At 68.5% G+C, this 111,470-nt stretch carries 112 protein-coding genes and 3 tRNA genes (1 of these 115 cut by a window edge); 69 read left to right on the plus strand and 46 right to left on the minus strand.

The window, feature by feature from the left end; genetic code table 11:
• Positions 1 to 50: 50 nt before the first annotated feature.
• A complete protein-coding gene (locus tag AVR91_RS23035; RefSeq protein ID WP_063277321.1) occupies positions 51 to 2,060 on the minus strand; it encodes a DUF6541 family protein in 2,010 nt (669 codons plus the stop codon).
• An 81-nt stretch (positions 2,061 to 2,141) separates the two neighbouring features.
• On the opposite strand from AVR91_RS23035, the gene glf reads away from it, so the two are divergent.
• The 5 genes from glf to AVR91_RS23060 all read left to right on the plus strand — a co-directional run bounded on the left by glf (position 2,142) and on the right by AVR91_RS23060 (position 6,825).
• Positions 2,142 to 3,368 (plus strand): UDP-galactopyranose mutase, encoded by a 1,227-nt coding sequence (gene glf / locus AVR91_RS23040; protein WP_007030611.1) that lies wholly within the window; start codon positions 2,142 to 2,144, stop codon positions 3,366 to 3,368.
• A complete protein-coding gene (locus AVR91_RS23045; RefSeq protein WP_063277320.1) occupies positions 3,361 to 3,876 on the plus strand; it encodes a phosphatase PAP2 family protein in 516 nt (171 codons plus the stop codon). Before glf ends, AVR91_RS23045 begins: the two co-directional genes overlap by 8 nt.
• Positions 3,873 to 4,832, plus strand: coding sequence for a decaprenyl-phosphate phosphoribosyltransferase (locus AVR91_RS23050; RefSeq protein ID WP_063277319.1), 960 nt, complete (start codon positions 3,873 to 3,875; stop codon positions 4,830 to 4,832). Before AVR91_RS23045 ends, AVR91_RS23050 begins: the two co-directional genes overlap by 4 nt.
• 98 nt (positions 4,833 to 4,930) lie before the next feature.
• Positions 4,931 to 5,281 (plus strand): hypothetical protein, encoded by a 351-nt coding sequence (locus tag AVR91_RS23055; protein WP_063277318.1) that lies wholly within the window; start codon positions 4,931 to 4,933, stop codon positions 5,279 to 5,281.
• Positions 5,282 to 5,319: 38 nt separating this feature from the next.
• Positions 5,320 to 6,825, plus strand: a complete 1,506-nt coding sequence (locus AVR91_RS23060) for a hypothetical protein (RefSeq protein WP_063277347.1) — start codon at positions 5,320 to 5,322, stop codon at positions 6,823 to 6,825.
• A gap of 4 nt (positions 6,826 to 6,829) precedes the next feature.
• On the opposite strand, the gene AVR91_RS23065 is transcribed toward AVR91_RS23060, so the two are convergent.
• From AVR91_RS23065 to AVR91_RS23080, 4 genes are read right to left on the minus strand one after another with little or no spacing between them, the layout of a single operon-like run.
• Positions 6,830 to 7,423: a hypothetical protein gene (locus AVR91_RS23065; RefSeq protein WP_063277317.1), complete on the minus strand. Its 594-nt coding sequence runs from the start codon at positions 7,421 to 7,423 to the stop codon at positions 6,830 to 6,832.
• A complete protein-coding gene (locus AVR91_RS23070; protein ID WP_063277316.1) occupies positions 7,423 to 8,109 on the minus strand; it encodes a hypothetical protein in 687 nt (228 codons plus the stop codon). The genes AVR91_RS23065 and AVR91_RS23070 overlap by 1 nt, the downstream gene beginning before the upstream one ends.
• Positions 8,110 to 8,112: 3 nt before the next feature.
• Complete coding sequence (locus tag AVR91_RS23075) at positions 8,113 to 8,868, minus strand: decaprenylphospho-beta-D-erythro-pentofuranosid-2-ulose 2-reductase (protein ID WP_063277315.1); 756 nt, start codon at positions 8,866 to 8,868, stop codon at positions 8,113 to 8,115.
• Entirely contained in the window at positions 8,865 to 10,235 is a 1,371-nt protein-coding gene (locus tag AVR91_RS23080) for an FAD-binding oxidoreductase (protein WP_063277346.1), read from the minus strand. Before AVR91_RS23080 ends, AVR91_RS23075 begins: the two co-directional genes overlap by 4 nt.
• 101 nt (positions 10,236 to 10,336) lie before the next feature.
• On the opposite strand from AVR91_RS23080, the gene AVR91_RS23085 reads away from it, so the two are divergent.
• From AVR91_RS23085 to AVR91_RS23095, 3 genes are all read left to right on the plus strand, one after another.
• Positions 10,337 to 10,819, plus strand: coding sequence for a GtrA family protein (locus AVR91_RS23085; RefSeq protein WP_016330686.1), 483 nt, complete (start codon positions 10,337 to 10,339; stop codon positions 10,817 to 10,819).
• Between the two features lie 6 nt (positions 10,820 to 10,825).
• Positions 10,826 to 12,751: a glycosyltransferase gene (locus tag AVR91_RS23090; RefSeq protein ID WP_063277314.1), complete on the plus strand. Its 1,926-nt coding sequence runs from the start codon at positions 10,826 to 10,828 to the stop codon at positions 12,749 to 12,751.
• Between the two features lie 132 nt (positions 12,752 to 12,883).
• The gene (locus AVR91_RS23095) at positions 12,884 to 13,897 is read left to right on the plus strand and encodes an acyl-CoA dehydrogenase family protein (protein ID WP_063277313.1); all 1,014 of its coding nucleotides are present in this window, start codon (positions 12,884 to 12,886) and stop codon (positions 13,895 to 13,897) included.
• Here AVR91_RS23095 and AVR91_RS23100 read toward each other — a convergent pair.
• On the minus strand, positions 13,894 to 14,136 hold the full coding sequence (locus AVR91_RS23100) for a hypothetical protein (RefSeq protein WP_016330689.1): 243 nt from the start codon (positions 14,134 to 14,136) through the stop codon (positions 13,894 to 13,896). The genes AVR91_RS23095 and AVR91_RS23100 overlap by 4 nt on opposite strands.
• Positions 14,137 to 14,250: 114 nt before the next feature.
• Between AVR91_RS23100 and AVR91_RS23105 the strand changes: the two genes are divergently transcribed.
• From AVR91_RS23105 to AVR91_RS23120, 4 genes are all read left to right on the plus strand, one after another.
• A complete protein-coding gene (locus AVR91_RS23105; RefSeq protein ID WP_063277345.1) occupies positions 14,251 to 15,015 on the plus strand; it encodes an ESX secretion-associated protein EspG in 765 nt (254 codons plus the stop codon).
• 143 nt (positions 15,016 to 15,158) lie between these two features.
• On the plus strand, positions 15,159 to 15,635 hold the full coding sequence (locus AVR91_RS23110) for a hypothetical protein (RefSeq protein ID WP_228709301.1): 477 nt from the start codon (positions 15,159 to 15,161) through the stop codon (positions 15,633 to 15,635).
• A 6-nt stretch (positions 15,636 to 15,641) separates the two neighbouring features.
• Entirely contained in the window at positions 15,642 to 16,193 is a 552-nt protein-coding gene (locus AVR91_RS23115) for a DUF3558 family protein (protein WP_063277311.1), read from the plus strand.
• A gap of 12 nt (positions 16,194 to 16,205) precedes the next feature.
• Positions 16,206 to 17,663: a hypothetical protein gene (locus tag AVR91_RS23120; RefSeq protein WP_063277310.1), complete on the plus strand. Its 1,458-nt coding sequence runs from the start codon at positions 16,206 to 16,208 to the stop codon at positions 17,661 to 17,663.
• A gap of 55 nt (positions 17,664 to 17,718) precedes the next feature.
• On the opposite strand, the gene glfT1 is transcribed toward AVR91_RS23120, so the two are convergent.
• From glfT1 to wzm, 3 genes are read right to left on the minus strand one after another with little or no spacing between them, the layout of a single operon-like run.
• A complete protein-coding gene (gene glfT1, locus AVR91_RS23125) occupies positions 17,719 to 18,627 on the minus strand; it encodes a galactofuranosyltransferase GlfT1 (protein WP_063277309.1) in 909 nt (302 codons plus the stop codon).
• Entirely contained in the window at positions 18,624 to 19,448 is an 825-nt protein-coding gene (gene wzt, locus AVR91_RS23130) for a galactan export ABC transporter ATP-binding subunit Wzt/RfbE (RefSeq protein ID WP_063277308.1), read from the minus strand. The genes glfT1 and wzt overlap by 4 nt, the downstream gene beginning before the upstream one ends.
• A gap of 3 nt (positions 19,449 to 19,451) precedes the next feature.
• Positions 19,452 to 20,396 carry a galactan export ABC transporter permease subunit Wzm/RfbD gene (wzm, locus tag AVR91_RS23135; protein ID WP_063277344.1) on the minus strand — a complete coding sequence of 315 codons (945 nt, stop codon included), beginning with the start codon at positions 20,394 to 20,396 and terminating at the stop codon, positions 19,452 to 19,454.
• A 145-nt stretch (positions 20,397 to 20,541) separates the two neighbouring features.
• Between wzm and AVR91_RS23140 the strand changes: the two genes are divergently transcribed.
• From AVR91_RS23140 to pseI, 4 genes are read left to right on the plus strand one after another with little or no spacing between them, the layout of a single operon-like run.
• Complete coding sequence (locus AVR91_RS23140) at positions 20,542 to 21,171, plus strand: hypothetical protein (RefSeq protein ID WP_038507558.1); 630 nt, start codon at positions 20,542 to 20,544, stop codon at positions 21,169 to 21,171.
• 35 nt (positions 21,172 to 21,206) lie between these two features.
• Complete coding sequence (locus AVR91_RS23145; protein ID WP_038507561.1) at positions 21,207 to 21,647, plus strand: hypothetical protein; 441 nt, start codon at positions 21,207 to 21,209, stop codon at positions 21,645 to 21,647.
• 3 nt (positions 21,648 to 21,650) lie between these two features.
• On the plus strand, positions 21,651 to 22,103 hold the full coding sequence (locus tag AVR91_RS23150; protein WP_063277307.1) for a GNAT family N-acetyltransferase: 453 nt from the start codon (positions 21,651 to 21,653) through the stop codon (positions 22,101 to 22,103).
• Between the two features lie 30 nt (positions 22,104 to 22,133).
• Positions 22,134 to 23,189 (plus strand): pseudaminic acid synthase, encoded by a 1,056-nt coding sequence (gene pseI, locus AVR91_RS23155; RefSeq protein ID WP_063277306.1) that lies wholly within the window; start codon positions 22,134 to 22,136, stop codon positions 23,187 to 23,189.
• Here pseI and AVR91_RS23160 read toward each other — a convergent pair.
• Both AVR91_RS23160 and pseB read right to left on the minus strand, forming a co-directional pair.
• Positions 23,186 to 24,319 carry a DegT/DnrJ/EryC1/StrS family aminotransferase gene (locus AVR91_RS23160; RefSeq protein ID WP_063277305.1) on the minus strand — a complete coding sequence of 378 codons (1,134 nt, stop codon included), beginning with the start codon at positions 24,317 to 24,319 and terminating at the stop codon, positions 23,186 to 23,188. The genes pseI and AVR91_RS23160 overlap by 4 nt on opposite strands.
• Positions 24,312 to 25,295, minus strand: coding sequence for a UDP-N-acetylglucosamine 4,6-dehydratase (inverting) (gene pseB / locus AVR91_RS23165; RefSeq protein WP_038507572.1), 984 nt, complete (start codon positions 25,293 to 25,295; stop codon positions 24,312 to 24,314). Before pseB ends, AVR91_RS23160 begins: the two co-directional genes overlap by 8 nt.
• Before the next feature lie 49 nt (positions 25,296 to 25,344).
• Here pseB and AVR91_RS23170 point away from each other — a divergent pair, with 49 nt between their 5' ends.
• Genes AVR91_RS23170 through AVR91_RS23185 form a run of 4 tightly spaced genes read left to right on the plus strand, consistent with a single transcriptional unit; the run spans position 25,345 to position 29,824 of the window.
• Positions 25,345 to 26,091 (plus strand): cytidylyltransferase domain-containing protein, encoded by a 747-nt coding sequence (locus AVR91_RS23170; RefSeq protein WP_063277343.1) that lies wholly within the window; start codon positions 25,345 to 25,347, stop codon positions 26,089 to 26,091.
• A complete protein-coding gene (locus AVR91_RS23175; protein ID WP_063277304.1) occupies positions 26,088 to 27,056 on the plus strand; it encodes a hypothetical protein in 969 nt (322 codons plus the stop codon). The genes AVR91_RS23170 and AVR91_RS23175 overlap by 4 nt, the downstream gene beginning before the upstream one ends.
• Entirely contained in the window at positions 27,053 to 28,630 is a 1,578-nt protein-coding gene (locus AVR91_RS23180; protein ID WP_063277303.1) for a hypothetical protein, read from the plus strand. Before AVR91_RS23175 ends, AVR91_RS23180 begins: the two co-directional genes overlap by 4 nt.
• Before the next feature lie 39 nt (positions 28,631 to 28,669).
• Positions 28,670 to 29,824 (plus strand): epoxide hydrolase family protein, encoded by a 1,155-nt coding sequence (locus AVR91_RS23185; RefSeq protein WP_063277302.1) that lies wholly within the window; start codon positions 28,670 to 28,672, stop codon positions 29,822 to 29,824.
• 81 nt (positions 29,825 to 29,905) lie between these two features.
• On the opposite strand, the gene AVR91_RS23190 is transcribed toward AVR91_RS23185, so the two are convergent.
• A complete protein-coding gene (locus AVR91_RS23190) occupies positions 29,906 to 30,520 on the minus strand; it encodes a bacterial proteasome activator family protein (RefSeq protein WP_063277301.1) in 615 nt (204 codons plus the stop codon).
• 134 nt (positions 30,521 to 30,654) lie between these two features.
• Here AVR91_RS23190 and AVR91_RS23195 point away from each other — a divergent pair, with 134 nt between their 5' ends.
• Positions 30,655 to 31,854 carry a cysteine desulfurase-like protein gene (locus AVR91_RS23195; protein ID WP_016330709.1) on the plus strand — a complete coding sequence of 400 codons (1,200 nt, stop codon included), beginning with the start codon at positions 30,655 to 30,657 and terminating at the stop codon, positions 31,852 to 31,854.
• Here AVR91_RS23195 and AVR91_RS23200 read toward each other — a convergent pair.
• Positions 31,851 to 32,828: an NAD(P)H-quinone oxidoreductase gene (locus AVR91_RS23200; RefSeq protein ID WP_063277300.1), complete on the minus strand. Its 978-nt coding sequence runs from the start codon at positions 32,826 to 32,828 to the stop codon at positions 31,851 to 31,853. The genes AVR91_RS23195 and AVR91_RS23200 overlap by 4 nt on opposite strands.
• An 80-nt stretch (positions 32,829 to 32,908) precedes the next feature.
• Here AVR91_RS23200 and AVR91_RS23205 point away from each other — a divergent pair, with 80 nt between their 5' ends.
• A complete protein-coding gene (locus AVR91_RS23205) occupies positions 32,909 to 34,450 on the plus strand; it encodes a M28 family metallopeptidase (protein WP_228708065.1) in 1,542 nt (513 codons plus the stop codon).
• Between the two features lie 81 nt (positions 34,451 to 34,531).
• Here the strand turns inward: AVR91_RS23205 and ypfJ are convergent, their stop codons facing one another.
• A complete protein-coding gene (ypfJ, locus tag AVR91_RS23210; protein WP_063277298.1) occupies positions 34,532 to 35,443 on the minus strand; it encodes a KPN_02809 family neutral zinc metallopeptidase in 912 nt (303 codons plus the stop codon).
• Between the two features lie 539 nt (positions 35,444 to 35,982).
• Between ypfJ and AVR91_RS23215 the strand changes: the two genes are divergently transcribed.
• Positions 35,983 to 36,486, plus strand: a complete 504-nt coding sequence (locus tag AVR91_RS23215) for a MarR family winged helix-turn-helix transcriptional regulator (RefSeq protein WP_063277297.1) — start codon at positions 35,983 to 35,985, stop codon at positions 36,484 to 36,486.
• On the opposite strand, the gene AVR91_RS23220 is transcribed toward AVR91_RS23215, so the two are convergent.
• Positions 36,476 to 37,609: an RNA polymerase sigma factor gene (locus AVR91_RS23220; RefSeq protein ID WP_063277342.1), complete on the minus strand. Its 1,134-nt coding sequence runs from the start codon at positions 37,607 to 37,609 to the stop codon at positions 36,476 to 36,478. The two genes, AVR91_RS23215 and AVR91_RS23220, sit on opposite strands and share 11 nt — an antisense overlap.
• Before the next feature lie 8 nt (positions 37,610 to 37,617).
• The gene (locus AVR91_RS23225; RefSeq protein WP_063277296.1) at positions 37,618 to 38,025 is read right to left on the minus strand and encodes a YciI family protein; all 408 of its coding nucleotides are present in this window, start codon (positions 38,023 to 38,025) and stop codon (positions 37,618 to 37,620) included.
• 103 nt (positions 38,026 to 38,128) lie between these two features.
• On the opposite strand from AVR91_RS23225, the gene AVR91_RS23230 reads away from it, so the two are divergent.
• Entirely contained in the window at positions 38,129 to 39,853 is a 1,725-nt protein-coding gene (locus tag AVR91_RS23230; RefSeq protein WP_063277295.1) for an RICIN domain-containing protein, read from the plus strand.
• 49 nt (positions 39,854 to 39,902) lie between these two features.
• Here AVR91_RS23230 and AVR91_RS23235 read toward each other — a convergent pair.
• The 3 genes from AVR91_RS23235 to AVR91_RS23245 all read right to left on the minus strand — a co-directional run bounded on the left by AVR91_RS23235 (position 39,903) and on the right by AVR91_RS23245 (position 40,709).
• A tRNA-Ser gene (locus tag AVR91_RS23235) sits at positions 39,903 to 39,991 on the minus strand.
• Positions 39,992 to 40,035: 44 nt separating this feature from the next.
• Entirely contained in the window at positions 40,036 to 40,398 is a 363-nt protein-coding gene (locus AVR91_RS23240; RefSeq protein WP_043847845.1) for a DUF4190 domain-containing protein, read from the minus strand.
• Positions 40,399 to 40,421: 23 nt separating this feature from the next.
• Entirely contained in the window at positions 40,422 to 40,709 is a 288-nt protein-coding gene (locus tag AVR91_RS23245; protein ID WP_016330718.1) for a DUF2277 domain-containing protein, read from the minus strand.
• A gap of 113 nt (positions 40,710 to 40,822) precedes the next feature.
• Between AVR91_RS23245 and AVR91_RS23250 the strand changes: the two genes are divergently transcribed.
• Entirely contained in the window at positions 40,823 to 41,767 is a 945-nt protein-coding gene (locus AVR91_RS23250) for an Ldh family oxidoreductase (protein WP_123798234.1), read from the plus strand.
• 156 nt (positions 41,768 to 41,923) lie between these two features.
• Here the strand turns inward: AVR91_RS23250 and AVR91_RS23255 are convergent, their stop codons facing one another.
• Together AVR91_RS23255 and AVR91_RS23260 are read right to left on the minus strand one after the other, a co-directional pair.
• The gene (locus AVR91_RS23255; protein WP_016330720.1) at positions 41,924 to 42,142 is read right to left on the minus strand and encodes an RNA-binding S4 domain-containing protein; all 219 of its coding nucleotides are present in this window, start codon (positions 42,140 to 42,142) and stop codon (positions 41,924 to 41,926) included.
• A gap of 7 nt (positions 42,143 to 42,149) precedes the next feature.
• Positions 42,150 to 42,911: a trypsin-like serine peptidase gene (locus AVR91_RS23260; RefSeq protein ID WP_063277294.1), complete on the minus strand. Its 762-nt coding sequence runs from the start codon at positions 42,909 to 42,911 to the stop codon at positions 42,150 to 42,152.
• Positions 42,912 to 43,057: 146 nt separating this feature from the next.
• On the opposite strand from AVR91_RS23260, the gene AVR91_RS23265 reads away from it, so the two are divergent.
• Positions 43,058 to 43,882: an SDR family NAD(P)-dependent oxidoreductase gene (locus AVR91_RS23265; RefSeq protein ID WP_037333367.1), complete on the plus strand. Its 825-nt coding sequence runs from the start codon at positions 43,058 to 43,060 to the stop codon at positions 43,880 to 43,882.
• A 102-nt stretch (positions 43,883 to 43,984) separates the two neighbouring features.
• A complete protein-coding gene (locus AVR91_RS23270) occupies positions 43,985 to 44,665 on the plus strand; it encodes a hypothetical protein (protein WP_063277293.1) in 681 nt (226 codons plus the stop codon).
• Here AVR91_RS23270 and AVR91_RS23275 read toward each other — a convergent pair.
• Positions 44,653 to 45,501: a LysR family transcriptional regulator gene (locus AVR91_RS23275; RefSeq protein ID WP_228709304.1), complete on the minus strand. Its 849-nt coding sequence runs from the start codon at positions 45,499 to 45,501 to the stop codon at positions 44,653 to 44,655. The genes AVR91_RS23270 and AVR91_RS23275 overlap by 13 nt on opposite strands.
• A 76-nt stretch (positions 45,502 to 45,577) precedes the next feature.
• Here AVR91_RS23275 and AVR91_RS23280 point away from each other — a divergent pair, with 76 nt between their 5' ends.
• The 3 genes from AVR91_RS23280 to AVR91_RS23290 all read left to right on the plus strand — a co-directional run bounded on the left by AVR91_RS23280 (position 45,578) and on the right by AVR91_RS23290 (position 49,059).
• The gene (locus AVR91_RS23280) at positions 45,578 to 46,294 is read left to right on the plus strand and encodes a CTP synthase C-terminal region-related (seleno)protein (RefSeq protein ID WP_063277291.1); all 717 of its coding nucleotides are present in this window, start codon (positions 45,578 to 45,580) and stop codon (positions 46,292 to 46,294) included.
• Between the two features lie 72 nt (positions 46,295 to 46,366).
• Positions 46,367 to 47,629: an MFS transporter gene (locus AVR91_RS23285; protein WP_063277290.1), complete on the plus strand. Its 1,263-nt coding sequence runs from the start codon at positions 46,367 to 46,369 to the stop codon at positions 47,627 to 47,629.
• Between the two features lie 356 nt (positions 47,630 to 47,985).
• Positions 47,986 to 49,059 carry a GGDEF domain-containing protein gene (locus AVR91_RS23290; RefSeq protein ID WP_394329965.1) on the plus strand — a complete coding sequence of 358 codons (1,074 nt, stop codon included), beginning with the start codon at positions 47,986 to 47,988 and terminating at the stop codon, positions 49,057 to 49,059.
• A 14-nt stretch (positions 49,060 to 49,073) separates the two neighbouring features.
• On the opposite strand, the gene AVR91_RS23295 is transcribed toward AVR91_RS23290, so the two are convergent.
• From AVR91_RS23295 to AVR91_RS23325, 7 genes are all read right to left on the minus strand, one after another.
• On the minus strand, positions 49,074 to 54,029 hold the full coding sequence (locus AVR91_RS23295) for an RHS repeat-associated core domain-containing protein (RefSeq protein ID WP_063277288.1): 4,956 nt from the start codon (positions 54,027 to 54,029) through the stop codon (positions 49,074 to 49,076).
• Between the two features lie 34 nt (positions 54,030 to 54,063).
• The gene (locus tag AVR91_RS23300; RefSeq protein WP_063277287.1) at positions 54,064 to 54,579 is read right to left on the minus strand and encodes a YbaB/EbfC family nucleoid-associated protein; all 516 of its coding nucleotides are present in this window, start codon (positions 54,577 to 54,579) and stop codon (positions 54,064 to 54,066) included.
• Positions 54,576 to 54,905, minus strand: coding sequence for a type VII secretion target (locus tag AVR91_RS23305; protein ID WP_063277286.1), 330 nt, complete (start codon positions 54,903 to 54,905; stop codon positions 54,576 to 54,578). The genes AVR91_RS23300 and AVR91_RS23305 overlap by 4 nt, the downstream gene beginning before the upstream one ends.
• Entirely contained in the window at positions 54,902 to 56,881 is a 1,980-nt protein-coding gene (locus AVR91_RS23310) for a WXG100 family type VII secretion target (RefSeq protein WP_063277285.1), read from the minus strand. The genes AVR91_RS23305 and AVR91_RS23310 overlap by 4 nt, the downstream gene beginning before the upstream one ends.
• 11 nt (positions 56,882 to 56,892) lie before the next feature.
• Positions 56,893 to 57,303, minus strand: coding sequence for a hypothetical protein (locus tag AVR91_RS23315; RefSeq protein ID WP_063277284.1), 411 nt, complete (start codon positions 57,301 to 57,303; stop codon positions 56,893 to 56,895).
• 31 nt (positions 57,304 to 57,334) lie between these two features.
• Positions 57,335 to 58,186, minus strand: a complete 852-nt coding sequence (locus tag AVR91_RS23320; protein ID WP_063277283.1) for an ESX secretion-associated protein EspG — start codon at positions 58,184 to 58,186, stop codon at positions 57,335 to 57,337.
• Between the two features lie 475 nt (positions 58,187 to 58,661).
• A complete protein-coding gene (locus tag AVR91_RS23325; protein ID WP_063277341.1) occupies positions 58,662 to 61,601 on the minus strand; it encodes an ATP-binding protein in 2,940 nt (979 codons plus the stop codon).
• A 472-nt stretch (positions 61,602 to 62,073) separates the two neighbouring features.
• On the opposite strand from AVR91_RS23325, the gene AVR91_RS23330 reads away from it, so the two are divergent.
• A complete protein-coding gene (locus tag AVR91_RS23330) occupies positions 62,074 to 63,168 on the plus strand; it encodes a S1 family peptidase (RefSeq protein WP_063277282.1) in 1,095 nt (364 codons plus the stop codon).
• Positions 63,169 to 63,243: 75 nt separating this feature from the next.
• On the opposite strand, the gene AVR91_RS23335 is transcribed toward AVR91_RS23330, so the two are convergent.
• On the minus strand, positions 63,244 to 63,648 hold the full coding sequence (locus AVR91_RS23335; protein WP_016330736.1) for an SsgA family sporulation/cell division regulator: 405 nt from the start codon (positions 63,646 to 63,648) through the stop codon (positions 63,244 to 63,246).
• Positions 63,649 to 63,854: 206 nt separating this feature from the next.
• The gene (locus AVR91_RS23340; RefSeq protein WP_016330737.1) at positions 63,855 to 64,328 is read right to left on the minus strand and encodes an Lrp/AsnC family transcriptional regulator; all 474 of its coding nucleotides are present in this window, start codon (positions 64,326 to 64,328) and stop codon (positions 63,855 to 63,857) included.
• 155 nt (positions 64,329 to 64,483) lie between these two features.
• On the opposite strand from AVR91_RS23340, the gene AVR91_RS23345 reads away from it, so the two are divergent.
• A complete protein-coding gene (locus tag AVR91_RS23345; protein WP_076153327.1) occupies positions 64,484 to 65,521 on the plus strand; it encodes a beta-ketoacyl-ACP synthase III in 1,038 nt (345 codons plus the stop codon).
• Here AVR91_RS23345 and AVR91_RS23350 read toward each other — a convergent pair.
• Positions 65,508 to 66,986 carry an adenylate/guanylate cyclase domain-containing protein gene (locus tag AVR91_RS23350; RefSeq protein ID WP_063277340.1) on the minus strand — a complete coding sequence of 493 codons (1,479 nt, stop codon included), beginning with the start codon at positions 66,984 to 66,986 and terminating at the stop codon, positions 65,508 to 65,510. The genes AVR91_RS23345 and AVR91_RS23350 overlap by 14 nt on opposite strands.
• An 84-nt stretch (positions 66,987 to 67,070) precedes the next feature.
• Between AVR91_RS23350 and AVR91_RS23355 the strand changes: the two genes are divergently transcribed.
• A complete protein-coding gene (locus tag AVR91_RS23355) occupies positions 67,071 to 67,571 on the plus strand; it encodes an FBP domain-containing protein (protein ID WP_016330740.1) in 501 nt (166 codons plus the stop codon).
• Between the two features lie 112 nt (positions 67,572 to 67,683).
• On the opposite strand, the gene AVR91_RS23360 is transcribed toward AVR91_RS23355, so the two are convergent.
• Together AVR91_RS23360 and AVR91_RS23365 are read right to left on the minus strand one after the other, a co-directional pair.
• On the minus strand, positions 67,684 to 68,499 hold the full coding sequence (locus AVR91_RS23360; protein WP_063277280.1) for a class I SAM-dependent methyltransferase: 816 nt from the start codon (positions 68,497 to 68,499) through the stop codon (positions 67,684 to 67,686).
• 77 nt (positions 68,500 to 68,576) lie between these two features.
• Positions 68,577 to 69,269 carry a FadR/GntR family transcriptional regulator gene (locus AVR91_RS23365; RefSeq protein ID WP_016330742.1) on the minus strand — a complete coding sequence of 231 codons (693 nt, stop codon included), beginning with the start codon at positions 69,267 to 69,269 and terminating at the stop codon, positions 68,577 to 68,579.
• A 74-nt stretch (positions 69,270 to 69,343) separates the two neighbouring features.
• Between AVR91_RS23365 and AVR91_RS23370 the strand changes: the two genes are divergently transcribed.
• The 3 genes from AVR91_RS23370 to AVR91_RS23380 all read left to right on the plus strand — a co-directional run bounded on the left by AVR91_RS23370 (position 69,344) and on the right by AVR91_RS23380 (position 71,164).
• The gene (locus AVR91_RS23370) at positions 69,344 to 69,970 is read left to right on the plus strand and encodes a GNAT family N-acetyltransferase (RefSeq protein ID WP_063277279.1); all 627 of its coding nucleotides are present in this window, start codon (positions 69,344 to 69,346) and stop codon (positions 69,968 to 69,970) included.
• Positions 69,971 to 70,321, plus strand: a complete 351-nt coding sequence (locus AVR91_RS23375; RefSeq protein ID WP_063277278.1) for a VOC family protein — start codon at positions 69,971 to 69,973, stop codon at positions 70,319 to 70,321.
• 81 nt (positions 70,322 to 70,402) lie between these two features.
• Positions 70,403 to 71,164 carry a sulfite exporter TauE/SafE family protein gene (locus tag AVR91_RS23380; protein ID WP_016330744.1) on the plus strand — a complete coding sequence of 254 codons (762 nt, stop codon included), beginning with the start codon at positions 70,403 to 70,405 and terminating at the stop codon, positions 71,162 to 71,164.
• Positions 71,165 to 71,213: 49 nt separating this feature from the next.
• Here the strand turns inward: AVR91_RS23380 and hisC are convergent, their stop codons facing one another.
• Positions 71,214 to 72,269 (minus strand): histidinol-phosphate transaminase, encoded by a 1,056-nt coding sequence (gene hisC / locus AVR91_RS23385; RefSeq protein ID WP_063277277.1) that lies wholly within the window; start codon positions 72,267 to 72,269, stop codon positions 71,214 to 71,216.
• A 97-nt stretch (positions 72,270 to 72,366) separates the two neighbouring features.
• Between hisC and AVR91_RS23390 the strand changes: the two genes are divergently transcribed.
• The 9 genes from AVR91_RS23390 (at position 72,367) to AVR91_RS23430 (ending at position 80,516) form a co-directional block, all read left to right on the plus strand.
• Positions 72,367 to 72,999, plus strand: coding sequence for a dienelactone hydrolase family protein (locus AVR91_RS23390; RefSeq protein WP_016330746.1), 633 nt, complete (start codon positions 72,367 to 72,369; stop codon positions 72,997 to 72,999).
• A 47-nt stretch (positions 73,000 to 73,046) separates the two neighbouring features.
• Positions 73,047 to 73,526, plus strand: coding sequence for a hypothetical protein (locus tag AVR91_RS23395; protein WP_228708062.1), 480 nt, complete (start codon positions 73,047 to 73,049; stop codon positions 73,524 to 73,526).
• A gap of 113 nt (positions 73,527 to 73,639) precedes the next feature.
• Positions 73,640 to 74,662, plus strand: a complete 1,023-nt coding sequence (locus tag AVR91_RS23400; protein ID WP_394329662.1) for a PPE domain-containing protein — start codon at positions 73,640 to 73,642, stop codon at positions 74,660 to 74,662.
• Positions 74,662 to 75,423 (plus strand): ESX secretion-associated protein EspG, encoded by a 762-nt coding sequence (locus AVR91_RS23405; RefSeq protein ID WP_063277275.1) that lies wholly within the window; start codon positions 74,662 to 74,664, stop codon positions 75,421 to 75,423. Before AVR91_RS23400 ends, AVR91_RS23405 begins: the two co-directional genes overlap by 1 nt.
• A 19-nt stretch (positions 75,424 to 75,442) precedes the next feature.
• Positions 75,443 to 77,419, plus strand: a complete 1,977-nt coding sequence (locus tag AVR91_RS23410; protein ID WP_063277274.1) for an acetoacetate--CoA ligase — start codon at positions 75,443 to 75,445, stop codon at positions 77,417 to 77,419.
• 30 nt (positions 77,420 to 77,449) lie between these two features.
• Positions 77,450 to 79,099 carry a phosphatidylglycerol lysyltransferase domain-containing protein gene (locus AVR91_RS23415; RefSeq protein ID WP_063277273.1) on the plus strand — a complete coding sequence of 550 codons (1,650 nt, stop codon included), beginning with the start codon at positions 77,450 to 77,452 and terminating at the stop codon, positions 79,097 to 79,099.
• A gap of 65 nt (positions 79,100 to 79,164) precedes the next feature.
• Positions 79,165 to 79,254, plus strand: a tRNA-Ser gene (locus tag AVR91_RS23420).
• A gap of 42 nt (positions 79,255 to 79,296) precedes the next feature.
• Positions 79,297 to 79,370: transfer RNA gene (locus AVR91_RS23425), tRNA-Arg, on the plus strand.
• 195 nt (positions 79,371 to 79,565) lie between these two features.
• Complete coding sequence (locus AVR91_RS23430) at positions 79,566 to 80,516, plus strand: NaeI family type II restriction endonuclease (RefSeq protein ID WP_076857415.1); 951 nt, start codon at positions 79,566 to 79,568, stop codon at positions 80,514 to 80,516.
• A gap of 615 nt (positions 80,517 to 81,131) precedes the next feature.
• Here AVR91_RS23430 and AVR91_RS23435 read toward each other — a convergent pair.
• On the minus strand, positions 81,132 to 81,818 hold the full coding sequence (locus tag AVR91_RS23435) for a helix-turn-helix domain-containing protein (protein ID WP_063277270.1): 687 nt from the start codon (positions 81,816 to 81,818) through the stop codon (positions 81,132 to 81,134).
• A gap of 407 nt (positions 81,819 to 82,225) precedes the next feature.
• Here AVR91_RS23435 and AVR91_RS23440 point away from each other — a divergent pair, with 407 nt between their 5' ends.
• The 3 genes from AVR91_RS23440 (at position 82,226) to AVR91_RS23450 (ending at position 86,178) form a co-directional block, all read left to right on the plus strand.
• Positions 82,226 to 82,867, plus strand: coding sequence for a hypothetical protein (locus tag AVR91_RS23440; protein ID WP_076857417.1), 642 nt, complete (start codon positions 82,226 to 82,228; stop codon positions 82,865 to 82,867).
• A gap of 69 nt (positions 82,868 to 82,936) precedes the next feature.
• The gene (locus tag AVR91_RS23445) at positions 82,937 to 84,355 is read left to right on the plus strand and encodes a transcriptional regulator (RefSeq protein ID WP_076857405.1); all 1,419 of its coding nucleotides are present in this window, start codon (positions 82,937 to 82,939) and stop codon (positions 84,353 to 84,355) included.
• Positions 84,355 to 86,178, plus strand: a complete 1,824-nt coding sequence (locus AVR91_RS23450) for a DEAD/DEAH box helicase (protein ID WP_143254072.1) — start codon at positions 84,355 to 84,357, stop codon at positions 86,176 to 86,178. The genes AVR91_RS23445 and AVR91_RS23450 overlap by 1 nt, the downstream gene beginning before the upstream one ends.
• A 16-nt stretch (positions 86,179 to 86,194) precedes the next feature.
• Here AVR91_RS23450 and AVR91_RS23455 read toward each other — a convergent pair whose 3' ends face one another.
• Positions 86,195 to 87,463: a DNA cytosine methyltransferase gene (locus tag AVR91_RS23455; protein ID WP_063277269.1), complete on the minus strand. Its 1,269-nt coding sequence runs from the start codon at positions 87,461 to 87,463 to the stop codon at positions 86,195 to 86,197.
• Positions 87,464 to 87,557: 94 nt separating this feature from the next.
• Here AVR91_RS23455 and AVR91_RS23460 point away from each other — a divergent pair, with 94 nt between their 5' ends.
• From AVR91_RS23460 to AVR91_RS23475, 3 genes are all read left to right on the plus strand, one after another.
• Positions 87,558 to 88,061: a very short patch repair endonuclease gene (locus tag AVR91_RS23460; RefSeq protein WP_076857407.1), complete on the plus strand. Its 504-nt coding sequence runs from the start codon at positions 87,558 to 87,560 to the stop codon at positions 88,059 to 88,061.
• A 521-nt stretch (positions 88,062 to 88,582) separates the two neighbouring features.
• Positions 88,583 to 88,915 carry an SDR family oxidoreductase gene (locus AVR91_RS23470; protein WP_228709306.1) on the plus strand — a complete coding sequence of 111 codons (333 nt, stop codon included), beginning with the start codon at positions 88,583 to 88,585 and terminating at the stop codon, positions 88,913 to 88,915.
• 4 nt (positions 88,916 to 88,919) lie between these two features.
• Positions 88,920 to 89,813 (plus strand): SWIM zinc finger family protein, encoded by an 894-nt coding sequence (locus tag AVR91_RS23475; protein WP_063277268.1) that lies wholly within the window; start codon positions 88,920 to 88,922, stop codon positions 89,811 to 89,813.
• On the opposite strand, the gene AVR91_RS23480 is transcribed toward AVR91_RS23475, so the two are convergent.
• A complete protein-coding gene (locus tag AVR91_RS23480) occupies positions 89,810 to 90,802 on the minus strand; it encodes an SEL1-like repeat protein (protein ID WP_063277267.1) in 993 nt (330 codons plus the stop codon). The genes AVR91_RS23475 and AVR91_RS23480 overlap by 4 nt on opposite strands.
• Before the next feature lie 178 nt (positions 90,803 to 90,980).
• On the opposite strand from AVR91_RS23480, the gene AVR91_RS23485 reads away from it, so the two are divergent.
• Both AVR91_RS23485 and AVR91_RS23490 read left to right on the plus strand, forming a co-directional pair.
• Positions 90,981 to 91,628 (plus strand): HNH endonuclease family protein, encoded by a 648-nt coding sequence (locus AVR91_RS23485; RefSeq protein ID WP_394329966.1) that lies wholly within the window; start codon positions 90,981 to 90,983, stop codon positions 91,626 to 91,628.
• Between the two features lie 28 nt (positions 91,629 to 91,656).
• Positions 91,657 to 92,313, plus strand: coding sequence for an alpha/beta hydrolase (locus AVR91_RS23490; protein ID WP_063277266.1), 657 nt, complete (start codon positions 91,657 to 91,659; stop codon positions 92,311 to 92,313).
• On the opposite strand, the gene AVR91_RS23495 is transcribed toward AVR91_RS23490, so the two are convergent.
• A complete protein-coding gene (locus AVR91_RS23495; protein ID WP_063277265.1) occupies positions 92,291 to 92,926 on the minus strand; it encodes a nitroreductase family protein in 636 nt (211 codons plus the stop codon). The genes AVR91_RS23490 and AVR91_RS23495 overlap by 23 nt on opposite strands.
• 231 nt (positions 92,927 to 93,157) lie before the next feature.
• On the opposite strand from AVR91_RS23495, the gene AVR91_RS23500 reads away from it, so the two are divergent.
• On the plus strand, positions 93,158 to 93,634 hold the full coding sequence (locus AVR91_RS23500) for a MarR family transcriptional regulator (RefSeq protein WP_063277264.1): 477 nt from the start codon (positions 93,158 to 93,160) through the stop codon (positions 93,632 to 93,634).
• Here AVR91_RS23500 and AVR91_RS23505 read toward each other — a convergent pair.
• From AVR91_RS23505 to AVR91_RS23515, 3 genes are all read right to left on the minus strand, one after another.
• On the minus strand, positions 93,603 to 94,028 hold the full coding sequence (locus AVR91_RS23505; protein ID WP_063277263.1) for an ATP-binding protein: 426 nt from the start codon (positions 94,026 to 94,028) through the stop codon (positions 93,603 to 93,605). The two genes, AVR91_RS23500 and AVR91_RS23505, sit on opposite strands and share 32 nt — an antisense overlap.
• A gap of 77 nt (positions 94,029 to 94,105) precedes the next feature.
• Complete coding sequence (locus AVR91_RS23510; protein ID WP_063277262.1) at positions 94,106 to 94,879, minus strand: SigB/SigF/SigG family RNA polymerase sigma factor; 774 nt, start codon at positions 94,877 to 94,879, stop codon at positions 94,106 to 94,108.
• Positions 94,876 to 95,292, minus strand: a complete 417-nt coding sequence (locus tag AVR91_RS23515) for an ATP-binding protein (RefSeq protein ID WP_016330768.1) — start codon at positions 95,290 to 95,292, stop codon at positions 94,876 to 94,878. The genes AVR91_RS23510 and AVR91_RS23515 overlap by 4 nt, the downstream gene beginning before the upstream one ends.
• 136 nt (positions 95,293 to 95,428) lie before the next feature.
• Here AVR91_RS23515 and AVR91_RS23520 point away from each other — a divergent pair, with 136 nt between their 5' ends.
• The 6 genes from AVR91_RS23520 (at position 95,429) to AVR91_RS23545 (ending at position 98,550) form a co-directional block, all read left to right on the plus strand.
• The gene (locus AVR91_RS23520) at positions 95,429 to 95,737 is read left to right on the plus strand and encodes a WhiB family transcriptional regulator (RefSeq protein ID WP_016330769.1); all 309 of its coding nucleotides are present in this window, start codon (positions 95,429 to 95,431) and stop codon (positions 95,735 to 95,737) included.
• A 214-nt stretch (positions 95,738 to 95,951) separates the two neighbouring features.
• The gene (locus tag AVR91_RS23525) at positions 95,952 to 96,305 is read left to right on the plus strand and encodes an STAS domain-containing protein (protein WP_016330770.1); all 354 of its coding nucleotides are present in this window, start codon (positions 95,952 to 95,954) and stop codon (positions 96,303 to 96,305) included.
• A 54-nt stretch (positions 96,306 to 96,359) separates the two neighbouring features.
• A complete protein-coding gene (locus AVR91_RS23530) occupies positions 96,360 to 97,145 on the plus strand; it encodes a metal-dependent hydrolase (protein ID WP_063277261.1) in 786 nt (261 codons plus the stop codon).
• Positions 97,146 to 97,208: 63 nt separating this feature from the next.
• Entirely contained in the window at positions 97,209 to 97,766 is a 558-nt protein-coding gene (locus tag AVR91_RS23535) for a TetR/AcrR family transcriptional regulator (RefSeq protein ID WP_063277260.1), read from the plus strand.
• Positions 97,767 to 97,819: 53 nt separating this feature from the next.
• Entirely contained in the window at positions 97,820 to 98,131 is a 312-nt protein-coding gene (locus AVR91_RS23540; protein WP_076153324.1) for a hypothetical protein, read from the plus strand.
• A 35-nt stretch (positions 98,132 to 98,166) separates the two neighbouring features.
• Positions 98,167 to 98,550: a hypothetical protein gene (locus tag AVR91_RS23545; RefSeq protein ID WP_063277258.1), complete on the plus strand. Its 384-nt coding sequence runs from the start codon at positions 98,167 to 98,169 to the stop codon at positions 98,548 to 98,550.
• Positions 98,551 to 98,594: 44 nt separating this feature from the next.
• On the opposite strand, the gene AVR91_RS23550 is transcribed toward AVR91_RS23545, so the two are convergent.
• Entirely contained in the window at positions 98,595 to 100,229 is a 1,635-nt protein-coding gene (locus AVR91_RS23550) for an ABC transporter permease (protein WP_063277257.1), read from the minus strand.
• Positions 100,226 to 101,122: an ABC transporter ATP-binding protein gene (locus AVR91_RS23555; protein ID WP_063277256.1), complete on the minus strand. Its 897-nt coding sequence runs from the start codon at positions 101,120 to 101,122 to the stop codon at positions 100,226 to 100,228. Before AVR91_RS23555 ends, AVR91_RS23550 begins: the two co-directional genes overlap by 4 nt.
• A gap of 94 nt (positions 101,123 to 101,216) precedes the next feature.
• Here AVR91_RS23555 and AVR91_RS23560 point away from each other — a divergent pair, with 94 nt between their 5' ends.
• Positions 101,217 to 101,720 carry a GbsR/MarR family transcriptional regulator gene (locus tag AVR91_RS23560; protein WP_038507712.1) on the plus strand — a complete coding sequence of 168 codons (504 nt, stop codon included), beginning with the start codon at positions 101,217 to 101,219 and terminating at the stop codon, positions 101,718 to 101,720.
• 369 nt (positions 101,721 to 102,089) lie between these two features.
• Here the strand turns inward: AVR91_RS23560 and AVR91_RS23565 are convergent, their stop codons facing one another.
• Entirely contained in the window at positions 102,090 to 102,680 is a 591-nt protein-coding gene (locus AVR91_RS23565) for a TetR/AcrR family transcriptional regulator (RefSeq protein ID WP_063277255.1), read from the minus strand.
• Positions 102,681 to 102,776: 96 nt separating this feature from the next.
• Here AVR91_RS23565 and AVR91_RS23570 point away from each other — a divergent pair, with 96 nt between their 5' ends.
• The 6 genes from AVR91_RS23570 (at position 102,777) to AVR91_RS23590 (ending at position 108,565) form a co-directional block, all read left to right on the plus strand.
• A complete protein-coding gene (locus AVR91_RS23570; protein WP_063277338.1) occupies positions 102,777 to 103,409 on the plus strand; it encodes an NAD(P)-dependent oxidoreductase in 633 nt (210 codons plus the stop codon).
• An 87-nt stretch (positions 103,410 to 103,496) separates the two neighbouring features.
• A complete protein-coding gene (locus tag AVR91_RS23575; protein ID WP_063277254.1) occupies positions 103,497 to 104,213 on the plus strand; it encodes an SGNH/GDSL hydrolase family protein in 717 nt (238 codons plus the stop codon).
• Between the two features lie 125 nt (positions 104,214 to 104,338).
• Positions 104,339 to 104,509: a hypothetical protein gene (locus tag AVR91_RS43390; RefSeq protein ID WP_167337756.1), complete on the plus strand. Its 171-nt coding sequence runs from the start codon at positions 104,339 to 104,341 to the stop codon at positions 104,507 to 104,509.
• Between the two features lie 331 nt (positions 104,510 to 104,840).
• Positions 104,841 to 105,446 carry an RNA polymerase sigma factor gene (locus tag AVR91_RS23580; protein WP_007030724.1) on the plus strand — a complete coding sequence of 202 codons (606 nt, stop codon included), beginning with the start codon at positions 104,841 to 104,843 and terminating at the stop codon, positions 105,444 to 105,446.
• Entirely contained in the window at positions 105,443 to 105,922 is a 480-nt protein-coding gene (locus AVR91_RS23585; RefSeq protein WP_016330781.1) for a hypothetical protein, read from the plus strand. The genes AVR91_RS23580 and AVR91_RS23585 overlap by 4 nt, the downstream gene beginning before the upstream one ends.
• 42 nt (positions 105,923 to 105,964) lie before the next feature.
• On the plus strand, positions 105,965 to 108,565 hold the full coding sequence (locus AVR91_RS23590) for a CHAT domain-containing protein (protein WP_083737707.1): 2,601 nt from the start codon (positions 105,965 to 105,967) through the stop codon (positions 108,563 to 108,565).
• A gap of 254 nt (positions 108,566 to 108,819) precedes the next feature.
• Here AVR91_RS23590 and AVR91_RS23595 read toward each other — a convergent pair whose 3' ends face one another.
• Positions 108,820 to 109,260 (minus strand): SRPBCC family protein, encoded by a 441-nt coding sequence (locus AVR91_RS23595; protein WP_016330783.1) that lies wholly within the window; start codon positions 109,258 to 109,260, stop codon positions 108,820 to 108,822.
• Positions 109,261 to 109,424: 164 nt separating this feature from the next.
• Between AVR91_RS23595 and AVR91_RS23600 the strand changes: the two genes are divergently transcribed.
• Together AVR91_RS23600 and AVR91_RS23605 are read left to right on the plus strand one after the other, a co-directional pair.
• On the plus strand, positions 109,425 to 111,389 hold the full coding sequence (locus AVR91_RS23600) for an FUSC family protein (protein ID WP_063277253.1): 1,965 nt from the start codon (positions 109,425 to 109,427) through the stop codon (positions 111,387 to 111,389).
• A gap of 39 nt (positions 111,390 to 111,428) precedes the next feature.
• Positions 111,429 to 111,470, plus strand: the 5' end (the start) of a protein-coding gene (locus tag AVR91_RS23605) for a pYEATS domain-containing protein (RefSeq protein WP_063277252.1). The gene runs 528 nt beyond the window's last position; only the first 42 of its 570 coding nucleotides appear in the window; the start codon lies at positions 111,429 to 111,431; its stop codon lies off the right edge, out of view.

Raw genomic sequence — 111,470 nt, forward strand, 5'->3', positions numbered from 1 at the left:
TTGCAAGGAACGGACCGTTCATTGCACGCGTCGGCCGCGCGAAACAGCCGTCAGCGCGTCAGCGTGTAGATCGAAGCACCCGCGTTCGAGAAGTCCTTCCGCAGGAAGCCCAGCCCGTCCAGATCCCGCAGCCCCGGCGCCGGCGGCTCACCGATCTTGATCGGCGTGCTCCCGATCAGCACGTGCTTGATGTTCAGCCGCCGCACCGCGGCCCGCACCTCGGGGTCGGTGTCGTAGTCGCGGAAATGCAGCGCCAGGTACTTCGCGTCCGGCGGCGGCACGCCCGGGTCGTAGTGCCCGGCGACGGGGTGGATACCGGTGATCGCGTACAGCCAGGCCGTCCCGTCGAAGCGCTCGTTGAGCACCTTTTCGTCCGGCCCGACGTTCATCTTGGTCAGCTCGTTCATCGCGGCCAGCTCGTCGGCGCTGACCGGCGGCGTGACCTCGCCCTCGGGCCCGTTGTAGTACAGGAACGACACCGCGTGCGCGTTCGACTCGGTGTAGAAACCCTTGGTCAGCACGGCCGACGCGGCCACGACGAACACGGCGGTCGCCAGCCCCAGCCGGGCGGGCAGCGCGGGACGGCTCTTCACCCAGGACCGTCCGCTCGCCCACTTCGCGAACCAGCGCTGCAACTCCGCCATCCCGTGCCCGGCGAGCAGGCACAACGGGATCGCGGCGAGCGCCATCAGCCGGTACCGGTCGTTCCACCACGGCCGCGACAGCGAGATCACCCACGGCTCGGCGCCGAACGAGGCGACCAGCACGAACAGCGCCGAGAAGCCGATCGCCGAAAGCCCCACCCAGCGCATCCGCCCGAGCCGGAACAGGCTCAGCACACCGATCGCCAGCAGCACCGTCAGCCACACCTGCGGCGCGCTCAGCACCTGCCGGAAGGTCACCAGCAGCCCCAGCGACTTCAGCACCGGCAGGTCGGAGCCCCACGCGTAATAAGGGTATGAACCCGAAGTGAATTTCAGGGCGCCGAGGATGTGCGGTGCCGCGAGCAGCCCGCTGCCCGCCATCACCGGCACCATCTTGACGACGTCGCCGCCGATGACCCGCCAGCCGCCGCGCCCCTCGGGCACGCCGTCGAGCGGCTTGTGCCGCAGCGCGCGGTACCAGCGCTGCACCACCAGCGGGAAGGCGAACAGCAGCGCGCCGAACAGCGCCGACGAATGCGCCGCCAGCAGGCCGACCGCGGTCAGCGCGAGCACGTAGCCGGTGTCGAGGCCGGGCCGCGCGAGGAAGCGGGCCAGCGCGACCACGGCCAGCGGCGTCAGCACGATCCCCAGCGCGAACGGCAGCAGCCCGCTGGACACCGACTCGTACGCGCCGGTGGTGGCCGCGGCGGCCACCAGTGCCGTGCAGCCCGCGAACACCGCGCGCCCGCCGAGCTGGCGGATCAGGGCGACCATCGACAGCGCGAAGATCCCGGCGACCGGCATGGTGATGGCGTTCAGCGTGACCGGGATCGTCGTGCCCGAGATCGAGTACACGAGCGAGCCGACCAGGTGATACGCGTTCGGGTAGAACGAGCCGTCCGGGTACCAGTTGATGGTGCCCATACCGGTCAGCGAGCCGTCGCCGGTCTCGGCGATGTACCGGATGCCGTTCGCGTGGAACACGGTGTCCCAGCGCTGGAACACCGCCGTCGTGCCGCCGCGGGCGGAGAGCACCACGAGGATCGAGATGCCGACGGCCAGCGCGACGCAGGCCGCGACGGCGTAGTGCGCGCGCGGGTGCCACTTCTTCGGAGGCTCCTCGGCGCCCGGCTTGATCCAGCCGCGGCTCTGACCCAGCTTGCGGAGGCCGAAGCCGATCCCGGCGAGCACGGCCGTGACGGCCGCCACGGTGAGGGGGTTGTACGACACGCCCGCGAGTGCCAGCCACGGACCGGCCAGTCCGGTTACCGTGTAGGACAGCAGCGGGGCCAGCCCCGCCAGGGCCCAGCCACGCAGGCCGGCGGCACGGCCGACGAGCCCGCCGGGGACCGCGAGGACGGCCAGGTAGGTGAGGGTCGCACCGAAATACGACCAGAAGGTGTCCGGAGTAGGCACTGCTTCCTAAATGTGTCTGTCGAAGGTGAAAACCGGTGCTCGGTGCAGGGCACGGAGTCGACGTGCGTACCCTCGACGCCCGTGAGCGCGCACACGAACCCCGACAAGATTACTGAAGCCGATTTCACCGGCTACGACCTCATCGTGGTCGGGTCCGGTTTCTTCGGGCTGACCGTCGCCGAACGGGCCGCGGCCGAGCTCGGCAAGAAGGTCCTCGTGCTGGAGCGGCGGCACCACATCGGTGGCAACGCCTACTCCGAGGCCGAGCCCGAGACCGGGATCGAGGTGCACCGTTACGGTGCGCACCTGTTCCACACCTCCAACAAGCGTGTGTGGGAGTACGTCAACCGCTTCACCGAGTTCACGAACTACCAGCACCGCGTGTTCGGCAAGTACCAGGGTCAGGTGTACCCGCTGCCGATGAACCTGGCGCTGATCAACCAGTTCTTCGGCAAGTCGCACACGCCGGACGAGGCCCGCGAGCTGATCGCCAAGCAGGCGTCGGAGTTCGAGACCGCGAACGCGCAGAACCTCGAGGAAAAGGCCATCTCGCTGATCGGCCGCCCGCTCTACGAGGCGTTCATCCGCGGCTACACGGCCAAGCAGTGGGAGAACGACCCGAAGAACCTGGGCGCCGACATCATCACCCGGCTGCCGGTCCGCTACACCTTCGACAACCGCTACTTCAACGACACCTACGAGGGTCTGCCGGTCGACGGCTACACCGCGTGGCTCGAGAAGATGGCGGAGCACGAGAACATCGAGGTGCGGCTGAACGTCGACTACTTCGACGTCCGCGAGCACATCCCCGCCGGCACCCCGACCGTCTACACCGGGCCGCTCGACCGCTACTTCGACTACTCCGCGGGCCGCTTCACCTGGCGCACGGTGGACTTCGAATCCGAGGTCGTCGAGACAGGCGACTTCCAGGGTGCCTCGGTCGTCAACTACAACGACGAAGAAGTGCCCTACACCCGGATCATCGAGTTCCGGCACTTCCACCCGGAGCGCAAGCACTACCCGAACGACAAGACGGTCGTGTTCCGCGAGTACTCCCGCTTCGCCGGCGAGGCCGACGAGCCGTACTACCCGATCAACACCCCGGAGAACCGCGAGAAGCTCGAAGCCTACCGCGAGCTGGCGAAGGCCGAGGCCAAGAACAAGAACGTGCTGTTCGGCGGCCGTCTCGGTACCTACAAGTACCTCGACATGCACATGGCCATCGGCTCGGCGCTGTCCGTGTTCGACAACAAGATCGCGCCGCACCTGACCGATGGCGCGCCTCTGGACGGATCCCTCGATGCTTGAGAAGGGCGTTCCCACCGGTGAGGTGGCGGTTCTCGCGAAGGCTCAGGGCGTCCTGAAGAGCGACGCCACGGTGAAGGCGGCACGCGGTCTTTCGCACTTCGGCGAGCACAGCGCGGGCTGGTTCGCGCTGGGGCTCGTCGGGGCCGCGGTAGACAAGAAGCGCCGCAAGGACTGGCTGGTCGCGGCGGCGGGCGTCGTCGGCGCGCACGCCGCGTCCATCGCGGTGAAACGCGTGGTCAGGCGGCCACGACCGGACCACCCGAGCGTCGAGGTCCTGGTCTCCACGCCGAGCAAGCTGAGCTTCCCGTCCTCGCACGCGACCTCGACTACGGCGGCGGCGGTGCTCTACTCCGGATTGACCGGGCGTAACCTGGTCCCGGCCCTGGTACCGCCGATGCTGGCCTCCCGGCTCGTGCTCGGCGTCCACTACCCGACCGACGTTCTGGCCGGAGCGGCCCTTGGGGGCGTAGTCGGCGGCTTGATACGTAGGAAGCTGAAGCGACGATGAGTGAAACGACCGAGAAGGCCGATTCCAAGCCTGACGACGTAGAACCCGTGGCCGAGGCCGCCGAGCCGAAGAAGGTCGCCGGCGGTCTCGTCGGCGGCATCATCAAGACGGCACGCCCGCGCCAGTGGGTGAAGAACGTGCTGGTGTTCGCCGCACCGTTCTTCGCCTTTTCGAAGTCGACGGACCGGACCGGCCTGCTGATCGCCGCGCTGATCGCCTTCGCGGCGTTCTCGCTGGTGGCCTCCTCGGTCTATCTCATCAACGACGCGATCGACGTCGAGGCCGACCGGGCGCACCCGACCAAGCGGAACCGGCCCATCGCGGCCGGGATCGTGCCGGTGCCGGTGGCGTTCGTCGCGGCGGCCGTGTTCTTCGCCGCCGGCCTCGGCATCTCGTTCTTCGCCAGCTGGCAGCTCGCGGTCGTGCTGGCGGTCTACGAGGCCGTCCAGCTCGGTTACTGCTTCGGGCTCAAGCACCAGCCGGTGGTCGATCTGGCCATCGTCGGCTCGGGCTTCCTGATGCGGTCGATCGCCGGTGGTGTGGCCGCCGGTATCGCGCTTTCGCAGTGGTTCCTGCTGGTCACCGCGTTCGGCTCGCTGTTCATGGTGGCGGGCAAGCGCTACGCCGAGATCATGCTCTTCGAGCGCACCGGGGCGAAGATCCGGTCTTCGCTGAAGAAGTACTCGGCGAGCTACCTGCGGTTCGTCTGGGCGACGTCCGCGGCGATCCTGATCATGTCTTACTGCCTGTGGGCGTTCGAGATCCGCCAGGTCGAGCACGACTCGGTCTGGGCGGTCGTCTCGATGGTCCCGTTCGTGGTGGCCGTCCTGCGCTACGCCGTCGACGTCGACGGCGGCAACGCGGGCGAGCCGGAGGAGATCGCGCTCAAGGACCGCGTGCTCCAGGTGCTCGGCGCGAGCTGGGTCATCACGCTGTTCCTGTCGTTCTATCTCTGATTCGACAGCTCACACACAGCGCATCCATAGGAAGCGCACGGATCCTCGGTGATGGGGGCGGGCACACAGCCCGCCCCCATCAGCCTGAGGAGCGAAAGATGACCGACCCGCAGCGGCCGTCCGAAGACGAGGACAAGACGGTCGAGCAGCCTTCAGTGGCGGACGAGACCCCGAAGCAACAGCCCGCCGCGCCTCCGCCGGTGGTGCAGGCCCCGCCCCGGAAGGGCGGATTCCGCCGGTTCGCCGGGCACCGCGCGACGCAGCTGGTGGCGGTCGGCGCCCTCGGCTTCGTCCTCGGCGGCGGCATCATCGGCACCGCCGTCGGCCTGGCCTCCCGCGACGGTGACCGCCCCGGTTTCTCCCGTGAACACCGTGGCCCGGGTGGTCACGGCATGGATCGCGACTTCCGTGACGGCCCCGGCTGGCGTGACCAGCGCCACGGCGGGTAGATAACGGAATCATCACGCCGCCGTGTACGGTGTTCGTGATGCGAAGCGCCTCCGCCGATCTGCCCCAGGCTTCCGGTGCGCTGCCGGGAGCCGCCGTCCTTACCCGACCCTGGGTGCTCCCGGCCGGGGCGGCGGTGGTGTCGGCCCTGGTGTTCGTGCTGGTCAGCGGGCATTTGATCGACGACACGTACATCACGCTCTCGTATGCGAAGAACCTCGCCTTCCACGGCCACTGGGGCCTGATCGAAGAGGGCACCGCCAACACCGCGACGTCGCCGCTGAACGTCCTCGTGCTGGCGCTCGTCACCTTCATCGTGCGAGACGCCGTCTTCGCCGCCGGGATCGTCTTCGTCGCGAGCCAGGTGGCGCTCGTCCTCGGCCTCCGCCGCATCGGCGCCGCGACCGGCCTCCCGGGCTGGTTCGCCCCGCTGGCGCTGGGCCTGCTGCTGGTGAACCCGCTGCTGCTGTCGTCGGTCGGCCTCGAAGTCTCCCTCGGCGCGGCGGCCGTCGTCTGGTCGATGGTGTTCCTGCACGAACGACGGCCCGCCGCCGCGGGCGCGGTGATCGGCCTGATCGCGCTGATCCGGATCGATCTGCTGCTGATCGCGTTCGTGCTGTTCCTCGGTCGCCGCGAATTCTGGGTGGGCATCTGGCGGATGACGTTCGCCGCGCTCGCGGTGATGCTGCCGTGGTTCGTGTTCAGCTGGCTGGTGCTGGGTTCGGCGGTGCCGGACACCCTGGTCATCAAGATCATGCAGCGGTCGTGGGGACCGTTCAGCTTCACCAACGGCCCGCTGCTGTACTGGCGCAACTTCCCGGTGGCGGCGACGCTTTCCTTCCTGCCGCTCGTGATCGGCGCGCTCGCCGGTCTACTGTGGACATTCCACTTCCGGCGCGGCTCGGAGCGGGCGAAGCGCCTGCTGCCGTTCGCGACCCTCGCCATCGCCGGCGCGGCGCACTATCTGGCGTACTGCTGGCTGAACGTCCCGCCGTACCACTGGTATTACGCGCCCAGCATCATCGGCGCGACGGTGTTCTTGGCCGCCGCTGCCTGCGCGGTGCCCGGCCGGGCACGGCTCGGGACGGGGATCCTCGCGGGCGCCTTCCTGCTGACGAGCGCCGTCGCCTACGCGGCTCCCGAACTGCCGCGCCGGTTCGCGCCCATCACCAGCAATCACGCCGCGTCGGACGAATACCGCGCGATCGGCTCCCAACTGGGCGCCTTGACCAAGGGGCGCAAGGTGGAGAGCGCGGGCGAGGTCGGCGCCCTCGCGTACTCCTGCGACTGCGACATCGTCGACCAGTTCTCCGACCGCGGGTCGGTCGATCCGGCGATAGTCGAGACGAAGAACCGCAGCAGCGATCTGGGGAAGGCGCTGCTGGCGGCGAACTTCCGGTTCTTCGATCACAGCGTCCCGCCCGCGACGCCGGAGCTGGTGCTGACCACCACCAGCAAGGCCCCGCCCGCGAACGCGCTGGCGAGCTGGACCATCCACTCGCCGTGGATGGGCACGCAAAGCCTGTACCTGCTCCCGGCCCGCTGAGGGGTCAGCGGCGGGAACGGGCCCGGTCGGCCTTCGTGACGGCCAGCATGTCCCGCTGGCAGATCATGGACCCGTCGGCGAAGACGAACTGAAGCACCGGCCGCGGCGGAAAACTCCGCCCCAGGTAGAGCGCGGACACCGAACGCACCACGCCCGACGGCATCTCCTCGAAGGTCCGGAACGGCTGGGCGGGATCCTCGCCCTCCAGCAGCCGCGCCGGGTACACGACGGCCAGCCGCCGATCCGAAAGCGTCAGCCGCGCCTCGCCCTTGCCCCCGGCGAGATGGTCCGCGAGCCGCACCGCGGTCTGGTCCGCGGTCCGCGCGACGACCCAGTACGCGATCGTCGGGTCGTCGGTCCAGTCGCCTTCGAGGACGTCCGGAGCGGGCAGCGGCCATCGTGTCTTCCCGGTCACCGCAGGGGTTTCGCGCGCCGCCGAGTAGGGCAGCGTGAGCTCGCCGTCCAGCACGAGCCCGACATAACCGTGCGCGGGCGGGCAGCCGATGATCAGACGTTCACCGGGCGCGAGCCAGAACTGATGCAGTTCCTTCTCGACGATCTCGTCGACGGACTTCGCCATCGGAAGCGTGTTCTCCATCAGCTCACCGTCACCGAGTGGAGCCAGGCGAACTGCCGGGGATCGTCGCAGTCGAACAGGAAATCCATCCCCGATCCGTCCACAAAGGACGCACGGAGACAGGGGCGCCGCTTCTTGCCGTGCTCGGCCACGGCGAACCCGGCGATCGACTCGCGCGGGATCTCGGCGCACGGCACCATCTCGTGCCGCGCGATCGGGACGCCCGCCGCGTTCTCGCCGTAGGTCTTCGTGGTCATGATCGCGGCGATGTCCTTGCCGAACCCGATCGCCTTCGACAGGAACGACTTCTCCGAGGGCTTCCCCGGCGCGACGGATTTCTCCAGCACCAGCAGCCGCGCGCTGGTGAGCGCCCACAGCCGCGAAAGCGAACCGCTGGTGGACAGCTCCCGCACGGCCGCGTGTGCGAGGCCACCCTGTTCGCCGAACACGATGACCTGCGGCGACGGCGGATTCGACCGGCCGCTGTCGTCGCCACCGCCCAATGCCGCGCCGACCATGTCCCCGGCGAAGTTCGCCGCGCCCGAGCCGAGCTTGCCCAGCACGCTCTTCTTCGGCACACCCCAGGGATCCAAGCCGCGCACGTCGTAGTTCAGCGTCCGGCCGTACGCGGCCCACAGCAGCCGTTCGCCCGGGCGCAACGAAGGCAGGGCCTGCGACGCGGCCCCGAGCGGATAGCCGAGATTCATTCCCTAGATCGGCAGCTTCCGGAAGATCGGCCGGGGGATGTGCCGGAGGGCCGACATGACCAGCCGGAACGGCGCGGGCGACCACACCAGTTCCTTGCCGGCGCGCGAGGCGGCGACGGCGGTCTCGGCGACCTGCTCGACGTCCACCGTCAGCGGGGCGTCCTTGAGGCCTTCGGTCATCTTGGTCCGGACCTGGCCGGAGCGGACGACGGTGATCTGCACGCCGAACTCGGCCAGTGCCTCGCCGAGTCCCAGGTAGAAGCCGTCGAAACCGGCCTTGGAGGAGCCGTAGACGAAGTTCGACCGGCGGACCCGCTCACCGGCGACCGAGGACAGCGCGATGACCTTGCCGTGGCCCTGCGTCTTGAGCTTGTTCGACAGCGCGACCCCGACGGACACCGCGGACGTGTAGTTCACGGTCGCCGCCTCGACGGCCTTCGCGTGGTCCTGCCACAGCTCTTCCTGGTCGCCGAGCAGGCCGAACGCGACGACGGTGACGTCGATGTCGCCACCCTCGAAGGCCTTGTCCAGCACGGCGGGGTGGGTGTCCAGGGCCTTGGCGTCGAAGTCCACGGTCGACACTTCGGCGCCCTTGTCCTTCAGGCGCTGAGCGGCCGCGTCGAGCCGCGGCGACTGCCGTCCGGCCAGCACGACCCGGAGGGGCCGCTCCGACAGGTACTTCTCCGCGATCGCGAGCGCGATGTCGGAGGTGCCGCCGAGCAGCAGCAGGGACTGGGGGTTGCCCACAGCGTCGATCACAGTTCCAACCTTCGGGACATGTCAGAGGCGAAAACGCCTTCGGGGTCAACGGAGGCGCGGACCTTGCGCCATTCTTCGAGCCGCGGGTACATCTTCGCGAAGTTCTCCGCGGAGGTGCGCGAGTCCTTCGCCGTGTACAGACGGCCGCCGAGCGCGAGGACGTCCTCGTCGAGTTCCTGGCAGAACCGGCTCAGCCCGTCCTTGATCGGGAAGTCGAGGCAGACCATCCAGCCGGGGTGCGGGAACGACAGCGGCGCCGGGTTGCCCTCGCCCATCTGCTTGAACACGTTGAGGAACGACACGTGCCCGGAGTCGGCGACCTTCTGGATGATCCGGCGCAGCGGCTCGTGCGCGTTCAGCGGCGTGCTGAACTGGTACTGCAGGAAACCCTTGGAGCCGTAAGCCCGGTTCCACTCGCCGAACAGGTCGAGCGGGTGATAGAACGCGGTCAGGCTCTGGATCTGGTCGCGCGCGTTCTTCGCGGTCTTGCGGTAGTACAGCTCGCCGATCGCGGAGAACGACAGCTTGTTCGCCAGCCCGTTCGGGAACACGTCCGGCAGGGTCGCCAGGGTGCCCGGGTTGAACTTGAGCGGGTCGGCCCGCAGCTTGGGCGGCAGTTCGTCCAGCTTGGCGAGCGAACCGCGCTGGAAGGCGGCGCGGCCGAGCTTCGCGCCCCTGGAGATCGAGTCGAACCAGCCGGAGGAGTACGTGTAGTTGTCCTCGGAGCCGTCGGTGACCAGCGCCAGCGTCTCGTCGAGGTTCGCGGTGCGCTGGATGTCGGCCTTGAAGTAGGCCGTCTCCGTCTTCGTCATCCGGACCTTGGCGCGGACGATGATGCCGGTCAGGCCGATACCCGCCACGGTCGCCCAGAACAGCTCCGCGTCGGGGCCGTCCGGCGTGATCGTGCGCACCTGCCCGTCGGCGGTGACCAGGTCCATCGACACCACGTGGTTGCCGAAGCTGCCGGCCGAGTGGTGGTTCTTGCCGTGGATGTCGTTGGCGATCGCACCGCCGATGGTCACCTGGCGGGTGCCCGGCAGCACCGGGACCCACAGGCCGTAGGGGAGGCCCTCGCGCATCAGCTTGTCGAGGCTGACCCCGGCGTCGAGGTCGACGATGCCGGAATCCGGGTCGATCGAGTGGATGCGGTCCAGCGCGGTCATGTCCACGACCAGGCCGCCCGCGTTCTGCGCCGGGTCGCCGTACGAGCGGCCGAGACCACGCGCGATGACCCCGCGTTCCCCGGCCCGCGTCACCGCACGGGCGATGGCTTCCACGTCGGGGGTGCTCAGGACGTCCGCGATGGTCGGCGACGTCCTTGCCCAGCCCATGAGCGACTGACGCTGTGTCTTGGGTGCTTGGGTCACGCCGACCAGGGTAACCACGCCGAACACTGCCCGGAACGTGACCCTGAAGTGCTCGCTTCTACACTTTGCGCATCAGCCCCAGCAGTTTATGAGGTAGAGCAGTGGTGGCGACCGACCCGAAAGCCGGCGTGACGGCAGCAGCGCCGTCCTCCCCTGGGCTGCTCGGGCAGCTCATCCGCTTCGGCCTCATCGGCGGCTTCTGCGCCCTGGTCGATTTCGGCGTCTACCAGGGGCTTCGTGCCCTCGGAATGGACGCGACGCCGTGGGTCGACATCGCCCGCGCGCTCAGCTTCATCGTGGGCACCACGACCGCCTTCTTCCTGAACCGCAAGTTCACCTTCGCCGGTGGACGCCAGGAGGGCGCGCGTCAGATCGGTGGCTTCGTGCTCTTGTACGCCGTGACGTTCCTCGTGGCCGTCGGCGTCAACCGCACGATGCTGCACGTCCTGCCGGAGTCGGCCTGGAAGGCCACCTTCGGCTGGGTCGTCTCGCAGGCAACCGCGACCGTGATCAATTTCGTCATGCTCAAGTGGGTCGTCTTCCGTGAGCCCCGCGCCACCGCCACCAGCACAGAGGAGAACTGAGGATTCATGCCCGGTAAAGCCGCCGTCACCGGAGAGGCCCCGAGCGCCATGGTGAGCACTGTCGACGACACCCGCTTCGCGGAACGCACCCCGCAGGGCCGTCTCACCGCGCAGCGCGGGCTCTACGCCGGCCCGGCCCCCATCGTCAGCAAGGACCTCTACGCAGAACTCGAGTGGGGGACCGCCGTGCGCGAGCGCGCGGGCATCTCCATCGAGCCGGCGTCGAAGGTGTCCGGCAACACGTACTTCGGCCGGTTCCCCGCCAGCTACTGGCAGCGCTGGACCGACGTGACCGAGGTCCAGGTCGAGGCCGTCGTCACCGGTGACGGCCAGCTGTCCATCGGCGCTTCCGACATCGAGGGCGACCCCCGCGTGGTCGCCGCCGAGATCGTCGCGGGTGCGAAGCAGCAGAAGGTGACGCTCACCGCGAAGCTCGACAAGTTCTACGACGGCGGCGCGCTCTGGCTCGACCTCGAGACCGAGGGCGGCCAGTCGCTGCGTGTCGAGAAGGTCCGCTGGACGGTCGAGGCGCCGGAGAAGATCCGCCCGACCGCGGTGACCATCTGCACGATGAACCGCGCCGACGACTGCCTGTCGAACCTGCAGGCGCTCGCCGCCGACGTCTCCTCGCTGGAGACGCTCGACGCGATCTACGTCGCCGACCAGGGCACCGACCTCGTCGAGTCGCGCGACGGCTTCGAGCAGGTCGCCAAGGACCTCGGCGACAAGCTGCACTACATCAAGCAGCCGAACCTCGGCGGCGCCGGCGGGTTCACCCGCGGCCTCTACGAGGTCGCCGGGCACACCGAGACCGAGCACGCGAACGTCCTGTTCATGGACGACGACGTGCTGCTGGAGCCGGATCTGGTGATCCGGATGACCGCGTTCTCCAACCGCACGGTCAACCCGGTCATCGTCGGCGGGCAGATGCTGAACCTGTTGCACCCGAACCAGCTGCACGTCGGCGCCGAATACGCCCGGCTGAACACGCTGGAGCCCGGCCAGCCGGTGCAGCACTCGCTCTCGACCGCCGACCTGCTCGGCGTCGACGAGGAGACCCTCAAGCCGAACCGCCAGGAACGCCGCCTCGACGCCGGGTACAACGGCTGGTGGTCGTGCCTGATCCCGTACGAGGTCGTCAAGGCCACGGGTTACCCGCTGCCGTTCTTCTTCCAGTGGGACGACGCGGAGTACAGCTACCGCGCCCGCGCGCACGGCTTCCCCACGGTCACCCTTCCGGGCGCCGGCGTCTGGCACGCCGACTTCCACTGGAAGGACTGGGACGAGTGGCACCGCTACTTCAACCTGCGGAACTCGATCATCACCGCCGCGCTGCACTCGCCGTTCAACCTGAACCTGCTCTCGCGCGTGCTCATCGCGCAGCTGGTCCGGTACCTGCTCGGCATGCAGTACGGCCTGTCCGCCACGCTGATCAAGGCCGTCGAGGACTTCCTCGAAGGGCCGGAGGTCCTGCGTGACGGCGGCGTCGCCGCGATGAAGGAGATCCGCCGGATCCGCGACGAGTACCCCGAGACCAAACGGCACAAGGCCACCGACGTCCCGGGTATCGCGTCGAACGACATCGGCATCATCAACAGCGCACCGCGGCCCAGCATGCAGCGCCTGGTGCTGATCAAGCGGATCCTCGACCGGGTGCTCGGCCGCAGCCGTCACTCGCTCGGCGCGATCCCGATCGACGAGGCCCACTGGTGGCACGTCGCGACCTTCGACACCGCCGTCGTCACCGACGCTTCGCAGGAAGGCGTGCGGGTCCGCTCGTACGACCGCGCGAAGATGTTCGACCTGGCGCGCCGGGGCGCGAAGGTGATCCAGCGGCTCCGCAAGGAAGGCGCGGCGGTGCAGGAGCAGTACAAGCGCGCCATGCCCGAGCTGACCTCGCGGGACAACTGGAAGCGGCTTTACGAGCTGTAAGCACGCTTCGCTTTACCGAGTGTCATGAAAGGGTCGTTCAGGACGTTTTTCGTCCTGAACGACCCTTTCATGACGTTTGGGGTCGGTTCTGACAGCCAGGAAAAACCGGGAAAGTAAGGGTAGCCTTACCGCATGACGGATCTGGTCACCCGCGCCCAAGCCCTCGCCGATGATCTCCTCTTCCCCGCCGCCACCGAAGTCGACCTAAAGGGTGAAGTGCCCTCAAGCCACTTCGACGCCCTCGCCGCCGAAGGCTTCTACGGTCTTGCGGCGCCCAAGGAAGCCGGTGGTCCGGGCGCCGACCTCCCGACGATCGTCCAGGTCCTCGAAACGCTGGCGGGCGGCTGCCTCAGCACGATGTTCACGTGGATCCAGCACCACGGCCTGGTCGCCGCGCTCACCACAGCCGACAACGCCGAGCTGCGCGACCGCTACCTCCCGCGGCTGGTCAGCGGAGAACTCAAGGCGGGCGCCGCGTTCGCCGCGGTGATCCCGACCCCGCCCAGGCTGCGCGCGGAACGCGTCGACGGCGGCTACCTGCTCGACGGCGAGGCCCCGTTCGTCAGCGGCTGGGGCGTCATCGACCTGCTCCAGCTCTGCGCCCGCGACGGCGACACCGTGGTGAGCGCGATCATCGATCCGGTGCCGGGGGAGCAGCTGGAGGCCCGGCCGCTCGACCTCGTCGCGGCGCAGGGCACGGCCACCGTGCACCTCGTCTTCACCCGCTACTTCCTGCCCGATGACCGCGTCTACGGGAAGATCGCGCACGCGGACTTCGTCGCGGGCAACACCTTCGCCTCCCGGCTCAACGGCTGCGCGCCCCTCGGCCTCGCCGCCCGCGCCGCGCGGCTTATCGAGGAGCTCGGGAAGCCCGGCGTCGCCGCCGGGATCCGGGCCGAGATCGACGCGGTCCGCGGCAGGCTCGACGCGGCCCTCGCCGATCCGCCGTCGCTGCCCGCGGCCAGGGCGGCGGGCGCGGAGCTCGCCTTCCGGGCCGCGGGCGCGCTGGTCGCGGCCAACGGCAGCACGTCGGTACTCGCCGGACGACACCCCCAGCGGCTCGTCCGGGAAGCCACCTTCCTGCTGGTCGCCGCCGGTCGCCCAGAAATCAAATCCGGTCTGCTGGAGCTCTTTTCCCGGGATTAGTGGAGGCCGAACACTCTCGTCTTGCGGTTCAGATCGTCGATGTAGGCGGCGGCGACGTGGGAGAAGTTGATCGCCACCTCGGAGTCGTCCCTCGTCTGGATCGTCTGCACCGAACCGGTGCGGACGAAATGCGAGAGGTCCTTGGTCAGCCGTTCGGTTTCTTCCGTCGTGAGCGCGAAGAGCAGCGGCTCCCCGCCGGTGGCGAGATGGAGGACGAGCGCGGGTTTCTGGTCTGCCATGAATCCATGGCACCAGCCGTGATCACAACCGGGCAAGCGGGTTCGCTGCGGGCGTATCGGGCGCGTGGACTACGTTCATCCCGACGGACAAGACACCCGCGGGGGGAAATGGCGATGCCGCATTCGTTCTCGTTGTCGCTGGCGGCGGTGGACATCCTGCTCGAACACGGCCGGTTCGGACCGGCGCCCGTCCCGTTCGAGGTCCCGCACATCGGCACGACGACCGATCAGCGCGCGATGGTGCGCGAGGCCGTCTTCCGCGACCTCGAAGGCCGCGGCCTGATGCGCGGCGGCAGGCTCGACGCCGACGTCGAACTCGCGATCGCCACCTTCGCCAACCCGCAGCTCGCCGTCTGGGCGGTCGCGCAGATGGACAAGGACAAGCAGCTGTTCGCGCGTGCTGCGACGAACGGGCAGTTCGCGGTCGTCGTGCGCCAGGAAGAGAACCTGCTCGTGTTCGAGGAGACCAGGCCGACCGCGATCGTCGCGTCGATCGTCGATCTGCTGCCGCTCACCCCGGCGGGCCCCGGTCAGTCGGTCACCATCGCGAAGCCGGCGAGCGCGCCGAAGCGCCCCCGGAACGACGACGCGTACGACCCCTTCGCCAACGTCAGCGGGCCGCGGTCGCACGGGTCGAACCCGCAGCAGCGGCAGGTGGAGCGGATCTTCGAGAAGCCGAAGACGCGAGTGGGCCAGTTCAGCGTGTTCATCCGAGGCGGCCAGGTGTTCCCGCCGCTGGCGTGGTTCGACACCGAAGCGGGCCGCTTCATGATGACCTCGCGCCAGGCGGCCGACGGGCAAAGCTGGCTGACCTACGCTCCCGCCGACAACGCGAGGATCGCTCAGCAGCTGTACGCCCAGCTCGAAGGGCAGTTCTGACCGACGGGGAACCGGGGTGACGCCCGTTTCGTCACAGTTTCGGAGATCTTCGGTGATCGGTGAATCACCGTTGCGCTGAGTGCCCGGCTAGTAGACTGCCGGGCGATACGCACGGGCGAGCAGACGAGGCAGTGGGGCGGGCGATGGCTTTCGAAGCGGACGGCGGACAGGCGGCACCGGACTTCTCGATCGGCGCGGCCATGGGCGCGGCAGCCGGTTACGTGGCGGCGGGTGGCCTGAACGCGGCCGCGGTCGCCCAGGTGAGCGCGGAGACCCAGAAGCTGGTCTCGGCCGCCAAGAGCGGCGGCTTCAAGATCACCGCCGAAGGCGTCAAGCCGCTTCTCAAAGCGGTGCGCGACATGGGGGCCGAGCTCACCAGGCTGGAGCGGCAGACGATCCGGCTCTCCGAAGCGCCGCAACTCGGCGACCACCCGTACGGCAGGACCGTCGCGGCCCACGACCAGAAGGGCGCCGCCCAGTCGGCCAATTCGGCGAGTGCGGTGCTCGGCAAGTTCAAGCAGGTGGTGCTGGACACCGAAGAAGCGCTGCTGCGCGCGTCGGGTCAGTACAAGAAAAAGGAAGACGAAACGGTCGAGGCGCTCGATCGGCTCAAGAACTGAGGCGGAATGAAGAAGCTGCTCCTCGTACCGCTGACCGCGGCCGCGCTCGTGCTCGCGGCCTGTTCCACCGAAAAGCCGGGCACGCCCTCCGCGGCGCCGTCGTCGCCCACGCAAGGCGGCGAGTCCACCGCGCCGACGACGGCCACCGGTGGTGCCGACCCCGCGTCGATCGATCCGTGCTCGCTCCTCGGCGTGGCCGATCTCGCGTCGTACGGCACTTTCAAGGCGCCGGTTCCCCAGAACGACGCCGGTGCCCGTGGCTGCGAGTTCACCAAGGAGGCCGAGTCGGCGGCGGACGCCGTCTCGCTCGGCGTCGACATCCGTGACAAGCAGGGCATCGACAGCGTCGCCGATAGTGGGAACGGCAAGACCACCGGAAACGTCAACGGCCGTAAAGCGGTGCTCGTCCCGAAGCCGCCTTCCGGCTGCCTGATGGCGCTCGAAATCGGCGCCTCCGCCCGCGCCGACATCGTGGTCGTCAGCACGGATCCGGAGAAGTCGTGCGGGATGGCGGAGAAGATCGCCGACATCGTCGAACCGAAGCTTCCGAAGGGCTAGGGGGAACAGAGGATGACCACCAACAAGGGTCAGATGACCGAGCAGGAGTACGTCAGCGGTCTCTCGCCCCAGGCCCGGGACCAGTACTACCAGGACAAGGCCAGCGGCGAGGCCGGCGACGGTCCGTTCGCCATCTTCCAGCGGCTGATCGCCCAGGGCAGGGCCCAGCAGCAGTCCGAAGACGTCGGGAACAAGACCGTCGACGAGCTGACCAAGAACAAGGACATCAAGTACGTCGAGGGGCTCGAGCCGCCGAACGGCGACTACCTCGGCTACGACCACGAGAAGCTCGAACAGTTCGTCAACAGCAACCTGAACGTCGAGCAGGTCTCCGAGGTCTCGACCGCGTACCACGAGATCCACAAGGCCTTCGACACCTTCTCGAGGACGATGGACCAGGCCGTCACCGCCTCGCAGGGCACCTGGGAAGGTGACGCGGCGGGCAACGCGCAGGGTTACTTCAAGAGCCTCAGCAAGTGGTCCGAGACGAACTCGCAGAACGCCAAGCTCGCCTCCGAGACGATCTACGACCAGGGCACCGCGGCTTCCACCGTGAAGAACACGATGCCCAAGCCGATCCCCTTCAACTGGAAGGACGAGGTCGGGGGGTGGATGACGTCGAACCCGTTCAATCTCGGCGAGAACATCGACAAGTCCATCCAGAAGCAGAAGGACAGCCAGGAGGCCCACACCCAGGCGGCCTCCGCCATGAACAGCTACGACAAGGCCTTGTACGAGGCCGCGTCGAAGCAGCCGGCGTTCGCCGAGCCGCCGAAGTTCGGCGAGGGCGGCGGTGGCGGGATCGACGATCCGGGCAGGCCGCAGCCGTACCAGGTCCCGCCCGGCTCGAACACGCCCGGCTCCAACAACCCCGGCAACACCTACATCCCGCCCGGCAACGGTGGCGGGGGCAGCGGTGGTGGCGGAGGCGGTGGCGGCGGCTACGGCTCCCAGCTGCCCGGCCCGGGCAGCACCACGGGGTCCGGCAGCCTCCCGTCGGGTACGACGCCGTCCGGCTTCCAGAACAACCCGGCGCCGATCACCACGCCCGGCCCCAACAACAACGCGATGCCGATCAGCCCCATGCCGATGGCGCCGCCCATGATGGGCGGCGGCATGGGTGACTCGGACTACAACAGCCGGACCGGCCGCGGTGGCGGCGGAAGCGGGTTCGGCCCCGGCAGCGGCGCCGGTTCCACACCGGGTTCGGGTTCCGCGTCCGGCGCGGCCCGTCCGGGCGGTGTCGGTGCCGCCGAAGCGGCCGCCGGCCGAGGTATGGGCGGTCTCGGCGGTGGCGCCGCCGGTCGCGGTGGTCCGGGGATGGCAGGCGGCGGAATGGGCGGCCGCGGTCAGCAGTCGGACGGAGACGAGGACACCGAGCACCAGCGTCCGACGTACCTCGTCGAGGGCGACCCCGACGAGGTGTTCGGGACCGATATGCGCACCGCGCCGCCGGTCATCGGCGAATAGACGGACGAAAAAAGGGGGCCCCTCGCGCGAGCGAGGGGCCCCCTTCACGTGGAGCTCAGTAGCGGTAGAACTTCTCCTTGCGGCCCTGGCGAACCAGCTTGAGCCACTGCAGGAAGGCCTTCGGATCCCGCTTCACACCGACGAAGTACAGGCCGAACCGCACCACTTCGAGCGCGCCGATCTTGCGCATGCCCGGCTGCGACAGCAGGTAGCCGCGGTTGCGGTAGGTGTAGTAGCGCTTGACCTCGTTCTCCGGATCCTGCGCGTGGAACCGGCCGCCCAGCATCGGTTTGAACTCGTCCGAGCCGTCCGGGTGCAGGTACGCGGTCTTGAGCGAGGTGCCGAACGGCAGCCCGGAACGCACCAGACGCCGGTGCAGTTCGACCTCGTCGCCGCGGAAGAACAGCCGCAGATCCGGCACGCCGACGACGTCCAAAGTGGACGCCCGGAACAACGCGCCGTTCATCAGCGAGGCGATCCCCGGCAGGAAGTCGGCGCCCAGCTCCGACGACGAACGCTTCCAGGTCAGCCCGCGCCGCAACGGGAACGCGAGCTTGTCCGGCGCGTCGATGTTGGACACCACCGGGGAGATCTCGGCCAGGTTCCGCTTTTCGGCCTCGTCCAGCAGGATCGCGAGGACGTTCTCGTCGGCGGGACGGCCGTCGTCGTCGGCCAGCCAGATCCAGTCCGCGCCAAGGGAAAGCGCGTGCAACATGCCGAGCGCGAACCCGCCCGCGCCGCCGAGATTGCGGTGCGAAGGCAGGTACGTGAAGGGCAGCGGGTAGTTCTCGACGATGTCTCGCGCCGATTTGTCCGGCCCGTTGTCGACCACGACGAGATGGTCGACCGGCCGGGTCTGCGCGGCGATCACCTTGAGCGAGTCCGCGAGCAGTTCCCGTCGATGGCGCGTGACGACCACGCCGACGACCGCGCCTTCGGGTAACTGCCGGGTCTCGCTGGTCATCCTTGGCCACCGTTCGTCGTCGCCACCGGCTCGGGTTCGATACCGAACCGCTCCAGCGTCTCCTTGCTCATGTTCTCGAACGGGTCGCGCCCCTTGTAGCCGGTGAGCACTTCGCGCAGCGAACCGCGCTGTTTGACGTGCCCCTCGTCCATCCAGATGGCGGAGTCGCAGAGCTCGAAGAGGAACTCGTCCGAGTGGCTGGCGAACACCAGGATGCCCGACCGCTTCACGAGGTCCTTGAGCCGGTCCTTCGCCTTGTTGAGGAACGCCGCGTCGACCGCGCCGATGCCCTCGTCGAGGATCAGGATCTCCGGGTCGATCGAGGTGACCACGCCCAGCGCCAGGCGCACCCGCATACCGGTCGAGTAGGTCCGCAGCGGCATCTGCAGGTAGTCGCCGAGTTCGGTGAACTCCGCGATGTCGTCGACGCGGGCTTCCATCTGCTTCGCGGTCATCCCGAGGAACAGGCCGCGGATGATGATGTTCTCCAGTCCGGAGATCTCCGGGTCCATGCCGATGCCGAGGTCGAAGACCGGCGCGATCTTGCCGGAGATCTTCGCCGAACCGCGGGTGGGCTCGTAGATCCCGGACAGCAGCCGCAGCAGCGTCGACTTGCCGGCGCCGTTGTGGCCGACGAGGCCGACCCGGTCGCCTTCGCGGAGCTGGAGGCTCACGTCGTGCAGGGCTTCGATGATCGGCACCTTGCTCTCGGTGCCGATCTTGCCGCCGACCTTCCCCAGCACCTTCTTCTTCATGGAGCGGGTCTTCGCGTCGAAAATGGGGAAGTCGACGTAGGCGTTGTGCACATCAATGCTGACCATCTGTCACACCCAATAAGAGACGCGGGAACGGTAATTGCGCATCGCGACCAGCGCGAGACCCCAGCCGACGACGGTGATGCCGAGCACCACGAACCAGCTGTTGATACTGACGGCCTGGCCGATCAGCGGCGCGCGCACGATCTGGATGAAGTGGAAGAGCGGGTTGGCGTAGACGAACGGCAGGGCCCCCGAAATGCCGTCACGGGCCCCACCCGCCATCAGCTGGTCGATCGGCCACACGATCGGCGTCATGTAGAAGAGCAGCTGGATGAGCGAGTTGATCACCTGCGGGATGTCGCGGTAACGGGTGGAGATGATGCCCAGCAGCAGGGTGACCCAGCCGGCGTTCAGCGCGAGCACCAGGATTCCGGGAATCGCGCTCAGCGAGTACCAGCCGAGGCCGGGGTGGCACAGGACCTCGCCGACGCACGCGCCGCTCATGGCGTACGGCTGGTCGAGGCTGGTGAAGAAGATCGCGACCACGATCACGTAGACGATCAGGTTGTGCGCCAGCATCAGCGTCTGGCGCCAGACCGTCCGCAGCACGTACACCGAAAGCGGCGCCGGAAGCTGTTTGATCAGCCCTTCGTTGGAGATGAAGGTCTCCATGCCCTCGGAAAGGCAGCCGCTGATGAAGCCCCAGATGATGAACCCGGTGCTGATGTAGGGCAGGAACGTCGCCGTCGGCAGGTTGAACAACTGTGAGTACAGAAGTCCCAGGCCGAGCGCGATGATGCCCTGGCTGATGGTGATCCAGAACGGGCCGATCACCGATCGGCGATAGCGCTGCTTGATGTCCTGCCAGCCGAGGTGTCCCCACAGCTCTTTGGCGGCGAAACCGGTCTTGATATCGGCGAACGCGCGCGAAAAGGTCTTGCTGTCCGAAATCGGCGGAACCGAGGTCGGCGCAGCACCGTCGGCGGCGTGAACCGTGCTGGTGGCATGCACGGGAACGAGGGTACCGATGGGGCCGATGATGCCTGGGGCGCCCCGTCCCGACCACGGAACGCTACCGTCGGATTCGAACCCGAACGCGGTGCGTGTGCTGGTACTTTCTGCCCTCATGACTGCTGCACTCGGCGACGCGAGCCTGATGGTCAATCTGCTCGCCGCATACGCCGACCGGCCGGAGCCCCGTTCGGTGGCCGTGGTCGGGAATCAGCCGCTTCCGCCGGACCCCCGGCGGGCGAAGGCCATCGACGCGTGTGACCTGGTGATCCGCGTCAACGGCTTCGTCGTGGACGAGCCGGGCGGCCCCGAAACGGTCGGCAGCCGGGTGCACGTCGTGGTGTTCAACCGCGCCGTCCGTGCCACCAAGCACGTCTTCCGTGACTATCGCAAGCGGCTCTACCTGCTGGTCGAGCCGGGCCGGATGCACTGGGAACCCGAAGACATCCCGGGCTGGTGGCCCGGTGACCTCGGCTACGTGCCGGTGCCGAACCGCGAGGTCGTCCTGCCGCTGTCCGACGCGCTCGGGCTGCCGAGCCGCGAAGAGGGCCTGTGGTCGACCACCGGGACGCTGGCCGCCTGGATCGCGCGCACGTCGTTCCCGCACGCCACGCTGGTCCTGTCCGGGTTCTCGTTCATCGACGACCCGGCCCAGACCCACTGGGAGCACGCCGCGGGCGACTCCTGCATCGTCGGACCCGAGCACCGCATCGCCGCCGAGGGCAGGCTGCTGGACTCGTGGACGAAGACCGGCGAAACCGAACTCCTGCGCTGAACTCCCAGCCAGCCCATCCCGAGAAGGAACACCCCATGGCAGTGCAGAAACTCCGCAGCGGCGTGATCGGCCGGATCGCCCGGCTCATCGACTTCCGGATCGACGAGCGGCTTCGCGACCTCAACGGGCGCGTCAACGACCTCGAACACGCCACCGCGGACCACCGCCGACGGCTCGACGGCGCCGAGAGCGGCCTCGAACACGCCCGCGGCGACCTGCGCTGGACCCGCGCCGAGCTGGACCGCCTGATCCCGAGCGTCGCGGCACAGGAGGCCCAGCTGGAGGATCTGCGCGAGTCGCTGTCGCTGCCGGTGCACGCCGACAAGCCCGAGCTGGCCGAGGCGCGCAGCCTGATCCAGGAGATCCAGCGCCAGCACGCCCAGATCCGCGTCCGGCTCGCCGGGATCGCGCGGTACGAGGACCGGCTGCGCCGGATCGAAGACCGCCAGCGCGAAACCATCGAGCAGACGCAGTAATCCGTGCTGGCTCGCGAGGCCACGGAGGCCGACGCCGGGTTGCTGCTCGCCTGGCGGAACGACCCTCGTACCCGGCAGGCGTCCCGTTCGACCGCGGTGATCACGCTCGACGAGCATTCCGCGTGGCTGCGTGGGGTGCTGGCGTCGCCGGACAGGGTGCTGTACGTCGTCGAACTCGACGAGATCCCGGTCGGCACCGTCAGGTTCGACCGCGAGGATGAGGGGGTCTGGGAGGTCAGCATCACTCTCGCGCCGGAAAGCCGGGGCCGTGGATTGTCGGCTTCGGTCCTGGCGGAGGGCGAGCGGGCCTTCACCGCCGGTCACCGGGTGCGGGTGGTGGTCGCGGCCGTGCACCGGGACAACGCGGCGTCGGCCGCGCTCTTCGACCGGGCCGGCTACACCGAGACCGCGCCTGCCGTCGACGGTTTCCGGAAGCTGCGTAAGACTGTGTCCTGACCAGACCGTCGTCAGGGAGGCGTTTCGTCCATGTCAGCACAGGAAGTCCGGATCGGCGCGCACCGCATCGGGGCCGGGCATCCGCCGTTCGTCATCGCCGAAATGTCCGGTAACCACAACGGCGAACTCGCCAGGGCACTGGAGATCGTCGACGCGATCGCCGAAACCGGCGCGCAGGCGGTGAAACTGCAGACCTACCGGCCGGACACCATCACGATCGACGTCGACGCCCCCGCCTTCCGGGTCAGCGACTCGCATTCGCTGTGGGGCGGCGAGAACCTCTACAAGCTCTACGAGCGCGCCCACACGCCGTGGGAATGGCACGAGCCGCTGTTCGAGCGCGCCCGCGCCCGTGGTCTGGAGATCTTCTCCAGCCCGTTCGACCCCACCGCCGTCGAACTGCTGGAGTCGCTCGACGCGCCCGCGTACAAGATCGCGTCGTCGGAGATCGTCGACCTGCCGCTGATCGAACTGTGCGCGAAAACCGGCAAGCCGCTGATCATCTCGACCGGGATGGCCAGCGTCGCCGAGATCGACGCGGCGGTCCGGACCGCGCGTGAGGCGGGCAACGACCGGCTGATCGTGCTCGGCTGCACCGCGAGCTACCCGGCGTCGCCGACCGAGAGCAACCTGCGTGGCCTGCCCGTCCTGGCCGGCGTGACCGGGACGCTCGTCGGCCTGTCCGACCACACGCCCGGCATCGGCGCCCCGCTCGCGGCCGTCGCGCTCGGTGCCGTCGCCATCGAGAAGCACGTCACGCTGGCCAGGAGCGACGGCGGTGTCGACTCGGAGTTCTCCCTGGAGCCCGCCGAACTGGCCGCGCTGGTCACCGAATCGCACCGCGCTTGGGAGGCGCTGGGCGCGGCGGTGATCGGGCCGCGCGAGAGCGAGAAGGAAGGCCTGCGGCTGCGGCGTTCCCTGTACGTCGTCGAAGACGTGCGTGCCGGGGACACGGTGACGCGGGAGAACGTCCGCTCGATCCGGCCCGCCGGCGGGCTGGCTCCCGCCGAGATCGTGAACGTGCTCGGCCGCACCTTCTCCTCCGATGTCCCGAAGGGCACCGCGCTCACCTGGGGCCTGATCTAGCCGAAGAAGCCGTGGACCTCGTCGATGACGCGGTCCACGTCGGCGTCCGTCAGCGCCGGGAACAGCGGCAGTGAGAGCTCCTGGCTGTAGTACAGCTCCGCGTTCGGGCACATCCCGCGCTGGTATCCGAGGTCCTCGAACACCGGGTGCCAGTACGCGGGGATGTAGTTGACCTGCACGCCGATTCCCTTGGCGCGCAAGTGATCGAACAGCGCACGGCGGCGTCCTTCGAGGACTCGCAGCGGGTACAGGTGCCACACCGGATCCGCGCCTTCACGCACGGCGGGCGTCAGCACTCCGTCCAATGAGGACAGTGTGGCGGTGTAGCGCGCGTGGATCTCCGCACGTCGTTTCTTGAACTCCGCGAGCCTGCGCAGCTGGCTGCTTCCCAGGGCGCACAACACATCCGGCAACCGGTAGTTCAGGCCGAACTCGTGCACCTCCTGATGCCAAGCGCCTTCGTCCGGATATCGCTGCGCCGCCTTGTCCCGCACCAGCCCGTGATTGCGGAATCCGCGGGCGCGCGCCAGCAGCTCGTCCGAACCGGCGACCACCGCGCCGCCTTCGGCCGTGGTGAGGTTCTTGGTGGGGAAGAAGGAAAACGTCGTGAGGTCGGCGAGCGAGCCGACCGGCCTGCCCTGCCAGCTGCCGCCCACCGAATGCGCGGCGTCTTCCAGCAGCAGTGCGCCGTTGTCGTGCGCGATCCGGCCGAGCTCGTCCAGCTCGGCGGGGTGGCCGGCGTAGTCCACGGCCGCGACGACCTTGGTCCGCGTGGTGACGGTCGCCGAAGCCGCCGCCGGATCGAGGTTCCCGGTGTCGGCCTCGACATCGGCGAACACGACCTTGCCGCCGAGCAACGCCGCGGTCGCGGCAGTGGCGACGAACGTCATCGGAGACGTGACGACCTCGTCACCGGGGCCGATCCCGGCCGCCGCGTACGCGACGTGCAACGCGGCTGTGCCCGAGGTGACGGCCACCGCCGGCGTGCCACCGGTGTGCTCGGCGAGATCCTCTTCGAAGCGCGTGACGGCGGGGCCGGTGGTCAGCCAGTCGCCGCGCAGTACCTCGGTGACGGCGGCGACGTCCTCGTCCGAAACGGACTGACGGCCGTAGGGCAGGAAGTCAGCCATACTGCTCGACCAGGTCGCGCAGCTCGTCCGCGTCGAGCCACAGGTCGTTGGTGTCCGAGCGGTAGGCGAAGTTCTCCGGCACGGCCTCGCCGCCGGTCGGCGGTTCGTAACCCCAGCCCGCGATATGCGGCTGGACGACGTACCGGTCGCTCAGCCGTACCGTCCGACGGGCGTCGTCCGGGGCGATCATCTCCTCGTGCAGCTTCTCGCCGGGACGGATGCCGACCTCGTGCATCGGCGAACCGGGCGCGATCGCCTGCGCGAGATCGACCAGCCGCATGCTCGGGATGCGCGGCACGTACAGCTCGCCGCCGTTCATCTGGTCGAAGGAATCGATCACGAACTGCACGGCCTGCGGGAGCGTGATCCAGAACCGGGTCATCTCCTTGTGCGTGATCGGCAGCGACTCGCCCTTGGCCGCGAGCGCGCGGAAGAACGGGATCACACTGCCGCGCGAGCCCATCACGTTGCCGTAGCGGACCACGGAGAACCTGGTCGGATGCGTCGCGGCGTAGTGGTTCGCGCTGATGAACATCCGGTCGGCGCACAGCTTCGTGGCGCCGTAGAGGTTGATCGGGCTGGACGCCTTGTCCGTCGACAGCGCGACGACCTTCTTCACCCCGGTGTCGATCGCGGCCTCGATGACGTGCTGCGAGCCGACGACGTTGGTCTGCACGAATTCGAACGGGTTGTACTCACCCGTGTCGACCTGCTTGAGCGCGGCGGCGTGCACCACGTAGTCGACGCCGTGCATGGCGCGCTCGAGGCGGCGGCGGTCCCGGATGTCGCCGATGAACCAGCGCAGCCGCGGGTCGTTGTCGAACTGCTGGCGCGCTTCGTACTGCTTGAGCTCGTCGCGGGAGAGCACGACCAGCCGTCGCGGGTTCAGCTCGGCCAGGGCGTAGGTGATGAACGCCTTGCCGAACGAACCGGTCCCGCCGGTGAGCAGGATGCTGGAACCATCCAGCTCGGACATCGTTGACCTCCGCGTTTCGGTGCTACTGCCGCAGGACATCATGTCACCCATGGATCCAGACCCCGGGGCCCACGTGGTCAACGCCGTCATCCAGGCACGCGCGTCGTCCACCCGGCTACCTGGCAAGGTGCTCCGCCCCCTCGCGGGCCGGAGCGTCCTCGGCTGGGTCGTCCGTGCCGCCGCCGCTTCGCCGGGGATCGACAACGTCGTGGTCGCGACCTCGACGGAGGCCGACGACGACGCGGTGGCCGAGGAGGCCGCCCGGCACGGCGCCCTGGTCGCCAGAGGTCCGCTCGACGACGTTCTCGCGCGTTTCGCGGTCGCTATCGAGTCGTACCCGGCCGACGCGGTGGTGCGGCTCACGGCGGACTGCCCGCTGCTGGATCCCCACCTCATCGGCCAGCTCGTGGCGCAGTGGCGCGCGCAGCCGTCGCTGGACTACCTGAGCACCGTGCTGGTGCGCACCCTGCCGCGCGGGTTCGACGCCGAGCTCGTGCGCACCGGGGTGCTCGCCGAACAGATCGAAACGGCCAGCGGCGCCGACCGCGAGCACGTCACCTCCGGCGTCTACGCGAACCCGGAGCGGTACTCGTGCGCCGGGATCGTCGTCAGCCCGCCCGCCGACGACCTGCGCGTGACGTTGGACACCGTCGAGGACTGGTCGGTCATCGAAGGGATCGTCGCCGAACTGGGCGACCGGGTCGGCGACTGGCGCGAGGTGGTCGCGGTGCTGCGGTCCCGGCCCGAACTGGCGAAGCTCAACGCGCACGTCGAACAGAAGAAGGTGGCCAGGTGACCCGGCTGCTGCTTCGAGCCGACGCCTCGCCGTCGATCGGCGCCGGCCACGTCGCGCGCATGGTCGCCTATGCCGAACGCGCCGTCGCGCGCGGCTGGGAGGTCGTGTTCGCGGGCCGGGTGGACAACGCCGAATGGCTGGCCGCCCGGTTCGGCGAGCTTTCGGTCCCGGTGGTGCCGTCCGCCCCCTTCGAGGGCTTCGACGCGGTGGTCGTCGATCACTACGGCCTCGGCGAACTGCGTGAGGAGGTCAACGCCGCGGGCGCGCTGCTGGTGTCCATCGAGGACGACGTTTTCGGCAGGCGCGCCGCGGACCTCGTCGTCGACTGCGCCTTCGAGCCGAGGCCGCGCCCCGAGGATGGCTCGGGTGAGTTGCTCAGCGGCGCGCGCTACGCGCCGCTGAGGGAATCCGTCGTGCGTGCGCGGGAAAAACGGTCCCAGGGCCCAGTAGGGGAACGACCGCGGATCACCGTCGTGCTGGGAGGAGGCGCGGAATGGGCCGAAACGGTCAGCGCGCTCCTACGCGCTCTTCGCGACACTCACGCGCCCTTCGAAGCCGACGTGCTCGTACGCGGTGAGCCGACCGTGCCCGAACCGCTGCCCGGCCAGGAGTTCCGCATCGCGCCGCCGGGGCCTGGTCTGCTCGATCTGCTCGTGGAAACGGACGTGGCGATCAGCGCGGCGGGGGTGACGCTGCTCGAACTGTGCTGCCTCGGCGTGCCCACCGCCGTCGTCCGGCTCGTGGAGAACCAGGACGCGGGATATCGCGCGGCACTCGAACTCGGGCTGGCGGCCGGGCTGGGGAGCGCGGACGCGCTCGACGGCGGGGCCACCGAGACGCTCAGGGGACTGCTGTCGGACTCGGCCGTGCGTAACGGTCTTTCCGCGACTTCGATGGCTCTTGTGGACGGCCGAGGAGTCGACCGGGTACTGGACCGGCTGGAGAAGACGAGGATGGCGGAATGACGACCACGGCGGAGCGAAGCGAGGCCGACGCCGTCCCGGAACCGAAACCGCGTCGAGGGCTTCTCGTCGTCCTGGTCGGTTTCGGAGCGCTCTTCCTCGCCGGGTGCTGGGCGGCGTGGTTCTTCACCATCGACGACGCCTTCATCACCTTCCGGTACTCGGCGAACATGGCGGACGGCCACGGTCCGGTGTGGAACGTGGGCGAAGACCCGATCGAGGGCTTCACGAACTTCCTCTGGATGCTCTGGCACGTCCCGTTCGCCCTCGCGGGCCTGCCGTTGGAGACCGTCGCCAAGGTGACGTCCGTGGTACTGGGCGGCTTGATCCTGGTGATGCTGGTCCGTGCCGGGCATCGCGCGGCGGGCGTCCTCGGCGCGCTCGTGGCGGGCGGCGCGCTGCTGCTGTTCGTGCCGACCTACTTCCACGTCACCGCCGGCCTGGAAACGATCGCGTTCGCCGCCGTGGTGCTGCGTGCCGCCATCGTCGGCGTGGACCTCGTCCAGGGCCGCGCGGTGCGCGACTGGGAACCGCCGCTCCTGCTGCTGCTCGCCGGGATGATCCGGCCCGAAGGTGTCCTCGCGACCTTCCCGGCCTTCCTGATCTGGCTGTGGCTCGGGCGCGGACGACGGCGGACCTGGGCGCTGGCGGCCGCGGTCCTCGTCCTCGGCGGCGGCTACTTCGTCTGGCGGTGGACGTACTTCGGGCATCTGTTCCCGAACACCTTCTACGTCAAGTTCGGCAACCTCGACGCCGGATCGGTCTGGCTGGAGACCACCGCCTGGCTCGTCCTCCCGCTGCTGGCGCTGACCGCCTTCCTGCTGTTCCGCAAGGCGAGCAGGGGCGCGGGCCTGGTGCTTTCCTCGGTCGTCCTGCTGACCGGCATGACCTACGCGGTTTCCGGGCCGACCATGGACTACATCCACCGCTTCGCCTTCCACGCCTTCCCCGTGCTGTGCCTCGGCGCGGGACTGGCCATGGCACACCTCGGCCGCCGGTGGATCGCCGCGGTGTCCGGCGCGGTGGCGGTCGGGTGGGTCGCCGTCACCGGTGCCCAGTCGACGGATCTGCCGGTGATCGCCAACTACGGTCCCGACCTGCAGCGCGCCCACGTCGCCATCGGCAAGGGCCTCGCGAACGCCCAGGTGCCGGAGGCGGCACGGAGCCTGGCGGTCTCCGACGCGGGGGCGATCCCGTACTACAGCGGCTGGAAGTCGATCGACTACATCGGACTGAACGACGAGGCCATCGCGCACGGCGCCCCGCCGACGGACGTCGTCAAGGCCGTCCGCCCGACGGTCATCGTCGTCACCGCCCGCGATCGCGGCGCCACCCCCGGCTGGGCGTACGGCCTCATCGTCCCCGACGCGGCGCGTGATTATCAGCTGGTCGCGGACGTCCAGATGCGCGAGGGCTACTTCCAGGAGGTCTTCGCGCTGCCCGAGCACGCCGCGCGGATCCGTGCGGCGCTCGACGAGTCCGTCGGCGAGGCACAGCGCCGGAACGACCCCGGCCGGTACGAGGACACCATCGACCGCTGGCTCGATCGGCTGCGTGCGCAGCTGCCGGGAGGATGAGGACCGTAACTGTCCTCGTTCCGCCCTACCGTCGTCCCCATGACCATCACGCCGTTCACGATCGACGTCCCTCAACGCGACCTCGACGACCTCACCGCCCGCCTAGCGAACACCCGCTGGCCGGACGAGATCGACGGCGTCGGCTGGGGCCTCGGGACGCCGCTCGGCTACCTCCAGGAGCTCGCCGAGTACTGGCGTCTCCGCTACGACTGGCGCGCCCACGAGGAACGCCTCAACGGCTTTCCCGGATTCCTGACGAACCTCGACGGCGCGAACGTCCATTTCCTGCACGCGCGGTCGCCGGAGCCGGACGCGATCCCGCTGGTGCTCACGCACGGCTGGCCGGGGTCCATTGTGGAATTCCTCGACGTCATCGGGCCGCTTTCGGACCCGCGTGCGTACGGCGGCGACCCGGGGGACGCGTTCCACGTCGTCGTGCCGTCGCTGCCGGGGTTCGGCTTCTCGGGGCCGACGACCGACGCGGACTGGGGCACCGGCCGGATCGCCGACGCCTGGGGAGTGCTGATGTCGCGCCTCGGGTACGAGCGGTTCGGGCTGCACGGCGGTGACTGGGGCGCGATCGTGTCGCGCGACGTCGGCGTCCGGTGCCCGGAGCGGGTGATCGGCGCGCATCTGACGATGCTGCCGCACGCGGTCCCGGAATCCGAGGCCGATCTCGAGGGACTCACCGGCGAAGAACTCGCACGGGGCGAGGCGGCGCTGGCGCGCGGGCGGGAGTTCCAGAGCGGCGAACTGGGTTACGCGATGATCCAGGCGACCAAGCCGCAAACGCTTGCCTACGGGCTCACCGACTCACCGGCCGGGCAGCTCGGCTGGCTGGTGGAGAAGTTCAAGTCCTATTCGGACTCGCGGGACGTCCCGGAGGACGCGATCGATCGCGACGATCTGCTCACCAGCGTGATGCTCTACTGGCTCACCGGCACGGCGAACTCGTCTTCGCGGATCTACGCCGCGCTGGGACCGGCCTGGGGCGAGGGGCCGGCGAAGTCCACAGTGCCCACTGGGGTGGCCGTGTTCCCGAAGGACACCGGCCTGCCGATCCGGCATCTCGCCGAGCGCACCGACAACGTCGTGCACTGGTCCACTCCGGACCGAGGGGGTCACTTCCCGGGGCTGGAGGTGCCGGACCTGCTCATCGAAGACCTGCGGACCTTCTTCCGCCCCCTACGCTGACTCGCGGATGTCATGAAAGGGTCGTTCAGGACGAAAAACGTCTTGAACGACCCTTTCATGACATTTGAAGAGGGACGCGTGTCAGAGGTATTGGCCCGGCCCGTGCGACTCGCCGCCGGCCCCGTGCCCGCCCAAAGCGGCGCCGCCCGCGGACGGACCTGCCGGCAGCCCCCGCCGCATCTGCTCCAGCTGCACCCGCGCCGCCATCTGCTGCGCGAACAGCGCGGTCTGGATGCCGCTGAACAGCCCCTCCAGCCAGCCGACGAGCTGCGCCTGCGCGATCCGCAGCTCGGCATCGGACGGCGTCGAGTTCTCGGTGAACGGCCGCACGAGCCGCTCCAGCTCGTCCTGCAACTCGGGCGCGAGCGCCTGCTCCAGCTCACGGATCGAGGTCTGGTGGATCTCGCGCACGCGGGTGCGGCTGGCGTCGTCCAGCGGCGCGGCGCGGACCTCCTCCAGCAACTGTTTGATCATCGTGCCGATGCGCATCACCTTGGCGGGCTCTTCGACGAGGTCGCCGAGCGTTTCCTCCTGCCCCTCCTCGCCGGAGTCGGAGCCGGGGGCGGGGGCGGCGATACGTGCGGTGCCGACCGGGGTGCCGTCGGGACCGACGACCACCACATGGTGTGGGGAGTCTCCGCCGCCGTCACCGGGGGTGGTCGATTCGCGGGAAACTGGGTCGGTCATGTGCTCCATCCTGGCCTACGTCGGGCACGAAGCGCAGTGTGGTTTTCGGCGCCGTCTCCGAGCGTAGCGGGAATCGTCGCGCCCCGTGGTCGGGCAGCCAACCCCGGGTAAAGCGCCAAACCGCACGTCCGTACGGTGTCCCCATGGCGTTCGACGTCGCTCGTATCCGTGGGTTGTTTCCCGCGCTGGGTGACGGCTGGATTCACTTCGACGGCGCCGCCGGAATGCTCGTACCTGAACAGGTCGCTTCGGCCGTATCCACGGCCATGCGCGCTCCGGTGTCCGGGCCGGGTGGAGCGTTTCCGGCCTCCCAGCGCGCGGAAAGCATTGTCACGGCCGCTCGCCGGGCGGTCGCCGACCTGGTCGGCGCCGATCCGGCCGGAGTCGTGCTCGGCCCCAACGCGCCCGATCTCATCCGCCGTCTCGTCGACGCGATGGCCGATCGCTGGACGATCGGCGACGAGGTCGTCGTCTCCCGGCTCGACGAGGAGGCCAACCTCGCGCCGTGGCGCCGCGCGGCGAAACGTGTCGGCGCGGTCGTGCGCTGGGGCGAGATCGACATCGAGACCTGCGAGCTGCCCGCCTGGCAGTACGAGAACCTCGTCTCCGCGCGCACCAAGGCCGTCGCGGTCACGCTGGCGTCCGGTTCGGTCGGCACGCGGCCCGACGTCCCGACGGTGATCGAATTCGCCAAACGCGTCGGCGCACTGGTCGTCGTCGACGCGACGTACGCGGCGCCCTTCGTGCCGCTGGACCTCAACGCACTCGGCGCCGACGTGATGGTGGTTTCGGCGCAGGCCTGGGGCGGGCCGTCGGTGGGGGCGCTGGTCTTCCGCGACCCCGAACTGCTCGAACGGCTGCCGTCGGTCTCGCTCGACCCGGCCGCGCGCGGCCCGGCCCGGATGGAGCTGGGGCCGCACGCGTACCCGTTGCTGGCCGGGCTGATCGCGTCGATCGACTACCTGGCCGGTCTGGACGACGCCGCGCTGGGCTCCCGGCGCGAGAAGCTGGTGACGTCGCTGGGCTCGGCGAAGTCGTATCACGCGGGACTTCTGGCCCAGCTGTCCACGGAGCTGCGTTCGCTGCGGCACGTCATGGTCATCGGCGACGCCATGCGCAGGATCCCGGCGCTCGCGTTCGCCGTCGCGGGCAAGAAGGCGCCCGAGGTCGCCGAATACCTGGCGTCCCAGGGGCTCTGCGCCTTCGCCGACGACGGCACGAGCGGTGTCTTCGGGTCGCTCGGCGCCGCCGAAGTCGGCGGCGCCGTCCGCATCGGCCTCGCGCATTACTCGAACGTCTTCGAGGTCAATCAGCTCGTCCGGGTGCTGGAAGAGATCCGCTAGGACTTCGCGGCGAGCAGAACCTTGCCGAAAACCGTGCCTTCTTCGAGCGCGCGGTGCGCCGAAGCGGCTTCGGCCATCGGGACGACCTGGCCGACGATCGGCTGCACCGAACCCTGCTCCACCAACGGCCACAGCCGCTCGCGGACGTCGGCGACGATGGCCGCCTTCTGCTCCAGTGGCCGCGAGCGCAGGCCCGCGCCGAACACACTGGCGCGTTTGCCCATCAGCTTGCCGATGTTCAGCTCACCCTTGACGCCGCCCTGCATACCGATGATCACCAGCCTGCCGTCCATGGCCAGCGCGTCGATGTTGCGGCCGAGGTACTTGGCGCCCATGTTGTCGAGGATGACGTTCGCGCCGCCGGTTTCGGCGCGCAGCACCTCGACGAAATCCTGCTCCCGGTAGTTGATCGCGAGGTCGGCGCCGAGCTGGCGGCAGCTCTCCAGCCGTTCTTCCGAACCCGCGGTCACCGCGACCGTCGCGCCGAGCGCCTTGGCGACCTGGATCGCGTGCGTGCCGATACCGCCCGCGCCGCCGTGGACGAGCAGGACGTCACCCTCGGACAGGCCGGCGTGCATCACCACATTCGCCCAAACCGTGCATGCGACTTCGGGCAGTCCGGCGGCCGCGAGCAATTCGACTTCGGCGGGAAGCGGAAGCAGTTGTCCGGCCGGAACGGCGACCTTTTCCCCGTAGCCACCACCGGCGAGCAAAGCACAAACTTCGTCGCCGATTCGCCATCCTTCGACGCCTTCGCCGATTTCGGCGATCGTGCCCGAACATTCGAGCCCGAGGATTTCGCTGGCACCCGGCGGCGGAGGATAGTTTCCCTGACGTTGCAGCAGGTCAGCGCGGTTGACGGCGCTCGCGGCGACCTCGATGACGACTTCGCCTTCACCCGCCACGGGATCAGGGACCTCGGTCCATTCGAGAACATCGGGATCGCCGGGCTCACGGATGGTGATCGCGTACATACAAACGACCCTATCCCGGTGTCGTAAAGTCCGCCGAACGTCGGTTGACCTGTGGCGCAAACCACACAAAGGTGACGCCCATGTCATATTCGCGAAGAAGCATTGTTCCCTCGATCGTGGTGATGGCCACCGCCGCGCTCACGGTCGGAATGGCTCCCGCTGCGACGGCCACGACCGGGCCCGACGGCCCCGCGCTGGCCAAGCAGCTCGTCAAGAAGGTCGACGTGAACAACGTCAACCGGCATCTGATCGCGCTGCAGCGGATCTCGGACGCGAACGGCGGCCGCCGCGCCGCCAGCACCGAAGGGCACAAGAAGTCCGCGGAGTACGTCGCCACGAAGCTGGAGCAGGCGGGCTTCACGGTCACGCGGCAGGAGTTCCCCTTCACCTACGCGGAAACCCTCGCGGAGAGGCTGACGGTCGCGGGCGCCGACGTCCCGATCATCATCATGTCCTACAGCCCGTCGACTCCGGACGGCGGAATCACCGCCCCGCTCGCGGTGGTCCCGGTCGACGACACCAGCGGCTGCGAAGCGGCCGACTACGCCGGCGGAGTCACCGGCAAGATCGCGCTGATCCAGCGCGGTGGCTGCTCCTTCGCGCAGAAGCAGGCGACCGCCGCCGCGGCGGGTGCCGTCGGCGCGATCGTCTACAACAACGTCCCGGGCCCGGTCAACGGCACCCTGGGCGACCCGTCCGCGGCCAAGATCCCGACCGGTGGCATCACCCAGGCCGACGGCCAGGCGCTCGCCGGCAAGGCCGGTGCCTCGGTCACCCTCGACCTGCGTGCCTTCCAGGAGGAACGGACCAGCTACAACGTCCTCGCCGAGACCAAGACCGGCCGCAAGGACAACGTCGTGATGCTCGGTGCCCACCTCGACAGCGTCACCGAGGGCCCCGGCATCAACGACAACGGCACCGGCTCCGCGGCGCTGCTGGAGACCGCGCTGCAGCTGGGCAGTAAGCCCAAGGCCAACAACGCCGTCCGCTTCGGCTGGTGGAGTGCCGAGGAGTTCGGTCTCGTCGGCTCGACCTACTACGTCAACTCGCTGAGCTTCGAGCAGCAGCTCGACATCGCGCTCTACTACAACTACGACATGATCGGCTCACCGAACGCGGCGTACTTCGCCTACGACGGTGACAACTCCGACGGTGTCGGCGCGGGTGCGGGCCCGTACGGTTCGGCTCAGCTGGAAAAGACCCTGGTCGACTACCTCCAGCTCGGCAAGGGTGTCCCGGTCGAGGGCACGGACTTCACCGGCCGCTCCGACTACGGTCGCTTCATCGCGGTCGGCATCCCGGCCGGTGGGCTGTTCACCGGCGCCGAAGGCGTGAAGACCGCGGCGCAGGCGGCCAAGTGGGGCGGTAGCGCCGATGTCGCTTACGACAAGTGCTACCACCAGGCGTGCGACAACCTCGGCAACGTCGACCGCGTCGCGCTCGAACGCAACTCCGACGCCGTCGCGTGGGCGCTGGGCGTGTACGCGACCAGCACCGCGAACATCAACGGTGTGTCGGGCAGCTCGGCCGCGAAGGCGAAGGCCCTTCGCGCGACTGAGCGGTCTCAGCAGCGAAGCATGACGGCTTCGGTCCAGGCCGACGACCACCACGTCGCCGCGTAGCAGCCCTTCGAATGCCAGGAACGGTCCTTTCCTCGCAAAATTTGCGAGGAAAGGACCGTTCCTAGCGTCTACAGGGGGCGATCAGCCCAGGCTGTTGGTCGCGAAGGTGTCGCACCGCGCCGGCTCGCCGGTCTGGAAGCCGGTGGTGAACCACTTCTTCCGCTGCGCCGACGTCCCGTGGCTGAACTTCGACTCGTCGACCCGCCCCCCGCCGAGCTTCGACTGGATGTAGTCGTCACCGATCCGCGCGGCGGTGTCCAGCGCGGAGTTGACGTCCTCCTGGCTGACCTCGGTGATCAGCGGCCGCCCGCTCTCGGTCGGGGTGGTGGTGGCGTGGTTCGCCCAGACGCCGGCGTAGCAGTCGGCCTGCAGTTCGAGCCGCACCGAACCCGACGTCGGCCCGCTCCCGGTGCCCTTCTTGGACACTCCGGTGAGGTTCTGCACGTGGTGCCCGTATTCGTGGGCCAGCACGTACGCCTCCGCGAACGGCCCGCCTTGTGCGCCGAACCGGGTACGGAGTTCGTTGAAGAAGCCGAGATCGATGTAGACCTCGGAGTCGCCGGGGCAGTAGAACGGCCCGACGTCGGAGGTCGCGTTGCCGCAGGCCGTGTTCACGCCGCCGTTGAAGAAGTTGGTGACGGCCTTGCGGTAGGTCGACCCGGACCGCTGGAACTCCTGCCCCCAGTAGTCCTGGATCGAGTTGATGATGGCGACGATCGCGCAGTCGTGGTTCCGGTTCGCGTCCGCGCCGGTCTTGCACTCCTGTGACAGCGACGTGTTGTCCATCTGCTGCCCGGTGCCCACGCCGCCGAGCCCGCTCGAGGACGGGTTCAGGCTCACGCCGCCGAATTGGGAGAAGAGAAAGTAGATGACCAGGCCGACCACACTGAGTCCGCCGCCGCCGAGTGCCACCCGGCCGCCGATCCCGCCGCCACCGCCGCGCAGGTCCTCGACCTCGGAGGTGTCCAGGCCCGCGCCTTCGTCGAATCGCACGGGGGAAGCGTAGCCGGAAGACCCCGGATACGCCTGGGTGCGGCCGCGAGGGGCGGCCGCACCCAGGACTACCGAGGTTGTCTTGTTCCGATCGCCGGTCGGCCGCGATCATCGGGCCGGCGTCCTGGCGCTGCCGAGGCGGTCGAAGAGGCCGCTAACCCGAAACAGGCCGGAGTGACGCCGAATGCGCCAGAATTGTCGAGCGCATCCGAGATGCCCGCGCTCGTCGCTGTTCACAGTCGCGACCGACCCGGTCCTTTCCGTTCCGGTCGCGGGGACACAGCAGGCGGTCAACCGCGAGAATCACCCGCCATACCACCACCTTGACCCTTCCCGGCTGGGAGCAGGTCCGGCGACCCTTCCACGGGTTCGCCCGGTACTTGCCCGACCATCCGCTGACAAGCAGAATGCGCCTTTTCGCGCCGAGTCTCAACCTTTTCGTAACCCTCCTTCGGGCGAATGTTCCGCCGGATTTTTCAGGTGCCGAAAAGTGACCGGTGGGTATGCGCCTTGTGCGATCAACGCTCTACTCTGCGTGGATGGCGGTGGAGCAGAAGGAAGTGCGCTGGCTGTCCGAGTCCGAGATGGTCGCCTGGCGCTCGTACATCGTCGCCACCATGCGGCTGCGGCAACGCCTCCATCGCGAGCTCTCCGAGCGCCACGACGTCACCCTCGCCGACTACGAGGTCATGGTCTGCCTTTCGCTCCAGCCCGACCGGCGGATGCGGATGACGGAGCTGGCGAGCATGCTCGGCTCGACCAAGAGCAGGCTTTCGCACCAGATGGTCCGCCTGGAGGCCGACGGCCTCATCCGCCGCACCCGGGACCCGGCGGACAAACGCGGCGTCGTCGCGGAGATGACCGAGACTGGCGCGGAACTGCTGGAAGGCGCGGCGCCGACGCATGTCGAGGGCGTCCGCGAGCATCTGATCGACCTCCTGAGCCCCGAGGAGCAGCGGGTGCTGGGGCAGGCTTTCGGGCGCGTGCTGGAGCACCTGTCGGAGATCGACGGCCTGCCCAGGCTGCCGCCGATCACTTCCTGAGCCGCGCGGCCTGACGCGTCAGGTGGGCGCGCTCGGCTGGGTCGGCCGCCTTGCCCGCGGCTTCGTCGTACAGTCGCGCCGCCGTGGCCAGGTCGCCGTCGCGCTCGTGGAGGTACGCCGCCACCGCCGCGTACCTCGGCAGTGAATCGTCCAGCTCCGCGAGCGCGGCCAGCCCGGCGCGCGGGCCGTCCGCCTCACCGACGGCGACCGCGCGGTTGAGCCGGACGACCGGGCTGCCGGTCAGCCGCGCGAGTTCGTCGTACCACTCGACGATCTGCACCCAGTCGGTCTCCGCCGCGGTCGGGGCGTCGGCGTGGAGCGCCGCGATGGCGGCCTGCGCCTGGAACTCGCCCAGCTTGTCGCGGGCCAGCGCGGCCTGCAGGATTTCGACGCCCTCGGCGATCAGGCGGGTGTCCCAGGCGCCGCGGTCCTGTTCGGCGAGCGGCACCAGTTCGCCGTCGGCCGCCGTCCGCGCGGCGCGGCGGGCGTGGTGGAGCAGCATGAGGGCGAGCAGCCCGGCGACCTCGGGATGATCGATCGAGGCGAAGAGCCGCCGGGTGAGCCGGATGGCTTCGGCGGCGAGGTCGACGTCGCCCGAGTAGCCCTCGTTGAACACGAGATAGAGCACGCGGAGCACGGTGGCGACATCGCCCGCCTGGTCGAAACGCACTCCCGAGACGGTGCGCTTGGCCCGGCTGATGCGCTGCGCCATGGTGGCTTCGGGCACCAGGTACGCCTGGGCGATCTGGCGGGTGGTGAGCCCGCCGACGGCGCGCAGGGTGAGCGCGACCGCCGAAGACGGCGTCAGCGACGGGTGGGCGCACAGGAAGTAGAGCTGCAACGTGTCGTCGACCGCGGGAGCGGGCCCGGGAGCCGGCTCTTCGTCGACGAGGTCTTCGCGGCGACGGCGGGCGGCGTCGGACCGTGCCATGCCGAGGAACTTGCGCCACGCGACGGTGACGAGCCAGCCCTTCGGATCCTTCGGCCGGTCGCCGGGCCAGACGCGGACGGCCTCGATCAGCGCCTCCTGGACGGCGTCTTCGGCCGACGCGAAATCGGCGCCGCGGCGGACCAGGATCCCGAGGACGTTCGGCGTGAGGCTCCGGAGCAGGGCCTCGTCCAGTTCGGTGGTCACTCCGTGCCGACGAGCGGCTCGCCCACCAACGGACGCAGTTCGAGCCATTCGTGGATCGGCTTCCCGCCCGCTCCCGGAGCGGCCGACAACTCACCCGCGAGCTCGAGCGCTCGCTCGTAGCTGTCGACGTCGATGATCATGAACCCGGCGATGAGGTCCTTGGTCTCGGCGAAGGGGCCGTCGGTGACCGGAGGCTTGCCCTCGCCGTCGTACCGGACGAAGGTGCCTTCGGGCGCGAGAGCCTGCTCTCCGACGAATTCGCCGGTCTCCACGAGCCGGGTCGCGAAATCCCTCATGTAGTCGATATGCGCCGTGACCTCCTCCGGCGTCCATTGCTCCATCGGGATGTCGTTCACCGCTGCCGGAGCGCCGCGGTAGTGCTTGAGCAGCAGGTACTTGGGCATGGCCGAAGGGTAGCGGCAGACTGCCGGACCTTCTGCCTGGCGCGGCCATACATCCGATCTCTAGCGTCGTTGAGGCTTTCCTCCATCGCGAAAGGAAGAGCCCTTGTCCAAGGCGAAACGGCGATCCGCCTGCCTGCTCGTGACCATCGGTCTCATCTGTGGCCTGCTCACCGGAGAAGCGGGCGCCTCCGAGGTGGCCCCGCCCCCGCTCGCTCCAGCCGTCGCTCAAGCGCTGATCGCCGCGAACCCGGTGGTCTGCGAGGGCGACGGGGTCTCCGGCAAACGTGTCGAGCTGGTCTACGTCCGCGAGGCCGGTCAGCCCGACCGGTACGCGACCGTGGTGCCGTCCCTGCGCGCGTACGCGTCCGGGATCGACGATTCGTTCAACGACAGCGCCGCGGCGACCGGCGGCAGCAGACATCTCCGCTACGTGACGACGGCCGGCGCGGGATGCCAGGTCGCCGTCGCGAATCTCGTGGTGCCCGACGGCACGTATCTGTCCGGCGCCATCCGCGACCGCGCCATCCAGGCCGGTTTCCACCACGCGGACCGCGACTACATGCTGTTCTCCGACAACCCGCACACCTGCGCGGGCACCTGGGGCGACAGCGACGACCAGCCCGGTCCGGCCAACGCCTTCAACAACGGCAGGCATTACACGGAGATCGCCGTCCCCTGCTGGGGTGTCAACGCCGCCGCCCACGAACTGGGCCACATGCTCGGCGCGGTCCTGCCGGGTGCGCCGCACTACCAGGGCGGCGGGCACTGCTCCCAGGAATGGGACCTGATGTGTTACGGCGACACGCAGTCCTTCGACTGCACGGAACGCGACTTCGACCGGCTGCTGGACTGCGGCAACGACGACTACTTCAGCACGAACCCCACCCCGGGCAGCTGGCTCGCGACGCACTGGAACGTCGCGAACAGCGCCTTCCTGATCAAGAAGGACACCCCGGACAACGACGACGGCCACGCGCGCGGCGGGAAGACCTACGTCATCACCGGAGCGAGCGGAAACGCCATCGACGTCGTGGGCTCGTCTACCGGCGGGCTCGTCAACCTCAGCCATCGCTCGCGGACCGACTCCATGAGCCAGAAGTGGATCCTGGGGTACAACACCGGCCTTCAGCTGGTCAACGCCAACAGCCAGCTGTGCGCCGACAGCGCCCAGAGCGGGACCGCGCCGGGAACGCCGATCCTGCAGTACAACTGCAACGGCCAGAACGGCATGCGCTGGGCGTTCCAGCCGCTCGGCAACGGCAAGGTGGCGATCTTCAACTACCTGACCGGATTCGCGATCACCGACGGCGGCGCGTATCCGGCGCCCCTGGTTCAGCAGCCTTACACCGGGGCGGCGAACCAGCAGTGGACCCTGAACCCCGTCGCCGATCCCGGTCCGCAGGCGGGCAAGAAGTACTACTTGACCGTCGCCACCAACGGAAACAGCGCGGCGGTCGTCGACGGCTCGTCGTCGGCGGGCGCGAAGATCACCCATGTGGCCAGGCAGAACGACAACGGCCAGAAATGGCGGCTCACCGACGTCGGCGGCGGGTACTGGAGGATCTCCAACGAGCGGAGCGGTCAGTGCCTGCGGCCGGTCTCCGGCAGCACCGCGGAGGGCGCGCAGTTCGAGCAGACGCATTGCGGCTCCGCCACCAACCAGCAGTGGAAGCTGTTGCGCAGTGCCGACATGCGCTACGGGCTGGTGAACAGGGCGAGCAAGCTGGCGGTGCGGCAGATCGACAACGGTACGGCTTCGCTGCTGGAGCAGCGGCCGTTCCTGGGCGGCCGTAGCGACGAGACCGTCTGGGCGCTGGTGCCCGCGTGACGCGAAGCGCCCCAGGTCCACGGGCCTGGGGCGCTTTCGTTTTCAAGACTGGCGGTAGCGGTGGGATTCGAACCCACGGAGGACAGAGCCCTCGCATGTTTTCAAGACATGTTCCTTCGGCCGCTCGGACACGCTACCGCTGTCGAGGGTATCCGACGGGGCTTTGCCGGGAGGTTTCGGATCTAGTCGAAGTCCCAGTCGGTCAGGATGCCCACGAAGATGAAACCCGCCAAGAGCAGCAGGATGATGGCCACGCCGAGATAGCCGATGATGATCGCCGCGAGCGCCATCCCCTGGCCGCCCGCTTCCCCGCGTTTGGCCTTGGAATGCGCGATATGCCCCATGATGACGCCGGCGATCGACGGCAGCCCGCTGCACGCGACGAGGCTCGCGATCGACACGACCAGCGCCGCGATCGCGAGACCTTGTTCCTGCGGTGGCATCGCCGGGCCGTATCCGTAACCCGGTTGCTGGTACGGCTGCCCGTACGGAGGTTGCTGACCGTAGGGCTGCTGCTGACCGTAGGGGTCTTGCGGGTATGTCACCCGCTAACCGTAACCGGCGACGCTCAGGATGCCTGGCTCTTCGCGGCCTTCGCCGCGATTCGTGCCTGGACTTCGGGACGGCGCAGCGGCGGCACCGTCGTCGGCGGCTGACGGCGCGGGGGCAGCTCGGCCAGCACACGCCGGGTGATCTCGGTGATCTCGGCGACGGCGGCCTCGAACGGCTCGCGGGTGGCGTCGGAAAGGCTCTGCACTCCGGACACCTTGCGGACGTACTGGCGGGCGGCGGCCTCGATCTCGTCCGGCGTCGCCGCCGGTTCCAGGCCTCGTAGCGTGGTGATGTTGCGGCACATGCCCCGATCGTACGTCCGCCCACCGACGTTTCCGAGCGCTCCGATCACACAGTCGGTTAGAAGCTGCCCTGGTTCGTTGACGCCGAAAAACGCGTTTGGGCACCCTCGGCGGAGTGCCCCTCAGACCTCGCTCTCTCCGTCGTGCGCCCGTCGAGCCGATCCCCGAACCGGCCGAACCCTCCCCGATACCTGAACAGGTCTGGCAGCGCGTCCCGATCGACGCCCTGATCGACCTGGTCACCGAGATCTTCACCGCGCACGACCTGCCGTGGTCGCGGGCCAGGATGGCCGCCGAGGCGTTGTGCCACGGCGATCTCACCGGAACGCCGGAGTCCGGTGTCGCCGAACTGACCCGCCTGCATCTGCCGATGCTGGCCAACGGGATGGTGCGGCCGAGGGCCGAACCGCTGATGATCGCCGACCGCGGCGCCGCGGCCCTGATCGACTACCGTCGCGCGCCGGGCCTGTGGGCCGTCGGCGACGCGATGGACCGGGCGGTGTCCCGGGCGGGCCGGTACGGCGTCGGGCTCATGTCGGTGCGCGGCGTCGGGCCGTTCGGCCGGGCCGGGCACCATGCCGCGAGGGCGTTGCCGCACACCATGATCGGGCTCGTCATGGCGGCGGGCGGGGAGCGCGGGACGGCCGCGAACCCGCTCGGCATGGCCGCCCCCGCCGGCGCGTACCCCGAATTCGTGCTCGACCTGGACACGCTGGCGGAGGTCGACAGCGCCGCGATCGCCGGTTTCGCCCTGCTGGTGGAGATCTTCGCCGGGGTGCTGTCGGGGGTCGGCGACCACGACCACGACACCGGGCTGATGGTGATGGCCATCGCGCCGACGACGCTGCGCAGCGCCGACGGGTTCTACAAGGCCGCGAGCGCGTTGTTCGGCAGCCTGCTCGGCTGGGAGGGCGGCACCCCGGTCCGCTATCCGGGCTGGCGCGAGGCGCAGTACCTCGAACAGTGCCAGGCACTGGGTGTCCCGCTGAACGAGCCGGTGCACCGGGAGCTCGAAGAACTCGCGAAGGCGTTGCGCCTGGCGCCGCTGCAGGGCCGCTAGCCACACGTGATCAGACGGACGACACGCGTGATCAGGGGGACGACACACGTGATCAGACGGACGACACGGCGACGGAACCCGGTCACAGGTGTGTCGTCCGTCTGAGCACAGGTGTCGTCCGGCAGATCACGCGTGAGGCGAGCCGTTGCAGGGCCGCTAGCCCAGGACGACGCGGCCGCCTTCGCCGCCGACTTCCACGACGTCGCCGTTCGTCAGCTGACGGCCGCGCCGGACCTCCACCTCGCCGTTGACCGTGACCTCTTCGGCGTCGAGGAGGTCTTTGGCGTGCGATCCGTCTTCGGCCAGGTTGGCCAGTTTGAGGAACTGGCCGAGGCGGATCGGTTCACCGGTGATCGGGACGTCGTGGATGCTCATGGGGAGATCATCCCCGTGCGTCCATCTTCCGGTACAAGGTGGCGACGTCGGTGTCGAAGTAGCTGCTGTAGGACGTGTCCGGATCGTCCCCGCCGTAGAGGTAGCCGCCGATCACGCCGACGACGGTGCCGAGCTCGGTCTTCGGGTCCGGGTCGACCACCCACGGGCCGCCGCTGGTGCCAGTGGTGAAGCCGGGGCACGCGACGCGCATCTGATAGGTGTCGGCCTGGGCGCTGGTGCCGTGGCAGACGACCGGCGCCTCCCGTTCGTCGGGATACCCGGTCAGGGTGATCGAGTGGGCGAATCCGCCGCCGGTCAGCAGGGTGTTGGCGCCCGTGACGCTTTCGAGGGTCTTCGTGGTGCCCGCCTGACGGGCGGTCGCGAACCCGACGTCCAGGTCCGGATCGGACGACTCGGCCCAGCCGTCGGGAACCTGCGGATCCGAGACCTCCCAGTACCCGTACGGCGCGACACCGTCGTGATAGCCGGGCGCGAACGTGATCCCCGTCGCGTACTCGCCGCCTTCGCCGTCGTGCAGGCAGTGCGCCGCCGTGAGCAGGAGGTCACCGGGCGCGCTGTGGACGACGCTGGCCGTGCAGAAATGCGTTCCGTCCAGGAAGAGCGCGCCGATCGCGGGATTGGTCCGCGGTGCCTCGGGGGTGGCCGCCACCGTCGCGGCGGGGACGGCGTCTTCGGTCGCGGCGGGATCCGACGCGGCGGAGCAACCGGACAGAACGACACAGAGCACGAGCAACAGGGCGCGGCGCATCGTCTTCCTTTCGCTCGTCCACGGCTGTCCGGTTACAGATCACCATAAGCGGGGTGCGAAGACAGCCGGAATCGATCAACGCACAGCAAGCTCACAGCCGTAGTATGTGTTACCTCCGGTAACAGTCGAGCGGGTTGGGAGCGGGTATGAAGTCGTTCACGGACAAGGTCGTGGTGATCACGGGCGCGGGCTCGGGGATCGGCAAGGCGCTCGCGATCGAGCTGGCGGGGCGGGGTGCCAGGCTGGCGCTTTCCGACGTCGACGCCGTCCGCGCGGCGGGCACCGTCGCGGAGTGCGAGAAGGCCGGCGCGACCGCGAAGGCGTACGAGCTCGACGTCGCCGACCGTGACGCCGTCCTCGCACATGCCGAGGAGGTCGCCGTCGATTTCGGCGGGGCCAACGTCGTGGTGAACAACGCCGGGGTCGCGCTCGGCGCCACGGTCGAGGAAATGACCTGGGACGACTACGACTGGCTGATGGGGATCAATCTCGGCGGCGTGGTCAACGGCACGAAAGCGTTTCTGCCCCAGGTCATCGCTTCGGGTGACGGGCACATCGTCAACCTTTCGAGTGTGTTCGGCTTCATCGGCGTGCCTACACAGAGCGCTTACAACGCCGCGAAATTCGCGGTGCGGGGGTTCACCGAGGCGCTGCGGCAGGAAATGCTGATCGCCCGGCATCCGGTCAAGGTCAGCTGCGTGCATCCCGGTGGCATCAAGACGAATATCGCCCGTGACGCGCGGGGCGGCGCCGAGCGGGACATCGACAAAGCCGCCGAGGGATTCGAAAAGATCGCGAGGACGACGCCGGAGAAGGCCGCGCAGACCATCGTCCGCGGTATCGAACGGGGGACGGCGCGGATCCTGATCGGTCCGGACGCGTACGCCATCGACGCGATTCCCCGTGTGCTCGGCTCCTTTTACCAGCGGCCGCTCGCGCTGTTGGGGCGCTTGGGAATGCGGAATCTCTGAGAAAGCGGAAGCCACTGAACGGAGTAACCCTCCGTGGTCCGGACGGCTCGGGATAACTCGATCGGGGTGCGTTACTTACGGCGGCGTCGGAAATGCACCACAATGCTCAAGTTCGTGATTCCCCTTCCGGAGGTCCCCATGCCGCGCGCCGCCCAGCGCCGTACGCCGACCGATGCCGCGCTCTCCGTCGAGACGGCGGAGTTGCTGGACCGGACCGGGATCATCGCGGCGAGCCTGCCGAAACGGCGGCGCAGCCCGGAGAACGAACCCGAGCCCGAGCCGATGCCGGTGCGGCCGCCGGTCTGCGAACCGGTGGTGGACAAGGATCTCCGCCCCAAGGCCGTCGTCATCCATCGCCGCGCCAGGTCCTGGCTGGTCGGCGGGGCGGGGGTGGCGCTGCTCGCGATCGGCTGGTTCGCCGGCACCTTCACCTTCCAGCCGGTCGACGACACCGCCTTGCCCGAGCAGCCATTGCCCGCCGTGGCGACCCAGCAGGCCGCGCCGCCGGTCGCGCAGCCGCCCGCGCCGCAGGCCGCCCCGGTCACCGTCTATGTCCCGGTCACCGTGAAGCAGCAAGCGCCCGCGACGAAGAAGAAGCCCGTCAAGGAACGGGTCGTCGCCCTGCCGCCCGCCGAGACCAGGCCGCCGGAGCAGCCGCGCTCCGACCTCGGCTCGCGCGAGAAGCCCACGCAGGACATCCGGAGCATGATGGACCCCGTCGTGGCGAGTTCACTGGCGATGCAGATGGCGCAGGGAATGGTGAGCTACAGCTACGGCCGCTGACCCGTCAGTGCGGCGGCCAGCGCCGAACCCTCGCCGGGATCCCCGTGCACGAGTTCGGTGCGGTGCACCACCCGTGGCGAGGACAGGGAAAGCGCGCTCACACCGGTGATGACGTCCGCCGGGAGCAGCGCCAGACCCTGACCGGCGGCGACCAGGCCGAGCAGACCGCGGACGTCGGTGCCGGTGTAGCGGAGCCTGCCGCGGAATCCGTCGGTCGAGGCGAACTTTCTCAAGCGTTCCAAGGGAATCGCCGTGTCCGGCGCGTCGATCCAGCCCGCGTCGGCGAGTTCGGCGAGCCGGACCGCGCGCCCCGCCATCGGATGCCCGTCGGGCACCGCGACCGCGAGCGGGCGTTCGCCGACGACGGTGGTGGTGAGCGGGCCGACGTCCGGCAGCGGGAGCGGATCGCTCGGCGCGGTCATGCCGTCGACGAGACCCAGGTCGAGCGAGCCGGTCGCGACCTCCGGCAGGACGTCGTCGCGGCTCAAGACGCGTAGTTCCGTGCCGCGGCGCGCGGCGGCGGCGACTTCGGCGGTGAGCGACAGCGGGGTGAGCCCGAGGACGACCCGGCCGGTGGGCGCCGCGGTGAGCCGGGCGAGGTCCGCGCGGGCGGCGTCGAGCCGGGTCAGCAGCGGACCGGCGTGTTCGAGGAGACGTTCCCCGGCCGGTGTCGGGGCGACGGGCCGCCGGGTGAGCAGCGCGGTGCCGAGGTCCTGTTCGAGTGCGGCGATGTGCTGGGAGATCGCGGATTGCGTGTAGCCGAGGTCGTGAGCCGCCCGCGAGAACGAGCCGCCGCGGGCCACCGCCACGAAGGTGCGGAGCAGATGGGTCTCCATGAGCATCAGTATCGCTTATGGACACAGCAGGGATCATCGTTGGCGCTGAACTCGGTTCGCGGGTCAGGATGACCGCATGACACAGACAGCCCGGGTCGCCGTGGTCGGCGACCGCTCGGACGGCGTCCGCTCCCACGTCCGCATCCCGATGCTCTTCGAACGGCTCGCCGAACGCGACGGCCTCGAACTCGACGCCTACTGGATCCCGACCGACGCCGCCGGGGACCTCACCGGTTTCGACGCCGTCTGGCTGGTGCCCGGCAGCCCCTACCGGTCCGAATCCGGTGCGGTGGAGACCGTGCGCGCCGCCCGCGAGAACGGCATCCCGTTCCTCGGCACCTGCGCCGGCTTCCAGCACGCGCTGCTGGAATTCGCGCGGCACGTCTGTGGTCTCGGCGGAATCGGGCACGCGGAGAACGCGCCGGACGCGGAAGAGCGGTTGATCGTCCCGCTCGCGTGCTCGCTCGTCGGCCACGAAGGCGCCGTCCACATCACTCCGGACACCCTGGCGGCTCGGGTGCTCGGGGTGGCACGTTCCGTTGAGCGGTATCACTGTTCGTACGGTCTCGACGCCCGGCACCTGGACACCTTGGCGGCGAACGGGGTGGTCTTCAGTGGATTCGACGGCGACGGCGACGCGCGGATCGCGGAACTGCCGGAGCATCCGTTCTTCCTGGCGACGCTGTTCCAGCCGGAACTCGCCGGCGACGGAACCCGGCCGCATCCGATCGTGCGGGCCTTCGCGCTGGCCGCGGTGGAGCACGCGAAACTGTCGGTCCACAGTGGACACTGACGGTCGGCGTGGGCCGGATGGCCGCTGACACAGCGGAAGTGATCGACTACCGTGAGCCAAGGGGAGGGGCTCATGGAGAAGGGGGATTCCGCTCGGGGCACCGCGTTCAAGGCCGCTTTCGCGGTCGGCGAGTTCCGTGCGTTGTGGGCGGCGGAGGCGCTTTCGCAGGCCGGTGACCAGCTGGCCAGGGTCGCGTTGTCGGTGCTGGTCTGGGAGAGAACGGCGTCGGCCGGGCTGACCGGGCTCACCTACGGCCTGACGTATCTGCCGACGCTGATCGGCGGCACCCTGTTCGCCGGTTTGGCGGACCGGTATTCGCGACGGACGGTGATGATCGTCTGCGACCTGCTGCGCGCGGCGATCGCGGCGCTGATGGCCGTGCCGGGGACGCCGCTGCCGGTGCTGGCCGGGCTGCTGGTGATCCTGACGATGGCGGGCGGCCCGTTCCGGGCGGCGCAGCTCGCGTTGCTCCCGGACGTCCTCGAAGGCGACCGGTACGTCGCCGGGCTCGCCGTCCGGACGATCACCATCCAAACGGCACAGCTGGCCGGATTCGGCGGTGGCGGACTGGTGATCGGGCTCGTGACGCCCTACTGGGGGCTGGTGATCGACGCGGTGACCTTTGTGGTCTCGGCACTGCTCGTCTCCGCCGGGGTGCGCCGCCGAGGGCCAGCCGCCACGGAATCTTCGGTGAAAAGCCGTGTGGCGCGGGCTTTCAGTGGCGAAGGTGCCAGGGAACTGTGGCAGGGCAAGGGAATCCGGGTGCTCTTCGGGTTGAAGATGCTCGCCGGGTTCGCCATCGCGCCGGAGGGGCTCGCGGCGCCGCTCGCCGTCGGGCTCGGGGCGGGCAGTTTCGCGGTCGGTCTTATTCTCGCGGCCGATCCGATCGGTTCGGTAATAGGCTCGTGGATCTTCACGAAATGGGTTCCGGCGCGACGGAAAACGCGAATCGTCGGCATTCTCGCCATCGCATCCGTCGTTCCTTTGGTCTTTGTCTTCTTTCGCCCGTCATTGCCCGTCTGTCTCGTGCTGATCGGGCTCAGCGGGGCCTTCGCGGCGCCGTACCACCTGCAGGCCGTCGCGTTGATGGCCCGCGCGGTGCCCGACGGCGTCCGGGCGCAGGTGATGGGCCTGACCTCGACGAGTTTGGTGACCGTGCAAGGAATCGGGATCATGCTCGCGGGCGGTCTCGCCCAGCTGACCGGTCCGTTCGTGGCCGTCGGGGTGGCCGCGACGGTGGCCGTCGTCTCGGCGGGACCGATGGCGATGGCATGGAAACGCGCCATCGCCACCGGCCCCGATGTCTGGCTCCCGGCCGGGAGCCGAACCGGCTGAATTGGTGGGATCAGTCCTCGCGACCGTTCATGATGGTCCTCCCTCCCACTGCTCCATCTGTGTGTTCCGGAATTGACTCGAGCCACCCTCAGTACTACCTCGGATACATTGAAATGTGTACGGAAGGGGGACCGGTGACGATGATTATGGGGGATGCGGAACTCGCCGGAGAAGGGGCCGGTACACGTCTGAGAGCCAGGGTCCGACGCTGGGAATTATGGTCCGGACCACGCGGTGTTCCCGCGGTTTTTCTTGTGGTGGAAGGCCTCGCGGCGGCAGTCGCCGTAATCGCCTTGGTCCGATCGAACTACGAGACTACGGAATTCGTCCGATTTGGATCACTGCTCGGCCTCGCTGTGCTGCAGGCCGAGCTTTCGCGTTCGGTGGAACGGTTGCGGCGCACACTGTGCGACCGGCCGCATATCAACATGACTTCGGTGTGGACGTTCGCGGGGGTGCTCGTCCTGCCGTCCGGGCTCGCGCTCGCCCTCGGTCTGCTCATCTACCTGCATCTTTGGTTCCGGGTGTGGCGGGGGATGAGTCACCGTCCGGCCTACCGCGTCGTGTACTGCGCGGCGGCGATCGTGATCTCCTGCCTGGCCGCGGGGGCCATCGTCGCCGGCTGGAACGGGCTGCCCGTCGGGTTCGCCGGCTCGCTGAAGATCGTCGAGGCGGCGGCCGTGTTCACCGTGGCCAACGCGTTCATCGTGGCGCTTTCGGTCTACCTGCACACCGGGGCCAGATCCCCGCGGGCGCTGTTCGGCACCGGCGACGACAACCTGCTGGAAGTCACCACCCTGGTGCTCGGGACCTCGACCGCGCTGGGCATCGTGCACGCGCCTGCGCTCGTCCCGTTCGTGCTGCTCCCGGTGCTGGTGCTGCACCGCAGCGTGCTGGTGCGGCAGCTGGAGATCGCGGCGAACATCGACGGCAAGACCGGCGTCCTGAACGCGCACGCGTGGCACGCGCTGAGTGAACGGGAGCTCTCGTCGGCCGCGCGGGCGAAGAGCAAACTCGGCGTGCTGATGCTCGACCTCGACCATTTCAAGCAGGTCAACGACGTCTACGGGCATCTCGCGGGCGACGTCGTGCTCAAGGTCGTCGCGAAGACGATCTCCGAGCACGTACGCGACTACGACTCCGTCGGCCGCTTCGGTGGCGAGGAGTTCGTCGTGCTGCTTCCCGGCGCGACGGAGACCGAGGTGCTCCCCGTGGCCGAGCGGGTCCGCCGGGCGGTGATGGCGATCGAGGTCGAGGTCGCGACCGCTTCGGGGCCTCGGGTCGTGCGAGGGCTTTCGGTGTCGATCGGTGCCGCGGTGTACCCGTCGGGTGGGACCGTGCTGGAACGGCTCCTGCACGTCGCCGACTCCGCGCTCTACCAGGCGAAGAACAGCGGGCGGAACCGTGTCGTCGCCCTCGCCGCGGCCTGACGACCCGAAATGCGTCAGTCGACGTCCATCGCGTCCGGGTCCTTCTTGCCGTAGTCCAGGTCGCCCCAGCCGCCCTCGCCGGTCTGGTACTTCGCCCGGTCGGCCGCGCTCGGCTCCGGGTAGTTGCCGTGGATCCGATCGACTTCCTGCTCGTAGGTCTCGCGGTTCTGCCGCTTCATCTCCTCGGGCCAGTCACCGTCCCGGATGGTGTCCCGGGTCATGTGCAGTTCCTTGACGTCGTGGCTGGACAGCGGCGGCGTGGTCGCGGTCGTCCCGGGCCCGGTCGAGTAGGTGAGGCCCTTACCGCTGGCGTGCGCGTCGTCGATCATCTTGTGGTACGAGTCGTCCGCGATCTTGCCGTCGAGGGTGCCGTCGGTGTTCTTGAACCCGTCCCGGAACGCGTAGTCGAGCTGGTTGAGCTGGATCGCGGTGTTCGCGTCGCCGCCTTCCAGCGCGTTGCGCTCGGAGTCGCGGTAGTCCTGACTGTTCTTGAAGCCGCTCGGCTTCGCCGAACCTTCGGTCAGGTCCTGGTCGCCCTTGTTACCGGTACCGATATGCGACGAGTGCGCGGGTTTGGCCTCCTGATACGCCCAAGCGTGGTTCTCCAGGTCCTTTTGCTCGTGACTCGAACCCCGTGCGCCGCCACTGCCACGGCCGATCGCCTCGTAAGGGACCGGGTGCTCGGACTCGTGGGAATCCCCGGAGACCTTCTCCCGGCCGTCGGCCTTGAGTTCGTTGTCGTACTTCTCCGTGAGCCGGTTCTGCTCACGCTTCTTCGCGCCGTGCGTGCCGTCGAGGTAGCTCTGCGGTGGGCGCCGCGGCTTCTTCGGACCAGGCGTCGGTTTCGGCTTGGTGACCCGGTTGCCCGGCGATTTCGTCTTGCCGCCGCCCCCGCGGGTCCCTTTGCCGCAGGTGCCCGTCTTGGGTTTCGTCGGCGCCAGGCCGAGCGGGTCGATCAGGTCCGTCGGGTTGCCGACGTAGGCCAGCGAGTCCGACGCCGGTTCGAGGCCGAGCGGGTCGTGCGAGAGGTACCGCCCGGTCGCCGGGTCGTAGTAGCGCTTGAAGTTGTAGTGCAGCCCGGTTTCCGGGTCGTGGTACTGGCCGGGGAAGCGCAACGGCGTGTACGCCCGCCCCGGCGGCGAAAGCACCTTGCCCCACAACGAGGTGTGCAGATGCCAGGCGACCTCGCCCGACTCGTCGAGCAGTTCGCTCGGCGAGCCGACGAGATCGGTGACGATGGCGTGGAACCGGGCGTCCTGTCCGGGGATCCGTTCGATCTGCGTGATCGGCCGTTCCGTGCCCGGTTCCAGGTCCCAGACCACGGCGGTGCCACCGCGGATCTCTTCGGCGAGGTTCGAGCCGTCCCAGATGAAGTCGATCTGCTCGAGGATCCGGCCGTGGACGTCGAGGTGCTGCTTGGCGATCCGCCGTCCGAGCGCGTCGTAGTGGTAGAGCCAGCGTTCGCCGTCCGGGGTGACGACGCCGGTGAGGCGGTCGTCGGAGTTCCACTGGTAGGTCCAGGCTCGGCCGGGTTCCCGCCGCGCGATCGTGCGGCCTTCGGTGTCGTGCAGGTACGACGTCGATCCGGCGCCGGTCATCAGGGTGCCCTGGTAGCGCCGCGGTCCGACGGCCGGATCCGCGCCCGGCCAGCCCGCCTGCGTGAGCGCGCCCGCGAGGTTGTAACCGTAGCTCTCCCGCCAGCCCTGACCCTGGACGTCGACCACGCGGCCCGCCCGGTCGACGTGCAGCGACCGCGGCCCGGACAGCGAATCCGAGATCGACGAGACGAGGCCGTCCCGCAGGTAGCCGTACTCGCGGTGCTGGACGACACCCCGGCCGGTCGACACGGTCTGTGAGGTCAGCCGGTCGGCGGCGTCCCAGCCTTGGCGCAGTTCGACCGGCGTGCCTTCCAGCCGGCGCGACACCTCCCGGCCCGCCGGGTCGTACTCGAACCGCAAGGTGCGCCCGGCCGTTCGCAGCGCGACGGGGCGGCTCGCCGCGTCGTAGGCGAAGAACGACTCGGCGCCCGACGGTGTGCGCCGCGCGACGCGACGGCCGATGGCGTCGTACTCCGAGCGGACGGCGCGGCCGTTGAGCGCTTCCGAGACGATGCGGCCCAGCGCGTCGTAGGCGATGGTGACTTCGGAATGCGCGTTGCGGGCCGAGGTCATCCGGTCGGCGCCGTCGTAGGTGAACGTCGCGACGTCGTCGCCCGCCCGGCGCCCGACGACGCGGCCCAGCGCGTCGCGTTCGATGACGACCGTCTCGCCGAGACCGTTGGTGCGCGACACCAGTTGCCCGGCGGCGTCGTAGCCGTAGCGGGTGATGCGGCCGTTGAAATCGGTCTCGGCGATCAGATTCCCGGCCGGGTCGTGGTCGTAGCGCCAGACGAGACCGTGTTCGTTGGTGACCGACACCAGCCGCAGCTCGGTGTCGTACACATAGGACAGTCGATCGCCGTCCGGGCCGATTTCGGCGGTGGGCAGGTCGAATTGCGAGTACTCGGTGCGCACCGCGTTCCCGCGGGCGTCCACGGCTTCGTCGGCCGAACCCGCCGTGGTGCGATTCCAGCGCCACACGGAGCCGTCCGGGTCGATCTGCTCGGAGATCTCGCCGAAGCCGTCCCATTTCGTCCGGGTGACACCGCCGAGCGGATCGGTGACCGAGGTGGTCTGCCCGAACTCGTCGTAGGTGTACCGGGTGACCGCGCCGAGCGGGTCCGTGACCGCGACCGGCAGGCCCGCCGCGTTCGACTCGATCAGGGTGACCGCGCCGAGCGCGTCGGTCACGACCGCGACGTTGCCCGCGTCGTCGTAGCCGTAGGTGGTGGTGGCGCCGGTCGGATCCGTGGCCCGCACGAGCTTCCCGCGTTCGTCGTACTCGCGGCGCCAGACGGCGCCGTCCGGCCCGGTCCGGCTGGTCCAGCGGCCGGGCGCGGAGTACTCGGCGAGCGCGCGGCCGCCGTCGGGCTGCAGCACGGTGACGACGTTCCCGTCGTCGTCCATTTCCCACCGCGTGGTGCGGCCCAAGGCGTCGGTGCGGCTGAGCAGTTTGCCGAAGCGGTCGATCTCGTACCGTGTGGTGTTGCCCAGCGGATCGGTCTCCGCGACGATCCGGTGCAGTTCGTCGAGCTGATAGCGGGTGACGTGCCCGAGCGAGTTCGTGACCGAGGTGACCAGGTTTTCCCGGTCGTACTCGATGTCGACGTCGAGGAAGCCGCCGGTGCCCTGCGCCCGCACGACGCGGCCCGCGGAGTCGAAGCCGTACCCGTACCAGCGCCCGTTGACGTCCTCCCAGCGCACGATCCGGCCTTCGGCGTCATAGGTGAACCGCAGGGGCTGCCCGGCGACGTCGGTGATCTCGACCAGGCGGCGCCGCTCGTCGTACCGGTAGCTGCGCAGCGCGGATTCCGCGCCGGGCAGCCGGAGGGCGGTGATGAGTCCATCCCTCGACTCGACGAGCAGGCGGTAGCCCGCTGAATGCTCCAGCTCGCGCGGGACGCCGCTGTCGTCGTAGTGCACGGAGATCCGGTGACCGTCGCCGTCCACGATCGCGCGCAGGGGAAGGGAATCCCCGGGACCGGAGAAGAGCAGCATCCCGTCGGGAGTGGTCACCGCGTAGCCGTCGTCCACTTTGGACAGGGGAAGCCGCTGCCCGAATTCCGGGAGGACGGGGCCGGAAACCGGGACGGGGTAGGACAGAAGTGTCCCGTCGGCGAGGGCGAGGTGCAGTCCGTCGTCCTCGACCTCGATCCGCTGGTCCACAGTGGACGCCCACGACGTGCCGAAGAACCGGCCGAGGCGGTACGACGAGAGGTGCGTCCGCGAAACGGTCAGCGGGAGGACGCCGGCGAACACGACGTCGTCCTGCGTCAGCATCATCGAGCCGGTCGCGACGTCGATCGGGTCGCCGCAGCCGCCGCGGTCCTTGGGCGGCACGCCGTTCCCGGGATCGGTGTTGTTGTCCTTGATCCGGTTGTTCGCCTCGGGTTTCGGGGCGCCGCGGTCCTTGGGCGGCGGTGGCGGCGAGCCGGACGGCGTGGTCGATCCCTCCGGGGTCTCGTTCTTCGGCGGCGGAGGCGGATCCGACTTCACCGGCGGCGGATCGGTCTTGCCGGGCCCCGCGCCGGACGGTGAAGTACCCCCGCCGTCGGGGCTGCTCTTGGGTGTCGTGCCTTCGTCCAGCTTGTTCGGCTTCGGCGCGGGCGCGCCCTTGCCCGGCTGGAGCTTCTTCAGCGCCTTGGCCGCGCTGTCGAACAGGTCGTCCGCTCGCTTCAGCAGCGGCATCAGCGCCTGGAGCGCCTTGACGGTCTTCTTCGTCAGGTTCGCGATCTTGCTCGCGGTCTTCGCGACCGCGTTGACCACCTGCGGGACCACCCAGGTCAGCCCGATCCCGAGGGTGAACAGCACCTGGAGCGCCCAGCTGATCAGATGCCCGATCAGCTCGGCGATGATGTCGCGCACCAGCGCGCGGACGGCGGCGACGACCTCGCCCGCCGTCTTCACGCCGCTGGAAGCGCCCTCGCAACCCGCCTTGGCCGACTCCAGCAGGGTGACCGTGTCCTTGGCCTGGGCACGGTAGGCGTCGGCCGAGTTCCCGGTCCAGCTCTGCAGGTCGGCGGAGACCATCCCGGCGAGATCCGCGCCGACGTCACCGAGTTCGGTCGCGATGTTCATCCAGGTCTCGGCGTTCGCCGCGATCTCGTCGGCGTTGCCGGTGAGCGCGTCGAGCGCCTCCTTGAGCGGGCCGACGTGTTCCATCAGCCAGCCGACGCCGTTCGCGAGGATCGCGCCGAAGGGGTCCATCGCCATCGACAGCGCGTCGAGCGCGGTCCCGACGGCGCCCAGCGCCACCGAGGCCCAGTCGCCGCTTTCGATGGCCGATTTCAGATCGAACGCCGACTCCAGCAGTGACGAGCCGGTGTACGCCTTCGTCGAATCCTTTACCTCGGCGACAAGCGGGTTACCCACGACGACCTTCCTCGTGTTTCAGGGGACGAGGAGCTCACCAGGGCGAGTTCTCCTCGTCGTCCGGCGCTTCGTGACGCTTCTCGCGAGGCGCAGGCGGCGTGTCGGCGGACGACGCCGGGGGAGCGGGCGGCGGAGACGGCGGCTCTTCCTCCTCGATCTCGGGGAAGCGGCTGCGCAGGGTGCCGATCATCAGCGCCCTGGTCTCCTGGTCCTCGTCGCCGAGCGATTCCTGCATGACCTCGGCGACCTGGCCCGCGATCCCGGCCTGCGCCTGGTGCATGGTCTTCAGGATCGCCCGCGACAGTTCCTCCAGCGGGTACGTCCTGGCCTTGTTCCCGAACTCGATGTCCGTCACGCCGCCGTCCGCGCCGACGGTGATCTTCACGGCGCCGTCGGCGCTGGACGCGGACAGCCGGAGCTGCTCGGTCCGCTCCTGGGCGGCGGCGTACCGCTGGGCCTTCTCTTCCAGCCCCGCGGCCCAACGATCCATTTTGCGCTGAGCCTCGTCCGGGTCCAGCATGAGCTCGCCGAGCTCGTTCGCGCCGGTCATTTCTTTCCTCCGATGTCCAAGGCGGCGAAGTCCGCTTTGAACGGTTCCGCGTTGGTCTTGTCACCGTCCACATAGGACTTGGCCGCGGTGCGGACGTTGTCGGCGGTCGCCTGGATCCCTTCCGAGGCCGCCTTGATCGTCTCCGCCGCGCGTTCGCCCGCCGGGTTGACGATCGGCGGCAGGAACGCGCACAGCAGGCCGTACGCGTCCGCCGACATCGCCGAACCGGTCGCGGAATGCGCGGTGTTCAGCCGGTCCACGAGCCCGTCGAGATGGCTCGCGTGCGCGGTCAGGTCGTCCGGATCGACCTCGAACGAAGCCGTCACTTCCAGTCCTTGTTCTTCCAGTCGCCGATCACCGGCGGCGCCACGACCTCGTCGGCGGCGAAGAAGGACGGGTCGTCGGATTCGACGTAGTCGGCGACCTTGTGCTCCTTGTCCTCCTGGCCCTGCCCCTTGCCTGCACCGGGAGCCATCCCGCCCATCGGGCCCATGCCGCCGGGCGTACCCGGCTTGCCGCCGGAACCCGCCGCCCGGGCCGCGGCCGCTTCGGCGTCCATCGCGCCCGCGCCGACGGCGCCGCCCATGCCGAGCGAGCCGGACGCCCGTCCGGCACCGCCGAGACCGCCGCCGCCCGCACCGCCCGCGCCACCGGCACCGGTACCGCCGCCGAAGCCGCTGGTCCCGCCGGTTCCGCCACCGCCGGGGATGTTCGGCATGCCACCGAGCTTGGGCGGGTTGTACGGCGTGCCCTTGTACGAGTTGCCGTCCGGGAACGAGGGGCCGGTGAGCCGCTCGCCGATGCCACCGGGACGCGGGATCGGCGGGATGTTCGGCATGACCGGCCTCGGCCCGCCGCTGTTGGGCCCGCTGGGTCCGTTCGGGATGGGGATGTTCGGGGGCGTGAACGGAAGACCGCCGCCGGGCCGCGGTCCGCCGCTCTCCGGGATGGGGATGTTCGGCGGGGTGAACGACGGCGGCGTAACGGACGGAGGCGTGTAGCCCGTGGTGCGCGTGCCCTCGTCGATCTTGGGCATGTTCGGGAGGTGGGGACCCGACGACGCGGCGGGCTTGTACGTCTCGCCGCCGGTCGGTCCGTTCGGGATGTTGATGTTGGGCATGGCCGGGCTGGAGCCGGGGCCACCACTACCGGGACCACCGCCACCGGGGAAGCCGCCGGGACCGCCGCCCGGACCACCACCGGGGCCACCGCCCGGCCCGCCGTTGGGCGAGCTGAACGGCGACACCCCGCCGGGCCCACTGGTCCCACCCTGCGGCGTCCCGTCCATCGAAGCGACGAGGCCGTCCGGGCGCGTCCGGTCCGTGGTCGCGCTGAACGGGGTGCCGTCGGCGCCTTCGGGCGACATCCGGTCGCGAAGCGTGCCGGCGGGCGAACCCGCGCCACCACCGGCGGGGCTGCCCTGCAGCTGCCTGGTCGCCGTCGCCAGCTTCGGCGGGGCGGGGAACGCCGGGGTGGCGATCGCCGAGCCGACCGTGGTGTCGAAGTCGGTCATCACCTTCGCGGCCTGGTCCCGCGCGTCCTGCTGCTTCTTGAAGGTGGAGAGGTCCTTCCCGAGCTGTGCCATGTACACGTACGGGTCGGTGATCTTCTGCAGGTTGGCGTTGGCCTCCTGCACGTTGAACGCCACCGGCGGGTTCGCCGCCATCTGCTTCTGCGTCTCGTTGAGCGTCTGCGAGTGGATCTGCTGCTGCCGCCCGGCCAGCGTCGCGCCGTTCGCGGTCGAGCCGAGCCATTTGCCGACACCGGCGAGGTGCTCGCGGGCCGCGTCGCCGCCCTCGCCCTCCCAGTTGGCCGTGCTCGCGCTGATCGCCTTCGCCAGGTTGCGCTGATGCGAGGCCAGATCGTTGCCCGCCCGGATCCACTCCTCGGAGGTCTCGGCCACCGCGGCCGGATCCGCGTTGTCCGCGATCGCCGACTGCATCTGTTCGTGGGTGGCGTTCGCCCAGATCGTGGACGGCGGCTCGCCGGGTTTGCGGATGTCCAGGTTCTTGTCGAGACCCTCGCGCGCCTTCTCCAGCTGCCCCTCGTACATCTTCTGCGTGAAGATGTCCTTGAAGCCGTTGAGCGCCTTGTCACCCCAGCCGAGGATGTCGAAGAGAAGGTCCGTCCCGGCCGAGGCCCCGGCCCGGATCTCGTCGCCGGAGGCGGCCTCGTCCGCCAGCGGTCCGACGTAGTAGTCGGACGACGAGTCGGCCGTGGGGTCGTAGTTCGGGTCGAGCTTGTCGTAATCGGGCGAGTTCGGGTCGGAGACCTTCGCCGTCTTCTCCTCGGATTCGGTCACGGGTCTCTCCTTCAGATCTCGGTGTCGATCCGCTTCAGGTCGCGCTGGTTCTCCGCGTCGCGTTCCCGGTAGTTCCGCTGGGCGAGTTCGATCGCCTCGATGTAGGTGGGGAACTCGGCGCGGGCGGCCTGGAGCTGGGTGAGCAGACCTTGCGCGTCCGTCGCGGTGCCGTGCATGTGCTCGGACACCCAGCGGGCGGTCGCGGTGGAGCTCATCGGCGGCGACTTCTGCAGCTTGGTCAGCGCGCTCCAGCGCTCTTCGAGGCTGTCGATCACACCCTGGAGTGAACGGATCATCTCCTGGCCGGTGGTCTCGTCGACGGCGAAGCCGCCCTGCTTGGCCATCTCCTTCAGCCGCGCACTCGCGAACGCCACCTTGCGCGCCGCCATCAACGGCTGCAGTTCTTGTGCTTCCTCGGTCAACGGAGGGTCCTCTCGCCGGATTCAGGAAGGGTCAGTAGATGTCCGCGATGGCGTTCCGGATCGAATTCGCCACGCCCGACTGACTCGCCGGGTCGTAGTGCCCGATCACGGCGCCGGAGGCCTCGTCGGTCTCGGTCCGGATCAGGTACCGGCCGTCTTCGGTGTCGAGCCAGCTCAACGGCGTCGACCGGAGCCGTTCGCCGCGGCGGCCGATCCCGCTCACGATGATGTATCCGCCGCCGAGCCGGGGCCCGGACAGCACCTTCTCCAAGACCTCGACGTCGCTCTCGTCGTTGCGCGGAGCCGGTGCTTCAGGCCGGGCGCGGACGACGCCGGTGAACTGGAGGTTGCCGAACGCGTCGGTCTCTTCCTCGTCGAACTCGGCTTCGGCCTGGCGGCGCGCGGCCATCGCGGAGACGGCCCGCTCCTCCTTCTGCACGAGCGTGCGGCGGCCGGTCGACGCGGGGCGCATCCGCGGCAGTACCCCGGAGAGGACCTCGACCAGCTCCTCGTCGTCGAAGAGCGCGAACTGCAGGAGGTCTTCGCCGTGGGCCTGCGTGATGCCGAGCGCCTGCCTGCCGTCGGTGAGGGCGAGGACGGCGATGTCCTGGCCGATGCCGTCGATACCGTTGATCGAAACGGTGATCCGGTGGTTCCCGAGCAGCTCGAACGCGGTGCGGACGGCCGGGTTCAGCTCGCCGTTGATCGACAGGCGGCGCTGTTCGAGATCGGTGTAGACCTTCCGGACGATCGCGGCGTAGCGCTCCGGGTCGATCGAAGTGTTCTGGACGCGCAACGGAAACAAGCGGGCGTCGACGCCAAGCGCCCGCCCGACCACCGTCGCCTCGACCGTCCCCAGCGCGAAATCGGCTCGCTCAGCCATGCTTCTGCGCTACTCCCTCACGGGGGCGGGCCCCGACTTTGTTAATGGCCAAAACAAACTAGCACAGCGCATGAACCTACGGAACCATACGTACACGGCTGAACACGATGGAATGGATCACCGTGCCCGATCGGGCACTTTTCTTGCCCCTAAAGGAATAACGGCCGTTCACCGGCACGTTGCCTGCCGGCCTTCCGGCGGGTGTGGGCCGGCGTGGTCCGGAGTGTCGCGAAAGCCGCTTTCGCGACGTCTGATGTCCCGAAAGTGGCTTTCGCGACATCCCCGGGGGCTCGTCACGACGCTCGCGACTGTCCACAAGGGACTTCTTCGGACAGGTTCTGTCGGTGAAGGCCCCTCCCTAGGCTCAGCCGAAGAAGCTTGCCCAGGTACATGAAGGCCCCCTTCCTTGCGCCTAGGTACATGAAGGGGGCCTTCATGTACCTCAGGCGGAGAGCCAGCACCCTGGAGGCCGTAGCTACCGGCCGGCCGCCGCGGGGGCGTACGTCGTCATCCGGCGGGCCACGTCGGTCCGCGAACGGGCGCCGAGTTTCCGCAGGACCTTGGCCACGTGCTGTTCGACCGTACGCGGCGAAAGGAACAATCCGTCCGCGATCTCGCGATTCGTCCGTCCGTCGGAAAGCATGCGCGCGACCTCGAGTTCGCGGGGCGAAAGCTCCTGGCCGTAGCCACGCCGCCCGCGCTGCGAAGGCGCCCACGCGCCGTGTTCCCGCAGCAGGTGGCGGCAGCGGCCGGCGTCCCTGGTCGCGCCGAGCCGCTCGTAGGCCTCCGCGGCCGCCGCGAGCTCCTCGATCGCCTTGCGGTCACCCGCGGTGAGACGGCCGGCGTCGAGCCGTCCGGCGGTCAGACGGCACAGCGCCGCCCGCTCGCTGGCCCCGATGGCCTGATAGGGCATCGGCAGGGCTTCGTAACCGGCCGCGGCTTCGTCGAAAACCGTTGCCGCGGCGGGATGTTTGCCGCGCGCGTCGAGCAGGATCGCCCGGCCGGCGAGCAGCGCGACCCGGGAGACCGGCGAATCCTTGCCGTCGACGCCGCGGGCGAACTCCTCGACCACGGCGTCCGCCTCCGACCAGCGCCCGGCCCGCGTGTAGGCCTCGGCCGCGGCGGGGACCAGCGCCGCCGCCCACACCCAGACACCCTTGCGCCGGGCCGCCGCGACGGCGTTGTCGGCCGCCGCGCACGCCCCGTCGACGTCGTCCGTCGCGAGGAGCACCCGGATCAGGACACCCGCCGCCGAAAGGACCACCGGGATGGGCCCGTGTTCCGGGGCGTGCACGCTCGCCGCGGCCAGATGTCGTTGCGCGGCGGCGAATTCCCCGCGCACGGCGGCCAGCCCACCGAGGACGAGCGAGCATTCCATGACGATCGGGCCCAGATCGGGATAGCCGTCGCGGAGCTGTTCGGTGGCCTCCGCGAGCCCGGACCAGTCGCCGCGCACCCAGTCGAGCCGGACCCTGGTGCCCTGCGCGAGGCCGGCGGCGTAGAGCGCGCCGGCGTCGGTCGCGCGGCGGATCCCTTCCGTGACCAGCTTTTCCGCCCTGGTCAGATGCCCGGCCCAGGACTGCGCGTCGGCGAGGTTGCACCACAGCCGGGCCAGCTGGACCCGTTCGGCCACCCCGCCACCCTGGTCGGCCAGTTCGGTGAACTCGGTCCAGGCCGAGCCGTCGCCGATATGCGCCTGGGTGGAGATCCGGTCGCCGAGCAGCGCGAGCCGCAGTTCCGGGTCTTCGATCCGGTCGAAGACCTCGCGGGCCCGGTCCATCCAGACCTCGTGCCAGGAAAGCGGGGTCAGCCCGTCGATCGGCTGGGCGAGCAGGTTGATCCCGCGCGCGGCCAGCTCCGGCTCGTCGACCAGCTCGGTGATCGCCTTCTCCACCTCGACCCGGCCGCGGCCGAGCCGTCCGATCGTGCGGACCAGCAGCATCCCGAGGCTGAGCCGGATCGTCCCGCGCACGCTCGGGCGCAGGTCGGTGAGGTCTTCGAGGATCCGCTCCAGTGTCTCGATGACGTCCGGGCGGAACCCGCGCAGCGCGACCTGGCTGAGCTTCGTGGCCAGCCGGGCGATGTCGTCCTCACCGAGCCCGGCCTCGGCCAGCACGGACTGGAGGAGGTCGATGGCGCGCGAGGTGTCGCCGTGGGCGATGGCCTCGTCGGCGGCTGCTTCGGCGTAGTGGCGCCATTGCCCGGTTCGTCCCGCCGCGCGCGAATGGTTCGCCAGGAGGGTCAGCGGCGGGGCGGGCTGCTCGGCGAGCACCTTGATGGCGCGCGAATGCAGCAGAGTCCGCTCCGGACCGCTGATCGTGTCGTAGACGGCCTTGCGGGCCAAGGGATGACGGAAGCCGTAGCGGTCGCCGCCGAGTTCGCCGAGCACTCCGCCATCCAAAGTGGACAAGAGGGCGGTGCGGAGGGCGTCGCCGTCGAGGCAGGCGAGCTCGCCGATCACCGCCGGTTCGGAGGGGACGGCGAGCACCGCCGCCGCGCGGGCGAGCCGGATGGCGGGTTCGGGCAGCGCGTCGAGCCGTTCGGTGATGGCCTCACGCAGGGAGATCGGGACTTCGAGGCTTTCCAGCAGGCGGTCGCCCAGCACTTCGCCGATCGGCAGCCGCCCCGCCGCGTCCCGCAGCGCCCGCAGGGTCTCCTCGACCACGAACGGGATCCCGGCGGTGCTTTCGTGCAGCTTCGCGGTGAACTGCGCGGAAACCCTCGGCAGGTCCAGCAGTTCCTCCGCGAGCTTCCCGACGGCGTCGAGGTCGAGCGGGCCCAGCGTCACGCGGGCGGTCTGGACGTTCGGCGGGGTCCGGAACGGGATGACGGCACCGTGCCCGGAGGGCGAACCGGTCCGGTAGGCCGCGACGACGGCCAGCTCGGCGGGCATCGCGGCGGCGAGGAAACGCAAGAGGTCACGGGTGCCTTCGTCGGCCCACTGGAGGTCGTCGATCAGGACGAGGGTGGGCCCGCAAGCGATCAGGAGTTCGCGGACGGCGCGGAACTGACGGTGACGTTCGGCGCACGGGTCGGCGAGCGGTTCCGGTTGGGGCGGAAGGCTTTCGGCCAGTTCGGGCAGCAAGGGTCTCAGCACCCCGGCGACCGGGCTGAGCGGCCCGAGCGGCCGGTCGCCCGCCGAGCGCAGCGCTTCGAGCACCGGCCCGAACGGGAACGGCTCGCGCATCGGCTGGCAGACGCCCGAAAGCACCCGGGCGGACGCGAACTCGCGACGTCCGGCCAGCTCTTCGAGCAGCCTGCTGCGGCCCATCCCGGGTTCGCCTTCGATCAGCACGGCGGCGGGACGGCGCAGCAGGATCTTCACGATCGCCGAGACCTCGACGTCGCGGCCCACTAATGCCGTCGATCCGGCGCGGACCGAAACCGAGGTCGGGCGAGGGGTGGCAAGCCACATCATGCGCTCCTCGGTGTGGAGTTCCCGCTGAGCCCGACACGATCTTGTGCGTTGTCCTGCGGAGCCTAAGCACTGCCTACCGGGTCGTAAACCACCCAACACGGACACCCCGGGCACCCCCTGAGGCCGTTCGAGGACGCAGCGTCACCGGTTGGCTGACGGATCGTCGGTTGGAAAATCACCAGGCACCCGAAACATCGGCCACAAACCCGATTCGGCGATTCATCCCACGTTCAGGGGGTGGAAACGACTACGCAAGGTATTCGCTCGAAACCCTACTTACGGACGTGTCCGTCCGGGTGCCTGCTCTAAGTGGCCGCCCGTGGAGCAGGGGATTCGGGTCCCGAAGAATGGGTATACCTATCCCGCGCCGACCCGGATTGCGGCCTTCGTCGGAGTCCACAACCCTCACCCGTCAGGGGAGGGCTATCGCATGGCGAACCGGAGCCGTGCGTGATGACGAGGGAGAAGCATGAAGATCACGAAGCTCCTCGGTGTGGCCGCCACGGCAGCATTGGCCACCGGCGCGCTCGTCACGGGTACCCCCGCGGCAGCGACCTCGAACACTCTGCTCAACGCCGAGATGGTCCCCGCCCTGCAACGGGACCTCGGCCTGACCGCCGATCAGGCGCTCGCCCGGATCCAGAGCGAGACCGCCGCCGGCACGCTCGAACAGGCACTCGCCTCCGCGCTCGGCGGCAGCTTCGGCGGCGCGAGCTACAACGAGGCCACCGGCAAGCTCCGCGTCGGCGTCACGGACGCGGCGAAACTCGGCCAGGTCCTCGCCAGTGGCGCGGAAGCCGAACTGGTCCGCTTCTCGGCCGCCCAGCTCGATTCCACTGTGGACAGACTGAACGCGAGTGAGCGCGCGGCGGACGGCGCGATCACCGGCTGGGGTGTGGACACCAAGACCAACCGGGTGACGGTGAACGTCCTGCCGGGCAAGAGCGGCGTCGTCGACTCGTACCTGGAGAAGGCCAAGGTGGACAAGGCCGCCGTCGCGGTGGTCGAGACCACTTCGGTGCCGACCCTGAAGTACGACGTCCGCGGTGGTGACGCCTACTACATCAACAGCTCTTCGCGGTGCTCGATCGGTTTCTCGGTCAACGGTGGCTTCCTCACCGCCGGGCACTGCGGCCCGGGCACGGTGACCGGCTCCAACCGGGTCGCGATGGGCTCGTTCGCCCGGGTCAGCTTCCCGACCAACGACTACGGACACGTCCGGGTGAACAGCAACTGGGTGCCGCGCGGCATCATCAACAACGGCACCCGGGTGAGCGGCTCGACCGTGGCCGCCACCGGCGCTTCGGTCTGCAAGTCGGGTTCGACCACCGGCTGGACCTGCGGCACCGTCGGCGCCAAGAACCAGACCGTCCGCTACGCCGAAGGCACGGTCTACGGCATGACCGCCACCAACGTCCGCTCGCAGGCGGGCGACTCGGGCGGCTCGTTCATCGCCGGCAACCAGGCGCAGGGCATGCTCTCCGGCGGCAACAGCTCGGTGACCTACTTCTTCCCGGTGCGGCCGGCGTTGTCCGCGACCGGGACCTCGCTGGTCCTCGGCTGAACACAGGACGAAGGGCGGACCGAGTGCCTCCAGCGCACTCGGGCCGCCCTTCGTTTTCGTGCCGCGGGAAAGTTTTCAGACGTTGCTGATCTCCTCGATCAGCGCTTCGACGTCGAAGTGCTCGCTCTCGGACCCGAGCGGGACCAGGTCGTAGGTGGACTCGAGGAACGTCTCGACGTCCTCGCGCTCCAGCTCGAACGACGCATAACCGTCGGGTGACTCGATTTCGAGCGTCAGCATCGCCTCGTCCTCGGAGAGGTCGGGGCGGACGCGGACGTCGCCGAGCCCGGCGGGGTCGGTGAGGCCGGTGACGAGCAGCTCACGCGCGAAGGTCCACTCGACCCACCGGCCGCGCTCGGTCCGGAACGACACGGTGACCGCGAAGGGTTCGCCGGCGTGGAAGGACAGGCGGGAGAGAACGGGCGTGCTGCTGTTGTTCAGCAGAACGAACTGGCTCTGGTGAATTGCGTCGGTGTGCACGGCCACTCCTCAGTGCTCTCGTGGTTCGCGCGGCGCGAACTTTTCGTCTCGGGGAGGAGATGGCCGGGCACGGGCCGGATGACGCGACTGTCGCGACGTTCACGCTATCGGCTGCATATGTCCATAGTGGTGTAACGCCGGGCACAGACCCCTTGCGTCCGGACCGATACCCGTGGTGACGAGGTCAGGGAGTCCTTTTTGGACCCTCAAGGCTCCAGCGGCAGGGACAGCCCGGTCTTGACCCGGTCCATCGCCACCGACGTCGTGAAGTGCCGCACGTTCGGGTTGTCGAAGAACATCCGCCGCGTGAACGTCTCGAAATCCGCCATGTCCCGGCAGGTCACCACGAGCACGAAGTCGGCGTTGCCGGTGACGTAGTAGCACTGCTGGACGTTGTCGTCCGCGAGCACCTGGCGGCGGAACCCGTCGAGCACCGCGAGGTTCTCCCGTTCCATCTCGACCATCACCACGAAGGTCATCGACAGCCCGAGCGCCCGCGGTGACAGCACCGCCACCTCGCGTTCGATCACCCCGGTCTCGCGCAGCCGCTTGATCCGCCGCTGCACGGCCGCCGCCGACAGGCCCACCTTCGCACCGATGTGCTCGGCGATCGTGCGGGCGTCGGACTGCAGGCAGGCGAGGATGGCGACGTCCAGGCGGTCGAGGTCGGGTGTGTGCACCAGGTCAGGCTAACCGGACGGCTCTCCCCGGCGCCTGTTCTTTGATCGTGCCCTCGCGCGGCGTCGGTCACGCAGCCGGGTGAAGGTGAGAATTCTTTGAATTGTGACCCGGAACACAACTGACGGGTCTACTGAATGGTAGCGCTTACAAGTGAATGGCAGACCTCCCCTTTGCCCCGCGAAAGGATTTCTTGGTGCCCTCATCTCAGGCGGCCGTTCTCGCCGGTCTCGGCTCTTGGCTGCCTCCGCGCGTGGTGGGCAACGAGGAGATCGCCCAGCGGCTGGACACCTCCGATGAGTGGATCCGCTCGCGGACCGGCATCGCCGAGCGCCGGGTCGTCGATCCCGGGACGTCCACTGTGGATCTCGCCGTCGAGGCGGGGCGACGGGCGCTCGCCTCGGCCGGGGAGACCGAGGCGGACGCGGTCGTGCTCGCGACGTCGACGGCCGACCAGCTGTGCCCGGCCAGCGCGCCGCAGGTCGCGACGAAGCTCGGGTTGAACGGCGTCGCCGCCTTCGACGTCAACGCCGTGTGCAGCGGGTTCGTCTACGGGCTCGCCACCGGCGCCGGACTGATCGCGGCCGGTGTCGCGCGGCGGGTGCTGGTGATCGGCGCCGACGTCTTCACCTCGCTCATCGACCCCGGAGACCGCGGCACGGTGCCGATCTTCGGCGACGGCGCGGGCGCCGTCCTGCTGCGCGCGGGCGACCCCGGCGAACTCGGCGCGCTCGGCCCGTTCGACCTGCACAGCGAAGGCGAACTCGCCGAACTGCTCTGGGTCGAGGCGGGTGGCGCGAAGAACCGCCGCTCGGACGATCCGCGTGACCACTATCTGGTGATGCAGGGCCAGACCGTCTTCCGGCACGCCTGCGCCCGGATGGTCCAGTCGGCGCGCGCGGTGCTGGATTCCGCGGGCTGGACGGTCGGCGACGTCGACCGGTTCATCGGGCACCAGGCCAACATCCGCATCCTGCAGACCTGCGCGAAACAGCTCGGTCTCGCGGAGGACGTGATGTATTCGAACATCGAAAAGGTGGGCAACACGAGCGCGGCGTCCATCCCGATCGCCCTGGCCGACGCGGCCAAGGAGGGGGCGCTCCAGCCGGGGCACCGCGTGGTGATGGGGGCGTTCGGGGCCGGGCTGACCTGGGGTTCGACGTTGCTGCGCTGGCCGGACGTCATTCCGGGCTGAGCGCCGCCCAGGTGTGCGTCGGTTCTTGGCGCCCGCGAAGCTCCAGCTCCGCGTACGGCTCCCAGTGCGAGCGCTCGCTCTCCAGGGCCGCTTTGAGCACCGCTTCGCTCGCCAGGATCCGGCCGTCGGCGGCTTTCGCGTACTCGGTCAGGCGCGCGGCCTCGTTCACCGCGTCGCCGATGACGGTGTACTCGAACCGGCTGCTGGTGCCCAGCTGACCGGCGAAGACCCGGCCGCTCGCGACCCCGATGCCGAGGTCCAGCTCGCCGGTCTCCTGGACGGCGTCCCGGATCGCCCGCGCGGCCGAAAGCGCCGCCGTCGGCGCGTCCGCGAGCCGGGTCGGGGCGCCGAAGACGCAGAGCGCGGCGTCACCCTGGAACTTGTTGACCAGCCCGCCCCGCGCCCCGACCGCGTGCACCACGCTGGTGAAGAACCGGTTGAGCATCTTCACCAGGTCTTCGGGCGGGGTGCGGCTCGCCAGGGCCGTCGAATCGACGACGTCCACGAACAGCGCCGTCACCTCGCGCACGTCACCCGAAAGGGAGGCGCCGTACTCGAGCGCGTGCCGCGCGACCTCGTCACCGACGTGCCTGCCGAAGAGGTCCCGCATCCGCTCCTGCTCGCGCAGCCCGGCGGCGAGGTCGTTGACCGACGTCTGCAGCAGGCCGATCTCACTGGAGTCGTCGACCTCGACCACGACCTCCTTGTTGCCGCGGGCGATCTCGTCGAGCGCTATCCGCAGGCGGTGCAACGGGGTCGCGACGGCCTTCGCGAGCAGGCCCGTCCCGATCGCGCCGACACCCAGCCCGATCACCGAAATCATGATCAGGCTCGCGACGTGGTCGCCCTGGCCGAGATCCGGCGGCGCGGCCACCAGGAGCACCCCGAGGAACGGGACCCCGCTCGCCAGCGACCAGGTGACGACCACCCTGGTCAGCACGGTGACCTTGAGCGTCCCCTTCGGCGGGGTCACCTTGAGCGCGATCGTCATCACCGGGCGGGCGACCCATTCGGCGGCGAGATAGGTGAGGCCGACCGTGGTCAGCCCGCCGAGCCCGATGACCAGCGCCATCCCGAGCGCGTCCATCCAGGAGCCGAGCACCCACGCGAGTGAACCGAGCACGATCGTGCCGATCAGCCAGAGCGTGCCGCTCACGATCCCCATGTCGACCGGGAGCCGGAGCGCCCGCGCGGCCTCGGCCTTCGTCGGCGGGCGGCCGAAGACGAACCAGACCGCCGTGCGCCGTTGCAGCCATGCCGTCCACGCGGTGCCGACGATAAGCGACAGCGCCACGATCCCGGCCGCGGTGACGCCGAGGATCCAGCCGCGATCGCCGACCTCGCTCGGGAGGCCCTGCAGGAGCAGCAGCAACGCCACGACACCGGCGCCGCACACACTGGACCCGACGCCGAGCGCGGCGAAGCCGAGACTGGTCCTGAGCACCAGCCGGAACCGGCTCGACATCGTCTTCCCGCGCACTCGGTGATCGTATGACCTCCGGCCGAAAACGGTTCGCCAGTTCCCGGACGCGGTGGCTACCGTGCGGGTATGGAACCGCTGGGCCAGGACGAGATCAGGGCGTCCTTCGTGAACTGCACCCGAGGCGAGGCCAAAGGGGTCACGCTGCCCGCCCGGCCCGAAGAGATCCCTTGGGAGAAAAGGGAATTCCTCGGCTGGCGCGATCCGAAGGCCGCCGCGCGGGCGTATCTCGTGCTGCCGTACCGCGGGGAGACCGTCGGGCTCTCCCTGCGCGCCGCTCCCCGGCCGAAGGGCCGGGTCCTGCTGAGCAACATGTGCGGCCTGTGCACGACGACACATCCGCTGTCCGACATCGCGCTGTTCTCCGGCCGTCGCGCCGGGAAGCTCGGGCGCGAAGGCAACACGCTCGGCATCTACGCGTGCGCGAATCTGGCGTGCAGCCAGTACATCCGCGGCGAGCTGAAGTCGGACGTGCCGCAGCCGGCGGAAACGCTGTCGCTCGAAGAACGCGTCTTCCGGCTGGAGGAGAAGCTGCACCGGTTCGTGGAGCGGGTACTCGAGTCACGCTGAGGTACACCGCCTCGGCGCGGCCCGGCGGCCATGTTGCGAAAGCCACTTTCGCAACCTTCAACGTTGCGAAAGTGGCTTTCGCAACGCTTCCGGAAACGCCCCCGGCCGCCCCTCAGAACCGCATCCGCAGGATCCGCCCCATCTTCTTGAACGCCGGGAACAGCCCCGCGAACCACAGCTGCGCCCGCATCGACCCGGAAAGCCGGTCCTTCACCTCAGGCGTCGCGTAATCCGTCGAGTCGAGTTTCGACACCAGCGTCAGCCCGAGCCGCTCCAATTCGGAGATCTCGTCGATGCCCCAGTACAGCGTCGCGTTGGCTTTGCGGACAACGGGATTCAGCTTCTGCAGTTTGATCCCCAGCCTGCTGAAGACGTCGAAGACCATTTCGCCGCCCTGCGGGAAATGCGCGATCAGCCGCCGCAGCAATTCCTCGCCTTCGGACGGCCGCAGGTACATCGTCAGCCCCTCCGCGATCACCAGACCGGGTTTGTCGGAGGGAATCTCGTCGATCCAGCCGAAGTCCGTCACCGACGAGCCGATGGTCCGGTAGCCGTCCCGTTCGGGGTAGATGCGGGCGCGCAGGCCGACGACCTCGGGGTAGTCGACGTCGAACCACCGCACGGTGGGCGGCGGGTCGACGCGGTACACGCGGCTGTCCATCCCGCAGCCGAGCTGGACGACGGTCGCGTCCGGGTGCGCACGGAGGAACGACGCGGTCCAGTCGTCCAACGGCTTGGCCCGGAGGGCGACGGTCAGCCCCATGTCGGCGTTCACGCCCAGCGTGGCGAAGTCGTAGTCGATCTGCTTGACGGCCTCGTCCGCGGCCTTGTCGCCGAGGATCGGCCTCTTGCTGCGGGCGTCGAGCGCCCGGCCGTACAGCGTGGCGAGCATCGTCGCCTTCTCTTCGGTGAACCGGACCTTCTCCACCGCACACCCCCGTCAGAAGTTTCACAAACTTCTGAAAACAATACTCGTGCGCGGGCGGTCGCGCCATCAAGGAAGCGTCAATCCCCGGTCGTGTAGTCGTGGACGTAGGTCTTGGCGTCGAGCAGATGCCGCAAGGTGATCTCCCGTGCGGCCGCCGCGTCCGACCGGCGGATCGCTTCGAGGATCGCGCGGTGCTCGTCGACGGCCTTGCGGATCTGCCCCGGAAGCCGCAGCGCCGCCCGCCGCTCCTCGCCGACCAGCGCGAGCACCGAACGCAGCAGATCGGTGACGTCGTCGTTGCCGGCGTTGCCCGCGATCACCCGGTGGAATTCGGCGTCGGCCGCGATCACGCGCAACATGTCGCCGTCGGCGGCGGCCTGGTCCATCTCGTCGACGGTGCTTTCCAGCCGGGCGAGCACCCGCGGCGTGTGCTCGAGCGCGAGCCGCTCGGCCAGCGTCGGCTCGACCGTGGTCCGCAGATCGAAGAGCTTCTCGACCAGTTGCTCGTGTTCCGAGAACCAGCCACGTAACGGCTGTTCGCCGAGGTTCTCGCGGACGTAGGTGCCCGAACCCGGCCGCACCTGCACGTAACCGATGGAATCCAGCACTCGCAACGCCTGCCGCAGCGAACCGCGGCTGATCCCGAGCTGCTCGCAGAGCGCCCGCTCGGCGGGCAGTCTCGACCCGGCGGGGAGCCTGCCCGAGTCGATCATCGTGCGTAGATGATCGACGGTCGCACTCCACACCTGTTCGCGCTCGTCGTCGGCCACGGCCCCATCCTCGCAGGCCCGGCGGGACGTCCGGAATTGTCGGTGCGGGATGTCATCCTCTGACGATGACTGGGGTGGCAGGGCTGATCAAGGCATGGGTGCACGGCTGGGCGCTCTCCCGCGGCGTCGGGGTCCCCGTCGCCGAGCCGGACGGTTACCGGCTCGACGTCGGGCGTCCGGGGCATCGCGTGCGGTACGTGCTGGCGGAAACCGGGTCGGTCGCGAGCCGGGCCCGTTCGCTGACCGAGCCCGGAACGTGGTTGAAGGTGAGCGGTCCCCGTGAGGAAGTGGCGAAGACGGTGCCGCCGGAGTGGGAGGTCGGCCCACCGGAGTACCTGATGAGCGCCCCGATCGCGCTGCGGCCCGTCATGGCCGCGCCCGAGCCGTACCGGGCCGAGCTGGTCGGCGACGGCGTCGTCACCGACGTCGTGGTGCGCGCGCCCGACGGTTCGCGCGCGGCCACCGGCCGGGTCGCGATAGCCGGTGGCACGGCGGTGATCGATCAGGTCGTGACGGAGCCCGAGCACCAGCGGCGAGGGCTCGGCCGGTTCGTGATGCGCAGGCTCGACGAGGTGGCGGTCGCCGCCGGTGCGGAGCGAGCGGTCCTGGTCGCGACGGAGGAGGGGCGCGCGTTGTACCTGACGCTCGGCTGGACGGTCGCCACGGAGATCACCGCGGCCCATCTGCCGGAGGAGAACTGAATGGCGGCGGTGTTCAAGGACATCTGTCTCGACGCGAACGACCATCAGGCCCTCGCGGACTGGTGGTGCGCCGCGATGGGCTACGTCCGCCGCCACCGGGACGAGCGGCCGGTGGAGTGGCCGGTCGCGATCGAGGATCCGGCCGGTCGTGGCCCGCTGATCTGGGTCAACCCGGTGCCCAAGGCGAAGTCCGTGAAGAACCGCATGCACATCGACGTCTTCGGCTCGACGGCCGAATTGGTCGCCGCGGGCGCGCGGCTCGTCCGGGCCAAGGACGGCGAGATCGACTGGGACGTCCTCGAGGACCCGGAAGGCAACGAGTTCTGTGTCTTCCCGTCGAACGGGACATAACGGGCTCGTTGAATGTTCGACTAGACACATCCGCAGCGCGAAAGGAGGTAACGGTGCTTAGGGTGCGGACGTGAGTGCTTTATGACGTGGTGGCACGCGGTCGTGATCTTCGTCGCGGGGCTCTGGGCGGGCACCATCAACACGGTCGTCGGTTCGGGCACGCTGGTGACGTTCCCGGTCCTGGTCGCGCTCGGTTACTCGCCGCTGACGGCGACGACCTCCAACGCGATCGGCCTCGCCCCCGGCACGGTGAGCGGGGCGATCGGCTACCGGGAGGAGCTCAAGGGCTACTGGCCCCAGGTCGTCAAACTCGCCGTGGCATCGTTCTTCGGCGCGATCTGCGGGACGATCCTGCTGCTCTCGCTGCCGAAGGACGCTTTCGAGACCGTCGTACCCGCGCTGGTCGGGCTCGCGGTGGTGCTCGTGATCGTTCAGCCGCGAGTGGCCGCCTGGGTCGCGAAGCGCCGCGAGGAGAACGGGAAGGTCCACAAGATCGGGCCGCTCCTGTTGTTCCTGATCTTCCTGATCGGCATCTACGGCGGATACTTCACGGCCGCGCAGGGCGTGATGATGATGGCCGTGATGGGGATGCTGATGTCGGAGTCGCTGCAACGGCTCAACGGCGTCAAGAACGCCCTGTCCGCGGTCGTGAACATCGTCGCGGGCGCGATCTACGCCTTCATCGCGCCGGTCAGCTGGCCCGTGGTCGCGCTGCTCGCGGTCGGGTCGACGATCGGCGGCCAGATCGGCGCCAAGATCGGCCGCAAGCTCTCGCCGAAGGTGCTTCGCGGCGTGATCGTCGTGATCGGCCTCGCCGCGATGGTGCAGCTGCTCCTCAAGTAGGAAGCGGCCCGCACCCCGTCCACGAAGTGCGGGCCGCCATGAAGCCTTGTCAGCGCGGGAAATCCCCGGCCGCTTCGAGGAAGAGGTCGTTCTCCTCGGGCGTCCCGATGGTCACTCGCGCGCCTTCGCCCGCGAAGGGCCGCACGATCAGCTTCCGCTCCAGCGCGTGCTCCGCGAACGCGGTCGTCCGCTCGCCCAGCGGCAGCCAGACGAAGTTCGCCTGCGTCTCCGGCACCTCGTAACCCTTGGCCACCAACGCATCCCGGACCCGGGTGCGTTCCGAGACGATCTCCTTGCAGCGTTCCAGCAGTTCGTCGGCCGCGTCGAGCGAGGCGATGGCCGCCGCCTGGGCGATCATGTTCACCGAGAACGCGACGTAGACCTGCTTCAACGCGACGGTGATCGCTTCCGGGGCCACCGCGTAACCCACGCGAAGGCCGGCGAGGCCGTACGCCTTCGAGAACGTCCGAAGCACCGCGACGTTGTCCCTGCCGCGCGCGAGCTCGACGCCGTCCGGCACCTCGGCGTCGGTCACGAACTCCTTGTACGCCTCGTCGAGCACGACGAGGACGCCCGAGGGCACGGCGTCCAGGAAGCGCTCCAGCTCCGCGCGCCGCAAGACCGTCCCGGTCGGGTTGTTGGGGTTGCACACGAAGACCAGTCGCGTCTTGGGCGTGATCGCCGACAGCATCGCGTCGAGATCCAGCCCGTGCCCGGCGGTGAGCGGCACCTTCACGCTCACGGCGTTCGCCACCTGCGTGACGATCGGGTACGCCTCGAACGAGCGCCACGGGAAGACGACCTCGTCGCCCGGGCCGCACAGGGCCTGGATCATTTGCTGGCAAAGGGAAACCGAACCGCAGCCGATGGCGATCCGGTCGACGGACTCGTTCAGTTCGCGGGCCAGCCGCTCGACGAGCGCCGAAGCCGTGATGTCCGGGTACCGGTTGATGCCCTGCGCCGTCTCGGCTATGGCCTGCGCCACACTCGGCAGCGGGCCACCGGGAACCTCGTTGCTCGCCAGCTTGATCGCGCCCTGGATTGTCCGGCCAGGGACGTACTTCGGCAACGATTCGAGATCCGCACGCGGCGAAACAGGTGACATCTTCGGCGCTCCTACGTCTGGGGGACGGCTCCGACACCGTATCCTCCCGCGCGGGCGCAAGCTCCGAATATTTACCTAAGAGTGGTCTGATGGAGGAATGACCCTGACGACCACCGTGGAACATCAGCACGCCGACGGCCACACGCTGCGCCTGACCTTCGCCGAACCGGATGGTGTCGTCCGCGGCGGACTCGTGGTGCTGCACGAGGAGGCCGAAGAGGTCGAAGAGGGTTTGGGACTGCTCCTGGCCGGTCTCGCCGGCGAAGGCTGGCTCACCGTCACCCCGCATCTCGACCGGGACGACCTCACCCAGCAGGACCTGCTCGAAGCCACCGACGCGACGCTTTCCTGGCTCGCGGAACGCGGCGTCCAAGCCGATCTCGTCGGTGTCGTCGGTTTCGACCTCGGAGGGACGGCCGCGCTGGTCGTGGCGTCGAACCGCAGGCTGGGCGCGGCGGTCAGCGTCGGCGGGCAGGGCGTCACCGGGCTGCCGGTCCTCGTCGAGATCGCGGGACGGCTCACCAGCCCGTGGCTCGGCATGTACGGCGACGCGGGCGACGCCGCCGGAGGCGCCGAAGTCGAGCAGCTACGTGAGGCGGCGGCGACGGCGAACGTCGCGACGAACGTCGTCCACTACCCGGGCGCCAACCACCGCTTCGACGCCGATCCGGACGCGGCCGCGGAGGCCTGGCAGCGCACGTTGAATTGGTTCGACGCCCACCTGCGCTGACCCATTCGCGCTAGCATTCCCCTCAAGATGTGACAGGGGAGGGTCGAATGGCACAGTCGCCCAAGGTGCCCGTGACGCCACAAGCCGCGTTCGGAGCTTCGGCTCCGGCGCTGGCTCCCGTGGCGGGTCAGATCCGGGATTCCAAGACCGATGCCAAGAAGGGGGCCGTCAAGGTCTCCGAGGACGCCGCGAAGAAGCTCGTCGACGCCCTTCTCAAGGCGCGTCACGAGCTCAACGCGCTGATCAAGGACTCGACGGAGTTCAACGCGCCGTTGAAGCTGGGCGACAACGTCGTCGGTCACACCATGAGCGAGCGCTTCCAGGGCGCCGCGAACAAGGGGACCGAGGCGGCCGTTCCCGTTCTCAAGGACTTCGCCAAGGTCCTCAAGGACTTCCAGCTCACCGTGATGGCGGCGCGGAAGATGTACGTCGCCGCGGACGAGGAGGGCCAGGAGCAGCTCGAACGGGTCGCCCGCCGGTTCGACATGGAGGACATCGTCGGCCAGGAGCGGAAGGACGAGCACTGATGCGCATCCTGCCCATGCCGTGGCCGCCTCGGGAGCCCGAACCGCAGCCGGGCCCCGAAAGCCTCACCGCCGACATCGACTGGATGAGCTACTCGCATCGAGAGCTCTACGCGATGGTCCACAACGAGCTGGACCTCGCGAGCGCGGAAGCCGTCGCCGCGCAGTGGACGAAGATCAGCGCCTTCCTCGACCGGGTCGGTTCCGAGCTCAGGGCGGCCCTCGCGGCCACCGCCGACGGCTGGACGGGCGAGGGCGCGGACAGGGCGCGTGACGCCGCGGTCAAACTCGTCGACTGGGCGGGCGAGACGGGCTGGCGGGCGGAGAACGTCGCGAACTGCGTGCGCCGCCAGGCGGACATCGCCGAAACCGCGCGCCGCACGATGCCCGAGCCACCGGGATACGCGCCGCGGCCCAAGCTGCCGGAGCCGCCGAAGCGCCGCCCGATCCCGGTCTCCGATTCGACGCAGGCGATGTCGGCTTCGACGCCGTCGGGATCCGAATTCGCCGAAGCCGGGCGCATCGTCGCCGACCCCACCGACGAGAGCTCGCAGGATCTGCACCGACAGGCCGCCGACGTGATGACGCGGATGCAGTTCAGCTCCGGCGAGGTCTACGAGAACGTTCCCAGCTTCACCTCGTACGGCAAGCAGCCGAAGATCCTTGAGACACCCGAAGAACCGAAGCCGGAACCCGACCCGAAACCGGAGCCGGAGCCGGTCCCGCCACCGGACGACTCGACCCGCAGCAGTGGCGTCGACGACGCGGCCCCGATCCAGGTGCGGGAGCCGGTCGAGGCGCCGCGCGCGCCGGGTGCGGGCAGCGGCGCTTACGTGCCACCGCCGCCCGGCGCCCCCGGAGGCACCCAGGAACAGCTCGGGCAGGGCGGCCGGTCCGGTGCCGGCGCCGGTGGCTTCGGGCCGTCGGGGCAGCCCGGCCAGCCGGCCGGGACCCGCGCGGCGGCCGCGGGCATGGGCGGCTTCGGCGGCATGCCGATGGGGATGGCGCCCGCGCAAGGACGGCAGGGCGAGGAAGAGCACAAGGCGCCGGACTACCTCGTCGAGGATTCCGACGTGTGGGGCCTCAGCGGGCACGTCACCCCGCCGGTCATCGGCGAGGATCCGAGGAGCGGTCGCTGATGGACTGGATCCGGCTGCACGTCGGTGAGCTGTTCCTGCTCTGGTCGGCGCACGGACGCGACGAACTGCCCGCGGTGCTGGCGGTCCCGCACGTCGGGCGGACCCCGGAGTTCCGGGCGGAGCTGGTGGCCACGGCGAGCGCGACGCTCTCGGACCGCGGCCTCGGCACGGTGGACGCCCCCGCGCCCGAGCTGGTGCGGCTCCTGCACACCGTCGCGAACAGCGAACTCACGCTCGACCTTCGGCTCGACGGGGATCCGGCGTACCGGGCGGTCGGCTGCGTGTCCGATCGCGGCGCGGTCGTGATCGGCGTTTCGGGCACCGACGTCGAGCTGGCGGCGCTGCGGGAACCGCTCGTCGCCGCGACGCTGCTGCAGGCCTTGCCGCCGTGCGAGCAGGGGCGTGGCCTCTCGGTCAACCTGCGCGTCGACGACTACACGGCCGCGTGCGAGGCGGGGGAGCACGGCGGGCAGCCGGCGTTCTCCGACGTCCTGCGCGACGCCGGGCTGCGGGAACCCGAGGTCATCGTCATGGTGCGGATCGCGACGCAGCGCATCGGCAGCGGACGGCTCGGCGCGGTCAGGAAGTCTTGGGAGGGTCGCTGGGTGCGCGGAGAGGGTACGTTGACCTGGGTGGACACCCCCGACGGCCGCTACGGGCTCCGGCGCGACCGAGGGTGGCTGACGGTCACCCCGCTCGACGCGTCACGGCTGAAGTCGATGGCGTACGAGCTGTTCACGGGGGCTCGCCAAGCAGGTTAACGAGGGTTAACATCGCGGGGTGACTCACACCGCCGACGCCCCGGAAGTGCTCTGGCGCCCCGAGCCGAGCCGCCTGCCCGACACCAAGATCGACGCGTTCCGCCAGTGGCTGCGCACCGAACGCGGCGTGGAGGTCGACGACTACAACGCGTTGTGGGAGTTCTCCGTGCGGCAGGGGCCGGAGTTCTGGTCCGCCGTCGCCGAGTTCCTCGGCGTGCGCTGGCACGACCAGCCCGGTGAGGTGCTCACCGGTGAGATGCCGAACGCACAGTGGTTCGCGGGCGGCACGCTGAACTACGCCGAGCACTCGCTCATGCCCGGCGTCGCGGGCGCCGCGAAGGCCGACGACGAGATCGCCGTGATCTTCCACCGCGAGGACGGCCTCTCGTCGCAGCTGACATACGGCGCGTTGCGCTCCGCCGTCGCCGCCGCGCGGGAAGGACTGCGCAAGCTCGGAGTGTCCAAAGGGGACAGAGTCGTCGCGCTGGCGCCGAACTGCCCGCAGACGCTGATCGCCTTCCTGGCCACCGCGAGCCTCGGCGCCGTCTGGTCGTCGTGCTCGCCGGACTTCGGTGTCCGCGCGATCACTGATCGCTTCGCGCAGATCGAGCCGAAGGTGCTGATCGCGGTAAACGGATACGTCTACAATGGACGGTGGTTCGACAGCAGGCCGACAGTGAACTCGTTGCGCGACGAGATCTCCACGCTCGAAGCGACCGTGCTCATCGACTACGCCGGCGGCCGCCTCGACGGCACGCTCGACTGGGACAAGCTGCTCGCCGACAACGAAGGCGCGGAGCTGGCGTTCGAACCCGTCGACTTCGCCCACCCGCTGTGGGTCCTGTACTCGTCGGGGACCACCGGCCTGCCGAAGGGCATCGTCCACGGGCACGGCGGGATCACCCTCGAACACCTCAAAGCCCTTGCCCTGCAAAGCGATCTCGGCCCGGGCGATCGGTTCTTCTGGTTCACCACCACCGGCTGGATGATGTGGAACTTCCTCATCTCCGGCCTGTTGACCGGCACCACGATCGTGCTCTTCGACGGCAGCCCGGGCAGCCCGGACCTCAACGTGCTGTGGCATCTGGCCGAGCAGCACCGCGTCACGTACTTCGGCACGTCGGCGCCGTACATCCAGAGCTGCCTGAAGGCCGGGATCAAACCGGCCGAGCGGTTCGACCTGACGGCGTTGCGCGCCTTGGGATCCACCGGCGCGCCGCTGAGCGTCGAGGGCTTCCGGTGGATCGTCGACGAGGTCGGTAAACGCGTCCAGATCTGCTCGGTGTCCGGTGGCACGGATCTGTGCGCGGCGTTCGTCGCGTCGGCCCCCGACGTCCCGGTCTGGCTGGGCGAGCTCTCGGTCCGCGCGCTCGGCGCCGCCGTCGCCGCCTTCGACGAGGACGGGAAGCCGGTGGTGGAGACGGTCGGCGAACTGGTGATCACCGAGCCGATGCCGTCGATGCCGGTGTTCTTCTGGAACGACCCGGACGGCTCGCGGCTGCGCGAGGCGTACTTCGAGATGTATCCGGGGATCTGGCGGCACGGCGACTGGATCCGGATCACCGGTCGCGGCTCCGCCGTCATCTACGGGCGCAGCGATTCGACGCTCAACCGCGGCGGGGTGCGGATGGGCACGGCCGAGTTCTACCGGGTCGTCGAGTCGTTCGACCAGGTCGCGGACTCGCTGGTGATCGACACTTCGGCGGCGGGCAACGAGGACGGGCAGCTGCTGTGCTTCCTCGTGCTGGCCGAGGGCGCGTCGCTCGACGAGGTCGAACCCGCCTTGCGCAAGGAACTGCGCGGAGCCCTCTCGCCGCGGCACGTGCCCGACCGGTTCGTCCAGGTGACCGAGGTACCCCGCACGCTCAACGGCAAGAAATGCGAGGTTCCGGTCAAGAAGATCCTTTCGGGGGTTTCACCTGACCGCGCCGTCAGCCGGGATGCCCTGCTGAACCCCGACGCCCTTGTACCGTTCGTGGAGCTGGCAAGGAGCTGACGGGGGCGGAATTTGGCGGGTGCTTGGCGGGTGGCGGGCGCCACCACGGTGGCGGTGATCACCTGGGTGACGCGGCTGGCCGGGCTGCTGGCACTGATCTCGGTGCTGGTCCCGGCCGGGCGGCGCACCCTGCGCGGACACGTCGCCACCTGGCTCGAACTGCCGCACGAGGCCACGGTCGGCGCGGCGACGGTCGCGCTGGTGACCGGGGTGCTGCTGATGTTGCTCGCCACCGGGCTCAAGCGACGGAAGCGCCGCGCCTGGCAACTGGCGGTCGCCGCCGCCGCGCTGCTGACGGTGTCGCATCTCGGGCTGCGGCACACCCTCGGCGCGGGGCTCGTGTCGCTCGCGCTGCTGATCGCCCTGATCGCGACGCGGCGACACTTCATCGCGCTCCCCGATCCGGTGACCGGCCGGTGGCGTGCGATCCGGGTCTTCCTGCAGCTGACGGTGGCCGGGGTCGCGATCAACTTCACGCTGCTATCGGTCGCGCCTGTCGACGCGGGGGTCGGCGACCGCCTGGCGCAGTCGACGCTGGCCCTGATCGGCGTGAGCGGCCCGGTGACGTTCCCCGCGCTGTGGCTGGAAGACCTGTCGGCCGCGGTCGGCCTGCTGTTCGGGATCGGCGCGGTGCTGCTGGCGGCGTACTTCCTCCTCCGCTCGGCCGAACCCGCCCCGGAGCTGACCGACGAGGAGGTCGAACGGCTCAGGGGGCTGCTGGGGGAGCGTGACTCGCTGGGGTACTTCGCGCTGCGCCGGGACAAGTTCGTGGTCTTCTCGAAGTCGGGGAAGGCCGCGGTGACCTATCGGGTGATCGCCGGGGTCGCGCTGTGCTCGGCGGACCCGCTCGGTGACCCGGAGGCGTGGCCGGGCGCGATCGAGGAGTACCTGGACGTCTGCCGGCGGTACGCGTGGACCCCGGCGACCATGGGCTGCTCGGAACTGGGCGCGACCGTCTGGGCCCGCTTCGGGCTGGAAGTGCTGGAGATCGGCGACGAGGCCGTCGTCGACACCGACACCTTCACCCTCGAAGGGCGCGTCATGCGCGGAGTCCGCCAAGCCGTCTCACGCACGAAGCGCGCCGGCTACACCGCGCGCATCCGAAAAGCCGAAGACCTACCGGCTGAGGAGCTCGACGAACTCCGCGCCCTCGCGGCCACCTGGCGCGGCACGGATACGGAACGCGGCTTCTCGATGGCCCTCGGCCGCATGGGCGACCCGGGCTCGGTCCTCGTGACCGCCGAACACGACGGGCAGGTGCGCGGCCTCCTCCAGTTCGTCCCCTGGGGTGAAAAGGGCCTGTCGCTGGACGTCATGCGCCGCGACCGGACCGCCGACAACGGCGTCAACGAGCTGATGATCTCCGAACTGCTGTTGAGCACCTCGGCCCAGCACGTCTCCCTGAACTTCGCCGCCTTCCGCGCGGTGCTGGAACAAGGCCAGCGCATCGGCGCCGGCCCGGTCGCCCGCCTCTCCGCCCGGACGCTGCGATTCTTCTCACGCTGGATCCAGATCGAGACCCTCTACCGCTTCAACGCGAAGTTCCAGCCGCGCTGGGTCCCGCGCTACCTCGCCTACCCCGCGGCCCGGGACCTCCCTCGCGTCGGCATCGCCGTCTTCGAAGCCGAAGGACTCGGCGGACGCCCATCGGGCCTGCTCAGAGCCCTGCAACGCGTCTAAGGGGGGTGCCTTCCGAGGGGGTCAGGAGGGTGTGTAACCTATTTGAGCAGTGGTCGTTGGGCCTGGGAGGCTTCGCCTAGTCTGGTCTATGGCGCCGCACTGCTAATGCGGTTGGGGGTAACCCCCCCTCCCGGGTTCAAATCCCGGAGCCTCCGCTGGTGCCTGTTCCGGCAGGTGCTAGATTGATAACTGAACAAGCGCCCGTAGCTCAGCTGGATAGAGCATCTGACTACGGATCAGAAGGTCAGGGGTTCGAATCCCTTCGGGCGCACGTCTGGTTGAGACAGCACTAAGGCCCTCCCGTTCGCGGGAGGGCCTTTTTGTCTGTCCGTTGAACTTCTGGACTGAGCACGACTCACTGGGGCAACATGTGTTCACTGCCGAGAGCCGTGCTTCTGCAGCTGGGTCGGCATCGGTGACGGGGTTAAGCGCCTAAGTGCAACGAGGGGACGCCGGCTTGCTCGACATGGTCCTAGAGGGTCCGCCCGGACGGGGAGACGATCCAGAACTCGACGCTGTAACCGATCGGCTTTATGAGCACGATCCAACTGGCGACCGTGTCGCTAAGGTGCTCAGGCACACAATTGACCAGCTTCTTGATGGGCGCCGGAGTGGCCGCTGGGATTACGTGCAGCTCCACAAGACCGAAAAGACTCACATGGGCACTCTGGTGGAGATCAACCTCCACCGTGAATTCGACTTCGCAGATGGAGTGGCTACTGACTATCGGATCGCCGGCCACGACGTGGACTGTAAGTTCTCCCAGCGGATTGGTGGCTGGGAGATGGGGCCTGAGATGGTCGACCAGCTCTGTCTGGTGATCTGGGCAAGCGACCTGGAAAGCAAGTGGCGGGCAGGCCTTGTCCGGGCACGGCAAGACCGACTGCGCCTAACGGCAAACCGTGACTTGAAGCGTCGTCTGACGGAGCGTGGTGTCACCGAGATCAGATGGTTGTGGTCGTCGCACGGCAGGCTAACCCCGAACGTGCTGTTGCACCTTGATCCGCAGAGGCGGGGGCGGATCATGGATGCGCAGGCAAGCCGTGGTGATCGACATGCGCAAGCACGGTTGTTCCAACTGTGCCGAGATGTGCACAACCAGATAATCACCCGGGCCACGGTCGAGACTGTGGGCTGGGGCCTGGATGATCCTCTGAAACGGATGCGCAGCAACGGCGGTGCCCGTGACGCGCTTCGTCCTGAAGGGTTGCTTGTACTCGGCCATCAGGACAATGATCCTGGAGTCGCGTCCGCGTTAGGTCTTCCAGTTCCACAGAAGGGACAGTTCGTAGTTACTCGGGTTGTGCCCGCGGACAACGATGATGACTTGCCGACAGCTTCGATACAGGGGCAGTTATGGCGACAAGCGAAGCCGAATGATCCACTACATCCAGCCCCGGTCGTTCCTCGTAACTAGAGCTGCACCGGTCCGCCGGCCATAGTGCTCCTTGCCGACCTGGGTACCCAGTTGTCTCGATGGACAGGTCGGCAAGGAGCCGCAGTTAACCGTAGCTTTGAAGCTAGTGAGCTACTTCAGCAGCCAGGCCATAGCGAAAGTGATGAGCGCAGATCCGGCTGCGTAGGCGGCACCCTTGAGAAAGTGCATCCAGACGAGCTGCCGCCACCGGCGCCATCCTGTGGGGGTAGGGCCCTCACCAGGGGGTTTGCGACTTTTCACCCGGTCCGGCAGTGTGGTCCGGGCCGGACGGCCACCCGAAGAAGAGCTGCGACGTTTACCATTCATGTAGGGACTCCTTGTCTACGCCAGTTGGCGGGGGTTCTGAAGGGGGAGGGTCCAGCCGGCCTTGGTTTCCACGCCCTGCCGGTGGGCCTTCCCCTGATATCCCGGTGCCCGGGACTGCATATTTCTTTGCCTTATCTCCATGTTGTTGGTCACAACACTGCGAGTCGCGAACCGGATGAACACGGTGGTGGGCCCCGTGGGGCGCAGTCCAGATTCGCGTACGAGGCAAAGCTTGTGGGCCAGGTCATGCTTGCATCTGTAAGTCCATGAGCGAAACTTCGAGCACAGTCATCCCTCCAGGAGTACGAGAGCAGCGTCGGCAAGCCCTAGGCCGAGGAGTTCTCTGATGATGGTCAAACGATCTCGCGCGCCACGCCCTCGCGCGCCGCGCAAAAGCACATCAGCGGCCTCGGGGTGGCCAGCATGCATGAAGAAGGAGACAGCACCGGCGACCTCCTCGGCGGTCACTTCCGAAGCAGTTGCCCAGAGAACGCTGGAAGCGTCTTGCAGGCGTCCGCTTTCGATGTAGGACAGGACCTCGTCGAGCCCCGGTGGTGGCGAGGGAACGTTCATTACGTTGTGCCGGTCCTCGTCCGTCGACACGTCGTTGCGCCGGTCCATCTCATGGTCGCCCACCGATAGTGGAGGCGCTCCCACGAGCGCACGATGACAGTTGGGGCATAACCCCAACTTGGCGGCAGTCCTTAGTGCAAGTAGGTAGTCGAGAGTGAACGGCATTGTGAGCACGCCGCGTTTTGCCAGGTCCTGCACTGCTCCCTCGTACATCGAGATCAAAGTTTCGGCCGGTGGCAGGCGTCGCGCGTTGAAGTAGTGCGACAGCGATGCGCCAGAGAGTCCAAACCGCTTGCTCAGCGCGGCGATGGTGCTCGACTGGAAGCATTTATGCAGCTCAGTAAGGGCCTCGGCCAGAGCCGCGGCCGTGGGCGAAGTCCCGTCCGGGTATCGGCCGCCCACACGCCCTATCGGTGGCATCCCCCTCGTCAACTCCTTCCTAGAAGAGTCGTGTACGTGTCCTTCGCGGTCTTAAGACGCGAAGGACACGTACGCGACGACTGTAGGGCATGCCTTGATTTACATGACGACGACTGGCCCCGAATCTCCGACTTTTCTTGCGGCAACAAAAATATGTCGCGATTCGATATATCGCGACATATCTTACTTCGGCCACGCCTGCCTACAAAACATGTAATGACTACAAAAAATGTAGGGATTCGCGGTCAGTGTGTTCGCGAAACTTTCTGTGTTACAAAGGAAGTTCAGCTGTTGAGGTCTGCTGGCTCCTGCGTGGTGGGGCAGCAGTGAAGTCGGCACAGAAGGGCTCATGCGTGCTCCCGTCGTGGCAGGACCCTGAACTTGGGACGATGAAGCGAGTCGCTCTGTGGCTTCTCGCCGAAGTCGGCGAAGGAAACAAATTTACAAAGGAGAAGCTGAGAAAGGAGTTCCCTGGCGTCTCTCAGATTGATCGAAGGATGCGGGATCTTCGAAAGTTCGAGTGGCAAATCGACACCAATCGTGAAGACTGGACCCTTGATCCCCACGAGCACTGCTTCGTAAAAGCTGGCCTCCCTGTCTGGGAGCAAGGCGTCGCTATTAGCCAACGAGCAAACGCTGCCATTGGTGCTTCAATGCGCAGGGAGGTGCTCGCAGCCGACGGGAACATGTGCCGCTCATGCGGTATTACGCCTGGTCACCTCTATGCAGGCACGCATGAGATGGCCCAGCTGGACATTGCTCGCCGACAGGTAGTCACGCCGACGGGCGTTGAGGTGCAACTAGTAACCGAGTGCAAGCGGTGCAGGGTGGGTGGCCGCGGCCTCGAGGCCAGCTTGGAACGTGTACTGCGAGACTTGTCCTCGCTTGGAGCTATGGAACGCCGTGTGCTGACCGGCTGGGTCAACGTGGATCGCAGAGACTTCAGTCGTATCGAAGAGTTGTGGAGTGACTACAGGTCCCTGCCGGCCGAGGCGCGTTCTAAAGTCCGGGAAGAGCTAGGCCTTAGCTAGACAGTACTAAGCTACGACCTCGGCAGGCTGGACTGCTGAACCAGAGCAACTTCGTATCGGGAGAGAGTAGTGACCAGAGACTACGGTCGGCCGCCACGAGCTGAAGAGAACCGCGCGCTGATCGAGAGTCGACTAGCTGAGGTGGCTGCCGGCGGAGGATTACGTGAGACCGTCACAGTTGATTGGCGCGGGCGCCCGACGCATTTCGATGTTATCGAGATGCCGGTTGGTGACCTGTACTACAACCCTGCTACTCACAGGATTCGCGCTCAGCGCAGCCACGATAGTGTGCGAAGTGAACTGCTCGATCAAAATCCATGGAGTCAGGGAAGTCAGGAATACCTGGACTTCTTGCTTAAGGCGCTGCCCTCAGATCTTTCGAAGATTGACCCGGTATTTACTGGCCTAGCCGAGAGTCTGAATGATTACAACCAGAGTGATCCTGGACTAATTACCCGTGATGGCGTGCTTGTAAACGGGAATACAAGACGTGCTGCTCTGCTGCAGATTCGCGGGCCGGGGCAAAGCATGCGTGTTGCTGTTCTTCCTGAATCCTGCACTTGGGATGATATCAGTGATGTTGAGCTCTCGTTGCAGCTTCGAAAGACTCATCATCGGGAATACTCGTATGTTAACCGCCTGCTTACCATTGACGAACTGGCCAAGCAAGGTATGCCAGTTAGCGTAATCGCCGCAACGTTCCGTACTACGGTTCCGGCTTGTGAGCAAGATATGTGGGTGTTCAATTCTGTTCAATCGCTGATCGAGCGCAGTGAGGCGCAAGGGACTCGCTTGCCGATCTTTGCATTTGAGGACAAGGCCGAAAAACTTAAGGAACTTTATCGCCGATACTCGAAAGATCTTGCTGTTGATCCAGAAATGGCAGAGATAGTTAAAGAGTATCGCTTGGCTGCAATTATGCTCGACTTCTCAAAGACCGACGTTCGTTTGATTGAAGATGATTTTCAGGAAAGGTACTTGTCTCGCCATCTCCCTGAGAGATTTCAGGAACAGGTTAGCGGTCATGAGACGGTGTCGATCCCTGGCCTTAACCGCAAGGTTAAGGGCGCATCCAACGCTCTGAATTCTGTCAAAAGGCTAACTGATACAGCCTTGAAGGCGAAGGCTGCTGAAGCGTCTGACTCGAGCCTCCGTGATCCAGTGGCTGCCGACGCCGCACGCGCGGGAGAAGAGCTTCGCGATGCGATGAAGCGAGCCTTGGAACCAGCGGGTAAAGATAGTCGAATTAGAAAACGGAAGCAAGCTGCTCCTACGCGAGTTCTTGATGCATGCCAGGCTCTCGACCAATGTGTCACCGACTTGGTTATTTCGCGGGGGTCGAGAAGTCTGGATGAAGAAACTTTTGATGAGGCGGTAATTAAACTCAAGGAAAGCTTGGCAAAGCTTGCGCTGGAGACCCGTCGAACGGTCTCGGCCCCTGGCGACGGGGTCAACTGGCTTATCACCTCGTTTTCTGCGGAGTCTTAGTGATCGCTGAGCAAGAGGCTAGTCTGGTTATCGGCTTTGACGTAACTCGAACTCAGGCGCTGCTGCGGGCGCAGCCAGAGTTTACGGCTGCCCTGGGGCGGTTGTTGGAGCGTTTTCCTGCGGGGCGATTCTCGGAGAAGTCGGCGATAACTGTTCCAGTCGATGAGTTCTTGCTCGGGCTCGAAGCTTTAGCCGCATGGCCGGCACCTGAAACTGTCGTTTGGGACGCAACGTTTCAGTCGGTCGTTGGAGAAATGCTCGACGATGCGGAAACTGCGGAAAGACAGTTGCATGCCGGTGATCAATTCGACGTTGCCGCTAGCGAAGTCGACGGTCTGCTTGGCCCAAACTGGTGTGGGCCGTTGACGGACTTTCAGCGCCGCGATATTGCGCGCTTGATATCACTTGGGCATAGCGCAAATTTTAGTGTTCCTGGAGCAGGTAAGACGCGTGTTGCCTTAGCGGTTTTTGCGGCAATGCGGGAAAGAGGCAAAGTTGAGCGATTGTTTGTAGTTGGCCCTAAGGCGGCGTATGAAGCGTGGCTGCATGAGGCAAAGGTGTGCTTTAAGAAACCGCTTGATGTGAAGATTGTAACCAACCGATTGCCGGGCTCGGCGGATCTGCTTTTAGTAAACTATGAACGACTAAATCGCTCGTTGGTTGGTTTTGCAAAGTGGCTTCAAGATTCTCCGGGAATGATGATTCTAGATGAAGCCCACAGGATGAAGCTGGGCGCTGCTGGCGTCTACGGTACTGCCTGTATGGCCTTGGGGCCGCTGAGTAGAGTTCGGATGATTCTCAGTGGTACGCCGGCGCCCAATGGGGCCAAAGATCTTGAAAACCTCTTGTCATTCGTCTGGCCAGGGCGTGGTCGCCGAGTAGTGCGGCAGGCGGTCGGCGGAGGGGATCTTGGCTATGCGAGTGGTGTATTGAGGCCGCTCTATACGCGAACTACCAAGCACGAACTGGGCTTGCCCCCCGTGATAACCCGTGTTTGCAAAGTTGAGATGCCCCCGCTTCACCGAGAGATATACGATGCGATGGTTGGTCAATTTACCGCTCGAGCAGAGCGGAATCGAAATGATTTCGAATCATTGGGCAGAGCGGTCCTGCGACTTTTGATGGCGGCTACCAGCCCGGCGCTTCTTGTGGAAGGTGCGACGAAGTACGAGCCACTTTCTTTCCGGATACCACCGTTGGAGGTGCAAGAAGGCGAGCCGCTATCCGCTCTGCTGAGAGACCTGTCGAGGTACGAAGTTCCTCCCAAGTATCAGGAGACATTGGCTATCGTTGCGGCAAATGCGGCGCGAGGGCGGAAGACTCTCGTCTGGGCCAGTTTCGTGCGGAGCATTAAGTCTTTGGAAGTGTTGCTTGAAGACTTTAGCCCAGCTGTTGTGCACGGTGGCACGGTAGACCGGAGCGACCAACTTCGAATATTTCGTGAAGACCCGTCTTGTGCCGTACTCATCTCAAATCCAGCCACGCTAGGAGAAGGTGTCAGCTTGCATCAAGTATGCCACGATGCAGTATACGTGGACAGAGACTTTCAGGCTGGTCGATTCCTTCAAAGCCTTGACCGGATTCACCGATTGGGTCTTGCTCGCGATACTGAGACGCGGGTAACGATACTGGAGTCTCAGGGAAGCATTGATGAGATCGTGGCCCTGCGACTAAAGGAAAAGCTGGAATTCATGGGGCAGATCCTAGATGATCCGTCGGTTCAGAAGCTTGGCGATCCTGAGGACGAAGGAGCACTCGCTGGTGGCATGGATACAGCGGACATCCAGGCCATCATTGGCCGGGTAAGTGCAGCGCGGTCGTAGGTCGAGCTACCGAGGGCTAGCTGATCTTCGCCCGGCTTTTTAGGAACATGGCGTGCCTGTCGTGGTCATCCTGCCCTGTGAACGCTTTGAAACTTCCGAGCTTGTACTTCGTAACGCCGTTATCAGAAAATGTCTCTATGTTGAAGTCTTTGCCTAGCCTGCTAATGCTGAGCTCGACTTCTGAGATTTCGAGAGGCTTGTCGCCAGCGGTCTGAAGGCTTTCGACCTTCACGAAGTCACCCACTTCTTTGAGGACTTTGTAGATAGGGTCATGCTCGACTGGCTTGCGAGCTACCGCTTCCCCCTTTTTTCCTAGTGCATTCTTGATGGCCTTTCCTACGGCTTCAGCGACTGGTGGCGGGAAGGCGTTGCCGATCTGCCTATACTTGGATGTCTTTGGTCCCTCGAAGATCCATTTTCCTTCGTCGGGGAACCCTTGAAGTCGTGCGACCATTTCATTGGTCAACTTGGGGCCGCGGCCATCGAGAGAGTATTCATCTTTCGGGCCTGGAACGTCGTTGGCGACGCCGTGTGCGTCGACCCAGAGCTCATGCCATGCTCGCTTGGCTCGTGTGGGTCCTAGATCGGCACCGCCGTGCTTCTTTGAGCCTCCTACGATTGTAGGAGCGATCTTGTTGGCGCGTTCCACCCAATCGTCGATTTGACCCCAACCCCGTGTGCCCATGAGGTCCTTGAGGGATTCACCGACTGTTGGAGCGTTGAGAAGCGGTTTTGGCCACCTGAAATAGCCCGCATATTTCTCTTGAAGCGCTACCAGGACAAAACGTGGCCGCAACTGAGGGACGTTAAAGTCCGAAGCGTGGATAAGGCGCCACTCGGCTACATAGCCAAGAGTGGTCAGGCGATCTAGCACATGCTGTCGATACCCAGCAAAGCGTGGCATGCTCAGCCCTCGGACGTTCTCAAGTAGCAGGGCGCGCGGCTCCACCGTTGCTACTTGCTCAACGGTCCAGGCGAAGAGATCACGCTCGTCGTTGGCGCCTAGTTGCTTGCCAGCGATCGTGAACGGGGGGCACGGTACGCCACCCGCGAGCAGGTCGATCCCCTTGTACTCGTGGGGTTTCCAGATCCCTGGATCAGCCACGTCACCCGTCTTGACCTCGTCGAGGCTGAAACCGCTGTTCTTGAGGTCGCTGTTGGTTTTAAGGGTCTTGGAGGCGTTTTGGTCTAGCTCGACCGCGAGGGTGTGGTGGAAGCCGGCTTTGTGCAGGCCGAGGGCTTGGCCGCCAGCGCCAGCGCAGATCTCGACAGCGTTGAGCTTCATGTCACTTAACCTTCCAGGGTGATGCAGCTGGCGACGGGCCTAGCGAGGTATCTTGCCTCATGTGCCCGTGATCGGATGAAGAGGTTCGGCAGGCGTGGTTCAAGGTGATCGCAGCGAGGCTCGTGCCCGAGCCCACGCGAAGGGGCTCTATCCGGCGCCGAAGGACACCGGCCGGTCCCGGAACATGCAGGCTAACCGGCGCGCTGACACCAAACCGGAAGTCGCGCTCCGTAAGGCCCTGCATCGCCTTGGTTATCGGTATCGCAAGGATCTTCGCCTGACGTTGGACGACGGCGTGAAGGTTCGCCCGGATGTGGTTTTCACGGCTCGCAAGGTTGCGGTGTTCGTGGACGGATGCTTCTGGCATGTGTGTCCAGAGCATGGAAGGCAGCCCACGTCGAATGAGTGGTACTGGACGCCGAAGCTTCGGCGCAACGTTGAGCGTGACCGCCTGGTTACTGATGCACTGGAGCACGCTGGTTGGTGCGTAGTACGCATCTGGGAACACGTGCCCCTGGAGGCTGCCATAGTCGCGGTGACGGATGTCCTCGAACACGGGTTCGACAGTACTAGCCGTAGCCGACGAAACCTGGGATGACACGGCGCTCAGTGGTTGGGAGTTGATTCTTGATGCGAACTAGCCCTCAAAAAGCTGGTCAGAGCCTCATGGATCAACCCCGGCAAGTCGCCCTTCCCGTCGGTCTCCGCCCACCGGGTCAGCGTCACGTGAGCGGCGCCCGAGGCACACCATCGCCGTAGCCCGCACCCGAAACTCCTCCTCAGGCGCCGGAGAAGGCCACAAAGGGGCGGTCGCGATCGCATCGGCCGTGGCGTACTGGCTGTCCAGGTGCCGCACCCGCCGCGCGCGCACCGAGATCATCAGCCGTAGCCGCGTCGGCAGGAACGCCTTCGTCTCCTCCTCCGGCGAACTCAGAGCGTCGGTCGACTCCAAGGCGCGCCCGATCCGCGCGGATAGCGACAAAGTGAAGAGGCGGACGGTGTGCGGCTGCACCAGTAGCTAAGTCTCGGCGCGCTGACGGTCCCGGAGAGTTCTCGTGTTGTTAGTAACTAACACTTGGTGCGGAGGCTTGAGCGAGGGCGTTAACGGTCGCCACCAGGATGGCCAACCCGGCGCAGACCTCCTTCGCGATGGCCAAGGGCGCGCTCGAGACGATGAGCCGCACCCTCGCCCACCAGCTCGGACCCCGCGGCATCACGGTCAACGCCGTCGCGCCGGGCGCGACCAGGACCGCGGACAACGGCCGGATCTTCACTCCGGAGCTGGAGGCGGCCATCACGACGCTCACCGCGCACCGAAGGCTCGGCGCCGCGGAGGACATCGCGGACGTCGTCGCGTTCCTCGTTTCCGACGACGCCCGGTGGGTGACCGGGCAGGTCCTCGACGCGAGCGGTGGGTTGTTCCTCGGTCCTCCGGGGCAAGGCGCAGAATAGGCCGGTGACGTGGTTCAGCGAGGACGAACTCCGCAGGCAGGCCGGTGACGTCTCGTTCGCGCGCGGCGCCAAGTACCTGGAGTCGGTCGAGACGCTGGACGACGTCGCGGGCGGGGTGACGGCCGTGGTCAGCGGCACCGACCGGTACACGGTCCGGTTACGCAACGTCGACGGCGGGCTCGTCGGCGAGTGCTCCTGCCCGCACGCGGCGGACGGCTTCTTCTGCAAGCACTGCGTGGCCGTCGGGCTGCTGGTCCTCGAAGGGGTGGCGGACGGCGGCGCGGCCGACATCCGCGGGTACGTCGAAACGCTCGACCGCGAAGAGCTGGTCGAACTGCTCGTCGGGCACGCGAACGAGGACCCGGTCCTGTTCCGCAAACTCTCGCTCAAGGCGGGCCGCGGCGACCTCGACGCGTTGCGCCGCCATGTCGAGGGAACGTTGCGGTTGCGCGGTTTCGTCGGCTTCCAGGGCACGGTCGCGTACACCGAGAAGGTGCGCGAGGTGCTCGCCACCGTCAGGGAACTCATGGACGGGCCCTTGCTGTGCCTCGTCATCGAGTTGGTGGTGGAGGCGCTGGACTTCGTCGAGGACTCCTTCGGCGCGCTCGGCTCCGAGGTCTCGGGCGCGCTCGCGTTGTACGCGGAAGCCTGCGCGGACACGCCACCGGAGCCCAAGGAGCTCGCGGAGTGGTTGCTACGGCTGGATCTCGACGGTTCCGGCCGGATCGACGTGAACATCGCGGACTTCACCGCGGGCCTCGGGTTCGAAGGGCTCGCGGTGTTCCGCGCCGGCGTCGAGGAGCGGTGGCGGCTCGACGACGGCGAGGACCCGTACCGCAGCCGCAAGCTCCAGCGGCTGCGCGAGGGGTTCGCGGCGATGCGGAACTGGCAGGCCTAATACCGCTGCCGGTTGCGGTACAGCTCCTCCAGATCCCGTTGCCCCGCCTGGTCGCCGGTGTCGGCGGCCGCGCGGAACCAGTGTTCGGCCTCCTGGAAGTTCCCGTGGTCGGCGGCCAGCCTGCCGAGGTTGGTGTACGCGGGAACACTGCCGAGTTCCGCGGCCTTCCGATACCAGGCAGTGGCCTCTCCGGGATCGTTCCGGTCGTTGGCCAGCACGCCCAGGTTCGTCATCGCGGCGGCGTCGCCCCGTTTGGCGGCCTTGAGATACCAGCGTTCGGCGGCGTCGAGTTCGCCGCGGCGGTGCAGCACCAGGCCGAGGCGGACGGCGGCGTCGGGGGCACCGGCGGCCGCGGCCGCGTGGAAACAGCTTTCGGCGCGCGCGAGGTCGCCTCGTTGCTGTGCCTGGTGGCCGAGTTTGATCAGCGCCGCCGCGTCGGCCTCTTCGCTCGCCTTGCGCCACCAGGGATCCGCTTCGGACGTCCGGCCGGTGTCGCACAGCACGGCGCCGAGCGTGATCATGCCTTCGACGTTGCCCGCTTCGGCGGCCTCGCCCGCCCAGTACTCGGCCTCTTCGAGATCGCCACTGCGATGCCTGGACCGCGCGAGCTCGGCCATCGACTCGACGCGGCCCTCGGCGGCGGCGCGACGCCACCAGTCCTCCGCCGCCTCCCGATCCCCTCGGCGCGCGCAGAGATTTCCCAGATGCGACATGGCATGCGAATCACCGGCGGTCGCGGCTTCGCGATACCAGCGTTCGGCCTGTTCCGGCACGCCGCGCTCGTTCAGGAGATGCGCCAGGTTGCCCATCGCGACCCTGTCCCCGCCCTCGGCGGCCTTGCGGAACCACGTCTCGGCCTCGTCGAGATCACCACGCTCCAGCGCGGTGGATCCCATACGTGCCATGGCGATCACGTGCCCGCGTTCCGCGGCCTTCCGGTTCAGATAGTCGTCGACCCGGGTGTTCCACTTACGTTTTTCGGCGCCCACAAGCCCGCTCCTTCCGGCAGCGTCCCTGGGGTAGTCGCTGCTCAGGGCCCCGATGTGACAACAACTACCGGGTGTCATCGTCGTGTCGCGCCCGGTTTCCCCGCGCCGCGCGGCGATACTTGGCGCTCCCCGTTCCCCGTCGAGAGGAAACCGCGCGGTGGCCACGCGTACCAGCCAGATGACCACGGCTCAGCGGTTGCTCCTGCTGATCACCCTCGCCGCCGTCGTGCTCGCGGTGTTCTGGTTCGTGAGCGGCAAGGGCGACGCGTTGCAGCCGAAGCCCGCGAACCCCGCGAGCGCGGCCGACGCGCGCAAACAACTGGACGAACTCACCGTCGCCCCGCGCGGTTCGATGGACGGCTACGACCGCAAGAAGTACCCGCACTGGGACAACCAGGGGAACAACTGCAACACCCGCGAGTTCGTGCTCAAACGGGACGGCAAGGACGTCAAGGCCGGTTCCGACTGCGCCCCGACCTCCGGCAGCTGGACGAGCGTCTACGACGGCGAGACCTGGACCAAACCGACCGACATCGACATCGACCACATGGTGCCGCTCGCGCAAAGCTGGGTCAGCGGCGCGAAGTCGTGGACCGACGAGAAGCGGCGCCAGTTCGCGAACGACCTGACCCGCCCGCAGCTGTTCGCCGTCACCGACAACGTCAACCAGGAGAAGAGCGACAAGGCGCCGGACCAGTGGAAGCCGCCGCTCGTCTCGTTCTGGTGCACCTACGCCACCGACTGGATCACCGTGAAGCACTACTACGGCCTCACGATCACCACAGCGGAGAAGAGCGCGCTCAGCGACATGCTCGGTCGTTGCTGATCTCCCCGCTTTCGGGTTGGCTGTGGCCATGGCGACCTTCGTACTGATCCACGGCGGTGGCGGCAGCGCCTGGGACTTCCACCTCCTCGAGGCGGAACTGACCGGGCGCGGGCACGACGTCGTCGCGGTGAACCTGCCGATCGAAGACGAGAAGGCAGGCTTCGCAGAACACGTCGAAGCCGTCGTGGACGCCATCGGCGATCGCGGGGATCTGGTCGTGCTCGGCCACTCCTACGGCGGCTTCACCGCGCCGCTGGTGGCCGAGAAGCTTTCGCCGCGGCTGCTCGTGATGCTGACGCCGATGGTCCCGAAGCCGGGCGAGTCGCCGGGGGACTGGTGGGGTAACACGGGTTTCACGTCCGACGAAAGCCTCAGCGAAGAAGAGCAGTTCTACAACGGCGTCCCCGCGGACATCGTCGCGGAGGCGGGCTCGCACGCCCGGAACCAGGTCAGCGCCGAATGGGGACAGCCGTGGCCGCTGGACAAGTGGCCGGACGTCCCGACGAAGGTGCTCATCGCGCGCGAAGACCGCTTCTTCGCGCCCGAGTTCCAGCGCCGGGTCGTCCAGGACAGGCTCGGTTTCGCCCCCGACGAGATCGACGGCTCCCACTCCGTCCCGTTGAGCCACCCCAAGGAACTGGCGGACCGGCTGGAGTCCTATCTCACCAGCGATCCAGCCGCATGACGTCTTCGAGCGGCTGACGCGCGGCGGGTTTGAAGGTGTCGCCGGTGTAGAACGCCGTCGGGATGAGCGCGGCCTGGTGCACGTTCTCCGGCAGGCCGAGGATCTCCGCGGCCTCCTTCTCGTACGCGAGGTGCAGCGTCGTCCACGCCGTGCCGAGCGTGACCGCCCGCGCGGCGAGCATGTAGCTCCACACCGCCGGCAGCAGGTTGCCCCACAGCCCGGCCTGGTTCCCGGCCGGCAGTTCCGCGCTGTTCGTCTCCAGGCACGGGACGACGTGCACGGGTACCTCACCCATCTTGTCGGCGAGGTACTCGACGCTGGAGCCGACGCGCTTCTGCACCTTCGACCGCTCAGGGTCGTCCGCGAACAGCTTTCCCGCCGCCCGAGGGGAATCCAGGTACTCGCGGCACGCCCGCTGATAGAGCTTGCCGAGTTCGGCCCGCTGGCCGGCATCGGTGATCACGAGCCAGTGCCAGCGCTGCGTGTTCGACCCGCTCGGCGCCTGCAGCGCGACCTGCAGGGCGTGTTTGACCAGTTCGAGAGGCACCGGCCGGGTCAGGTCCAGTCGTTTGCGGACGGTCCGGGTGGTCGTCAGCAGCTCTTCGGGCGTCATCCGAGGATTATGTCGTTGTTTGCCTGTCTGTGAACCCGCGGCCGCGATCGACGTCGGCAGGGCGCACGCCGGTCGCGCACCCGCGGTGACCGAGCAGGGCGCCCTGCCACCGCGATAGCGGGGCCTTCGGCCGGGCGGGTTCACCCCTTTGGTCACTTTTCCGGGACCACCCCCGCTCCGCCGTTATGTCGTTATGATCCGCTGGTGGGGAGGCCGCCGCGCGAACGAGGGATGGGCACTTTGCTCAGGCACGTCCTCGACGTGACCGAGGCGGACGTCTCCGCGTTCTTCGAAGACATCGGGCTGGGGGACTACCGGCCCCGGTTCACCCCGTTCGTCCGCGCGATCGTCGCGCACGGGCCGCTGCCCATCCGCGACCTCGCCGCCGAAGTCGGCGTCACCCATTCCGCGGCGAGCCAGACCATCGCGCAGATGGCGCGTCAGGACCTCGTCTCGCTCCGGCCGGGGGCCGACGCCCGGCAGAGGATCGTCTCGCTGACGGAGAAGACCCGACGTCTGATGCCGACGCTGGAAGCGGAGTGGGCGGCGACCAGCGCCGCGGCCGCCCAGCTGGAAGCCGAACTGCCGTACCCGCTCAGGGAGGTGCTGGTCGCCGCCGTCGAGGCGTTGGAACGGAAACCGCTCCGGGAACGCATCGCCGAAACGGACGCCGCGCTCAAGCTGAAGCGTCGGCTCGATCAAGATTGAACACGGCCCAGACGTACTTCCCGCCCGAGCAGAGTTCGTGTCCCCAGTCTTCGGACAACGCGTGCACCAGCTGAAGACCGCGGCTGCGCGCCGCCATCGGCGACGGCTCCTTCAGCTTCGGCCGGTTCGTCCCGGAGTCGAAGACCCGCAGGGTGAGCCTACCGCCGGAGTACTCGACCTCGAGCCTGTCCGGCTTCTCGCCATGCTCGAAGGCGTTCGTGACGAGCTCGGACGTGGCCAGGAGGACGTCGTCGACCGCCGGCCCGTCGAGGCCGAGGCTCCCGAGAGTCGCCCGTACGGCCTGTCGTGCGACGGCGGGTGCCGTCACATCGACCGGCAGGGGAAGGGAGACCACCGGCAACGAGCCCTCCGATCGCGTCTTGGACATCGTCATGGTTCCGCACCTCCCCTCACGAGAGACTCCCAGATCCGCTGTTCGCCTCCCTGATACCCACAAGGGGCGAGGTCGAATCAGACTCCGTCCGTGAGTTCGGTCTCGGTCAGTCCTTCCCGCAGTTTCTTGAGCGTGGCGGCCAGCAATCTCGACACCTGCATCTGGGAAACACCGACACGGCGCGCGATGTCCGACTGGCTCATCCCGGACCCGAACCGCAGCGCGACGATCTTCCGCTCGCGATCGGGCAGCCGTTCCAGCATCGGCCGCAGCGCCTCGCGCAGCTCCGCCTGGCTCAGATTGGCGTCCGCCTCGCCGAAGCGGGTGTGCGCCGAGTTCTCCAGGAGGTTGTCCAGTGAGGCCCCGTACCGGCCTTGACCGGCCCGGAGGCCCTCGTAGACCTCGTCGATCGGCACGCCGAGATGCCCGGCGATCTCACTGGGCTTCGGCGCGCGCGAGAGCCGGACGGTCAGCTCCTCACGCGCGGCCGAGATGTTCGCGTTCAGCTCCTTGAGCCGCCGCGGCACCCGGACCGACCAGCTGTTGTCGCGGAAGTGGTGCCGTAACTCCCCGGAGATGGTGGGGACCGCGAACGCCAGGAAGTCGCTGCCCTGACCCGGGTCGAACCGGTCGACGGCGTGGATCAGCCCGATCGTCGCGATCTGGACCAGATCCTCCATCGACTCGTCGCGGTTGCGGAACTTGCGCGCCAGATTGCGCGCGAGTTCGAGGTGCGCGCGCACCAGCTCGTCCCGCAGCGCCTCGCGCTCGGGGGAGTTCGGGGGCAGCGCGCACATGCGCTCGAACAGGACCGGGACATCCGCGCCGTCTTGCTCGACGGGTTCGGTCACGGCCGGGCCGCCTCGCTCTCCCGGATGAGCTCCACCCTGGACAGGTAGCCCCCGTCGGCCGGGGTGACACTCCGCCGCGCGGACGTCGCCAGCGCGGTGAGCAGCTGCCAGGACAGACCGGTCTCGTCGTCGGGTTCCGGGGAGTCCGAAAGCACCGACACGGTCACCTCGATCCGCCCGTCCTTCCACGAGAAGACGCAGGTCAGATGGCCGTCGGCGGCCGACGGGAGCAGCATCGAGCAGGCCTCGTCCACCGCCATCCGGAGATCTTCGACGGCGTCCAGATCGAAGTCCTGGCGCATCGCGATATCCGCGACGATCGTCCGGAGGGTCGGTACCACGTGCGGTACCGCGGCCGTGCGTACCTCGATGAGTTGAGCGCCCTCCCCGCCGGGCGGGGTGTTGTCCACCACGTGTGTTCCTCTCTCGAGCTGCGCTGCCGCTCCGTCAGATGCCCTTGGTGTGAGCAAACCAAACCCACGTTTGAGCCGTGCAGGGGGCGGGCATGTAACCGGCGACAAACGATCTCCTTGGAAGGCGGGGACCGACATGGCTGACGTGAGCCGGCTGCCGAACGTGGTGGCGGAAGAGTGGGACTGGCAGCTCCGTGGGTCGTGCCGAGGCGCGGACAGCAGCTTGTTCTTCCACACGGACAACGAACGCGGTTCGGCCCGTGAGCGGCGCGAATCGCGCGCCAAGGCGATCTGCCACACCTGCCCCGTGCTGGCGCAGTGCCGCAAGCACGCGCTCGCGGTGCAGGAGCCGTACGGCATCTGGGGTGGTCTTGGCGAGATCGAGCGCCGCGAGCTGTTCCTCCGTGAACGCCGCGCCGGGCGCAAGGCCTTGACCGCGCATTGAGCGCGCCCCGGGCACCGGTCGGCGACGCGCACGACGGCGATCGTGGCGCCCCGTCCGTACTGGGTTAGGGTTGGGACTGTCGTTGCGGGGACAGCCACGCCTACCCGCCGAAGAAGAGCGTGCGTCCGTGTCCGGACTGGGCGCGGCCGTCGCTTGAGACCACAGGCGCGTTCCGGCGCTGAGCGTCGGTTCTCACCTGATGAGGAGAATGTGCATGCCCGCAGCGGACCAGAACACCACGCCGCCCGGTTTCAGCATCACGCTGGACGCCGACGCGTCTGAACCGCGTGTGGTGGTCACCGGTGAGCTCGACCTGCTGACGAGCCCGCAGCTTCAGGAGACCCTCGGGGCCCTGATCACGGACAAACCGTCGGGCCGGGTGGTCGCCGACCTGACCGGCGTGACCTTCTTCGATTCCTCGGCGCTGAACGTGGTGCTCCAGGCGCAGCGCCAGGCCGCCGAGAAGGCGGTCGAACTCGAACTGGTGCCCAGCCCGCAGGTGAGCCGCGTGATCGAGCTCACCGGCGTCGCCGAGCACCTCAGCGTGTCGGAGGAGCCCCCCGCCTGATCCCCCGCTACGGTCGTGGGCTCGTGATCCGCGACACCTGGGGGCGGCAAGATGATGGGGCGGACGCATGCCCTGACGGGGTGGTGCGCGGGCCTCGCACTCGCGCCCGCCGTCGGAGCGGGCACGGTGCACCAGGCGGTGGTCTTCGCCGCGACCACGGCGGGGTTCGCCCTCCTTCCCGATCTCGACCATCCGGGCGCTCGCGCGTCGAAGCTGCTCGGCTGGTTCACCGGCGCGATCTCATGGCTGCTTCGCCGCGTTTCGGCGGGGCTCTACGCGCTGACCAAGGGGCCTCGGGACGAGAAGGTCACCGGTAAGCACCGGCATCTCTCGCACACCGTCCTGTTCGCCGTCGGCCTCGGCTTCCTGACCTCCTGGGGGACCACCGAGGGCGGGCCATGGGCCGTGTTCGGCGTCGTCGTCCTCGGCCTGCTGCTCGCGGAAGGCGCGCTCGGCGACTGGCTCCTGCCGGTCAGCGGCGCCGCCGTCGGGTGGTGGGTGTGGACCGCCCCGCCGGACAAGGCGGCGCAGCTCGCGGAGATCTCCGGCTGGCTCGGCATCGCCGTCGCGGCCGGGTGTTTCGTGCACTGCCTCGGGGACGCGCTGACCGAGTCGGGCTGCCCGTTCCTGTTCCCGATCCCGATCGCGGGCGAGACCTGGTACGAGATCCGGCCGCCGAAGCCGCTGCGGTTCCGCACCGGCAAGAAGGTGGAGAACCGGCTGATCTTCCCGGTGTTCGCGGTCGCCGCGGTGGTGCTGATCCCGGGTGTCTGGGAGTACCTGTTCACCACGGTCCAGGGCCTGCTCACGCCGGACGGGACGCAGACCGCGGTGCAGTGAGGAATGCCCTCGTCGCCGCCGGCGTTGAATCGGAACGCCGGACCCGGTTGAGGAGGGGGAACAGTGGACAAGCCCGTGCTGCGCGCCGACGCGCGCCGCAACCGCGCGAAGGTGCTCGCGGCCGCCGAAGAGGCCTTCGCCGTCGACGGCTTGGCCGTCCCCCTCGACGAGATCGCCCGTATCGCCGGTGTCGGCGCGGGCACCGTCTACCGACATTTCCCCAGCAAGGAAGCGCTCTTCCAGGCCGTCGTCGTGGACCGTCTCGAGCAGTTCGCGCGAGAAGCCCGCGAGCTCATGGCCGCCGAAGACCCCGGTGAAGCCTTCTTCGACTTCTTCAAACGCGTCGTCCAGCAGGCGTCCCGCAACCGGGCCCTCTGCGACGCGCTCGCCGAAACGACCGGACTGGGGTTCAAGGCGGGCGCGGGCGACGAGTTCCGCTCGGCCACACAGGCGCTGCTGACGCGGGCGCAGGCCGCGGGCGCGGTCCGCGAGGACATCGACGGCGACGACCTGCGCGCCCTGATCGCCGGTTGCCTCGCCGCCGAACGGTATTCACTCGAAGAACGGCATCTCGTGCGGATCATTGTCGACGGATTGCGCACGTTGCGTAACAAAACGTAAGATCAACGCGAGTAGTCCCCGTACCTGCGCTTCGCATGGCGAGGGGGTGCCGGATGTCGAGCCAGGGTTCCGTCGTGGTCGCGGCCATCGCGGGCATCGCGACCGGGTTGCTCGTCGCCGCGCTCTTGGTGGCCGGCCGCGAGCCGCAGCGCCGCGTCTACGAAGTCGGCACGACCCCGGCCCCGACCTCGACCTCCCGTTCGGTCGGACCGGTCACGGTGACCGTGCCGGCGAGCACCCCGGAGCCGCTCGTCGTCACCCGCACCAGGACGCCGGCGCCGCGCACGGTGACCAGGACCGTGACCCCTTCGCCCACCTCGACGGAGCTTCCGCCCAGTACGACCACGGGATTCCGAAGCGACTGATGCAACCAGGGCGGCCTTCGCCTCGTCTGCCCCGTATGCGGCGACTACCCGTTTTCCTGCTCCTGCTCACGGCTTTGACCGCGTGCGGCTCCGGTGAGAAGTCCTGCCCGGCCATCGCCCTGTCGGAGGGGATCTCCCTCGACATCCCGGCCGCCGGGGTCACCCGCGTGTCGCTGGAGTTGTGCTGGGCCGGTACCTGCGTGACCGAGTCCGCGCCCGGCGGCGAGCACGTCTTCGTCCCTACCCGGGGCCTGCCGACCACGCCGGTCCGGACCACGGTGACCCTCGACGACGGGAAACCCCACGTCCTCGACGTGACCCCGGTGATCGCCTATCCGGCGGGCGAGGCGTGCGGAGGCGGCGTGCCGACCGCGAAACTGGTCGTGGCACCCGACGGCGGAGTACGGCAAGTACCGTGAAGGCCGCCCTCCCCGGCGGGCGGCCTTCACGGTTTCCCCTGTGGCTAGCCGACGTCGCGACGCCGCCAGCCCATGAGCCCGGCCACGAGCGCGACCACGGCGACCCCGGTCAGCCAGACCAGCGGTGTCGCGGTGAACTCCGCGGCGGGCAGCTTCGGAACATGCGAGAACGGCGAGGCGTCCACGATCGCCTGCGGCAGGTTCAGCACCGGGCCGAACAGGCTGAGCAGCAACGCCAGCCCGGCGATCGCCCACGCCGCCGTCGTGAGCTTCGGCGCCAGGCCGAAGAGTGTCACGGCGAGACCGGTGATCACCCACACCGCCGGAAGCTGCGCCAGCGACGCGACCACCATGTCGCCGACCGCGTCGCCGACGCCGCCGGAGCGCAGCCCGTTCGACAGTCCTAAAAGGACACCGCTGACGACCATCATCAGCGCCGTGCCGCCGAACGCGAACACGAGATGGCTCCCCAGCAGCCGCATCCTGCCCACACCCGTCGCGAGCAGCGGCTCGACCCGCACCGCGGCCTCCTCCGCGCGGAGCCGCAACGCGGCCTGCACCCCGTAGAGCGCGACGACCATCGCGAACAGGCCGCCCATCGCCGCCATGAAGGCGTCGATCAACCCGTCCGTACCGCCAAGGCGCTGGAAGATCTCCTTCGCCTGCCGGCTTTCCCCGACGACGTCGCCGATCCCGCTCGCCACCGAGCCGAACACCGCGGCGCAGACCGCCGTGCCGATCAGCCAGCCGATCAACGGACCCCGGTGCAGCCGCCACGCCAGCGCGAACGGGCTGCGCAGCGACGCCGCGGCTTCGGCGGGTCCGGGACGCGGCGGGACGATACCGGTGCCGACGTCGCGCCGTGGGAGCAGCGCGTACCCGGCGGCGCCGACGACCACGGTCGCGGCCAGCGGGAGCAGGAACACCCACCACCGCTCGTCGGCGAACGGCCGGATCCGTTGTGCCCACCCGATCGGGGACAGCCACGAGACCCAGTTCGCGTCGGAGGTCGAGTCGCCGACCGCGCGCAGCAGGAACGCGACCCCGACGGCGGTGGCGCCGATCCCGTTGGCCGTCCTCGAATACTCGGCGACCTGAACCGCGACCGCCGCGATCGCCGTGAAGACCAGCCCGGTCACCGCGGTGGCGGCGCCGAGCGCGAGCGAGCCTTCGACGGGCAGCTTCGCGCCGATCATCAGCGCGGCCTCGACGAGTCCGATGAGGACACTCGCCCCGGCGGACACCAGCACGCCCGCGGTCAGCAGGGCGTACCGGCCGACCACCGCGGAGGCCAGCAGTTCCGCGCGTCCCGAGTCCTCTTCGGCCCTGGTGTGCCGTGTGACGGTGAAGACCGCCATCAGCCCGATGACCAGGGCGAGGAAACCGCCGAGCCGCCACGCGGTGAACCCGCCCGCGGTCGAGAGGTCGAAGGCCGGGCCGTAGATCAGTGAAAGCGACGGGTTCGCGCCCATGCCCGCGGTGAGCCCGGCCCGTTCGGCGGCCGTCGGGTACAGGGTTTCGAACGTGCCCGACGACGTCGAGGGCATGATCCCGAGCAGGACGATCCAAATCGGCAGGACGATCCGGTCCCGCCGCAGCGCCAGCCTGGTCAGCTGCCAGGTGCCGACCAGTCCGTGCGCCGGTCCGGTGGCTACGGGACGGTCCAGCGTCGCGGTCATTTCGCGCTCGCTTCGGTGGTGTAGTGCCGGAGGAACAGCTCCTCCAGCGTCGGCGGCTGGCTGGTCAGGCTGCGGACGCCGACCTGGGTGAGCTGCCGCAACGCGTCGTCGAGGGAGCGGGTTTCGACGTCGAAGCGGACGCGGTTGCCCTCGACCTTGAGGTCGTGGATGTTCCGCAGTTTCGTGAGCCCGTTCGGCGGGCCGGCGAGTTCGGCCGAGATCGACGTCCTGGTGAGGTGCCGGAGCTCGGCGAGCGTGCCGGTCTCGACGGTGTGCCCGTTGCGGATGATGCTGACCTTGTCGCAGAGCGCCTCGACCTCGGCCAGGATGTGGCTCGACAGCAGTACCGTGCGGCCCTGCTCGCGCTCCTCCCGGATGGCGTACTGGAAGGTGGCCTCCATCAGCGGATCGAGGCCGGAGGTCGGCTCGTCGAGGATCAGCAGGTCCACGTGCGAGGCCAGCGCGGCCACGATCGCGACCTTCTGCCGGTTGCCCTTGGAGTAGGTGCGCCCCTTCTTCTTGGGGTCGAGGTCGAAGCGTTCGACGAGGTCCTTGCGGCGGCGCTGATCGAGCCCGCCCCGCAGCCGCCCCAGCAGATCGATCACCTCGCCGCCGGAGAGGTTGGGCCAGAGGTTCACGTCGCCGGGGACGTAGGCGAGGCGCCGGTGCAGGCTCGCCGCGTCCTTCCAGGGGTCGCCGCCGAGCAGGCGGACGTCGCCCGAGTCCGCGTGGAGCAGACCGAGCAGGACCCGGACGGTGGTCGACTTCCCCGCGCCGTTCGGGCCGAGGAAGCCGTGCACCTCCCCAGCGGGTACCTGCAGGTCAAGGCCGTCCAAAGCCTTGGTCCGGCCGAAGGATTTGTGGAGGCCGGAGATGGAGATGGCGTTTTCCATGAATCTGAAGGTACAGTGATTTCACGAAGTTGTGAAGTTAAGAAAACGTATGGATGGTGTGATCACTCTGGGGGAAGTGAGAGAGGATGTGCCCATGACGACGACGCCTGAGAGTGCTTCGAGCACGCAGAGAGACGAGGACGCCGTCCGCCGTTACGTGGAGCACCTGGGCCTCACGCTTTCCCAGATCGGGATGCAGCGGATGCCGGCCAGGGTGTTCGCCGCGCTGATGACCACCGACGCCGGCCGTCTCACCGCGGCCGAGCTGGCCGACCAGCTCTCGGTGAGCCCCGCCGCGATCTCGGGGGCCGTGCGGTACCTGGAACAGATCGGCCTGGTCGCCAAGGAACGCGAGCCCGGCTCGCGCCGCGACCACTACCGGCTCTTCGACGACCTCTGGTACGCCACCTTCATGAAACGCGACCGCATGATCACCATGTGGCGCGACGCGGCCGACGAGGGCGTTTCGGCGCTGGGGTCGGACACGCCGGCCGGCGAACGGGTCGCCGAGATGCGGGACTTCCTGAGCTTCATGATCAAGGAGCTCAACGACATGTACGCGAAGTGGCACGAGATGCGGGCCGAAAAGGGCAAGTGAGCCATCGGGCGCGCGAGTGACCATCTGTCGTGGTGGAGCCGCCCCCTCGGCAAGCTCCATGCCCTGAGTGCCCCTCGGTGATGTAGGAATTGGGACACTCAACGTCCCGATTCCTCCACGCTCGACCGTGCCGCGGCGAGCGTCCGGTGCCGTCAAGTTCCGAGCCGGTGGAGCCATCGGGCGCGCGGGTGACCGCACTCGCGTGATCGAAGCCGGAACTCGCGTGATCAGAGGCGGAACACGTGAGTGCGGTATCCAATCACGCGAGTTGCGCGCCTGATCACGGGAGTTACGTGCCTGATCACGCGAGTCGCGGACTTCGGACCAGTAGGTATGGAGGACACGGCGGGTTCTGGCTCGAATCGCCACTCACGAGGTCACCGCGACCACGAGCGTGCCCGCCAGCCTTTCCGCCCACGCGTCCAGCTCCTCCGGGGACGGCTCCCGGTCCTCGAAGGACGCCAGGAACGCGTACTGGAAACACGCCCCGAGCAGCAGCGACGCCGAAGCGTCCAGATCCGCGTCCTCGCGGATCCTGCCGAGCCGGACCTCCTCCCGCAGGTACTCGGCGACACGCACGAGCGGGACGTCCGGTCCGCGGTCCCTGCTCATGACCCGTTCCCGATGGGTCGCGAGCAGTTCCCGCGACGAGAACAGCGACACCGCGATCGGGAAGCTCTCCAGGTAGAACGACAGCGTGATCCGCGCCAGCCGGGCGAGGTTCGCCGCGAGGGGGGCGTCCGCCGCGGCCTTCATCAGCTCGTCCAAGGTCGTCCCGAGCGCGGGCAGCCGCTCGGTGAGCACGCTCGTGAAGATCTCGGTCTTGTCCTTGAAGTGCTTGTACAGCAACGCCTCGGAGTAGCCCGCCGCCCGCGCGATGGCCTTCGTCGTGGCATGCGCGTAGCCCTGCTCGCGCATCACCTTCGCCGCCGCGGCGACGATCTCCTCGCGGCTTCCCATGTTCGCTCCTGAGGGCTTCTCAGCGTTCGCTCGACAACTGGTCAGTGAACACTCACCATAGTGGGTGAGTGTTCACTGACCCTGGAAGGCGTGACCATGAAGCTCACTGTTCTCGGTGCCACGGGCGGGGTCGGCTCCGAAGTCGTCAAGCAGGCGCTGGCCGCCGGCCACCACGTCACCGCGGTCGTCCGCGACCCGTCCCGGCTCACCGTCGAAGGCGACCTGCTGGAGGTGGTCGTCGCGCAGTTGTCCGAGCACGGCGCGCTGACCGAGGCGGTGTCCGGGCGCGACGTGGTGATCTCCGCCCTCGGCGCCCGCGACCGCAACCCGACGACCATCGTCACCGACGGGGCCCGCGCCGCCGTCGCCGCGCTCGGCTCGGCGGGCGTCCGGCGGCTGCTGCTGGTGAGCGCCAGCGGACCGTTCGTCGACGGCGACGCCTTCTTCACCAGGAACGTCGTCAAGCCGATCCTGGGCAGGATCCTCCGGCACGCGTTCACCGACATGATCGCCGCCGAGCGGATCGTGCGCGCGAGCGAACTCGACTGGACGATCGTGCGTCCGCCGCGTCTGCTGAACGGACCGCATACCGGCGAGATCGCCGCCAGCACCGACGGAAACGTCCGCGGGAGCTACAGCATCAACCGCGCCGACGTCGCCGATTACCTGCTCCGCGCGGCCGCGGACGACTCGCTTGTCCGTCAGACGGTCTCGATCGCCCACGGCTGACCTTCCCCGCGTTCAGTCCTCTCGATGCGGTTGTTGCGTGCGCAACGATCGCGTTCAGAGGACGAAACGCGGCAGTAGGGTCCTGACGTGATCAGCCGTGCGGTGGTGCTCGCCCCGATCCTTCTCGCCCAAGCGGTCCGGGTGCGCCGTACGACGCCCAGGTTGCCCGGTGCCGCGGGACCGGTCACCGGTCTGGTGACCGGCGACGGCGACCCGGTGCGGCTCGCGGTGCTCGGCGAGTCCACTGTGGACGGGGTCGGCGCGCCGACGCACGCCGAGGGGCTGACCGGACGGCTCGCGGACGAGCTCGCGCGGGACGGCCGCGCCGTCGCCTGGCAGGCGCTCGGCCGGACCGGCGCCAACGCCCGCGTGGTGCGCGAGGACCTGGTGCCGCTGCTCGAACCCGCCGACCTGGTCGTGATCGCGCTCGGCGTCAACGACACGATCGAACTGCATTCGGCCACGCGCTACCGGCGCGACCTGCTCGACCTGATCGTCGCAGTGCGACGTCGCGTGGGGCGGGTCCCGGTGGTGCTGGCCGGCGTGCCGCCGATGGGCCGGTTCCCCTCGCTGCCGCGTCCGCTGCGGGACGTCCTCGGCGCGCGGTCGGCCGTCCTCGACGCCGCGGCCGCCCGGCTGGCCCTGCTGCCCGGCGTCGTCCACGTCCCGATGCCGGCCGCGATGCTGGATCCCGCGACCTTCGCCGAGGACCGTTTCCACCCCGGCCCCGAGGGCTACCGGCGCTGGGCGGGGCAACTCGCGGACGTGAGCCGACGGCTACTCAGCGACACCTTTTCGGGGTAAAAGCGCTGATCAGGTCACTCGCTTGCCACAGATTAAGAAATTTCCATGAAAAAGCTGGCTCTGCGTGTATCTGGTGGCAGCCTCGTTGCGTCCTATGGAGCAGTCGAGGAAATGAGGGACACCCGATGACGACCGAGACCAACACCGCGCCCGTCGACGACGAGGCCACGGCCACCGAAGACCTCGAAGAGACGACCCCGAAGCCGAAGCCGATCACGGCGCCGGTCCCGCCCCGTCCCGGCACCAGCCCGGACGGCAACTGGGACCCGTACGGCACCAACCCGCCGTCGAACTGAATGAACACGGACAGGTGATGTCCGGAGGCCGAGGGGGCCGCCGGGCATCACCTCCGGGTGCTCCTTCGGGGGAGGGGGACGCCCGGACGCGGGCCCGTTGGGGAGCGGGCCCGGGGGGAGGGAAAAAAGGACCGGCCGGTGCGCAGTCCACACCTACTCGCGCCGGCCGGTGCCTTTGTCCTTCACCTCAGACCGAGGGGGACCACCGAAACTCGACAAAAAAGTTAGTGACTTGATGTATCCCAGAGCCTCTTGCACGCTCCTTCTCCCCGAAGGGCCCGCGATACTGCCAGCGCCGACACGAAGACACGTCCGAAGTGGGGCAGATACGGTGACCGACGTGCAAACGACCGAGGTAGACCCGCCATGGGAAGGACTGACCGGTGCCGACCTGCATGCCGCCTGCATGCGCGCGGCGCGGGCCGGTGACCGCCAGGCGATGGACAGACTTGTGCACGAGCTGACCCCGCTCGTGTGGCATGTCGCGCGCGCGAACGGGCTCGATCGCCTGACCGCCGAGGACGTGGTCCAAACGGTGTGGCTCGCGCTCTTCAGCCAGCTCGAAAAACTCCGTGATCCCAAAGCGCTCGCCGCCTGGTTGATCACCACCACCAGGCGCGAGGCCCAGCATCCCTTCGGCCGCCGCGCTCAGCCCGTCCCGCTGACCGACGAGCTGGCCGAAAGCATGGAGAGCACCCATCCGGCCCCCGAAGAGGAAGCCGTCCGCGCCGACCGGGATCGCCGGGTCTGGCGCGCCTTCCTCCGCCTGCCGCACCGCTGTCAGCAGCTCCTTCGGCTGACCGTGCTCGCCGGGCGGGCCGAATACCAACTGGTCGCCGAAGCACTCCGTATGCCGCGCGGAAGTGTCGGCCCGACCAGGGGCCGTTGCCTCGAATCGATGCGCGACCTGCTGGCCCACGAAGGGGGAAGCCGATGAACGACCTCGGGACGCCGGGGGAGATGACCTCCCCGGGCGATGAGGAGCTGCTCGCCGATATCGGACGTTTCATGGACGAACTGGACCCGCCACCGGGAGACCTGGTGCAGCGGGTTCAGTTCGCGCTCGCGCTCGAAAACCTCGACGTGGAGGTCGCCCGCTGGGAGCGGATGGACGCCACGGCGGGCGTCCGCGGCAGCGACACCGGCACGATCACCTTCACGGTCAGCGATCTAACCGTGATGATCAACCTCACCAAGATCGGCAAGAAGCACCGGATCGACGGCTGGCTCGTGCCCGCCGGCGAGTACGGAGTGGAGGTTCGCGTCGCCGAGCACGGCACGAGTTCCACCACCGCCGACGAAGGAGGCCGGTTCGTGCTGGACAACGTCCCCCAGGGCACCACCCAGATCGTGATCCACCTCGGCGACGTGACCTGTCGCCGAACGGTCGTGACACCGACAGTGGTGCTGTAACCGGACGGCTGTTCCGTTATGCGGCGTGGGTGTGCTCCCATAGTGCGTGTGCCCGCGCAGCCTTCCGTCGTCGACGCCGTAGTCGAATCGGCGGCCGATCTGCACCGCCGGGCCAGGGTCGCGGCTTCCGACCACGGGCCCGGCGCGGCGATCAGGTTGCTGCAGAGCGGGCTGTCCCGTCTCGGGCGGGTGGACACGGACAGTCCCGAACGGCTGGAGATCCGGGTCCGGATCCTGGTCAGTCTCGCGGCCGCGGAAGCGGAGATCACGTCCCAAGAGGACGGTTTCGTCCGGCTGGACGAGGCGGAGCGGACACGGCTTCGGCTGCCGAGTGGCGAAGCCCGGCGGGAACTGGGTTTCATCGTCGTACTGCAGCGCGCGCTGGTGATGATGCGCGTGGGGCGGCTCGACGAATCGCTCGCGCTCTACAACGCGGTGATCCCCCAGCTCGTCGCCGAGGCGGATAGGCACAGTCTCCTGCTGACCAGGACCTTGGTGAACCGGGCCTGGCTTCAGCTGCAGAAGACCAATCCCGTCGACGCGCACCGCGACCTCGCCGACGCACTCGATCTCGCCGTCGAACACGGGCACCGGATGCTGGAAGGGAAGATCCGGCACAACCTGGGTGATCACGCCCAGTTGCTCGGCGACATCCCCGAAGCGCTCCGGCACTACGAGCAGGCGGCCTCGATCTTCGTCACCGACGGACCCGGTTCGCTGCCGCTCGTCCGGCTCGATCAGGCGAAGGCCCTGCTCACCGCCGGGCTCGCCGAGGAGGCGGCGCGACATCTCGACGAGGCGATCCCCGAACTCCGCGGCAACGGCGCGCACCATCTCGTGGCCGAAGCCGAGGTCGCGCGGGCCGGGGCGGCCATCCTGGAGGGCGACCACGTTCTCGCGAAGAAGCTCGCGACGTCCGCACGACGGAGTTTCCTGCGGCGCGGCAACGGCCGGTGGGCGGAGATCGCCGAGCTGACCAGGCTCCGCGCGGACGCGGTGAAGGTGTTGGCGGACAGGGAGAAGAAGCCGCCCGCGAAACTGCCGGAGCGGCTGGCTGATCTCGCCATTCGATTGGCGGGCCTGGGTCTGCGCGACGAAGCGGGCGCGGCCCGGATGTTCGCGGTGCGGCTGCTGATCCGTCGCGGGGACACGGCCGCCGCGCAGGAACTCCTGGCGCAGGTACCGAAACCGCGGCAGACCACGCCGATCGACCACCGGATGCAGCTGCGGTTGTGCCGGGCCGAACTCGCCGTGGCGTCCCACCGGCCGCGTTCGGCGCTCGCGCAGGCGCGGGCCGGGCTGGCGGAGCTCGGGCAGATCCGCGACCGCATGGGCGGGCTCGACCTCGTCTGCGGGACGGCGGCGCACGGCGAGGAGCTGGGCAAACTCGCGCTGACGCTGGTGCTCAAGAAGGCGAGGCGCAGCGGCGCCGGGGCGAAGAGCCTGTTCGCGTGGCTGGAACGCACGCGCGCGCAGGTGTACCGCTACGAGCCGCTCCCGGTCATCGAGGATCCCGCGCTCGCCCGGCACATCAACGAAATGCGGCACGTGCAGGGGACGATCCAGGCGCGGCGGCTGTCCGGTGAACCGGTCGGGAAGCTCGAAGAGCGCTACGACCGCTTGCAGCGGGAGGCGACGCGGCTCGGGTGGTACACCAGCCAGTGGGGTCGCCCGCGGCCGGTCTCGGCACCGGAAGAGGTGGTCGAGCGGCTCGGGGATCGCGTGCTGGTCAGCCTGATGGGGTATCGCGACACCTTGTACGCGGTGGTCGTCGACCGCGGCCGGTTCCGGCTCCTGAAGCTGGGGCCGCTCGGGGAAATCGTCGAGACGGCGCGGCAGTTGCACGCGGATCTCGACGCACTGGCGCCGGACAACCTGCCCGCGCCGCTGGTCGAGGTCGTCACCGGTTCCGCGCGGCGGCGGGCGGACAAACTGGACCGGCTGATCTCCGCGTCGCTGGCGAAGACGCTGGAAAACCGTGAGCTGATCATCGTGCCGATCGGCTCGCTGTACGCGTTGCCTTGGGGCGCTTTGCCTTCCCTGCACGGACATCCGGTGTCGATCGCGCCGTCGGCGACCGCCTGGGTGACCGCGTCGGGGCGGCGGAACTCCGGCCCGGTGCTGCTCGCCGGCGGGCCGGGGGTGCCGGGTTCGGTGGGCGAGGTGCGGAACCTGCGGGCCGTGTACCCGCAGGCCCGGCTCGTCGACGGGAAGGACGCGACCAGCGACACCGTCCTGTCCGCTTTGGACGGTTCCGGAATGGCGCACCTGGTCGCGCACGGCGCGCACGAACCGGCGAACGCGTTGTTCTCGCGGCTGGAACTGGTCGACGGCCCGTTGTACGCGCACGAAACCGCCCGGCTCGCGAAACCGCCGGAGCGGGTGGTGCTGGCCGCGTGCGAACTCGCGATGAGTCACATCCGGCCCGGCGAGGAGGCACTCGGTTTCGCCGGGACGTTGCTCGCGAGCGGCTCGCGGACGGTCATCGGCGCGATCGCGCGGGTCGGCGACAAGGCGGCCGCCGCCGCGATGGCCGACCTGCACCGGCGGCTGGCGCTGGGGACCGCGCCCGCTCTGGCGCTCGCGGAAGCGACCGCGGCCGATCCGCTGCGGCGCCCCTTCCTGTGCCTCGGTGCGGGCTGACGCTTCTCGCCCTTCGCGGGGCGAAAGCGTCCTTCGCCGCGTCTCGCGGGGCGAAGGCGTCCCTCGGCGCGTCCTCGCGGGGCGAAAGCGTCCTTCGCCGCGTCCTATGCGGCTAAGGCGTCCTTCGGCTACCCACAGGAGTTGTCCACAAGCATCGCCCTCTGTGGACAACTCGGCCGAGCGCCCGTTCCCGCCGCCCAGCGCCGGTAGACTGGACTCGGGGTCGCCCCCCTTGGGAAGGGCGGGGGGTGGGGTCAGGCGCGTTCGGCGTGTTTCACCAGGCGCGTGGCCAGGATCGAGATCACGGTGCGCAGGGCCGTGCGGACGGCGGCGCCGGTGCCGGGCAGCGGTTCGGTGAACCGGCCGGTCCATCGCAGATCCGTGCCGCCGGAAGCGTTCGGCGTGAACGAGACTTCGGCGCGATAGTCCTTCAGCAGCGCGAGGCCCGCGAAGCCGTAGACGTGCTTTCGGTCCTGTTCGTACTCCAGCGTCTCTTCGTGGAGGTACACCGGCCACAGGCCGACGGCCCGCACCGCGCCCACGCCGTCCGCGCCCGGTTCCCGCGCCCAGCGCGAGTGGAACACCACCGGCTTCGCCCATTCCGACCACCGGGAACCGTCGGCCTCCAGCGCGAACAGCGAAGCGGGCGAGGCGCTGCTCGTCCGGTTGACCTCGAAGGAGTACGTCTTGCCCATGTGGCGACGATAACCGCTCCGAACGCCACGGATAAGTGGTCGAGGATGACGGGGCCGCCTCCGGCGACGTTGCGAAAGCCACTTTCGCAACCTTCAACGTTGTGAAAGTGGCTTTCGCAACGTGCCACCCTCGCCAGTACCGTCGCATGAGTGAAGATAGGGGCGTGAGCACGCCGCGCCGCGAGATCGCCGCACCACATTGGCTGGTGCAGCTGCTCCGCAGCACACCGGTTCCCATTCCGTGGAACATGGTCGCCCGCGCCGTCCTCGCCCTCGCCGTCCCGCTCGCCGTCGGCTACGCACTCGGCGACATCGGCGTCGGCGCGCTCGTCTCCACCGGCGCCCTGCCCACCGTCCTTTCCGAATCCGCCGGCCCGTACCGCTACCGCGCGCGGCGGCTCGGCGGCGCCACCGCGGCGGCGGGTCTCGGCTACTTCGCCGGGTTGATCACCGGCGGCGTCCCCGCCGCGTCCATCCCGGTCGTCGTCGGGGTCGCGGCGGTGTCCGCGCTGATCAGCGCGGCGGGCAGCAACGCGTCGGTCGCCGGCCTCCAGATGTTCGTCTTCTGCGTGCTCGGCACCGGCCAGCACGTCACCGGCCTGCGCGTCGAAGTCCTCCTCGGCTACTTCTGCGCCGGCGCCGCCTGGAGCCTGCTGATCGCGCTCGCCACCTGGACCTTCCGCGCCACCAGCCCCGAACGCGGCGCCGTCGCGCACGTCTACGTCGAGCTCGCCGCGATGCTCTCCGCGACCGACGAGGCCACCTCCCGCGTCGCGCGGCACCAGCTCACGACCGCGATGAACACCGCGTACGACCGGCTGCTCACCGCCCGCTCCTGGCTGTCCGGCCGCGACGCCACCTACCGCCAGCTGCTCAACCTGCTCTCGGCCAGCACGCCCGCCGTCGAAGCGTCGGTCGCGATGGTCAACGCCGGCCGCCACGCCCCGGACGACGTGATCGACCACTTCATCGCGACCTCGGCCGCCGTCCTCGCGAACCAGGAACTCCCGGAGCCTCCCGAAGCGCCCGAAGACGCCGACCCGGTCCTCGCCGCGCTCTACGCCGGGCTCGCCCGGATAGGCAAGGGCGACAACCGGAAACGGCGCGAGGTCCAGCCGTGGCACAAACGCCTTCGCGGCTGGGCGGGTTCGCTCGTCTCCGGCCCGCTCACCTGGTTCGCCGCGCTCCGCCTCACGTTGTGCGTCGCGATCGCCGAAGTCGTCGCGCTGCTCGTCCCGTTCGAACGGTCCTACTGGATCACGCTCACCGTCGGCATCGTCCTCAAACCGGACTTCGGCTCGGTCTTCGGCCGCGCGGTGCTGCGCGGCATCGGCACGGTGATCGGCGTGGGCATCGGCGCGGCCGTACTCGCCGCGGGCGGCGAAGGCTGGCTGCTGGTCCTGCTGATCGCCGTCTTCGCGGGCGGCGTCGCGGTCGGCAAGGTCCGCAACTACGGCATCCTCAGTGCCTTCGTGACCCCGCTGATCATCCTGCAGATGGACCTCGCCAGCACCGGAAGCTGGAACATCGTGCTCGCCAGGCTCGTCGACACCGTGCTCGGCTGCGCGATCGTCCTGATCTTCGGCTACCTGCTCTGGCCGGGCAGCCGTCGGCCACAGGTCGGCGGACGGCTCGCCGACAGCCTCGACAGCCTGGTGAAGTACGTCGACAAAGGACTCGTCCTCGCGCCGTCCGGTGAGGCCCGGCTGGACCGCTCACGGGCCCGTCGCCGCGCCTACCGCGCGCTGGCCGACCTGCGGACCGCGTTCCAGCAGGTCGTCGTCGAGCCTTCCGCCGCCGGACGGCAAGCCGTCGCCTGGTGGCCGGTGATCGCGGGGCTCGAACGCGTCGCCGACGCCGTCACCGAGGTCGGCGTCACCCTCGGACGCGGCGCCCCCGCCCCCGACGAGGCCGACATCGCGCTCCTGACGGCGGCCCTCGCCGAACTCGCGGCCGCCGTCCGCGAGGAACGGGACCCGGCGGAGATGCCGATGCCCGACAACGAACGGCTGTCCGGCGTCGTCGACCAGATCGGCGCCGCCTTCGACGCCGTGCGCGGTCCCGACCTCGTCGAACGCGCGTCGTTGCGGCTGGTCCGGCGCTTCCTGCCGTATCACCGCCGCGCCTGAGGCATCCTGGTCGGACGGACCGACTTCCCGGGGGGCTCGATGAAGGACTGGATACCGCTGATCCAAAGCCTGATCTGGCCG

This window comes from Amycolatopsis keratiniphila subsp. keratiniphila (genome assembly GCF_001620365.2).
GTDB lineage: Bacteria > Actinomycetota > Actinomycetes > Mycobacteriales > Pseudonocardiaceae > Amycolatopsis > Amycolatopsis keratiniphila.

Coding starts and splice junctions, on each gene's coding strand:
- pseI (WP_063277306.1), top strand. CDS start 22,134: ATGTCAGCACAGGAAGTCCGGATCGGCGCGCACCGCATCGGGGCCGGG.
- AVR91_RS23180 (WP_063277303.1), top strand. CDS start 27,053: ATGACGACCACGGCGGAGCGAAGCGAGGCCGACGCCGTCCCGGAACCG.
- AVR91_RS23400 (WP_394329662.1), top strand. CDS start 73,640: ATGGTCCACAACGAGCTGGACCTCGCGAGCGCGGAAGCCGTCGCCGCG.
- AVR91_RS43390 (WP_167337756.1), top strand. CDS start 104,339: ATGACGACCGAGACCAACACCGCGCCCGTCGACGACGAGGCCACGGCC.
- AVR91_RS23215 (WP_063277297.1), top strand. CDS start 35,983: ATGGCGGTGGAGCAGAAGGAAGTGCGCTGGCTGTCCGAGTCCGAGATG.
- AVR91_RS23520 (WP_016330769.1), top strand. CDS start 95,429: ATGGCTGACGTGAGCCGGCTGCCGAACGTGGTGGCGGAAGAGTGGGAC.
- AVR91_RS23265 (WP_037333367.1), top strand. CDS start 43,058: ATGAAGTCGTTCACGGACAAGGTCGTGGTGATCACGGGCGCGGGCTCG.
- AVR91_RS23430 (WP_076857415.1), top strand. CDS start 79,566: ATGGTCCTAGAGGGTCCGCCCGGACGGGGAGACGATCCAGAACTCGAC.
- AVR91_RS23095 (WP_063277313.1), top strand. CDS start 12,884: ATGACGGATCTGGTCACCCGCGCCCAAGCCCTCGCCGATGATCTCCTC.
- AVR91_RS23140 (WP_038507558.1), top strand. CDS start 20,542: ATGGTCAATCTGCTCGCCGCATACGCCGACCGGCCGGAGCCCCGTTCG.
- AVR91_RS23110 (WP_228709301.1), top strand. CDS start 15,159: ATGGCTTTCGAAGCGGACGGCGGACAGGCGGCACCGGACTTCTCGATC.
- AVR91_RS23595 (WP_016330783.1), bottom strand. CDS start 109,260: ATGGGCAAGACGTACTCCTTCGAGGTCAACCGGACGAGCAGCGCCTCG.
- AVR91_RS23065 (WP_063277317.1), bottom strand. CDS start 7,423: ATGGAGAACACGCTTCCGATGGCGAAGTCCGTCGACGAGATCGTCGAG.
- AVR91_RS23380 (WP_016330744.1), top strand. CDS start 70,403: ATGACGTGGTGGCACGCGGTCGTGATCTTCGTCGCGGGGCTCTGGGCG.
- AVR91_RS23300 (WP_063277287.1), bottom strand. CDS start 54,579: ATGACCGGCGCGAACGAGCTCGGCGAGCTCATGCTGGACCCGGACGAG.
- AVR91_RS23045 (WP_063277320.1), top strand. CDS start 3,361: ATGCTTGAGAAGGGCGTTCCCACCGGTGAGGTGGCGGTTCTCGCGAAG.
- AVR91_RS23540 (WP_076153324.1), top strand. CDS start 97,820: ATGTCGAGCCAGGGTTCCGTCGTGGTCGCGGCCATCGCGGGCATCGCG.
- AVR91_RS23565 (WP_063277255.1), bottom strand. CDS start 102,680: ATGGGAAGCCGCGAGGAGATCGTCGCCGCGGCGGCGAAGGTGATGCGC.
- AVR91_RS23570 (WP_063277338.1), top strand. CDS start 102,777: ATGAAGCTCACTGTTCTCGGTGCCACGGGCGGGGTCGGCTCCGAAGTC.
- AVR91_RS23185 (WP_063277302.1), top strand. CDS start 28,670: ATGACCATCACGCCGTTCACGATCGACGTCCCTCAACGCGACCTCGAC.
- AVR91_RS23100 (WP_016330689.1), bottom strand. CDS start 14,136: ATGGCAGACCAGAAACCCGCGCTCGTCCTCCATCTCGCCACCGGCGGG.
- AVR91_RS23200 (WP_063277300.1), bottom strand. CDS start 32,828: ATGTACGCGATCACCATCCGTGAGCCCGGCGATCCCGATGTTCTCGAA.
- AVR91_RS23055 (WP_063277318.1), top strand. CDS start 4,931: ATGACCGACCCGCAGCGGCCGTCCGAAGACGAGGACAAGACGGTCGAG.
- AVR91_RS23325 (WP_063277341.1), bottom strand. CDS start 61,601: ATGTGGCTTGCCACCCCTCGCCCGACCTCGGTTTCGGTCCGCGCCGGA.
- AVR91_RS23105 (WP_063277345.1), top strand. CDS start 14,251: ATGCCGCATTCGTTCTCGTTGTCGCTGGCGGCGGTGGACATCCTGCTC.
- AVR91_RS23500 (WP_063277264.1), top strand. CDS start 93,158: ATGGGCACTTTGCTCAGGCACGTCCTCGACGTGACCGAGGCGGACGTC.
- AVR91_RS23170 (WP_063277343.1), top strand. CDS start 25,345: ATGGATCCAGACCCCGGGGCCCACGTGGTCAACGCCGTCATCCAGGCA.
- AVR91_RS23525 (WP_016330770.1), top strand. CDS start 95,952: ATGCCCGCAGCGGACCAGAACACCACGCCGCCCGGTTTCAGCATCACG.
- AVR91_RS23145 (WP_038507561.1), top strand. CDS start 21,207: ATGGCAGTGCAGAAACTCCGCAGCGGCGTGATCGGCCGGATCGCCCGG.
- AVR91_RS23060 (WP_063277347.1), top strand. CDS start 5,320: ATGCGAAGCGCCTCCGCCGATCTGCCCCAGGCTTCCGGTGCGCTGCCG.
- wzt (WP_063277308.1), bottom strand. CDS start 19,448: ATGGTCAGCATTGATGTGCACAACGCCTACGTCGACTTCCCCATTTTC.
- AVR91_RS23275 (WP_228709304.1), bottom strand. CDS start 45,501: ATGGAGACCCATCTGCTCCGCACCTTCGTGGCGGTGGCCCGCGGCGGC.
- AVR91_RS23345 (WP_076153327.1), top strand. CDS start 64,484: ATGGCAGACCTCCCCTTTGCCCCGCGAAAGGATTTCTTGGTGCCCTCA.
- AVR91_RS23550 (WP_063277257.1), bottom strand. CDS start 100,229: ATGACCGCGACGCTGGACCGTCCCGTAGCCACCGGACCGGCGCACGGA.
- AVR91_RS23350 (WP_063277340.1), bottom strand. CDS start 66,986: ATGTCGAGCCGGTTCCGGCTGGTGCTCAGGACCAGTCTCGGCTTCGCC.
- AVR91_RS23280 (WP_063277291.1), top strand. CDS start 45,578: ATGACACAGACAGCCCGGGTCGCCGTGGTCGGCGACCGCTCGGACGGC.
- AVR91_RS23120 (WP_063277310.1), top strand. CDS start 16,206: ATGACCACCAACAAGGGTCAGATGACCGAGCAGGAGTACGTCAGCGGT.
- AVR91_RS23495 (WP_063277265.1), bottom strand. CDS start 92,926: ATGACGCCCGAAGAGCTGCTGACGACCACCCGGACCGTCCGCAAACGA.
- AVR91_RS23490 (WP_063277266.1), top strand. CDS start 91,657: ATGGCGACCTTCGTACTGATCCACGGCGGTGGCGGCAGCGCCTGGGAC.
- AVR91_RS23560 (WP_038507712.1), top strand. CDS start 101,217: ATGACGACGACGCCTGAGAGTGCTTCGAGCACGCAGAGAGACGAGGAC.
- AVR91_RS23160 (WP_063277305.1), bottom strand. CDS start 24,319: ATGGCTGACTTCCTGCCCTACGGCCGTCAGTCCGTTTCGGACGAGGAC.
- AVR91_RS23270 (WP_063277293.1), top strand. CDS start 43,985: ATGCTCAAGTTCGTGATTCCCCTTCCGGAGGTCCCCATGCCGCGCGCC.
- AVR91_RS23195 (WP_016330709.1), top strand. CDS start 30,655: ATGGCGTTCGACGTCGCTCGTATCCGTGGGTTGTTTCCCGCGCTGGGT.
- AVR91_RS23485 (WP_394329966.1), top strand. CDS start 90,981: ATGACCACGGCTCAGCGGTTGCTCCTGCTGATCACCCTCGCCGCCGTC.
- AVR91_RS23050 (WP_063277319.1), top strand. CDS start 3,873: ATGAGTGAAACGACCGAGAAGGCCGATTCCAAGCCTGACGACGTAGAA.
- AVR91_RS23375 (WP_063277278.1), top strand. CDS start 69,971: ATGGCGGCGGTGTTCAAGGACATCTGTCTCGACGCGAACGACCATCAG.
- glfT1 (WP_063277309.1), bottom strand. CDS start 18,627: ATGACCAGCGAGACCCGGCAGTTACCCGAAGGCGCGGTCGTCGGCGTG.
- AVR91_RS23470 (WP_228709306.1), top strand. CDS start 88,583: ATGGCCAACCCGGCGCAGACCTCCTTCGCGATGGCCAAGGGCGCGCTC.
- AVR91_RS23440 (WP_076857417.1), top strand. CDS start 82,226: ATGAAGCGAGTCGCTCTGTGGCTTCTCGCCGAAGTCGGCGAAGGAAAC.
- AVR91_RS23455 (WP_063277269.1), bottom strand. CDS start 87,463: ATGAAGCTCAACGCTGTCGAGATCTGCGCTGGCGCTGGCGGCCAAGCC.
- AVR91_RS23390 (WP_016330746.1), top strand. CDS start 72,367: ATGACCCTGACGACCACCGTGGAACATCAGCACGCCGACGGCCACACG.
- AVR91_RS23405 (WP_063277275.1), top strand. CDS start 74,662: ATGGACTGGATCCGGCTGCACGTCGGTGAGCTGTTCCTGCTCTGGTCG.
- AVR91_RS23330 (WP_063277282.1), top strand. CDS start 62,074: ATGAAGATCACGAAGCTCCTCGGTGTGGCCGCCACGGCAGCATTGGCC.
- AVR91_RS23225 (WP_063277296.1), bottom strand. CDS start 38,025: ATGCCCAAGTACCTGCTGCTCAAGCACTACCGCGGCGCTCCGGCAGCG.
- AVR91_RS23255 (WP_016330720.1), bottom strand. CDS start 42,142: ATGAGCATCCACGACGTCCCGATCACCGGTGAACCGATCCGCCTCGGC.
- AVR91_RS23260 (WP_063277294.1), bottom strand. CDS start 42,911: ATGCGCCGCGCCCTGTTGCTCGTGCTCTGTGTCGTTCTGTCCGGTTGC.
- AVR91_RS23545 (WP_063277258.1), top strand. CDS start 98,167: ATGCGGCGACTACCCGTTTTCCTGCTCCTGCTCACGGCTTTGACCGCG.
- AVR91_RS23070 (WP_063277316.1), bottom strand. CDS start 8,109: ATGAATCTCGGCTATCCGCTCGGGGCCGCGTCGCAGGCCCTGCCTTCG.
- hisC (WP_063277277.1), bottom strand. CDS start 72,269: ATGTCACCTGTTTCGCCGCGTGCGGATCTCGAATCGTTGCCGAAGTAC.
- pseB (WP_038507572.1), bottom strand. CDS start 25,295: ATGTCCGAGCTGGATGGTTCCAGCATCCTGCTCACCGGCGGGACCGGT.
- AVR91_RS23245 (WP_016330718.1), bottom strand. CDS start 40,709: ATGTGCCGCAACATCACCACGCTACGAGGCCTGGAACCGGCGGCGACG.
- AVR91_RS23115 (WP_063277311.1), top strand. CDS start 15,642: ATGAAGAAGCTGCTCCTCGTACCGCTGACCGCGGCCGCGCTCGTGCTC.
- AVR91_RS23530 (WP_063277261.1), top strand. CDS start 96,360: ATGGGGCGGACGCATGCCCTGACGGGGTGGTGCGCGGGCCTCGCACTC.
- AVR91_RS23205 (WP_228708065.1), top strand. CDS start 32,909: ATGTCATATTCGCGAAGAAGCATTGTTCCCTCGATCGTGGTGATGGCC.
- AVR91_RS23190 (WP_063277301.1), bottom strand. CDS start 30,520: ATGGAGCACATGACCGACCCAGTTTCCCGCGAATCGACCACCCCCGGT.
- AVR91_RS23505 (WP_063277263.1), bottom strand. CDS start 94,028: ATGACGATGTCCAAGACGCGATCGGAGGGCTCGTTGCCGGTGGTCTCC.
- AVR91_RS23355 (WP_016330740.1), top strand. CDS start 67,071: ATGGAACCGCTGGGCCAGGACGAGATCAGGGCGTCCTTCGTGAACTGC.
- AVR91_RS23395 (WP_228708062.1), top strand. CDS start 73,047: ATGGCACAGTCGCCCAAGGTGCCCGTGACGCCACAAGCCGCGTTCGGA.
- AVR91_RS23285 (WP_063277290.1), top strand. CDS start 46,367: ATGGAGAAGGGGGATTCCGCTCGGGGCACCGCGTTCAAGGCCGCTTTC.
- AVR91_RS23585 (WP_016330781.1), top strand. CDS start 105,443: ATGAACGACCTCGGGACGCCGGGGGAGATGACCTCCCCGGGCGATGAG.
- AVR91_RS23090 (WP_063277314.1), top strand. CDS start 10,826: ATGCCCGGTAAAGCCGCCGTCACCGGAGAGGCCCCGAGCGCCATGGTG.
- AVR91_RS23320 (WP_063277283.1), bottom strand. CDS start 58,186: ATGGCTGAGCGAGCCGATTTCGCGCTGGGGACGGTCGAGGCGACGGTG.
- AVR91_RS23555 (WP_063277256.1), bottom strand. CDS start 101,122: ATGGAAAACGCCATCTCCATCTCCGGCCTCCACAAATCCTTCGGCCGG.